At 67.4% G+C, this 115,343-nt stretch carries 94 protein-coding genes, 2 tRNA genes and 2 pseudogenes (2 of these 98 only partly in view); 43 read left to right on the top strand and 55 right to left on the bottom strand.

The features are described from left to right. Positions 1-305, bottom strand: partial view of a DNA translocase FtsK gene (locus ACJQWM_RS07905; RefSeq protein ID WP_411306760.1) — the 5' end (the start) only. The gene continues 2,023 nt to the left of window position 1, outside the view; the window shows 305 of its 2,328 coding nt (coding positions 1-305); the start codon lies at positions 303-305; its stop codon lies off the left edge, out of view. A gap of 234 nt (positions 306-539) precedes the next feature. Beyond that, positions 540-1,610, bottom strand: a complete 1,071-nt coding sequence (locus tag ACJQWM_RS07910; RefSeq protein WP_332702219.1) for an alanine dehydrogenase — start codon at positions 1,608-1,610, stop codon at positions 540-542. 353 nt (positions 1,611-1,963) lie between these two features. On the opposite strand from ACJQWM_RS07910, the gene trxB reads away from it, so the two are divergent. The 4 genes from trxB (at position 1,964) to infA (ending at position 5,209) form a co-directional block, all read left to right on the top strand. Beyond that, positions 1,964-2,932 (top strand): thioredoxin-disulfide reductase, encoded by a 969-nt coding sequence (gene trxB / locus ACJQWM_RS07915; protein WP_332702221.1) that lies wholly within the window; start codon positions 1,964-1,966, stop codon positions 2,930-2,932. A 101-nt stretch (positions 2,933-3,033) separates the two neighbouring features. Further along, complete coding sequence (locus ACJQWM_RS07920) at positions 3,034-4,188, top strand: GNAT family N-acetyltransferase (protein WP_332702223.1); 1,155 nt, start codon at positions 3,034-3,036, stop codon at positions 4,186-4,188. Continuing rightward, the gene (aat, locus tag ACJQWM_RS07925) at positions 4,160-4,897 is read left to right on the top strand and encodes a leucyl/phenylalanyl-tRNA--protein transferase (RefSeq protein ID WP_332702226.1); all 738 of its coding nucleotides are present in this window, start codon (positions 4,160-4,162) and stop codon (positions 4,895-4,897) included. Before ACJQWM_RS07920 ends, aat begins: the two co-directional genes overlap by 29 nt. 93 nt (positions 4,898-4,990) lie before the next feature. Continuing rightward, the gene (gene infA, locus ACJQWM_RS07930; protein ID WP_332702228.1) at positions 4,991-5,209 is read left to right on the top strand and encodes a translation initiation factor IF-1; all 219 of its coding nucleotides are present in this window, start codon (positions 4,991-4,993) and stop codon (positions 5,207-5,209) included. Between the two features lie 210 nt (positions 5,210-5,419). Here the strand turns inward: infA and clpA are convergent, their stop codons facing one another. Together clpA and clpS are read right to left on the bottom strand one after the other, a co-directional pair. Beyond that, positions 5,420-7,702: an ATP-dependent Clp protease ATP-binding subunit ClpA gene (clpA, locus tag ACJQWM_RS07935; protein ID WP_332702230.1), complete on the bottom strand. Its 2,283-nt coding sequence runs from the start codon at positions 7,700-7,702 to the stop codon at positions 5,420-5,422. 152 nt (positions 7,703-7,854) lie between these two features. Continuing rightward, positions 7,855-8,181, bottom strand: a complete 327-nt coding sequence (gene clpS, locus ACJQWM_RS07940) for an ATP-dependent Clp protease adapter ClpS (RefSeq protein ID WP_332702232.1) — start codon at positions 8,179-8,181, stop codon at positions 7,855-7,857. Between the two features lie 90 nt (positions 8,182-8,271). Between clpS and ACJQWM_RS07945 the strand changes: the two genes are divergently transcribed. The 5 genes from ACJQWM_RS07945 (at position 8,272) to acnA (ending at position 14,188) form a co-directional block, all read left to right on the top strand. Continuing rightward, positions 8,272-8,802, top strand: coding sequence for a hypothetical protein (locus ACJQWM_RS07945; protein ID WP_332702234.1), 531 nt, complete (start codon positions 8,272-8,274; stop codon positions 8,800-8,802). Positions 8,803-8,859: 57 nt separating this feature from the next. Continuing rightward, positions 8,860-9,339 carry an NUDIX hydrolase gene (locus ACJQWM_RS07950; RefSeq protein ID WP_332702236.1) on the top strand — a complete coding sequence of 160 codons (480 nt, stop codon included), beginning with the start codon at positions 8,860-8,862 and terminating at the stop codon, positions 9,337-9,339. A gap of 5 nt (positions 9,340-9,344) precedes the next feature. After that, positions 9,345-10,505: a tRNA 2-thiouridine(34) synthase MnmA gene (gene mnmA, locus ACJQWM_RS07955; protein WP_332702406.1), complete on the top strand. Its 1,161-nt coding sequence runs from the start codon at positions 9,345-9,347 to the stop codon at positions 10,503-10,505. A 31-nt stretch (positions 10,506-10,536) separates the two neighbouring features. Next, the gene (gene hflD, locus ACJQWM_RS07960; RefSeq protein ID WP_332702408.1) at positions 10,537-11,136 is read left to right on the top strand and encodes a high frequency lysogenization protein HflD; all 600 of its coding nucleotides are present in this window, start codon (positions 10,537-10,539) and stop codon (positions 11,134-11,136) included. A 127-nt stretch (positions 11,137-11,263) separates the two neighbouring features. Then, positions 11,264-14,188 carry an aconitate hydratase AcnA gene (acnA, locus tag ACJQWM_RS07965; protein WP_411306757.1) on the top strand — a complete coding sequence of 975 codons (2,925 nt, stop codon included), beginning with the start codon at positions 11,264-11,266 and terminating at the stop codon, positions 14,186-14,188. A 141-nt stretch (positions 14,189-14,329) separates the two neighbouring features. On the opposite strand, the gene ACJQWM_RS07970 is transcribed toward acnA, so the two are convergent. Further along, positions 14,330-14,719 (bottom strand): nuclear transport factor 2 family protein, encoded by a 390-nt coding sequence (locus ACJQWM_RS07970; protein ID WP_332702240.1) that lies wholly within the window; start codon positions 14,717-14,719, stop codon positions 14,330-14,332. A 279-nt stretch (positions 14,720-14,998) separates the two neighbouring features. Between ACJQWM_RS07970 and ACJQWM_RS07975 the strand changes: the two genes are divergently transcribed. Continuing rightward, positions 14,999-16,675 (top strand): long-chain fatty acid--CoA ligase, encoded by a 1,677-nt coding sequence (locus ACJQWM_RS07975; RefSeq protein ID WP_332702242.1) that lies wholly within the window; start codon positions 14,999-15,001, stop codon positions 16,673-16,675. 158 nt (positions 16,676-16,833) lie between these two features. Beyond that, on the top strand, positions 16,834-17,718 hold the full coding sequence (locus ACJQWM_RS07980) for a crotonase/enoyl-CoA hydratase family protein (RefSeq protein ID WP_332702244.1): 885 nt from the start codon (positions 16,834-16,836) through the stop codon (positions 17,716-17,718). Positions 17,719-17,746: 28 nt separating this feature from the next. On the opposite strand, the gene ACJQWM_RS07985 is transcribed toward ACJQWM_RS07980, so the two are convergent. The 15 genes from ACJQWM_RS07985 to hrcA all read right to left on the bottom strand — a co-directional run bounded on the left by ACJQWM_RS07985 (position 17,747) and on the right by hrcA (position 38,955). After that, positions 17,747-19,948, bottom strand: a complete 2,202-nt coding sequence (locus ACJQWM_RS07985) for an ATP-binding protein (protein ID WP_332702246.1) — start codon at positions 19,946-19,948, stop codon at positions 17,747-17,749. A gap of 4 nt (positions 19,949-19,952) precedes the next feature. Continuing rightward, complete coding sequence (locus ACJQWM_RS07990; RefSeq protein WP_332702248.1) at positions 19,953-21,011, bottom strand: HD domain-containing phosphohydrolase; 1,059 nt, start codon at positions 21,009-21,011, stop codon at positions 19,953-19,955. Between the two features lie 135 nt (positions 21,012-21,146). After that, on the bottom strand, positions 21,147-22,664 hold the full coding sequence (gene lysS, locus ACJQWM_RS07995) for a lysine--tRNA ligase (protein ID WP_332702250.1): 1,518 nt from the start codon (positions 22,662-22,664) through the stop codon (positions 21,147-21,149). A 212-nt stretch (positions 22,665-22,876) separates the two neighbouring features. Further along, positions 22,877-24,005 (bottom strand): peptide chain release factor 2 gene (gene prfB / locus ACJQWM_RS08000; protein WP_332702252.1). Its coding sequence is split into 2 segments (ribosomal slippage): positions 22,877-23,929 and positions 23,931-24,005, totalling 1,128 coding nucleotides; the frame shifts between segments, so codons are not numbered across the junction. A gap of 167 nt (positions 24,006-24,172) precedes the next feature. Beyond that, on the bottom strand, positions 24,173-25,891 hold the full coding sequence (recJ, locus tag ACJQWM_RS08005) for a single-stranded-DNA-specific exonuclease RecJ (protein WP_332702254.1): 1,719 nt from the start codon (positions 25,889-25,891) through the stop codon (positions 24,173-24,175). Then, the gene (locus ACJQWM_RS08010) at positions 25,888-26,832 is read right to left on the bottom strand and encodes a phosphoglycerate mutase (protein WP_332702256.1); all 945 of its coding nucleotides are present in this window, start codon (positions 26,830-26,832) and stop codon (positions 25,888-25,890) included. The genes recJ and ACJQWM_RS08010 overlap by 4 nt, the downstream gene beginning before the upstream one ends. A 4-nt stretch (positions 26,833-26,836) precedes the next feature. Further along, complete coding sequence (greA, locus tag ACJQWM_RS08015; protein ID WP_332702258.1) at positions 26,837-27,313, bottom strand: transcription elongation factor GreA; 477 nt, start codon at positions 27,311-27,313, stop codon at positions 26,837-26,839. 219 nt (positions 27,314-27,532) lie between these two features. Continuing rightward, complete coding sequence (gene carB, locus ACJQWM_RS08020) at positions 27,533-30,787, bottom strand: carbamoyl-phosphate synthase large subunit (RefSeq protein WP_332702260.1); 3,255 nt, start codon at positions 30,785-30,787, stop codon at positions 27,533-27,535. Between the two features lie 4 nt (positions 30,788-30,791). Then, entirely contained in the window at positions 30,792-31,196 is a 405-nt protein-coding gene (locus ACJQWM_RS08025) for a four helix bundle protein (RefSeq protein ID WP_332702262.1), read from the bottom strand. Beyond that, positions 31,193-32,359: a glutamine-hydrolyzing carbamoyl-phosphate synthase small subunit gene (gene carA / locus ACJQWM_RS08030; RefSeq protein ID WP_332702264.1), complete on the bottom strand. Its 1,167-nt coding sequence runs from the start codon at positions 32,357-32,359 to the stop codon at positions 31,193-31,195. The genes ACJQWM_RS08025 and carA overlap by 4 nt, the downstream gene beginning before the upstream one ends. Positions 32,360-32,638: 279 nt before the next feature. Further along, complete coding sequence (gene dapB, locus ACJQWM_RS08035) at positions 32,639-33,388, bottom strand: 4-hydroxy-tetrahydrodipicolinate reductase (protein ID WP_332702266.1); 750 nt, start codon at positions 33,386-33,388, stop codon at positions 32,639-32,641. Positions 33,389-33,633: 245 nt separating this feature from the next. Further along, positions 33,634-34,764, bottom strand: coding sequence for a molecular chaperone DnaJ (gene dnaJ, locus ACJQWM_RS08040; RefSeq protein WP_332702268.1), 1,131 nt, complete (start codon positions 34,762-34,764; stop codon positions 33,634-33,636). 158 nt (positions 34,765-34,922) lie between these two features. Continuing rightward, positions 34,923-36,857, bottom strand: a complete 1,935-nt coding sequence (dnaK, locus tag ACJQWM_RS08045) for a molecular chaperone DnaK (protein ID WP_332702270.1) — start codon at positions 36,855-36,857, stop codon at positions 34,923-34,925. A gap of 238 nt (positions 36,858-37,095) precedes the next feature. Then, a complete protein-coding gene (gene grpE / locus ACJQWM_RS08050) occupies positions 37,096-37,611 on the bottom strand; it encodes a nucleotide exchange factor GrpE (protein WP_411300888.1) in 516 nt (171 codons plus the stop codon). Positions 37,612-37,902: 291 nt separating this feature from the next. Beyond that, positions 37,903-38,955, bottom strand: a complete 1,053-nt coding sequence (gene hrcA, locus ACJQWM_RS08055; protein WP_332702272.1) for a heat-inducible transcriptional repressor HrcA — start codon at positions 38,953-38,955, stop codon at positions 37,903-37,905. A gap of 168 nt (positions 38,956-39,123) precedes the next feature. Between hrcA and recN the strand changes: the two genes are divergently transcribed. Beyond that, entirely contained in the window at positions 39,124-40,809 is a 1,686-nt protein-coding gene (gene recN, locus ACJQWM_RS08060) for a DNA repair protein RecN (RefSeq protein ID WP_332702274.1), read from the top strand. A 164-nt stretch (positions 40,810-40,973) separates the two neighbouring features. Here the strand turns inward: recN and fur are convergent, their stop codons facing one another. Next, a complete protein-coding gene (gene fur / locus ACJQWM_RS08065) occupies positions 40,974-41,375 on the bottom strand; it encodes a ferric iron uptake transcriptional regulator (protein ID WP_332702276.1) in 402 nt (133 codons plus the stop codon). 190 nt (positions 41,376-41,565) lie between these two features. On the opposite strand from fur, the gene ACJQWM_RS08070 reads away from it, so the two are divergent. Next, the gene (locus ACJQWM_RS08070; RefSeq protein WP_332702278.1) at positions 41,566-41,955 is read left to right on the top strand and encodes an outer membrane protein assembly factor BamE; all 390 of its coding nucleotides are present in this window, start codon (positions 41,566-41,568) and stop codon (positions 41,953-41,955) included. A 105-nt stretch (positions 41,956-42,060) separates the two neighbouring features. Here ACJQWM_RS08070 and ACJQWM_RS08075 read toward each other — a convergent pair whose 3' ends face one another. Further along, the gene (locus tag ACJQWM_RS08075; protein ID WP_332702280.1) at positions 42,061-42,342 is read right to left on the bottom strand and encodes an RnfH family protein; all 282 of its coding nucleotides are present in this window, start codon (positions 42,340-42,342) and stop codon (positions 42,061-42,063) included. After that, on the bottom strand, positions 42,339-42,770 hold the full coding sequence (locus ACJQWM_RS08080) for a type II toxin-antitoxin system RatA family toxin (protein WP_332702282.1): 432 nt from the start codon (positions 42,768-42,770) through the stop codon (positions 42,339-42,341). Before ACJQWM_RS08080 ends, ACJQWM_RS08075 begins: the two co-directional genes overlap by 4 nt. Before the next feature lie 48 nt (positions 42,771-42,818). On the opposite strand from ACJQWM_RS08080, the gene smpB reads away from it, so the two are divergent. Beyond that, on the top strand, positions 42,819-43,331 hold the full coding sequence (gene smpB, locus ACJQWM_RS08085) for an SsrA-binding protein SmpB (RefSeq protein ID WP_332702284.1): 513 nt from the start codon (positions 42,819-42,821) through the stop codon (positions 43,329-43,331). A 297-nt stretch (positions 43,332-43,628) separates the two neighbouring features. On the opposite strand, the gene ACJQWM_RS08090 is transcribed toward smpB, so the two are convergent. From ACJQWM_RS08090 to ACJQWM_RS08100, 3 genes are all read right to left on the bottom strand, one after another. Continuing rightward, positions 43,629-43,910 (bottom strand): hypothetical protein, encoded by a 282-nt coding sequence (locus ACJQWM_RS08090; RefSeq protein ID WP_332702286.1) that lies wholly within the window; start codon positions 43,908-43,910, stop codon positions 43,629-43,631. A gap of 118 nt (positions 43,911-44,028) precedes the next feature. Next, positions 44,029-44,625 (bottom strand): RES family NAD+ phosphorylase, encoded by a 597-nt coding sequence (locus tag ACJQWM_RS08095; protein ID WP_332702288.1) that lies wholly within the window; start codon positions 44,623-44,625, stop codon positions 44,029-44,031. Beyond that, positions 44,622-44,990, bottom strand: a complete 369-nt coding sequence (locus tag ACJQWM_RS08100) for a hypothetical protein (protein WP_332702290.1) — start codon at positions 44,988-44,990, stop codon at positions 44,622-44,624. Before ACJQWM_RS08100 ends, ACJQWM_RS08095 begins: the two co-directional genes overlap by 4 nt. 387 nt (positions 44,991-45,377) lie before the next feature. Between ACJQWM_RS08100 and ACJQWM_RS08105 the strand changes: the two genes are divergently transcribed. The 3 genes from ACJQWM_RS08105 (at position 45,378) to ACJQWM_RS08115 (ending at position 47,856) form a co-directional block, all read left to right on the top strand. Beyond that, positions 45,378-45,926, top strand: coding sequence for a hemerythrin domain-containing protein (locus tag ACJQWM_RS08105; protein WP_332702293.1), 549 nt, complete (start codon positions 45,378-45,380; stop codon positions 45,924-45,926). A 9-nt stretch (positions 45,927-45,935) separates the two neighbouring features. Beyond that, positions 45,936-46,802 carry an SDR family oxidoreductase gene (locus ACJQWM_RS08110; RefSeq protein ID WP_332702295.1) on the top strand — a complete coding sequence of 289 codons (867 nt, stop codon included), beginning with the start codon at positions 45,936-45,938 and terminating at the stop codon, positions 46,800-46,802. A 106-nt stretch (positions 46,803-46,908) separates the two neighbouring features. Next, positions 46,909-47,856 carry a BON domain-containing protein gene (locus ACJQWM_RS08115; protein WP_332702297.1) on the top strand — a complete coding sequence of 316 codons (948 nt, stop codon included), beginning with the start codon at positions 46,909-46,911 and terminating at the stop codon, positions 47,854-47,856. Between the two features lie 426 nt (positions 47,857-48,282). Here the strand turns inward: ACJQWM_RS08115 and ACJQWM_RS08120 are convergent, their stop codons facing one another. The 5 genes from ACJQWM_RS08120 to ACJQWM_RS08140 form a co-directional block, all read right to left on the bottom strand. Continuing rightward, positions 48,283-49,413, bottom strand: coding sequence for an ATP-binding protein (locus ACJQWM_RS08120; RefSeq protein ID WP_332702299.1), 1,131 nt, complete (start codon positions 49,411-49,413; stop codon positions 48,283-48,285). Between the two features lie 150 nt (positions 49,414-49,563). Further along, positions 49,564-51,675, bottom strand: coding sequence for a hybrid sensor histidine kinase/response regulator (locus ACJQWM_RS08125; protein WP_332702301.1), 2,112 nt, complete (start codon positions 51,673-51,675; stop codon positions 49,564-49,566). A 140-nt stretch (positions 51,676-51,815) separates the two neighbouring features. Continuing rightward, entirely contained in the window at positions 51,816-55,115 is a 3,300-nt protein-coding gene (locus ACJQWM_RS08130) for a PAS domain S-box protein (RefSeq protein WP_332702303.1), read from the bottom strand. Next, positions 55,112-55,396 carry a hypothetical protein gene (locus ACJQWM_RS08135; RefSeq protein WP_332702305.1) on the bottom strand — a complete coding sequence of 95 codons (285 nt, stop codon included), beginning with the start codon at positions 55,394-55,396 and terminating at the stop codon, positions 55,112-55,114. Before ACJQWM_RS08135 ends, ACJQWM_RS08130 begins: the two co-directional genes overlap by 4 nt. Beyond that, entirely contained in the window at positions 55,396-56,733 is a 1,338-nt protein-coding gene (locus ACJQWM_RS08140) for a sigma-54-dependent transcriptional regulator (protein ID WP_332702307.1), read from the bottom strand. Before ACJQWM_RS08140 ends, ACJQWM_RS08135 begins: the two co-directional genes overlap by 1 nt. 321 nt (positions 56,734-57,054) lie before the next feature. Here ACJQWM_RS08140 and ACJQWM_RS08145 point away from each other — a divergent pair, with 321 nt between their 5' ends. The 5 genes from ACJQWM_RS08145 (at position 57,055) to ACJQWM_RS08165 (ending at position 61,779) form a co-directional block, all read left to right on the top strand. Further along, entirely contained in the window at positions 57,055-57,681 is a 627-nt protein-coding gene (locus ACJQWM_RS08145) for a DUF4142 domain-containing protein (protein WP_332702309.1), read from the top strand. Between the two features lie 119 nt (positions 57,682-57,800). Beyond that, a complete protein-coding gene (locus tag ACJQWM_RS08150) occupies positions 57,801-57,962 on the top strand; it encodes a hypothetical protein (RefSeq protein ID WP_332702311.1) in 162 nt (53 codons plus the stop codon). Positions 57,963-58,175: 213 nt separating this feature from the next. Continuing rightward, on the top strand, positions 58,176-59,309 hold the full coding sequence (locus tag ACJQWM_RS08155; protein WP_332702312.1) for a zinc-dependent alcohol dehydrogenase: 1,134 nt from the start codon (positions 58,176-58,178) through the stop codon (positions 59,307-59,309). A gap of 180 nt (positions 59,310-59,489) precedes the next feature. Beyond that, positions 59,490-59,708 (top strand): hypothetical protein, encoded by a 219-nt coding sequence (locus ACJQWM_RS08160; protein WP_332702314.1) that lies wholly within the window; start codon positions 59,490-59,492, stop codon positions 59,706-59,708. Between the two features lie 133 nt (positions 59,709-59,841). Continuing rightward, on the top strand, positions 59,842-61,779 hold the full coding sequence (locus ACJQWM_RS08165) for a S9 family peptidase (protein ID WP_332702316.1): 1,938 nt from the start codon (positions 59,842-59,844) through the stop codon (positions 61,777-61,779). A 108-nt stretch (positions 61,780-61,887) separates the two neighbouring features. Here ACJQWM_RS08165 and ACJQWM_RS08170 read toward each other — a convergent pair whose 3' ends face one another. Beyond that, entirely contained in the window at positions 61,888-64,365 is a 2,478-nt protein-coding gene (locus ACJQWM_RS08170; RefSeq protein ID WP_332702318.1) for a sensor domain-containing protein, read from the bottom strand. 130 nt (positions 64,366-64,495) lie between these two features. Next, positions 64,496-71,011, bottom strand: a complete 6,516-nt coding sequence (locus tag ACJQWM_RS08175; protein ID WP_332702320.1) for a PAS domain S-box protein — start codon at positions 71,009-71,011, stop codon at positions 64,496-64,498. Positions 71,012-71,326: 315 nt separating this feature from the next. Here ACJQWM_RS08175 and ACJQWM_RS08180 point away from each other — a divergent pair, with 315 nt between their 5' ends. From ACJQWM_RS08180 to ACJQWM_RS08210, 7 genes are all read left to right on the top strand, one after another. Further along, positions 71,327-71,770 (top strand): CopL family metal-binding regulatory protein, encoded by a 444-nt coding sequence (locus ACJQWM_RS08180; RefSeq protein ID WP_332702322.1) that lies wholly within the window; start codon positions 71,327-71,329, stop codon positions 71,768-71,770. A gap of 159 nt (positions 71,771-71,929) precedes the next feature. Further along, positions 71,930-73,744 carry a copper resistance system multicopper oxidase gene (locus tag ACJQWM_RS08185; protein WP_332702324.1) on the top strand — a complete coding sequence of 605 codons (1,815 nt, stop codon included), beginning with the start codon at positions 71,930-71,932 and terminating at the stop codon, positions 73,742-73,744. A 5-nt stretch (positions 73,745-73,749) separates the two neighbouring features. Beyond that, on the top strand, positions 73,750-74,760 hold the full coding sequence (locus ACJQWM_RS08190; RefSeq protein WP_332702326.1) for a copper resistance protein B: 1,011 nt from the start codon (positions 73,750-73,752) through the stop codon (positions 74,758-74,760). 23 nt (positions 74,761-74,783) lie between these two features. Further along, the gene (locus ACJQWM_RS08195) at positions 74,784-75,599 is read left to right on the top strand and encodes a c-type cytochrome (protein WP_332702328.1); all 816 of its coding nucleotides are present in this window, start codon (positions 74,784-74,786) and stop codon (positions 75,597-75,599) included. A gap of 19 nt (positions 75,600-75,618) precedes the next feature. After that, complete coding sequence (locus tag ACJQWM_RS08200) at positions 75,619-76,137, top strand: YybH family protein (protein ID WP_332702330.1); 519 nt, start codon at positions 75,619-75,621, stop codon at positions 76,135-76,137. A gap of 8 nt (positions 76,138-76,145) precedes the next feature. Continuing rightward, positions 76,146-76,706, top strand: a complete 561-nt coding sequence (locus ACJQWM_RS08205) for a DUF411 domain-containing protein (protein WP_411300883.1) — start codon at positions 76,146-76,148, stop codon at positions 76,704-76,706. Between the two features lie 63 nt (positions 76,707-76,769). Next, positions 76,770-77,123, top strand: coding sequence for a four-helix bundle copper-binding protein (locus ACJQWM_RS08210; protein WP_332702334.1), 354 nt, complete (start codon positions 76,770-76,772; stop codon positions 77,121-77,123). Positions 77,124-77,596: 473 nt separating this feature from the next. Here ACJQWM_RS08210 and ACJQWM_RS08215 read toward each other — a convergent pair whose 3' ends face one another. The 5 genes and pseudogenes from ACJQWM_RS08215 to merR form a co-directional block, all read right to left on the bottom strand. Next, positions 77,597-77,719 carry a hypothetical protein gene (locus tag ACJQWM_RS08215; protein ID WP_330970158.1) on the bottom strand — a complete coding sequence of 41 codons (123 nt, stop codon included), beginning with the start codon at positions 77,717-77,719 and terminating at the stop codon, positions 77,597-77,599. Further along, on the bottom strand, positions 77,716-78,483 hold the full coding sequence (locus tag ACJQWM_RS08220; protein WP_332702337.1) for an MBL fold metallo-hydrolase: 768 nt from the start codon (positions 78,481-78,483) through the stop codon (positions 77,716-77,718). The genes ACJQWM_RS08215 and ACJQWM_RS08220 overlap by 4 nt, the downstream gene beginning before the upstream one ends. Further along, positions 78,480-78,872, bottom strand: a pseudogene (locus ACJQWM_RS08225) (protein tyrosine phosphatase family protein); the annotation flags it as partial. The gene ACJQWM_RS08220 and the pseudogene ACJQWM_RS08225, both read right to left, overlap by 4 nt. A gap of 209 nt (positions 78,873-79,081) precedes the next feature. Continuing rightward, positions 79,082-79,306: a hypothetical protein gene (locus ACJQWM_RS08230; RefSeq protein ID WP_332702339.1), complete on the bottom strand. Its 225-nt coding sequence runs from the start codon at positions 79,304-79,306 to the stop codon at positions 79,082-79,084. A 90-nt stretch (positions 79,307-79,396) separates the two neighbouring features. Then, entirely contained in the window at positions 79,397-79,795 is a 399-nt protein-coding gene (merR, locus tag ACJQWM_RS08235; RefSeq protein ID WP_332702341.1) for a mercury resistance transcriptional regulator MerR, read from the bottom strand. A gap of 72 nt (positions 79,796-79,867) precedes the next feature. Here merR and merT point away from each other — a divergent pair, with 72 nt between their 5' ends. The 8 genes and pseudogenes from merT to ACJQWM_RS08280 all read left to right on the top strand — a co-directional run bounded on the left by merT (position 79,868) and on the right by ACJQWM_RS08280 (position 90,381). Then, positions 79,868-80,218: a mercuric ion transporter MerT gene (merT, locus tag ACJQWM_RS08240; protein ID WP_332702343.1), complete on the top strand. Its 351-nt coding sequence runs from the start codon at positions 79,868-79,870 to the stop codon at positions 80,216-80,218. 29 nt (positions 80,219-80,247) lie between these two features. Next, a pseudogene (gene merA / locus ACJQWM_RS08250) lies at positions 80,248-82,001 on the top strand (mercury(II) reductase). Between the two features lie 109 nt (positions 82,002-82,110). Beyond that, positions 82,111-83,457, top strand: a complete 1,347-nt coding sequence (locus ACJQWM_RS08255) for a dihydrolipoyl dehydrogenase family protein (protein ID WP_332702346.1) — start codon at positions 82,111-82,113, stop codon at positions 83,455-83,457. A gap of 167 nt (positions 83,458-83,624) precedes the next feature. Then, on the top strand, positions 83,625-84,005 hold the full coding sequence (locus ACJQWM_RS08260) for a hypothetical protein (protein WP_332702347.1): 381 nt from the start codon (positions 83,625-83,627) through the stop codon (positions 84,003-84,005). 153 nt (positions 84,006-84,158) lie between these two features. After that, entirely contained in the window at positions 84,159-85,373 is a 1,215-nt protein-coding gene (locus tag ACJQWM_RS08265) for a TolC family protein (RefSeq protein WP_332702348.1), read from the top strand. After that, complete coding sequence (locus ACJQWM_RS08270; protein WP_332702349.1) at positions 85,370-86,785, top strand: efflux RND transporter periplasmic adaptor subunit; 1,416 nt, start codon at positions 85,370-85,372, stop codon at positions 86,783-86,785. Before ACJQWM_RS08265 ends, ACJQWM_RS08270 begins: the two co-directional genes overlap by 4 nt. After that, on the top strand, positions 86,782-89,955 hold the full coding sequence (locus ACJQWM_RS08275) for an efflux RND transporter permease subunit (RefSeq protein ID WP_332702350.1): 3,174 nt from the start codon (positions 86,782-86,784) through the stop codon (positions 89,953-89,955). Before ACJQWM_RS08270 ends, ACJQWM_RS08275 begins: the two co-directional genes overlap by 4 nt. Positions 89,956-89,985: 30 nt before the next feature. Further along, positions 89,986-90,381: a copper-binding protein gene (locus ACJQWM_RS08280; RefSeq protein ID WP_332702351.1), complete on the top strand. Its 396-nt coding sequence runs from the start codon at positions 89,986-89,988 to the stop codon at positions 90,379-90,381. A 186-nt stretch (positions 90,382-90,567) separates the two neighbouring features. Here ACJQWM_RS08280 and ACJQWM_RS08285 read toward each other — a convergent pair. The 4 genes from ACJQWM_RS08285 to ppsR form a co-directional block, all read right to left on the bottom strand. After that, positions 90,568-90,643 (bottom strand) — tRNA-Glu (locus tag ACJQWM_RS08285). Positions 90,644-90,707: 64 nt separating this feature from the next. Then, a tRNA-Ala gene (locus ACJQWM_RS08290) sits at positions 90,708-90,783 on the bottom strand. Positions 90,784-90,805: 22 nt separating this feature from the next. After that, positions 90,806-91,321: a DUF1249 domain-containing protein gene (locus ACJQWM_RS08295; protein ID WP_332702352.1), complete on the bottom strand. Its 516-nt coding sequence runs from the start codon at positions 91,319-91,321 to the stop codon at positions 90,806-90,808. A 201-nt stretch (positions 91,322-91,522) separates the two neighbouring features. Beyond that, positions 91,523-92,344: a posphoenolpyruvate synthetase regulatory kinase/phosphorylase PpsR gene (gene ppsR / locus ACJQWM_RS08300; protein WP_332702353.1), complete on the bottom strand. Its 822-nt coding sequence runs from the start codon at positions 92,342-92,344 to the stop codon at positions 91,523-91,525. A gap of 221 nt (positions 92,345-92,565) precedes the next feature. On the opposite strand from ppsR, the gene ppsA reads away from it, so the two are divergent. Both ppsA and ACJQWM_RS08310 read left to right on the top strand, forming a co-directional pair. Beyond that, entirely contained in the window at positions 92,566-94,956 is a 2,391-nt protein-coding gene (gene ppsA / locus ACJQWM_RS08305) for a phosphoenolpyruvate synthase (protein WP_332702354.1), read from the top strand. Positions 94,957-94,975: 19 nt separating this feature from the next. Next, positions 94,976-95,866: a mechanosensitive ion channel family protein gene (locus ACJQWM_RS08310; protein WP_330970191.1), complete on the top strand. Its 891-nt coding sequence runs from the start codon at positions 94,976-94,978 to the stop codon at positions 95,864-95,866. A gap of 110 nt (positions 95,867-95,976) precedes the next feature. Here ACJQWM_RS08310 and orn read toward each other — a convergent pair whose 3' ends face one another. After that, a complete protein-coding gene (orn, locus tag ACJQWM_RS08315; RefSeq protein ID WP_332702356.1) occupies positions 95,977-96,552 on the bottom strand; it encodes an oligoribonuclease in 576 nt (191 codons plus the stop codon). A gap of 69 nt (positions 96,553-96,621) precedes the next feature. Here orn and ACJQWM_RS08320 point away from each other — a divergent pair, with 69 nt between their 5' ends. Further along, on the top strand, positions 96,622-97,095 hold the full coding sequence (locus ACJQWM_RS08320; RefSeq protein ID WP_330970079.1) for a DUF2721 domain-containing protein: 474 nt from the start codon (positions 96,622-96,624) through the stop codon (positions 97,093-97,095). A 40-nt stretch (positions 97,096-97,135) separates the two neighbouring features. On the opposite strand, the gene tadA is transcribed toward ACJQWM_RS08320, so the two are convergent. From tadA to folD, 4 genes are all read right to left on the bottom strand, one after another. Beyond that, positions 97,136-97,615, bottom strand: coding sequence for a tRNA adenosine(34) deaminase TadA (tadA, locus tag ACJQWM_RS08325; protein WP_411300881.1), 480 nt, complete (start codon positions 97,613-97,615; stop codon positions 97,136-97,138). 212 nt (positions 97,616-97,827) lie between these two features. After that, positions 97,828-99,393: a glutamine-hydrolyzing GMP synthase gene (gene guaA / locus ACJQWM_RS08330; protein WP_332702410.1), complete on the bottom strand. Its 1,566-nt coding sequence runs from the start codon at positions 99,391-99,393 to the stop codon at positions 97,828-97,830. A gap of 121 nt (positions 99,394-99,514) precedes the next feature. Then, positions 99,515-100,972: an IMP dehydrogenase gene (gene guaB / locus ACJQWM_RS08335; protein ID WP_332702360.1), complete on the bottom strand. Its 1,458-nt coding sequence runs from the start codon at positions 100,970-100,972 to the stop codon at positions 99,515-99,517. Between the two features lie 170 nt (positions 100,973-101,142). Next, the gene (gene folD / locus ACJQWM_RS08340) at positions 101,143-102,003 is read right to left on the bottom strand and encodes a bifunctional methylenetetrahydrofolate dehydrogenase/methenyltetrahydrofolate cyclohydrolase FolD (protein WP_332702362.1); all 861 of its coding nucleotides are present in this window, start codon (positions 102,001-102,003) and stop codon (positions 101,143-101,145) included. 108 nt (positions 102,004-102,111) lie between these two features. On the opposite strand from folD, the gene ACJQWM_RS08345 reads away from it, so the two are divergent. The 3 genes from ACJQWM_RS08345 to ACJQWM_RS08355 all read left to right on the top strand — a co-directional run bounded on the left by ACJQWM_RS08345 (position 102,112) and on the right by ACJQWM_RS08355 (position 106,906). Next, positions 102,112-102,414 (top strand): DUF1244 domain-containing protein, encoded by a 303-nt coding sequence (locus ACJQWM_RS08345; RefSeq protein WP_332702364.1) that lies wholly within the window; start codon positions 102,112-102,114, stop codon positions 102,412-102,414. 9 nt (positions 102,415-102,423) lie between these two features. Beyond that, positions 102,424-103,203, top strand: a complete 780-nt coding sequence (locus ACJQWM_RS08350) for an alpha/beta hydrolase (RefSeq protein ID WP_332702366.1) — start codon at positions 102,424-102,426, stop codon at positions 103,201-103,203. Positions 103,204-103,426: 223 nt separating this feature from the next. After that, positions 103,427-106,906: an ATP-binding protein gene (locus tag ACJQWM_RS08355; RefSeq protein ID WP_332702368.1), complete on the top strand. Its 3,480-nt coding sequence runs from the start codon at positions 103,427-103,429 to the stop codon at positions 106,904-106,906. A gap of 407 nt (positions 106,907-107,313) precedes the next feature. Here the strand turns inward: ACJQWM_RS08355 and moeB are convergent, their stop codons facing one another. The 8 genes from moeB to pilW all read right to left on the bottom strand — a co-directional run. After that, positions 107,314-108,456 carry a molybdopterin-synthase adenylyltransferase MoeB gene (moeB, locus tag ACJQWM_RS08360; RefSeq protein ID WP_332702370.1) on the bottom strand — a complete coding sequence of 381 codons (1,143 nt, stop codon included), beginning with the start codon at positions 108,454-108,456 and terminating at the stop codon, positions 107,314-107,316. Positions 108,457-108,581: 125 nt separating this feature from the next. Next, positions 108,582-109,793: a molybdopterin molybdotransferase MoeA gene (locus ACJQWM_RS08365; RefSeq protein WP_411306758.1), complete on the bottom strand. Its 1,212-nt coding sequence runs from the start codon at positions 109,791-109,793 to the stop codon at positions 108,582-108,584. Further along, positions 109,786-110,427, bottom strand: coding sequence for a molybdenum cofactor guanylyltransferase (gene mobA, locus ACJQWM_RS08370; protein WP_332702413.1), 642 nt, complete (start codon positions 110,425-110,427; stop codon positions 109,786-109,788). The genes ACJQWM_RS08365 and mobA overlap by 8 nt, the downstream gene beginning before the upstream one ends. A 163-nt stretch (positions 110,428-110,590) precedes the next feature. After that, on the bottom strand, positions 110,591-111,991 hold the full coding sequence (gene der / locus ACJQWM_RS08375; protein WP_332702372.1) for a ribosome biogenesis GTPase Der: 1,401 nt from the start codon (positions 111,989-111,991) through the stop codon (positions 110,591-110,593). 233 nt (positions 111,992-112,224) lie between these two features. Then, positions 112,225-113,427, bottom strand: coding sequence for an outer membrane protein assembly factor BamB (gene bamB / locus ACJQWM_RS08380; protein ID WP_332702374.1), 1,203 nt, complete (start codon positions 113,425-113,427; stop codon positions 112,225-112,227). Further along, complete coding sequence (locus tag ACJQWM_RS08385; RefSeq protein WP_332702376.1) at positions 113,427-114,056, bottom strand: YfgM family protein; 630 nt, start codon at positions 114,054-114,056, stop codon at positions 113,427-113,429. The genes bamB and ACJQWM_RS08385 overlap by 1 nt, the downstream gene beginning before the upstream one ends. Positions 114,057-114,165: 109 nt before the next feature. Beyond that, complete coding sequence (locus tag ACJQWM_RS08390) at positions 114,166-114,990, bottom strand: RodZ domain-containing protein (protein ID WP_332702378.1); 825 nt, start codon at positions 114,988-114,990, stop codon at positions 114,166-114,168. Next, positions 114,990-115,343, bottom strand: the end of a protein-coding gene (gene pilW / locus ACJQWM_RS08395) for a type IV pilus biogenesis/stability protein PilW (protein ID WP_332702380.1). It continues 516 nt past the right edge of the window; only the last 354 of its 870 coding nucleotides appear in the window; its start codon lies off the right edge, out of view; the stop codon is at positions 114,990-114,992. The genes ACJQWM_RS08390 and pilW overlap by 1 nt, the downstream gene beginning before the upstream one ends.

A 115,343-nucleotide genomic window follows, 5' to 3' on the forward strand; every position in this document is an offset into this window, starting at 1 on the left:
TCGACATCCTGGCCGAACAGCGCGATCCAGGCGATCAGCCCCAGCATCACCGGCAACAGGAACGCGACATAGCCGGTCAGGTGCAGCAGCACGTCGGCGATCCACGCACCGACCCGGCCACCGGCATTGTTCAAGGGCCCGGTGACGCTGCCTGAACTGGTCCAGGCCGGATCGCTGGGCGAAAACGTCACCAGGCTGACCAGCAGGTACAGCAGGAACGGAGCGATCGCGATCAAGGTGATATCGCGCATCAACCGCTGGCGCCCCGGCGACGGCGCGCGTCGCTGGGACTCCACACCCGTGATTTTCTTGCGGCTTGCTGCGGACGCCACCGTGATGTTCTGCCTTAGCTGGGTTCCGTTAGTGGTTGAATATACGTCAAAAACCGGGACCCGGGACTCGGGACCCGGCGAGGATAACAATGTCATCCCGAGCGCAGCGAGGGATCTGCTGTTCCGCCTTGCTCCTGACAAAAGCAGCAGGTCCCTCGCCCAACTCGGAACCACAGCAGTTGTTACCCGGGCCCCCGGTCCCGGCCTTTAAAGCTTCATCCCGTGCAACGCAGGATGCACCAACGCGCCGTTCTCGACATTGATGCCGCGCACAAGTGCTGCGTTGTCGCGCCAGTTGGCGCCGGAGGCCAGTTTGCTGACCCACGGCAGGATCGCGGCGCAGATCGCCTGCGAACTGGTCTGCGGGACCGCGCCGGGCATGTTGGTCACGCAGAAGTGGGTGACGCCCTCCTCGACGTAGGTCGGTTCCTTCCAGGTGGTCGGGCGCGAGGTCTCGAAGCAGCCGCCCTGGTCGATCGAGATGTCGGCCACCACGCTGCCGTCCTCCATGCCCTTGAGCATCTCGCGGGTGAGCACGTGGGGCGCGCGCGCGCCGGTCACGAGCACGGCGCCGACCACCAGGTCGGCATTGGCGACCTCGCGCATGACCACGTCCTGGTACGGGTAGAGCGCGGTGACGTTGTGGCCCAGCCGCATCATTTCGTCCATGCGGTCGGCGCGCATCTCGAACACCACCACGTTGGAACCGGCTGCCGCGGCAAGCGCCGCCGCGGCGCCACCGGCCTGGCCGGCGCCGAACACCACCACTTTGCCGCGCTCGGTCGAAGGCAGGCCGCCGAGCAGCTTGCCCTTGCCGCCGTGCGGCTGGTGCAGCAGCGTGGTGCCGACCTGGGTGGCGATCTTGCCGGCGATGATCGACATCGGCGCCAGCAGCGGCAGGTCACCGTTGGGCAGCTCGACGGTCTCGAACGCAATGCCGGTCAGGCCGATCTCCAGCAGGCGCCGGGTCAGGGCCGGCTCGGCGGCCAGGTGCAGGTAGCAGAACAGCAGGTGGTCCTTGCGCAGGTGCGCCAGGTCGCCCTCGATCGGCTCCTTGACCTTCACGATCAACTGGCCCTTGTCGTACAGCGAGGCGGCGTCGGGTGCGATGTTCACGCCCAGCCGGGTGTACTGCTCGTCGCTGAAGCCGCTCTTGATGCCGGCATCCTTCTCCAGCCAGACCTCGTGGCCACGGTTGACCAGGTCACCGGCGGCGGCCGGAACGAGTGCGACGCGCCCTTCGAGGGTCTTGGTTTCCTTCGGTACACCGATACGCATTGCCGTGTTCTCCAGTGCGGCTCAGAAAAAACGCCGCGGGCGCGGCGGGGTGACTGGCCAGGATGTGCTTGTCGTCGAGGGGGCTGCAGGTTGGTTGTCAGGTCGGGCGCCCTGGTCGGGTGCCCGGTTGAGTATTTCGATAGGCTGTTTCGGACCGGCCAGCCGCGGAGCGTGCAACGCTGCATCCGCCGGCCGCGCCTTGTGTTGCCGGGACGCCGCCTCCAAGCTATGACGCTCGCAACACCGTCCGACCCGACGACGATGATGCCTGCTTCATGCCTGCTTGCGGCGATGCCTTCGCGCCCGTTCCGAAGCGTTCCGCCATACCTCCATAACCCGACGTGATTATACCCATGACCCCACCGACACATGTCCCCACGAAGCATGCCCGTCTCGTGATCCTCGGCTCCGGCCCCGCCGGCTGGACCGCCGCCGTCTACGCCGCCCGCGCCAACCTCAAGCCGGTGATGATCACCGGGCTGCAGATGGGCGGCCAGCTGATGACGACCACCGAGGTCGACAACTGGCCGGGCGACGCGCACGGGCTGATGGGCCCGGACCTCATGGCACGCATGCAGGCCCACGCCGAGCGCTTCGATACCGAGACCGTGTTCGACCACATCCACACCGCCGACCTCTCGCGACGCCCGTTCCGGCTGGTCGGCGACAATGGCGAGTACACCTGCGACGGACTGATCATCGCCACCGGCGCGACCGCCAAGTACCTCGGGCTGCCGTCTGAGGAGCTGTTCAAGGGCCGCGGAGTGTCCGCCTGTGCCACCTGCGACGGCTTCTTCTACAAGGACCAGGACGTGGCGGTGATCGGCGGCGGCAACACCGCGGTCGAGGAGGCGCTGTACCTGTCCAACATTGCGCGCAAGGTGTACCTGGTGCACCGCCGCGACACTCTGCGCGCCGAGAAGATCATGCAGGACAAGCTGCAGGCCAAGATCCAGGCCGGCAAGATCGAGCCGGTGTGGCACCACACGGTCGACGAGGTGCTCGGCAACGACGCCGGCGTGACCGGCGTGCGGGTGAAGTCGGTGCAGGACGGCTCCTCCCGCGAGATCGCCATCCACGGGTTGTTCGTGGCGATCGGCCACACGCCCAACACCAGCCTGTTCGAGGGCCAGCTGGCGATGAAGAACGGCTACCTGACCATCCAGACCGGGCTGCAGGGCAATGCCACCGAGACCTCGGTGCCGGGCGTGTTCGCCGCCGGCGACGTCGCCGACCAGGTCTACCGCCAGGCGATCACCTCGGCCGGCTTCGGCTGCATGGCGGCACTGGATGCCGAGAAGTTCCTCGACAAAGAAGGCTGAGCTCGTCATTTGTAGGAGCGGCTTCAGCCGCGATCTGAAACCGGCGCGAGCGCCCAGCCTTCCGATCGCGGCTGAAGCCGCTCCTACGGGACGCAACATCGATGCCCGAAGCACGGCTCCACGACCAGCTCGACGACATTCCCGCCGCCCAGTGGGACGCCCTCCACGACGGCCGCAACCCCTTTGTCGCCCACGCGTTCCTGTCCGGGCTCGAGCAGCACGGCTGCCTGCGCGCGCAGTGGGGCTGGACCCCGCGCCATCTCACCCTGTGGGACGGCGAGGCTCTGATCGCCGCGGCACCGGGCTACCTCAAGGACAATTCGCACGGCGAGTTCGTGTTCGACCACGCCTGGGCGCACGCCTACGCACAGCACGGGCTGGAATACTTCCCCAAGTGGCTGTGCGCGGTGCCCTACTCGCCGGTGACCGGTCCGCGCCTGCTGGCACGGGACGATGGCGCACGACGGCAACTGGCCGAGGCCATGGCCCGGCAATGCCGGCACGAGGGACTGTCCTCGGCGCACGTCAATTTCCACCCCGCCGCTGAGGACACCGCATTCGACCACGCCTGGCTGCCACGCATCGATGTGCAGTACCACTGGCGCAACGACGCCGGCTGGCGCGATTTCGCCGGATTCCTGGCGGCCCTGGACCACAAGCATCGCAAGAACATTCGCCAGGAACGGGCCAAGGTTGCGAAGGCCGGCGTGACCTTCCGCATCGTCGAGGGGCATGAGGCCAGCGACGCCGACCTCGGAGCCATGCACCGCTTCTACCTGCGCACGTTCGCCGAGTACGGCAACCACCCTGCGCTGACGCTCGGCTTCCTGCACCACCTCAGGGCATCCATGCCACAGGCGCTGGTGATCTTTTTCGCGCAGCGCGAGGGGCAGGCGATCGCGGGGGCGCTGTGCCTGCGCGGCGGCGACACACTGTATGGGCGCTACTGGGGCAGCGAGGAATCGCTGCCGGGCCTGCATTTCGAGGCCTGCTATTACCAGGGTATTGATTACTGCCTGCGCCAGGGGCTGACCCGGTTCGAGCCCGGCGCACAGGGCGAACACAAGCTCGCCCGCGGCTTCCTGCCGAGCTTCGTGCACAGCCGCCACTGGATCGCGCAGCCCGAGTTCCGCGAGGCCTTGCGCGCCTGGTGCGGACAGGAAGCGGCATCGGTGCGTCGTTACGCCGCCACGCTGGCGGCACATTCGCCATTCAAGCGGACCCCGGATGCTGCGCCTGCCACCGCTGCCGACTGACCCGCACGCGGCGTTCCCGGACCCGCGCCAGGCGCTGCGCGAACCGGACGGGCTGCTGGCGATCGGCGGCGATCTCTCGCCCGCGCGGCTGCTCAGCGCCTATCGGCAGGGCATCTTCCCGTGGTTCTCCGGCGACCAGCCGATCCTGTGGTGGAGCCCCGACCCGCGCACCGTTTTCCGCACCGACCGGGTGCGCCTGCCGAGCCGGTTCCGGCGAAGCCTGCGCAACTCGGGCTGGACGGTGCGTGCCGACAGCGCGTTCGGTGCGGTGATCGCGGCGTGCGCGCGGATGCCACGCCCGGGCCAGCGCGGCACCTGGATCACCGACCAGATGCTGGAGGCCTACGCCGAACTGCATCGCCTCGGCCACGCCCACTCGGTGGAGGTATTCGATGGCGACCGCCTGGTCGGCGGCCTGTACGGAGTGGCGATCGGCGCGATGTTCTTCGGCGAAAGCATGTTCAGCGCCGAATCGGGCGGCTCCAAGGTCGCCCTCGCCGCCCTCGCCCGCCGCCTGCACGGCTGGGGCTGGCCGCTGCTGGATGCGCAGGTCGAGAACGATCACCTGCTCAGTCTTGGCGCCGAAACCTGGCCGCGCGAACGCTTCCTGGATACCGTAGCGGCGCTGACGGCGCGGCCTGCCGTGGCCGGCGGCTGGAGCGCGCTGTTCGGGACGCTGCCTGCGCAGGCACTCGCAAGAGAGGCCTGAACCGCCACCTTTGCGCCGCCGCCTGCAGCGTGGCATCATGCCGGGCTTCGCGGGCGCGCTGCGCCCGTTTTTTGATGGCGACCCGGGAACCACATGGCAAAAGATGACGTGATCGAATTCGAGGGCACGGTGGCGGAAACACTTCCGAACACCATGTTCCGTGTGCGCCTCGAAAACGGGCACGAGATCATCGCCCATATTTCCGGACGGATGCGCAAGAACTACATCCGCATCCTGACCGGCGACAAGGTCAAGGTGGAGATGACGCCGTACGACCTGAGCAAGGGGCGTATCACTTACCGCATGAAGTAATGCGCGTAACTAATTGAAAAAAGGCGGCCATTGGCCGCCTTTTTTGATGGTGCGGACAATCTGCACCTGTCCTTCGTGGGAGCGGCTTCAGCCGCGAACCAGAATCGGCCCGCCGCGGAGCTGCCGGGTTATCGGGTTGGATGCGCGTAGAAGAGACCCTGATCGAAAAGCTCGCGGCTGAAGCCGCTCCTACAAGCCGCTTCTGCCGACCTACTCCACCGTCGCCGGCAGCAGCTTCTCGGGTTCCGACTGCGCATCGACCACGAGCTCGCCGTCGCGCACGTCGACCGTGACCCGGCCGCCGCCGATCAGCTTGCCGAACAACAGCTCGTCGGCCAGCGGGCGCTTGATCTTGTCCTGGATCACCCGCGACATCGGCCGTGCGCCCATCAGCGGGTCGAAGCCGTGGTGGGCCAGCCAGTCGCGCGCGGTCGGGGTGGCGGTCAGCGTCACTTCCTTCTCGTGCAGCTGTGCTTCCAGTTCGATCAGGAACTTGTCGACCACGCGCAGGATGTGGTCGAAAGCCAGCGCCTGGAACTGCACCACCGCATCCAGGCGGTTGCGGAACTCCGGGGTGAAGCCCTTGCGGATCGCTTCCATTGCATCGGTGGAATGGTCCTGCTTGGTGAAACCGATCGAGCGCCGCGCGGCCGAGGAGGCGCCGGCGTTGGTCGTCATCACTAGGATCACGTTCCTGAAGTTGGCCTCCCGGCCGTTGGTGTCGGTGAGCGTGCCGCGGTCCATCACCTGCAACAGGATGTTGAAGATGTCCGGGTGCGCCTTCTCGACCTCGTCCAGCAGCAGCACGCAGTGCGGCGTCTTGACGACCTTCTCGGTCAGCAGGCCGCCCTGGTCGAAACCGACATAGCCCGGCGGCGCACCGATCAGGCGACTGACCGAATGCGGCTCCATGTACTCGGACATGTCGAAGCGCACCAGCTCGATGCCCAGCTGCAGCGCGAGCTGCCGGGTCACTTCTGTCTTGCCGACGCCGGTCGGGCCGGCGAACAGGAAGTTGCCGATCGGCTTGTCTGGATTGCCCAGCCCGGAGCGCGCCAGCTTGATGGCGGCGGTCAACGAGCCGATCGCCGGGTCCTGGCCGAAGATCACCATCTTCAGGTTGCGATCGAGATTCTTGAGCACGTCCTTGTCGGTCGCGGAGACCTGCTTGGCCGGGATCCGCGCCATCTTGGCCACGATGGTCTCGATCTCCTCGATGTCGATCAACGACTTGCGCGCCTCCAGCGGCAGCAGCCGCTGGCGCGCGCCGGCCTCGTCGATCACGTCGATCGCCTTGTCCGGCAGCAGGCGGTCGCCGATGTGCTTGACCGACAGCTCCACTGCCGCCTGCAGCGCGTCGTCGGCGTAGGTCACACCGTGGTGCGCCTCGTACTTGGGTTTCAGGCCCTGCAGGATCTCGAACGCCTCGCCCACGGTCGGCTCGACGATGTCGATCTTCTGGAAGCGCCGCGCCAGCGCCCGGTCCTTCTCGAAGATGCCGCGGTATTCCTGGAACGTGGTCGAGCCGATGCAGCGCAGGTCGCCGGTCGACAGCGCCGGCTTGATCAGGTTGCTTGCGTCCATCGTGCCGCCGCTGGCGCTGCCGGCGCCGATGATGGTGTGGATCTCGTCGATGAACAGCACCGCCTCGGGCACTTTCTTGAGCTGCGCGAGCACGCCCTTGAGCCGCTTCTCGAAATCGCCGCGGTACTTGGTGCCGGCCACCAGCGCACCCAGGTCGAGCGCGTAGATGGTCGCACCGGCCAGCACCTCCGGGACGTCCTCGTCGACGATGCGCTTGGCCAGGCCTTCGGCGATCGCGGTCTTGCCGACGCCGGCCTCACCGACGTACAGCGGGTTGTTCTTGCGACGGCGGCACAGCACCTGGATGGTGCGCTCGACCTCCTCGCTGCGTCCGACCAGCGGGTCGATCTTGCCTTCGCGCGCGAGCTGGTTGAGGTCGATCGCGAACTCGGCAAGCGCGTCGGCCTTGCCCTCGCCCTCGCCGCCCTCGATGGGCTTGGCCTCGCCGTCCTCGTGCTGGCCGCCCTCCTCGCCGCCCTGCTTGGCAATGCCGTGCGAGAGGTAGTTGACGACGTCGAGCCGCACGATGTCCTGCTGGTTCAGGTAGTAGACCGCGTGCGAGTCCTTTTCGCCGAAGATCGCCACCAGCACGTTGGCGCCGGTGACCTCCTTCTTGCCGGAGGACTGCACGTGGTAGACCGCGCGCTGCAGCACCCGCTGGAACCCGAGCGTGGGCTGGGTGTCGCGGTCGATCTCGTCGGGCAACACCGAAACCGAGGTGGCGATGGCCTGTTCGAGGTCGCCGCGCAGGCGCGGTGAGTCGACGCCGCAGGCCTTGAGCACGGCCTCCGCGGAGGGGTTGTCGAGGAGGGCCAGGGTGAGGTGCTCGACCGTCATGTACTCGTGGCGCGCCTCGCGGGCGCGCTTGTAGCACTGGCCGATGCTGTACTCGAGATCCTTGCTGAACATGGGGCGGAAGCCTCCGTAGAACTACTGCGACGCTAAATGGGGACGCTCATCGGTGTTTCCACTTCTCCCGCGCCCACCTACGCGGCGTTGCTGGCGCCGGATTCAGGTCTCGTCCAGCCATTCAGGCCCGGATACCTATGCCCGATACCGTTTTAGGCCCTTTCCATCGTGCACAGCAAGGGGTGCTGGTTGAGCCTTGAGAATTCATTCACCTGCGCCACCTTGGACTCTGCAACTTCGCGCGTGAACACGCCGCAGACGCCACGCCCGCGGGTGTGGACGTGGAGCATCACCTGGGTGGCATTTTCCGCGGTCATCGGGAAGAAGCGCAGCAGCACTTCCACCACGAAATCCATCGGGGTGTAGTCGTCGTTGAGCAGCAGCACGGAGTACAGCGGCGGCCGGGCGACTTCCGGCTTGCCGGTCTCGACCATTGCGCCGTGACCATGCTCGTGATCGCGATCGGTGTGTCTTGGCATGGGCGAATTATAAGCGGCGCGACGCGCTTGCCCGATAGACGCATGCCGGGGGGAGCGGCAAAATGCCGGCATTCTTCCATCGGGGCTCCCATGCGTCCTGCCATTTCCCTGGTCGTGATCGCCCTGCTGGCGACATTGCCGCCATGCAGCCCGGCGCGGGCCGACGAGGTGCCCGCCGAGGCGGCGCCGCCGGCCGGCGCCGTGGCCTCGCCGTCCGCCGATCCCCGGGTCGGCGCGCAACTCGACGAGCTGGAATATCGCTACGAGGTCGACCGCGACGGCGACTACCGGCTGACCTTCGACCTGGACGAGGGCCGCAGCCAGCTGGTCTACGTGATCTCGGCGGTCGAACGCTTCGGTGCCCACCGCGTCCGCGAGATCTGGGCGCCGGCCTATCGCGGCGAGGCAGAACGTTTCCCCGAGGAGGTGGCCAACCGCCTGCTCGAGGACGCGCAGATGCAGAAGCTCGGTGGCTGGGTCAAACAAGGCGACGTGGCGATGTTCGTGGTCAAGATCGCCGCCGACGCCAGCACCCAGGCGCTCGACGACGGCATCGACCATGCGATCCGTGCCGCCGACTGGATGGAAACCGAACTGACCGGCGACACCGATGAATTCTGAAATGGCGGCGTTGCCTGGCAGCGTTGCCTGCCACGCCGGCATGAGCGCCGCAGCTGCATGACCTACCGTGAAGGCCGCTTCTGGCAACCCGATGTCACCGTGGCCACCGTCGTGGTGGACGGCGGACGACTGCTGATGGTCGAGGAAAACGTCGGCGGCCGGCTCGTGCTGAACCAGCCGGCCGGGCACCTGGAGCCCGACGAGACCCTGTTCGAGGCGGCCCTGCGCGAGACCCGCGAGGAGACGTGCTGGGATGTGCGGCTGACCGCATTCGTCGGCGCGTACCAGTGGAAGGCGCCGGTGCAGGCCGACGGCAGCGGCGGTCGCCATTTCCTGCGCTTCGCGTTCGCGGCCGAACCGGTCAGGCACGACCCCTCGCGCCGGCTCGATGAAGGCATCGTGCAGGCGCTGTGGCTCACTCCGGGCGAGCTCGAGGCCGCCCACGCCCGCCACCGCAGCCCGCTGGTATGGCGGGCCGCGGCCGACTACCTCGCCGGTCGCCGCCAGCGGCTCGACCTGCTGCAGCACCTGGCGTGACCGCAGTGGTGACCGCTGCCGCCCGCACCATCGTCGGGATGTCCGGCGGTGTGGACTCGTCGGTGGCGGCGTTGCTGCTGCGCACGGCCGAACCCGGGGGATCGCGCGAGCATGCTGACCCGTCGGTCGCCGGGCTGTTCATGCAGAACTGGGCCGACGACGGTAGCGGCGACTGCCGCGCCGAGGACGACCGCCGCGATGCGGTCGCGGTCAGCGGCCGGCTCGGCATGCCGATCCACTTTCGCGATTTCTCGGCTGAATACTGGGCCGGGGTGTTCGAGCATTTCCTCGCCGAGTACGCGGCCGGGCGCACGCCCAATCCCGACGTCTTGTGCAACCGTGAAATCAAGTTCAAGTATTTCCTCGATGCCGCGCGCGAGCTCGGCGCCGAGTTCATCGCGACCGGGCACTACGCGAGGATCGAGCGCCGTGGCGGGCGCCACCTCCTGCTGCGCGCCGAGGACCGTGGCAAGGACCAGAGCTACTTCCTGCACCAGCTCGGCCAGGCGCAGCTGTCCGCCACCCGGTTCCCGCTGGGCGGGCTGCTGAAGCGCCAGGTGCGGCGCATCGCCGAGGATGCGGGCCTGCCGACCGCCGCCAAGAAGGATTCAACCGGGATCTGCTTCATCGGCGAGCGCGACTTCCGCGGATTCCTCGGCCGCTACCTGCCCGCGCGCCCCGGTGAGATCCGCACGCCACAGGGGCAGGTCATCGGCGAGCATCCCGGCGCCTTCTACTTCACCATCGGCCAGCGCGAAGGCCTCAATATCGGCGGCGTGCGCGGTTTCGAGCCGGCGCCGTGGTACGTGGTCGGCAAGGACGTCGCCGGCAACGTGCTGTACGTCGCCCAGGGCGCGGACAATCCCTGGCTGCAGTCCAGCGCGCTATGGTCCGAGCCGGCGCACTGGATCGCCGGTGCACCCCCGGCCGAGCGCTTCGCATGCACCGCGCAGACGCGTTACCGTCAGTCCGACCAGCCTTGCGAGGTCTCGGTGCGCGACGATGGCACGCTGGCCGTGCGGTTCGCCGATCGGCAGCGTGCGGTCACCCCGGGCCAGTCGCTGGTGCTGTATGACGGCGCCGTCTGCCTCGGCGGCGCAGTGATCGCCGCCACCGATGCTCCCCTTGAAAAGACCAACGACCAAAGGCACCTGCTGCATGAGTGAGCCCCGCTCCACCACCGCCCGATTCAATCCCATGTCCGACCGCGTGCTGGCGCTTGCCGGGCTGGTGCAGGCGCTGGCGCAGGTGCGTCGCATCGCCGATACCGGGCAGGCCGACGCCGCCGTGCTCGGCACCGCGCTGGACTCGGTGTTCCAGATCGACGCGGCATCGCCGGCACAGGTCTACGGCGGCACCGGCTCGCTGCAGCCGGGGCTGAAGCTGCTGCGCGACTACTTCGAGAGCCAGCCGCGCGACGAGCAGCTACCGCGGCTGGCGCTGGCGGTGATGCAACTGGAACGGCGCTTCGTCGGCGACAGCGACATGGCCGCGCGCGTGCAGGCCGGCATCCGCGCCCAGGCCGCCTCCGCCGAGCGCCAGGGCAACACGCATCCGGAGGTCCTGTCGGCACTGGGCAAGCTGTACGCCGAAACCCTGAGCCACCTGCGTCCGCGCGTGCTGGTGCAGGGCAATCCGCACTACCTGGCGCAGGCCAGCGTGGTCGCCGAGGTGCGCGCCGTGCTGCTGGCAGCGGTGCGCTCGGCGGTCTTGTGGCGGCAACTCGGCGGCGGCTTCTGGGACTTCCTGCTGCGTCGCAAGGAGCTGGCCGCGGCGGTGCGTGCGCACCTGGGCTGACAAGGCTCGAGACAGGACCCGCGCTACGTCCAAGGTCATCACGTACAGCTGTAGGAGCGGCTTCAGCCGCGATCGCGAATGATCCCGCAACGACTGTTTCCGATCGCGGCTGAAGCCGCTCCTACCGATGACGATAGGGCGAAAGTACAAGGGCGCGCCCAGGCAGCCGGATACCGTTTGCGGCATAATTACGGGGCTTTATCGCGGTGAATTCACTCGGAGCAACGTCCAATACCCGGACGTTCCCGCCCCGCGCCTCCCCCTTCTTTTGCTGCAGCCACGGAGCCCCCCAATGGCAGACTCCTTCGCCACCCGCGCGCAACTCGACATCAACGGCAAGTCCTACACCTACTTCAGCCTGCCCGCCCTGGGCCAGCGCTTCGATCTGGGCAAGCTGCCGTACTCGATGAAGATCCTGCTCGAGAACCTGCTGCGCCACGAGGACGGCGTCACGGTGCTGCCCGAGCACATCGAGGCGGTCGCGCAGTGGGACGCCTTGTCCGAGCCGGACACCGAGATCGCCTTCATGCCCGCGCGCGTGGTGCTGCAGGACTTCACCGGGGTGCCGTGCGTGGTCGACCTGGCGGCGATGCGCGACGCGGTCGGCAGGCTTGGTGGCAAGGCCAGCCAGATCAATCCGCTGATTCCCTCGGAGCTGGTCATCGACCACTCGATCCAGGTCGACGTGTTCGGCCGCGCCGATGCGCTGGACCTCAACGGCAAGATCGAGTTCGAACGCAACCAGGAGCGTTACAGCTTCCTGCGCTGGGGCCAGAAGGCGTTCGAGAACTTCAAGGTGGTGCCGCCCAACACCGGCATTGTCCACCAGGTGAACCTGGAGAACCTCGCTCGCGTGGTTATGGCGCGTGAGGTCGATGGCGTGCTGCAGGCGTTCCCCGACACCGTCTTCGGCACCGACAGCCACACCACGATGATCAACGGCATCGGCGTGCTCGGCTGGGGCGTGGGCGGGATCGAGGCCGAGGCGGCGATGCTAGGCCAGCCGTCCTCGATGCTGATCCCGCAGGTGGTCGGCTTCAAGCTGACCGGCAGGATGCCCGAGGGTGCCACCGCCACCGACCTGGTGCTCACCGTCACCGAAATGCTGCGTTCGCTCGGCGTGGTCGGCAAGTTCGTCGAGTTCTTCGGCGAGGGCCTGCCACACCTGCCGCTGGCCGACCGCGCGACCATCGCCAACATGGCGCCGGAATACGGCGCCACCTGCGGGATCTTCCCGGTCGACGTCGAATCGCTGACCTACCTGCGCCTGTCCGGCCGCAGCGAGGAGCAGATCGCGCTGGTCGAGGCCTATGCCAAGGCCCAAGGCCTGTGGCATGAGCCGGGCCAGGCGCACGCGACCTACTCGGAGACCCTCGAGCTCGACCTCGGCGACGTCAAGCCGTCGCTGGCCGGCCCCAAGCGCCCGCAGGACCGCGTGCTGCTGGAGAAGATGCAGGAAAATTTCCACACGAGCCTCGAAGGCCTCACTGCCAACCGCAAGCTCGATTACGAACGCGTCACCGACTTCAAGGAAGAGGGCGGCGCGCAGCCGCAGGCCAAATCCCTCGCCGCCAAGCCGGTCTCGAAGATCAACATCCAGGACCAGGATTGCGAGCTGACCGACGGCTCGGTCGTGATTGCCGCGATCACCTCGTGCACCAACACCTCCAATCCGGCGGTAATGCTCGGCGCCGGCCTGCTCGCACGCAATGCGGCCAAGCTCGGCCTCAAGGCTGCGCCGTGGGTCAAGACCTCGCTCGGACCGGGCTCGCTGGTGGTCACCGATTACCTGAAGAAGGCCGGCGTGCTCGATGACTTGGAGAAGCTCGGTTTCTACGTCGTCGGCTACGGTTGCACCACCTGCATCGGCAACTCGGGGCCGTTGCCCGAGTCCGTGTCGAAGGGCATCGCCGACAATGACCTGGTGGTCGCCTCGGTGCTTTCGGGCAACCGCAACTTCGAGGGCCGCGTGCACCCCGAAGTCAAGATGAACTACCTCGCCTCGCCGCCGCTGGTGGTGGCCTACGCGATCGCCGGCACCGTCAACATCGACCTCACCCGCGAGCCGCTCGGCCAGGACCGCAACGGCAAGGACGTGTTCCTGCGCGACGTCTGGCCGAGCAACAAGGAGATCGGCGACATGATCGCCGCGACCGTCGGCCCGGAACTGTTCGCTCAGAACTACGCCGACGTGTTCAAGGGCGACAGCCGCTGGAACCAGATCGCCTCGCCGGAAGGCGAAGCGTTCGAATGGAGCGACGCCTCGACCTACATCAAGAACCCGCCCTACTTCGATGGCATGACCATGGACGTGGGCAGCATCGAGGACGTACACGGCGCGCGCGTGCTCGGACTGTTCGGCGACTCGATCACCACCGACCACATCTCCCCGGCCGGCAACATCAAGAAGGACTCGCCCGCAGGCCGCTACCTGCAGGAGCGTGGCGTGCAGCCGGCGGACTTCAACAGCTACGGCTCGCGCCGCGGCAACGACGACGTCATGGTGCGCGGCACCTTCGCCAACATCCGCATCAGGAACCTGATGATGGGTGGCGAGGAAGGCGGCAACACCCTGTACTTCGGCAACGGCGATGGTGCCGGCGAGCGCATGTCGATCTACGACGCAGCCATGCAATACAAGGCCAGCAAGACCCCGCTGGTGGTGTTCGCCGGCAAGGAATACGGCACCGGCTCCTCGCGCGACTGGGCGGCCAAGGGCACCAACCTGCTGGGCATCAAGGCGGTGGTGGCCGAAAGCTTCGAACGTATCCACCGCTCCAACCTGGTCGGCATGGGCGTGCTGCCGCTGCAGTTCAAGGACGGCGAGAGTGTGAAGTCACATGGCCTGGACGGGTCGGAGACCATCGACGTGATCGGTCTGGAGGACGGCGCATCCAGGCGAGCCACGATAGTGGCCCGGAAGGCCGACGGCAGCGAGAAGCGCTTCGAGGTCAAACTGCTGCTGCTGACGCCCAAGGAAGTCGAGTACTTCCGCCACGGCGGCATCCTGCATTACGTCCTTCGCCAACTGGCGACGAAAAAGGCGGCTTGACGTCCAATCGAGCGATATCTCTGCTAGCCAGCGGTGACGGTGGGCGCAGAAGGCGTGCCCACCCTACGTGGGCTGCCGTAGGAGCGGACCATGCCCGCGATCGGGAATGATGCGAGGACCCGGGAAATCACGCGGCGGGACCTACCAGCGCACGCTCGTCATCCGCCATTCGCCGTTGACCATGCGCCAGCCGGTCTCCACCTCGTACACCCGCGCCGAATCGGGCAGGATGCGCCCGGAACCGCCACTCACTGCCGCGGTGAAACGCACCGTCGCATGGCCCTCCTGCAGGGCGACATCCAAGGGCCCGAGCGTGACGCCGACATCGCGGTGGCGCAGGAACATCACCCGCGCCAGCCGTCTTGCCGCGTCGCGATCCATGCCATCGGGGCCGACGAAATCCTCGGCCAGCCACTCGCTCATGGCCGAGGCGTCACGGCCTTCCAGCACCGCCTGCAATTGGCCCAGTGACTCCCGCAGTTGCTGCTCTGGCGGTGTTCGACTGCAGCCGAGCAGCAGCGACAACAGCACCAGAACGCACGCCCATCCCGCACCGGCCCTATATCTCGCACGCATCGAAACCCCGGATCTCCGACCAGCCGGCATCCTGCCATGCCGCGGCTGCCGACGAGCGGAACCGCACTGGACCGGCGCCGACCGGCCGCCTTGTCAGTCTCCGGGGCCTATGCTCCAATCGCTGCAAGCACCGTACGGCGGCGCATCCCGCCGCCGCGGCTGGCAAAGCGCAGGGACACATCGCTGCGGGCAGCCACGCCGCGCTGCATCACCACGTGCACCAAGGGGATCGCAATGAGCATTGAACGTCCGTGGCTGGCCCAGTATCCCGAAGGCGTACCCGCGCAGATCGATGTCGATGAGTTTCCGTCGGTGGTCTCGGTGCTCGAATCGGCCATCGCCAACTACCGCGACCGCCCCGCCTTCGCCAACCTCGGCAAGACCCTGACCTACGGCGAGATCGACGAGCTCAGCCGGCAGTTCGCGGCCTACCTGCTCGGCGAACTCAAGCTCAAGCAGGGCGATCGCGTCGCGATCATGATGCCCAACTGCCTGCAGTACCCGATCGCGACCTTCGGCGTGCTGCGCGCCGGGCTGACGGTGGTCAACACCAACCCGATGTACACCGCCCGCGAACTCCGGCACCAGCTGGTCGACTCCGGCGCAAGCGCGATTCTGGTGCTCGACAACTTCGGCGCCACCGTGCAGGAAGTCATCGGCGACACCCAAATCAAGCAGGTCATTACCACCGGGCTGGGCGACATGCTCGGTGCCCCCAAGGGCGCGATCGTCAACTTCGTGCTCAGGTACGTCAAGAAGATGGTGCCGGACTACGAGCTGCCCGGTGCGATCCGCTTCAAGCAGGCGCTGGCGCGCGGCCGCAAGCACACGCTGCCGCCGATCGACATCAGCCCGGGCGATATAGCCTTCCTGCAGTACACCGGCGGCACCACCGGTGTATCCAAGGGCGCGATGCTCACCCACCGCAACCTGGTCGCCAACATGCAGCAGGCGGCGGCCTGGGTCGGCACCAACGTCAAGCTCGGCGAGGAAGTCATCATCACCGCCCTGCCGCTGTACCATATCTTCGCGTTGACGGCGAACGGGCTGGTCTTCATGAAGTTCGGCGGGCTGAACCACATGATCACCAACCCGCGCGACATGCCCGGCTTCGTGAAGGAGCTCAGGAAGGTCCGGTTCACCGCGCTCACCGGCGTCAACACGCTGTTCAACGGGTTGCTCAACACCCCTGGGTTCGACCAGGTCGACTTTTCCCGGCTGCACCTCACCCTCGGTGGCGGCATGGCGGTCCAGCGCGCGGTCGCCGAGCGCTGGAAGCAGACTACCGGCAACACCCTGATCGAGGCCTACGGCCTGACCGAGACCTCGCCCGCCGCTTGCATCAACCCGATCGACCTGCCCGAGTACAACGGCGCCATCGGCCTGCCCATCCCGTCCACCGACGCCTGCGTGAAGGACGAAAACGGCGCCATGCTGCCGGTCGGCGAAGTCGGCGAGCTGTGCATCAAGGGCCCGCAGGTGATGAAGGGCTACTGGCACCGCGAGCAGGAGACCGCCGAGGTCATCGACCAGGACGGCTGGTTGCGCACCGGCGATATGGCGAAGATGGACGAACAGGGCTTTTTCTACATCGTCGACCGCAAGAAGGACATGATCCTGGTCTCGGGTTTCAACGTGTACCCCAACGAGATCGAGGATGTGATCGCGATGATGCCGGGCGTGCTCGAGGTAGCTGCGGTCGGCGTGCCGGATGAAAAGTCGGGCGAGGCGGTCAAGCTGGTCATCGTGAAGAAGGATCCCTCGCTCACCGAGGAGCAGGTCAAGGCGCATGCGCGCGAGAACCTCACCAACTACAAGCGTCCGAGCGTCGTGGAGTTCCGAAAGGAGCTGCCGAAGACCAACGTCGGCAAGATCCTGCGCCGCGAATTGAGAGATCCCGCCGCCCCGTGAGATCCGCAGTCCTTTCCAGCAGACGCCCGCGAGCGGAAACGCTTGCGGGCGTTTCAGTTTTGGCGCATAGAATTAGGCCATCGACCCCGCTTTCCTTTCCCACCCCTTGCCGTCCACGTTTGCGATCGGCTGGACGGCTCAATCCGGAGAACTCCACCATGTCCGTCGTCCATCCGTTTCACAGAAGCAAGCCGAACCACACCTTGCGGGTCGTAGAGGAAGACGCACGTAGCGTCTATTGGTGCTACATGCACGCCGATGCGATCACCACGAACGCGCGCGCCTGCTTCTCGATGCCGTTGGTCGACGAGATCATCAGTTACCAGCGCGAGCTCGGCCAGCGTTTGCGTGAAGGCGCTGCCGAGCGCCCCAGCACGCAACTTCCTCATGTGGTGCTGGCTTCCGACAGCGATGTGTTCAACCTGGGTGGCGATCTTGAACTCTTCTGCCGCTCGATCCGCAATCGCGACCGCGAAGGCCTGCTGACCTACGCCCGCCAATGCGTGATCGGCGTGCATGCATTCCACGCCGGGCTCGGGGCCCGTGCCCACAGCATCGCCCTGGTCCAGGGCAATGCATTGGGGGGTGGTTTCGAAGCGGCGCTGAGCTGCCACACCATCGTGGCCGAAGAAGGCGCTTTGATGGGGCTGCCGGAGGTCCTGTTCGACCTGTTTCCAGGGATGGGCGCGTACTCGTTTCTGTGCAAGCGCATCGCGCCACGCCAAGCCGAAAAGATCATGCTGGAAGGCAACCTGTTCAGCAGCGAGGAGCTGCACCGCATGGGCCTGGTCGACGTGCTCGTGCCGAAGGGCCAGGGCGTGCAGGCGGTCGAGGAGGTCATCCGCGCCAACCGCCGCATTCCGCACGCGCGTGCGGCCATGCACCAGGTGCGTGAAATCGCCCAGGCGGTGACCCTGCAGGAGATGATGCAGATCACCGAGATCTGGGTCGAGACCGCGCTGAAGCTCGGTGAGAAATCGCTGCGCACCATGGACCGGCTGGTCCGTGCCCAGGTGCGCCGTGCGGGTGGCGATACCGTTTGACGCAGGAACCGCGGCCGCAACTGCTGCCTCAGGGGGAGCGCTCGCTTTCGTTGCGAGCGTCGCGCATGCGTTCGCGCCCATCGAGTGCCGCCCGTCCCTGGACGAGGCGCTCGTTCAAGCCGTCCAGCCGCGAGCGCCACTCGCGGGCGACCTGCCAATCCGGCAGACGCATCAATTCTCCGCTGACAGCGGCGAGCTTGATCAGACCGAGGTTGCTGGCAACCCCTTTGAGCGCATGGGCCTGCTCCCGCGCTCGTTCCCAGTCATTGCGCTCCCCGGCCTGGGCCAGCGTCTCGATGCAGGCCTCGGCATCACGCAAGCACTGGGCGGTGAACTCCCTTTCAAACGCCCCACCGATTCCCAAAGCGCACAATTCGTCCAGCACACTTCCGTCGAACACGCCGTCGCTGAGGAGCAGAACATCACGGGCCGTCGCCATCGGCGCTTCCACGTTGCCCATCAGCCCATTGGCAGCGATGTCACCAATCGTGTCGAGCAGCCGCGCGGCCGATACCGGCTTTGGCAGAAACGCCCGCGCACCGGCCTTCTCGCAGGCCAGGATCGACGCGGGGGTGACATCGGCGCTGAAAACGATGACCGGCGTCCGCCTACCGCCGCCGGCTTCCATGATCCGCAACTGGCGGAGCATGTCGAGCCCGCTCACGCTGGGCATGTGCAAGTCTGCCACGACCGCGTCGTAGTCGGTGGTCGCCAGTAGCTCCAGGACGCTCTCGCCACCGTCTACGCAGGTGACTCGGTGGCCGGCCTTCTGCAGCAACCGCTGGATCACCATGCGGTTGGCCGCGTGATCGTCGGCCACCAGGATCGACAGGCTGCGAACGCGGGCGCGGTGACGCAGGAACGGGTTTGAAAATGCGATGACATTTTCCCGACCCTGACCGTCCTCCGCCTCGATATCCAGCACATCGGCGGCGGGTGTAGCAACGCTCGCCGGGGTCTCCAACGGCTTGGCCGCGATGCGGTCGAATGGCAACTCGACCCAGAACCGGCTGCCATGCTGTTCCGTGCTCTCGAAGCCGATGCTGCCGCCCATCGCCTCGGTCAGGCCCTTGGCGATCGTGGTGCCCAGCCCTGTACCGCCATAGCGCCGGGCCAGGCTGACATCGGCCTGCTCGAACGCCTCGAACAAACGGCTTCTCAACGCCTCCGGAACGCCGATGCCGGTGTCGGTGAAGGTGAAACGCAGCCGCACAGCCGCGCTGGATTCGCCAACGACCTCCACCTCCAGCCGCACCGACCCCTGGTCGGTGAACTTGACTGCATTTCCGGCCAGATTGATCAGCACCTGGCGAAGATGTACGAGATCACCACGCAGGTTCTGCGGCACGTCCTGCGCAACCGCGGATTCGTAACGCAACTGCTTGGCCCGCGCCTGCGGCTGAAGGATCAGATTCACGCCCTCGACCAGCTCGCGCGGCGAGAACTCCACCGGGTGCAGCTTGAGCTTGCCGGCCTCGATCGCGGAGATGTCCAGGACGTCCTCGACCAGCGCGAGGAGACTGCGGGTGGAAGCCTGGATGGTATTGACGCAGTCGCGCTGTTCCGAATCCAGGCGCGTGGTGGCCAACAGCTCGGACATGCCGGCCAGGCCGTTGAGCGGAGTGCGGAACTCGTGGCTCATGTTGGCCAAGAAGTGGCTTTTGGCCAGGTTGGCGCGCCGTGACTCTTCCACGGCATGGGTCAACGCGTTGAGCAGCGAGTCGAAATAGAGCGGTACCGCGGCCAGACCGATCAGGAGGCCCCATGCCAGGTGCGGGTTGGCCTGCCAATAAGGCGTGATCAGGATTGCCACCAGAAACGAAAGCGTCGCCAGGGCCGTGGCGGCGCGCAGGTAGCCGCTGCCGTACCGCATGCCGTTGCCGATGGTGACCCACAGGTAGACGGCATACAGCGGTGAGGCGGGTCCTCCTTCGATGCAGAGGATCGCGCCCATCGCGGCGTAATCGGTCAACATGCCAATCCAGCGACGCACGTGCGATACGCCTGGACGCAACAGGATCGCTGCGAAAAGGCACAGCGACACCAGCAACTCACCGAGCAGGATCAGGCCGGTGACCGGCAGCGCGCCCGCCACCCCCTGGTCGAAATAGCGCCAGCCCATGTAAATCGAGAACAGGCCGGTGATGGCGAGGCGGATGAAGTTCTGCGCATGCTCGCTATCTGGGCGATGCGACAGTCGTGCTTCCAGCCACGAACGCAGAGTGCTCATCGGCTTACTCCAGCCCAGGACGGACCGATCCAGCGGAATAGCGCGCGCAGATGTCCTCCAGACGTGCACGGCTGCGCACCAGGGCATCGACGCAGCGCGGGTCGAACAGGCGTCCGCGCTGGGCGTAGAGGTAATCCAGGGTCGCCTCCAGGTCCCACGCAGGCTTGTAGGGCCGCGGCGAGATCAGCGCGTCGAACACATCCGCCACCGCCACGATCCGCGCTTCCAGCGGGATGTCCTCGCCGGCCAGGCCATCGGGATAACCGCTGCCGTCGTAGCGCTCGTGGTGGCGCAACGCGATGAGCGCCCCCGCCTGCACGAAGCGGTTCTGGCTGCCATCGAGCAGCTCGTGCCCGATCCGCGGATGCCGTCGCATGATCGCGGTCTCCTCGGCCGTCAGCGGGCCCGGCTTCATCAGCACTGCGTCGGGGATCGCGATCTTGCCGATATCGTGCAGCGGGGCGGCCAGCTCGATCATCCGCACCTCGTCCTCGAACAGGCCCAGATGCTCGGCGATCAGGCCCGCCACGCGCGTCATGCGCTCCAGGTACACGCTGGTGCCGGTGTCGCGATATTCAATCGCGCGGGCCAGCCGCGAGAGCGTCTCGCGCTCGCGCTCCTCGACCTCGTGCATGCTCGACAGCAGGCGCTGCTCGAGCGACAGCGCCCGCTGCTTGACGCTTTCGGATTGCTGGCGCAGCTGCAGCAGGTTGCGGCACCTCGCCCGCAACTCGCGGGGGCGCACCGGCTTGACCAGGAAATCGATCACGCCGGCATCGAGTGCGGCCTGGCGTACCGGTTCGTCACCGACCACGGTCACCAGGATGATCGGGATGTCGCGATGCAGCGGCCGGCGGCGGAACCGGCGCGCGAACTCGAGCCCATCGATCCCCGGCATCCGGTAATCGAGCAGCAGCAGGTCGGGCTGGTGGGATTCGCACCAGGCCAGGCCGGTTTCGGACTCGCCGAAATCGTGCACCGCCAGTTCCGGCCCGATGTCCTCGATGATGTGGCGCAGCATCGTGCGCGCTGAAGTCTGGTCATCGACGATGACTACGTTCATGCCAGCACCTGCTGTTTACGCCACCGCCGTGGTGGCAACGAATTCGAGCATACCCCGCGGGCGCTGTTCTGACAGCCACCATTTTCGATAGCGGCCAGGGCGGCCAATCCTTTGGCATGAAATGTGTCCCTCGTCTCAGGGATGCGCCTCGGGACGCATGTAAGGGAACAACAACACGTCACGGATCGAGGCCGAGTCGGTCATCAGCATCACCAACCGGTCGATGCCGATCCCCAGCCCGCCGGTCGGCGCCAGGCCGACCTCGAGCGCACGGATGTAGTCGGCATCGAAGTGCATCGCCTCGTCGTCGCCGCCCTCCTTCGCATCGACCTGGGCCTGAAAGCGCGCGGCCTGGTCCTCGGGGTCGTTGAGCTCGGAGAAGCCGTTCGCCAGCTCCTTGCCGCCGATGAACAGCTCGAAACGGTCGGTCAGCTCCGGGTCGCGATCGCACGCGCGCGCCAGCGGACTGACCTCGACCGGATGGTCCGTGATGAATGTCGGCTGGATCAGCGTGTCCTCGACAGTCTTTTCGAAAATCTCCAGCAGTAGCTTGCCCCAGCCGTAGCCCTTCCTGACCGGGATGCCCAGTCGCTCGCAATGGCCGCGCATCGCCTCAAGGTCGCGCAGTTGCGCGCGCTGGATCTCCGGATTGTGTTCCAGCACCGCATCGGTCATCGACCAGCGCCGGAACGCGGGGCCAAGATCGATCCGCTGACCCTCCCACTCCAGCGAGGTGGTACCGAGCACCGACTGGGCGATGTCGCGGATCACCCCTTCGGTCAGGTCCATGATCTCGGTGTACGTGGCGTAGGCCTCGTACAACTCGAGCATGGTGAATTCGGGGTTGTGCCGGGTCGACACGCCCTCGTTGCGGAAGTTGCGGTTGATCTCGTAAACCCGCTCAAGTCCGCCCACGACCAGGCGCTTGAGGTACAGCTCCGGCGCGACGCGCAGGTACAACTCCAGGTCGAGCGCGTTGTGGTGGGTCACGAAGGGCTTGGCCGCGGCGCCGCCAGGGATGTAATGCATCATCGGCGTCTCGACTTCGAGGAAGCGCCGACTGTCGAGCCATTCGCGCATCGCCCGGATGATCCTGCTGCGCTTGACGAATACCTCGCGCGCCTCGGACGAGACGATCAGGTCGACGTAGCGCTGGCGATAGCGCTGCTCCACATCGGCCAGCCCATGGAACTTGTCCGGCAACGGGCGCAACGATTTGGTCAGCAGGCGCAAGGCCTCGACCCTGACCGACAACTCGCCGGTGCGGGTGCGCGTGAGCACGCCCTCGGCGCCGACGATGTCGCCGACATCCCAGCCCTTGAACGCCTCGTAGGTATCGTCCAGCGCATTAGCCTGGAGGAACAGCTGCAGCCGACCGGACTCGTCCTGCACCTGCACGAAGCTGGCCTTGCCCATCACCCGCTTCAGCAGGATGCGGCCGGCGACGGCGACGCGGTGCGACCGCGCGTCCAGCGCCTCGGCCGTCCACTGCTCGGCGTCGGCATATTCGGCCTGCAGATCGCCGGCGAAATCGCCGCGGCGGAAGTCGTTCGGGTAGGCGATGCCCTGCCCGCGCAGCGCGGTGAGTTTGGCGCGACGCTCGGCGATCAGCTTGTTTTCGTCGTGGGGCGTCGGAATCGGGGTGTCGGTCATGGTCGTGTCGATGGCGTGGACGTATGTAGGAGCGGCTTCAGCCGCGATCGGGAACCGGAGCGGGCGACCGATCATCCGATCGCGGCTGAAGCCGCTCCTACAGGAAACCACATGGCGGCTGGCTTGGGGCTTTTGTAGGAGCGGCTATCTGGAACCGGCGCGGGCGATCGTCGATCCGATCGCGGCTGAAGCCGCTCCCACGGAGGAGGGAATTACGTTGCGTCGCTGCGTTTCGAGCCGACTTCGAGGCCGGCTTTCAGACTCGCCTCGACGAACTCGTCAAGATCGCCATCGAGCACCTTCTGCGTATCGCTGCGTTCGACGCCGGTGCGCAGGTCCTTGATCCGGCTCTGGTCGAGCACGTAGTTGCGGATCTGGCTGCCCCAACCGATGTCGGATTTGGTCGCCTCCAGCGCGTCGCGCTCGGCGTTGCGCTTCTGGATCTCGAGCTCGTACAGCTTGGCGGCCAGCATCTTCATCGCGGTGTCGCGGTTGGCGTGCTGGCTGCGTCCGTTCTGGCAGGCCACCACTATGTTGGTGGGCACGTGGGTGATGCGCACGGCCGATTCGGTCTTGTTGACGTGCTGGCCGCCGGCACCGGAGGAGCGGTACACGTCGGTCCTGAGGTCGGCGGGATTGATCTCGATGTCGATCTTGTCGTCCACTTCCGGCGACACGAACACCGAGGTGAAACTGGTATGGCGGCGGTTGTCGGAGTCGAACGGCGACTTGCGCACCAGCCTGTGCACGCCGGTCTCGGTCTTGAGCCAGCCGTAGGCGAAATCGCCCTCGACCCGGAAGGTCGCCGACTTGATGCCCGCCACGTCGCCGCCGCTGGCTTCCATCAGCTCGGCCTTCCAGCCGCGCGACTCGGCCCAGCGCAGGTACATGCGCAGCAGCATCTCGGCCCAGTCCTGCGCCTCGGTGCCGCCGGCGCCGGCCTGGATGTCGACGAATGCCGAAGCGGCATCCATCTTGCCGGAGAACATGCGCTGGAATTCGAGCTCCTCGACGTCCGCGGCGAGGCTGTCGACGTCCTCGACCACGGACTGCGCGGTCGACTCGTCGTCCTCCATCTCCGCCAGTTCGAGCAGCTCCAGCGCGCCGGCCAGCCCGTCGGTCAGTCGGCGGCTGCCCAGTACGACCTTCTCCAGGGAGGCGCGCTCGCGGCCGAGTCCCTGCGCGCGCTCGGCATCGTTCCAGATGTCCGGGTTCTCCAGCTCGCGGTTTACTTCTTCGAGACGTTCGACTTTGCCGTCGTAGTCAAAGATACCCCCTGAGCGCTTCCAGCCGGCCCTGCAGGTCGGCGATGCGCTGGCGGACGGGATTGAGTTCGATCATGTCCGTGGTTCTGTGGAGAAAAGATGACCGGCGATTCTACCAGTCGCCCCCACCCTTCTGTCGGCCTGGATTGGTCCGGTCGTAGGAGCGGCTTCAGCCGCGATCCGGAGCTGGCACGGGCGACTGTCAATCCGATCGCGGCTGAAGCCGCTCCTACCAAAGCGCGGTCAGGCCGGTTCGCGATGGGTGACCACCAACTGGATGGCATCGCCGCCGCGGTAGTCGTCTGGTTCCAGCCGGTAGGCGATGCGGACGCGCCCGGCTGGCGCCTCGCCCTCCCCGCCGCCGAAATGGATCGCGTTCAGGCGCAATCCGGCGTGACCGAGCTCCAGCTTGAGGTGGCGACCTCCGACCACGCGCGTGGCCAGCACGTCGAACTCACCGTCGAACTGGGGCTCGGGAAAGCCCTGCCCCCACGGCCCGCCGTCGCGCAGCGCCTCGGCACTGGGGCGGCAAAATTCCTCCGCCAGGAGTTCACCGTCGCTGAGCACATCGGCCTGCAGCAGCTCCGCGGTCAACCGCCTTGCTGCGCAGCCCTGGAACGCCTGCTGGAAATCGGCGAACGCCTCGATCCGCAGCGACATGCCCGCGGCCATCGCATGGCCGCCGAACCGGTCGATCAGCCCCGGGTGGCACGCGGCCACCTCGGCCAGCGCATCGCGGATGTGGAAGCCGGGAATCGAACGCCCCGACCCCCGCAGCAGCGAACCGCCGGGTTCGCCCGGTGCAAACGCGACGACCGGGCGGTGCAGGCGCTCCTTGATCTTCGAGGCGACCAGGCCGATCACGCCGGGGTGCCAGTCCGCGTCGAACAGACAGACCGCGACCGGAGTCGCGCCGCCGTCGAGCAGGCTCACCCGGGCGAGCGCGGCCTCGGCCTCGTCGGTCATCTGCTGCTGCACGGCGCGGCGCTCGCCGTTGATCTCGTTGAGGGTCGCGGCGATGTCGCGCGCCTGATGGATGTCGTCGGTCAGCAGGCACTCGATGCCGAGCGCCATGTCTTCGAGCCGGCCGGCCGCGTTCAGACGCGGCGCGATCGCGAAGCCGATGTCGCTGGCGGTGAGCCGGCGCGGATCGCGCTGCGCGACCTCGATCAACGCGCGCAGGCCGGCGCAGCCCTGTCCGCTGCGTATCCGGCGCAGGCCGGCGGCCACCAGCGCCCGGTTGTTGGCGTCCAGAGCGACCAGATCGGCCACGGTGCCCACCGCGACCAGGTCCAGCAAGGTCGCAAGGTCGGGCTCCGCCCCGGTGAAGGCACCCTGCTCACGCAGGCGCCGACGCAACGCAAGCAGCACGTAGAACATGACTCCGACGCCAGCCAGCGCCTTGCTGGGGAACGCATCACCGGGCAGGTTCGGATCGACGATCGCATCGGCCGGCGGCAACCCGTCGCCGGGCAGGTGGTGGTCGGTGACCAGCACTTGCCAGCCGCGCGCCTTGGCCGCCGTGACGCCGGCATGGCAGGCGATGCCGTGGTCCACGGTCACCAGCAAGTCGGGTTTCAGTGCGGCAAGTTCTTCCACCAGTGCCGGCGACAATCCGTAGCCATGCACCATGCGGTTGGGCACCGCATGCGAGACCCGCCGCGCGCCCAGCATCCGCAGGCCGCGCACGCCGACCGCGCACGCGGTGGCGCCGTCACAGTCGAAGTCGCCCACCACCACGATGTGCCGGTCATCCGCGATGGCGTCGGCCAGCAGGGTGGTCGCAGCGTCGAGACCGCCGAGGGTGTCGGGCGGCAGCAGATGGGCCAGCCGCGGCTGCGCCTGCTCGACGTCCAGCGCGCCGCGGGCGGCATACAGCCGGCGCAATAATGGCAGGACGTGCTCGGGCCAGGCGCCGGCATCTCCGGTGATGCGCCGGCGCAACTGCGCGACCGGCTTCATGGGTCGAAGGTGCCGACCGGCCGCCGCCAGAAGCGCCAGCGTTGCCGGATGGCCACCTCGAAACGCATGCCGTCGGCAAAATCCAGCGTTAGCCGCTCCAGCGCGCCGACGTCCAGGTCGCGCAGGGCCGGCGCCATCCAGTCGCGGTCGAGTACGGCCAGGCCGCGGCCGTGGCGCAGGTCGATCAGACGGTCGCCACCGCCGGCTTGCCAAGCGTCGGGGAGCGGCGAAGAGGCAATGCCGGCCAAGTCCGCGAATGCCCGCATCGCCTCATCATCGCTGCATATCTCGCTGAAGCTCGTGCGCACGTGATCGGGCAGCACGCCCGCGCCCCAGAACCACACCGAGTTGACCGGCGCCAGGCCCTCCGCCGCGCGTTGAGCGTTGCGCGAATGGTTGTGCAGCACCACCTGCGCTTCGCTGAGCAGGGCGCGCCAGCGGCGACCCTCGGGGCTGTCCTGCTCGCCGCTGCCAGGCAGTTGATCCAACAGGTCCGCGCCCAGCGCATCGGCCGGGCTGGTGAAGGACGGCAGCTTCGCACCCGCGGGCAGGCGCAGGTACCAGCGCGACGGCGTCGGTGCGTCGATCGGAAACCCGGCGTCGCCGAACAACGGCTTCAGCGCCGGCAGGAAGGCCGCGGTGTCCTCGTCGGTCAGCGACAGCGCGTCGCCATGGGCGAGCAGGCGCGCGCCGTTGATGTCGGGCCGCACGTACGCTGGATCGGCGCGCAGCCATGCGTCCTGTCCGGCATCACCGGCATCGCGCTGGCGCGTCGCTGCGGCCACCGGCCAGCCGCGTGGCAGCAGGTCGAACACGCGGGCCAGTTGCGCGCCCTTGCCCACGCGTCGATCCGCGCGGCCCAGGCGCCTGCCCAGTGCTTCGGGCAGCAGCTGCCCGCCAAAACGGCCCCGCGCGGGCAGCAGCAGTGTGGCCGTTGCCATCGGCTCAGGCGTCGTAGCGGACGCCGACGATGTCGAATTCCCGGGTGCCGCCGGGCGCCGCGATGGTGACGCTGTCGCCTTCGTGCTTGCCGATCAGCGCACGCGCCACCGGCGATGAGATCGCGATCTGCCCGTGCTTGATGTCGGCCTCCAGGTCGCCGACGATCTGGTAGGTTTTCTCCTCGTCGGTTTCGGCATCGGCCAGTTCGACCGTCGCGCCGAACACGATGCGCGAGCCGGCGTTAAGCGCGGAGATGTCGATGACCTGGGCATGCGACAACTCGGCCTCGAGTTGCTTGATCCGCCCCTCGATGAAGCCCTGCTGCTCGCGGGCGGCGTGGTACTCGGCATTCTCCTTGAGGTCGCCATGCGCGCGCGCCTCGGCAATCGCACTGATCACCGCAGGCCGCTTGACCGACTTGAGTTCTTCGAGTTCAGCGCGCAGACGCTGCGCGCCCTTGGTGGTGAGCGGTGCTTGCATGGTGGAATCCTGGGTGCCGGCATGGAGCGGCGTGGGTTCTGGAATGGTGGTGCGCCTCGAGCTCGATTGTGCCCGGAGTGGCGGGATAATCAACCGTCGGCGGGCATCGAGAGCAGCGGCTCTTGTAGGAGCGGCTTTAGCCGCGATCCGGAAATCGGTCTTCCATCCGGCTTCCGATCGCGGCTAAGGCCGGCCCTACAATCGCGGCTGAAGCCGCTCCTACAAAGTGGCGCCGCCGAGCTCCGCATGCAACTCCTGCAGCGACCACACCGGGCCGGTGCCGCGGTACTCGAGCGAGTGCAGCAGCGCACGCGCGCCGGCGATGGTGGTCGAGTACGTCACCCGGTGCTGCAGGGCCTCGCGACGGATCGAGAACGAGTCCGAAATCGCCTGGCGGCCTTCGGTGGTGTTGACGATGTAGACGATTTCGTCGTTCTTGATCAGGTCGACGATGTGCGGCCGGCCTTCGGCGACCTTGTTGATCGTTTCGCAGTCCAGCCCCTGCCCGCGTAGGAAGCCGCTGGTGCCGCGCGTCGCGACCAGGGTGTAGCCGCGTTCGATCAGCTGCCGTGCGACCGGCAGCACGCGCTGCTTGTCGGGATCTCGCACCGAGATGAAGACCTTGCCGGACTCGGGCAGCTTGCGCACGCCACCGGCTTCCTGCGCGCGTGCGAACGCCGCGCCGAAGTTTCGACCCACGCCCATCACCTCGCCGGTCGAGCGCATCTCCGGCCCGAGGATCGGGTCGACCCCCTGGAATTTGGCGAACGGGAAGATCGCTTCCTTCACCGAGTAGTAGTGCGGAATGATTTCGGTGGTCGCGCCCTGCTCGGCCAGCGTCTTGCCGGCCATGCAGCGTGCGGCGATCTTGGCCAGCGGCATGCCGGTGGCCTTGGACACGAACGGCACGGTGCGCGAGGCACGCGGGTTGACCTCGAGCAGGAAGATCCGGTCCTCGCCGTTCTCGTCGATCTGCACCGCGAACTGGGTGTTCATCAGGCCGACCACGTTCAGTGCCTTGGCCAGCGCCACCACCTGCTCGCGCAGGTTGGCCTGGGTCTGCGCCGACAACGAATACGGCGGCAGCGAGCACGACGAGTCACCAGAGTGCACGCCGGCCTCCTCGATATGCTCCATCACCCCGCCGATCAGCACGTTGCCGTCCTTGTCGGCGATCACGTCGATGTCGACTTCGACCGCGTTGTCGAGGAACCGGTCCAGCAGCACCGGCGAGTCATTGGACACCTTCACCGCGTCGCGGATGTAGCGCGACAGGTCGGCGTCGGAGTGCACCACTTCCATCGCGCGGCCGCCGAGCACGTAGCTCGGACGCACCACCAGCGGGTAGCCGATCTGCCCGGCGTGCGCGAGGGCTTCGTCGTGGTTTCGCGCGGTGCGGTTGGCCGGCTGCGCCAGGCCGAGCTTCTCCACCAGCTTCTGGAAACGCTCGCGGTCCTCGGCCAGGTCGATCGAGTCGGGCGAAGTGCCGATGATCGGCACGCCGTTGGCTTCCAGCGCCTGCGCCAGCTTCAACGGGGTCTGGCCGCCGTACTGCACAATCACGCCCTTGGGTTTCTCCAGGTCGACGATCTCGAGCACGTCCTCCAGCGTCAGCGGCTCGAAATACAGCCGGTCGGAGGTGTCGTAATCGGTCGACACGGTCTCCGGATTGCAGTTGACCATGATGGTCTCGAAGCCGTCCTCGCGCAGCGCGAGCGCGGCATGCACGCAGCAGTAGTCGAACTCGATGCCCTGGCCGATGCGGTTGGGCCCGCCGCCGAGCACCATGATCTTGTCGCGCGTGGTCGGATTGGCTTCGCACTCGTCCTCATAGGTCGAATACAGATAGGCGGTGTCGGTGGCGAACTCGGCCGCGCAGGAATCCACCCGCTTGTACACCGGCCGCACGCCGAACGCGCGACGCAGCGTGCGCACCGCGGTTTCGTCGGTGCCGGTGAGCTGGGCCAGGCGAGCATCGGAGAACCCCATGCGCTTGAGCGCGCGCATGCGCCGGGCATCGAGCGCACCCAGTCCGGCGTCGGCCACCTCGGATTCGGTCGCGACGAGCTCCTCGATCTGGTCGAGGAACCACGGGTCGACGAACGACAGCGCGTGAACCTCCTCCACGCTCATGCCGGCGCGGAACGCGTCGCCGATGTAGAACATGCGCTCCGGGCCGGGCTCCTTGACCTCGCGTCTGAGCTTGACCAGATCGTCGGCATTGCCCAGGTCCAGCCCGGTCGGGTCGAGCCCGACCTTGCCGGTCTCCAGCCCGCGCAAGGCTTTCTGCAGCGATTCCTGGAAGGTGCGCCCCATTGCCATGACCTCGCCGACCGACTTCATCTGCGTGGTCAGGCGCGAGTCGGCCGCCGGGAATTTCTCGAACGCGAACCGCGGGATCTTGGTCACGACGTAATCGATCGTCGGCTCGAACGAAGCCGGCGTGGCGCCGCCGGTGATCTCGTTGCGCAGTTCGTCAAGGGTATAACCGACCGCCAGCTTGGCGGCGACCTTGGCAATCGGGAAACCGGTCGCCTTGGATGCCAGCGCCGAGGAACGCGACACGCGCGGGTTCATCTCGATCACCACCACGCGCCCGGTCGAGGCATTGATGCCGAACTGCACGTTGGAGCCGCCGGTGTCGACGCCGATCTTGCGCAGCACCGCAATGGAGGCATCGCGCAGGCGCTGGTACTCCTTGTCGGTCAGGGTCTGCGCCGGGGCGACGGTGATCGAATCGCCGGTGTGCACGCCCATGGCGTCGAAGTTCTCGATCGAGCACACGATGATGCAGTTGTCCGCGGTGTCGCGGACCACCTCCATCTCGAACTCCTTCCAGCCCAGTACCGACTCCTCGACCAGCACCTCGCTGGTCGGCGACAGCTCCAGTCCGCCCTTGACGATCTCCTCGAATTCCTCGCGGTTGTAGGCGATGCCGCCGCCACTGCCACCAAGGGTGAACGACGGACGGATGATGGTCGGGAACCCGACCGTGGCCTGGATCTCGACAGCCTGCTCGAATGTCCTGGCGACCGCCGCCTTCGGGCACTCCAGGCCGATTTCGGCCATCGCCACCCGGAACAGCTCGCGATCCTCCGCCATGCGGATCGCATCGCGCGAAGCGCCGATCAGCTCGACGCCGTACTTCTCCAGCACGCCGTGGTCGGCCAGGTCGAGCGCGCAATTGAGGGCCGTCTGCCCGCCCATGGTCGGCAACAGCGCGTCGGGCTTTTCCTTGGCGATGACCTTCTCGACGGTCTGCCAGTTGATCGGCTCGATGTAGACCGCATCGGCCATTTCCGGGTCGGTCATGATCGTCGCCGGATTGCTGTTGACCAGCACCACGCGATACCCCTCGTCACGCAGCGCCTTGCACGCCTGCGCGCCGGAGTAGTCGAACTCGCAGGCCTGGCCGATCACGATCGGGCCGGCGCCGATGATCAGGACGGTCTTGATGTCGGTGCGTTTGGGCATGGCTTTAACTCCGGGACCGGGGATCCGGGACCGGGGACCCGGACTCGGACTTGATTGATAGGGCTTGGTGGAGGCGACGCAGCATCTTGCTCGCGCACTCCCAGATATCCAGCGCGTTCTGAATCGATTCGGCGTTACCGAGGTTCAGCTCGATCGCCAGCAACAACTGCGTTTGAAGCTCAGCCGTCGAGCCGCACGCGATCGAAACGAAACGTGCATAGTCCCGAGTGGAGGAACGTGCATTTCCTTCCGCGATGTTCGATGGGATCGAAACGGCTGCACGCTGGATCTGCGATGACAAGCCGAAGCGTTCGTCTTTCGGAAAGCTCGCTGTCACCTGATAGCTGACCTTCGCCAAGCTCATCGCCAGATTCCAGACTTCGAGTTCACGGAAGTGCGACGGACTCACGCCGCTTTTCCCGGGTCCCGGGTCCCGGGCCCCCGGTCCCGCATCAGCGCGACAAACCGGTCGAACAGCGGCGCCACATCGTGCGGCCCGGGACTGGCTTCGGGATGGCCTTGGAAACTGAAGGCCGGGGCGTCGGTCAGCTCGATGCCCTGGTTGGAACCGTCGAACAGCGAGCGATGGGTCACGCGCACGTTGGCCGGCAGCGTGGCCTCGTCGACCGCGAAGCCGTGGTTCTGGCTGGTGATCATCACCTTGTTGCCATCCAGGTCCTGCACCGGGTGGTTGGCGCCGTGGTGGCCGAACTTCATCTTGATGGTGCTGGCGCCCGCGGCCAGGCCGAGCAGCTGGTGGCCCAGGCAGATGCCGAAGGTCGGCAGCTTGCGGGCGATGAACTCGCGGGTGGCGAGGATGGCGTAGTCGCAGGGCTCCGGATCGCCCGGACCGTTGGACAGGAATACGCCGTCGGGCTTGAGCGCCAGCACCTCGGCGGCCGATGTCCGCGCCGGCACCACGGTCACGCGGCAGCCGCGCTCGGCCAGCATGCGCAGGATGTTGAGCTTGCAACCAAAGTCGTAGGCGACGACGTGGCACTTCGCGTCGGCCTGGGCGAACAGGTTGCTGTCGAGATCGAGTTGGCCGTCGCGCCATTCGTAGCTCTCGCCGGTGCAGACGTCCTGGGCCAGGTCCATGCCTTTCAGACCGGCGAACTTGCGCGCGGCTTCCAGCGCGCGGTCGGCATCGGGGGCTTCACCGGGAGCCGCGGCCATCAGCGCGCCGTTCTGCGCGCCGCGATCGCGCAGCAGGCGCGTGAGCTTGCGGGTGTCAATGTCGGCAATGGCGACCACGCCACCCGCCTTCAGCCAGTCGGGCAGCGCGATCTGGCTGCGCCAGCTGCTCGGGCGGCGCGGCACGTTGCGCACGATCAGGCCGGCCGCCCAGACCTGGCCGGCCTCATCGTCCTGCGGCGTGATGCCGGTGTTGCCGACGTGGGGGTAGGTCAGCGTCACCAGTTGGCGCGCGTACGACGGATCGGTCAGGATTTCCTGGTAACCGGTGATCGCCGTGTTGAACACCACTTCACCGACCGAAAGGCCGGGCGCGCCTACGGAAACGCCCTCGAAGATGGTGCCGTCTTCGAGCGCGAGGATTGCGGATTGGGTCACGACGATCGCCTTGGCTGCCAGGGAATGCTGACTCCACCTACCGCAGCGCAAAACGGAACTTTGTGGAATTCCGGCTGCAGCAAAGCGCGGACACGGTGCGGGACCGGTCCGAAATGGAGTTCAGGCGAACGAGAATTCTAGCGATGAAGACGGGCCGGCGCCAGCGTCTTGTTCACGCGACAGCGGGAAAAACTGCACCAGGACTTTGTAGGAGCGGCTTCAGCCGCGAGCCGGGAATCCATCTTGGCGCCAACTCCAGGATCGCGGCTGAAGCCGCTCCTACAGCGCTTTCGACTCGACCGGCGGCAGGAACAACTCGCTCAGCCGGTAAGCGCCTGCGCTCCGGGCGGCCAGTCGGCTGGCGGCATGCAGCGCGCCGCGGGCAAAGATGTCGCGGTTGGTGGCCCTGTGGATCAACTCGATGCGCTCGCCCAGGCCGGTGAACTGCACGGTGTGTTCGCCGACGATGTCGCCGGCACGCAATGCGGCATATCGCGGCTCTACCCCGCTCTGCTCGGCACGGGCACCGAGTGCCAGTGCGGTACCGGACGGCGCGTCCTGCTTGTGCACATGGTGCGACTCGATGATGTTGCAATCCCAGCGCGGCAAGGCGGCGGCGGCGCGTTCGACCAGCTCACTGAGCACCGCCACGCCGAGACTGAAGTTGGAGGCCCACAGCACCGCGATGCGCTGCGATGCGGCGTCGAGCGCCTCGCGATGCGGCGGCTCCAGTCCGGTGGTGCCCGACACCAGTCCGGCCCCGCGCTCGACACACAGCGCCAGGATGGCGCCGAACCCCTGCGGCAGGCTGAAGTCGATCGCGACGTCGAACGCCGGCACGCCATGCAATTCGGCTACGGCGAAATACGGCACGCCCTCGACCACCCGCTGCGCAGGCTGCGAACGCGATACGGCGGCGACGATATCGAGATCGTCGCGTCCGGATGCCAGCCGCAGAAGCGCTTGTCCCATTCGGCCGGACGCGCCGTGGATCAGGACGCGGGGCCGCGCGGCAGATGATCTGTTCATGTGCGCAGGCTAATCGCGCCGACACGGAGCGACAAGCGCCAGTTCCTTCCATGCCCTACCGCGACGCCCTGGCGTGAACCAGCAGCCGTCATTCCCGCGAAGGGCACGCCTGGCGAGCGAACGCGGAATGCGCGCCGCGTGCCCCCGCCGGCAGGGCCGGCGGCGTGGTCGATTGCCATTTTGTTGTTTTACGCTTTCCTTTGCGCCTTTCGCGTCCTTTGCGGACCCAAACGCTCCCGCCCAAGTCAGGAAGTCATCCGGTCCCAGAAACCCTTGACCCCATCGATGAAGGTCGAGGACCGCGGCGAATGCTTGCGCGATGCGCCTTCGCCGCTGAAAGTCTCCTCGAACTTCGCCAGCAGCTCGCGCTGCTCGGTGGTCAGGTTGACCGGGGTTTCCACCACGGCCCGGCAGTACAGGTCGCCCGGCTTGCGGCTGCGCACCGATCGCACGCCCTGGTCGCGCAGGCGGAACACCTTGCCGGTCTGGGTCTCGAAGGGCACGCGCAATTCCACCTCGCCGCCGAGGGTCGGCACGCGGATGGTGTCGCCCAGCGCCGCCTGCGAGATCCGAATCGGCACGTCGCAGTGCAGGTCGTCGCCGTCGCGCTGGAAGATCTCGTGCTCGCGCACACGCACGTCGACGTACAGGTCGCCCGGCGGCGAGCCGGCCGGACCGGCCTCGCCCTCGCCCGTCAGGCGGATGCGGTCGCCATTGTCGACGCCGGCGGGAATCTTGACCTGCAGGGTCTTGTTGGACTCTATGCGGCCCTGCCCGTGACAATCGCCGCACGGATTGCTGATGCTCTGGCCGCGGCCGCCGCAGTGCGGACACGCCTGCTGCATGGAGAAGATGCCGCGCTGGAACCGAACCTGGCCCCGGCCGTGACAGGTGGTGCAGGTGTCGAGCTTGCCGTCGGCCGAGCCACTGCCGTTGCAGCTGTCGCATTCGTCGAGCGTGGGGATCTCGATCTGCTTCTCGATGCCGCCGACGGCTTCCTCGAGCGATATCTCCATGACGTAACCGATGTCGGCACCGCGCCGCGGCCCACGCGCACCGCCGCCCCCGCCAAAGATATTGCCGAAGATATCGCCAAAGATGTCGCCCATGTCTGCGTATCCGGCGCCACCCGCGCCGCCACCCATGCCGTGCTCGAATGCGGCATGGCCGTGCTGGTCATAGGCGCGACGCCGATTGGGATCGGCGAGCACCTCGTAGGCCTCCTTGCATTCCTTGAACGCCTCCAGCGCTGCCGCATCGCCCGGGTTGCGGTCCGGGTGGTGCTTCATCGCGGAACGGCGGTAAGCCTTCTTCAGCTCATCGTCGCCGGCGTTGCGGGCCACGCCCAGGACTTCGTAGTAGTCACGTTTCGTCATCTCGCGGGACTCGGGACTCGGGACTCGGGACTCGAGTACAGGCACACATCGTCTTTCAAGGCGCTAGCTCCATCAGAAAACCGGGTGGCAGGACCGGAACGCAACGGGACCGGCGGCTGTCCGCCGAGTCCAGAGTCCCGAGTCCCGAGTCCCGGCTATTACTTCTTCTCGTCTTCCTTGACCTCGGTGAACTCGGCATCGACCACGTCGTCGGCGGCCTTGCCGGCGCCGGCATCTGCGTCGGCATTGGAATCGGCCGCTTCCGGACCGGGCTGCTGCGCCGACACCGCGGCGAACAACGCCTGCGAGGCCTCTTCCAGCGCCTTCGACTTGCCCTCGATCTGGGTCTTGTCGTCACCCTTCATCGCCGTCTCGAGCTCGCCGATGGCCGACTCGGCGGCGCCGATCGCGTCGCCCGGCAGCTTCTCGCCGTGCTCCTTGATCGTGCTGCGGGCCATGTGGATCAGCCCGTCGGCCTGGTTGCGGGCCTGTACCAGTTCGTGGAACTTCAGGTCTTCCTCGCGGTTGGCCTCGGCGTCGGCGACCATCTTCTGGATCTCCTCCTCCGACAGGCCCGAGCCGGCCTTGATCTCGACCTTCTGTTCCTTGCCGGTCTTCTTGTCCTTGGCGGTCACGTGCACGATGCCGTTGGCGTCGATGTCGAACGACACCTCGACCTGCGGCATGCCGCGCGGCGCCGGATCAATGCCGGCCAGGTCGAAGCGCGCCAGCGACTTGTTGTAGCGGGCCTGTTCGCGCTCACCCTGCAGCACGTGCACGGTCACGGCCGACTGGTTGTCCTCGGCGGTCGAGAAGGTCTGGCTGGCCTTGGTCGGCACCGTGGTGTTCTTGTCGATGATCTTGGTGAACACGCCACCCAGGGTTTCGATGCCCAGGCTCAGCGGGGTCACGTCCAGCAGCAGCACGTCCTTGACGTCGCCGGCCAGCACGCCGCCCTGGATCGCGGCGCCAATCGCCACCGCCTCATCCGGATTGACGTCCTTGCGCGGCTCCTTGCCGAAGAACTCGCTGACCGCCTGGCCGACCTTGGGCATGCGGGTCTGGCCGCCGACCAGGATCACCTCGGCGATGTCGCTGGCGCGCAGGCCGGCATCGTTGAGGGCGATGCGGCATGGCTCGATCGTCTTCTTGATCAGGTCCTCGACCAGCGATTCGAGCTTGGCGCGGGTCAGCTTGATGTTCAGGTGCTTCGGACCGGCCGCGTCGGCGGTCACGTACGGCAGGTTGACCTCGGTCTGCTGCGCGCTCGAGAGCTCGATCTTGGCGCGCTCGGCAGCGTCCTTGAGGCGCTGCAGCGCCAGCGGATCCTTGCGCAGGTCGATGCCCTGGTCCTTGTTGAACTCGTCGACCAGGTAGTCGATGACGCGCTTGTCGAAGTCCTCGCCACCCAGGAAGGTGTCGCCGTTGGTGGCCAGCACCTCGACCTGCATCTCGCCGTCGATCGAGGCGATCTCGATGATCGACACGTCGAAGGTGCCGCCGCCGAGGTCGTAGACCGCGATCTTGCGATCGCCGCCCTTCTTGTCCATCCCGTAGGCCAGCGCGGCCGCGGTGGGTTCGTTGATGATGCGCTTGACGTCGAGCCCGGCGATCTTGCCGGCGTCCTTGGTCGCCTGTCGCTGGCTGTCGTTGAAGTAGGCCGGCACGGTGATGACCGCCTCGGTGACCGTCTCGCCCAGGTAGGCCTCGGCGGTCTTCTTCATCTTCGCCAGCACCTCGGCGGAAACCTGCTGCGGCGCCATGGCCTTGCCGTCGACGGTCTTGACCCAGGCATCGCCATTGTCGTGCGCGACGATGCCGTAGGAGACCAGGTCGAGGTCCTTCTGCACTTCGCCGTCGGTGAACTTGCGGCCGATCAGGCGCTTCACCGCGTAGAAGGTGTTCTTTGGATTGGTGACGGCTTGGCGCTTGGCCGAGGCGCCGACCAGGATCTCGCCGTCCTTGGTATGCGCGACGATCGATGGCGTGGTGCGATCGCCTTCCGCGTTCTCGATGACCTTGGCCTTGCCGCCTTCCATGATCGCGACGCACGAGTTGGTCGTGCCCAAATCGATACCGATGATCTTGCCCATGGTGTTGCTTCCTCTCGAGATCTTTAAAGATTAAAGGCGGCCGTGCCGCCGATGAACGCTATCTGGGGGTCGTCGCTTGCGGGTTCAAGCATCTGTGCCCGCTTTGTGTCCGCCTGGGGCGTGGCGGATCGCCCGCCCGGACGTCCCTTGGTGTAGGAGCGGCTTCAGCCGCGATCCGCAATCGGCACGAGCGACCAGCCCCCCCGGATCGCGGCTGAAGCCGCTCCTGCAGGTGCTGTCAGTCGTGCTTTGACACCAGCACCAGCGCGGGGCGCAGCAGGCGGTCGTTCAGCAGCCAGCCTTTCTGGTAGACCTGCACGATGTGGCCGGGCGCGTGTTCGGCGTTCTCGACCATGCTCATCGCCTGGTGCTGCTCGGGATCGAACGCCTCCCCGGCGGGATCGACCGCGACCAGCCCGTTGTCCCCGGCCACCTTGAGCAACTGGCGCAGGGTCAGCTCCATGCCCTCGCGGAGTGCGCCGGGCTCGCCTCCGGCGGCGTTGAGGCCGGCCTCGAGGCTGTCGATGACCGGCAGCAGCTCCCCCAGCAGGCGCTCGTTGGCGAACTTGCGTGCCATGTCGCGCTCGCGCTCGAGCCGCTTGCGCTGGTTCTCCAGGTCGGCCCGCTCGCGCAGCGAATCCGCGCGCAGCCGGGCCAGTTCGTCCTGGGCGGCTTCGAGCTCCGCGGCCAGCGGGGACATCTCGTTTTCGACGGCGGCCTGCTCGGCCGCTTCCTTCATGGGTTCTGTGGTCATGCTCGATTCAGATCCTGGCGCGCTTGGGCGCGTTGTCCGTAGCAAGCACGAGCAATGGGGCCGGGTCGGGCCTTTTCAAGCTTGCGTGAGCTGTTTTTGACGCGGATCAACGCGGATCGAACGCGGATAAGAGCGGGTCTGACCAAAACAACGTCGGGGCAACGCCGCAGGGACGGCAGCCGGGGCCCGGTCCTCGGCCCGCCCGGCGCCCCTTGCCATCTCTATTTTTCATCTGTTCTGATCCGCGTTGATCCGCGTCAAAACCGCTCCTGGATCCGCGTCAAAGCCGCCCTAGCCCGAGCGCTCCGGCGCCAGAGCCTCGCCCAGCGCGTCGGCCGCGGCCTGCACCACCGGGATTACCCGCTGGTACGCCATGCGGGTCGGTCCGATGACCCCGAGCACGCCCAGCACCTGGCCGCCGGCGGCATAGGGCGCGGTCACCAGCGAGATGCCCTCCAGCGGCGCCAGCCCGGTTTCCTCGCCGATGAAGATGCGCACACCCGGCGCGCTGATCGTGCGTTCGAGCAGCTGCAGGATCTCGCGCTTGCGGGCGAAGGCTTCGAACAGCTCCCGCAGCCGGTCCAGGTCGGCCAGCTCCTGTACGCCCATCAGCCGGGTCTGGCCGGCCAGCACCATGTCGTCGTGGCCGGGAATCAGCACCTGCTCGGCCAGTTCGACCGACTGCGCCAGCAGCGTTTCCATTTCGCTGCGGGCCGACTTCAGGTCATGCAGCAGCGCGATGCGTATGTCGCCGGCCGAGCGTCCGGCGAAATGGGTATTGAGGTAGTTGGCGACCCGCTCCAGCTCGCCGGCGTCGAACGCGCGGCGGGTCTGGATGATGCGGTTCTGCACCTCATTGTCGGCGAACACCAGTATCGCCAGCACGCGCTGGGCGTCGATCGGGACGAAATCGATCCGCCGGAACGCGAACTGCTCGCGCCGTGGCACGCTGACCACGCCGACGAAACGGGTCATCGCCGACAGCAGTTCCGAGGCGCCGCCGAGCAGCGCCTGCGTGCCCGACCCGGCCGTGAGCTCGTCGCGCAGCCGCGCCATGTCGCCCTCCGGCAGCGGCTGCACCTTCAGCAGCGAATCCACGAACAACCGGTAGCCCTGGGCGGTCGGGATGCGTCCGGCGGAGGCGTGCGGGGCGCTGAGCAGCCCGATCTCCTCCAGGTCCCCCAGGATGCTGCGGATGGTCGCCGGACTCACGTCCAGGCCCGCATGCCGGGCCAGGGTCTGCGAGCCGACCGGCTCGCCGCTGTGGATGTAGCGCGCAATCAGCGTGCGCAGCAGCTGTCGGGCGCGGGGGTCGAGGGTGGGGTCGGCGGGCTTGCGGCTCATGCTGTGGATATAAGCCCGGCAGCAAGGAGACGCAAGCGGCTCGCTGCGTGACTGCGGCCGGCGGGCGGCGCCAGTCGCAGTCCGGGCGACGGCTTTGCGCAGCATGACAGGGCATCTCGAACGCCGGGCTTGGCCCCTCGCCCGCTCACCGGTCACAATCGCCGCCGCATGCTTACCCATCTGTCGCTCAAACAATTTGCCGTGGTCAGCGCCGCCGAACTCGGCTTCGGGCCGGGGCTGACCGTGATTTCCGGTGAAACCGGCGCGGGCAAGTCGCTGCTGGTCGATGCGCTGGGGCTGCTGTCGGGCCTGCGCGCGGACAGCGGCGTGGTCCGCCACGGTGCCGAGCGCGCCGAACTGGTCGCCGACTTCAAGCTCGATGACGTGCCGTTCGCGCGCGACTGGTTGCGCGAGAACGAGCTGGACGAGCAGGACGACGCCGGCCAGGGGGCGCTGTGCCAGGTCCGCCGCGTGATCCGCGCCGATGGCGGCTCGAAGGCATGGATCAACGGACGCCCGGTGACGGTCGGGCAACTGTCCGAGCTGGCCGGGCGGCTGGTCGAGATCCACGGCCAGCACGAGCACCAGGCGCTGCTGTCGCGGCCCAGCCAGTTGGCCTTGCTCGACGCGTTCGGGCGCACCGACAGCGAACGCGCCGCCGTCGCCGATGCCGCGCAACGCTGGAATGGCCTGCTGCGCGAACGCGAGCGCTTGTCAGCTCAAGGCGATGTCTCCGAGCGGATCGACTGGCTGGAGCACCAGTACGCCGAACTGGAGCGTGAAACGCTGGAGCCCGAATCGATCGAGCAGTTGCACGCCGACCACCGCCGCCACGCCCATGCCGCCGGCCTGATCGACGCCTGCGACGCCGCGTTTGCACGACTCGGCGGCGAGGACGGGCCGTCGCTGTCGAAGTCGCTGCAACAGGTGCGCGGCGACCTGCAGCGCGTGCTCGAGCATGAACCACGCCTGGGCGATGTCGACGGCATGCTCGACACCGCCGCGATCCAGCTCGACGAAGCCGTCGCGTTGCTCGACCGCGTGCGCAGCAACCTCGACCTGGACCCCGCGGCGCTGGTCACGATCGAACAGCGACTCGGGCGCATCCATGACCTGGCTCGCAAGCACCGGGTCAAGCCCGAGCAACTGGCGGCCCAGCGCGAGACATTGAACACCGAACTGGAGGGCCTGCGCGGTGCCGGTCTGCGCCTGCAGAAGCTCGATGCCGAAATCAGCGCCGCGCACCAGGCCTGGCACAGCGCGGCCGAGATCCTGAGCGTCGCCCGGCGCACGGCTGCACAGACCCTGTCGGGCAGCACCACCGGCCTGATCGCCGAACTGGGTATGGGCGGCGGGCGCTTCGAGATCGAGATCGAATCGATCGATGGCGACCGCCCGGATCCGCAGGGCGCCGAGCGGGTCGAGTTCCTGGTCGCCGCCAACCCCGGCCAGCCACCGCGCCCGCTACGCAAGGTCGCCTCCGGCGGCGAGCTGTCACGCATCTCGTTGGCGATCGAGGTGGCCGCGCTCGGGCTGGATGCGGTGCCGACGATGGTGTTCGACGAGGTCGATTCGGGCATCGGCGGCGGCGTCGCCGAGATTGTCGGGCAGAAACTGCGTGGACTCGGCAGCAAGCGGCAGGTGCTGTGCGTGACCCACCTGGCGCAGGTCGCCGCGCAGGGGCATGCGCACTACCGGGTCAGCAAGGCCGCCAGTGAAGGCGTCACCCAGAGCGCGGTGCAGCTGCTCGACGCGCCACAGCGCCAGGAGGAGCTGGCGCGGATGCTCGGCGGCGTGGAACTCACCCGCGAGGCGCGGGCCGCGGCCAAGCGCCTGCTCAGCGACGTAAGCTGATTTTGTATTTGTAGGAGCGGGCCATGCCCGCGATCCACGTCGCCGCGTCGTTCCCAATCGCGGGCATGTCGCGGGCATGGCCCGCTCCTACAAGAACGTCCCGCGTCGGTAGCCGCAGGACGGATCAGGCGCAGCGACATCCATCGCCACGATGGCAGCGCAGGTCAGCGCTTCTTGCGCACGTACAGCACCAGCGAGTGGTCCTCGATCTCGAAGCCGTGCTTGGCGGCGATCTTCGCCTGCAGCACCTCGATCTCCTCGCTCTCGAATTCGGTGATCTTGCCGGTCTCGATATCGACCATGTGGTCGTGGTGGTGCCCGCGGTCGAGCTCGTACACCGACTGCCCCGACTCGAAGTTGTGCTTGAGCACCAGGCCGGCCGATTCGAACTGGGTCAGCACGCGGTACACCGTGGCCAGCCCGATGTCCTCGCCCTTGTCGAGCAACAGCCGGTAGATGTCCTCGGCGGTCATGTGGCGCGGCTTGGCCTGCTCCAGCAATTCGAGGATGCGCAACCGCGGGTGAGTGACCTTGAGGCCGACTTTGCGCAGGTCCTGGGATTCCATTTCAACTCCTGGTGCTACGGGCTCTACTGCGGGCTGCGTTTACAGGTCACCAGTGGCTCGCATCGCCCCCTCGCCGCAATATCGACCGCAGGAACCATGCGGCAACACGGGATGAACGGAGGCGCTTCCGGGACGCGTGACTGCACCTTCAGTGTATCATCGGCGCGTTCTCCACCTGCCTCGGATACCCATGCAAAAGCTGCTGTTGCTCATTGTCGTCGCCGTGATGACCGCTGGCTGCGGCATCGTCTATCGCCAGCCGATCTACCAGGGCAACCTGCTGGAGAAGGCCAACGTCGACCAGTTGCAGGAAGGCATGAGCAAGCAGCAGGTGCGATTGTTGCTGGGCACCCCGTCGGTTGCCGACCCGTTCCATCACGATCGCTGGGACTACACCGCCAGCCAGCGCACCGACCGCCTCGGCCGGACCGAGGTCAAGAACCTGACCGTGTGGTTCGACGGCGACACCGTCCGGACCTGGGAAGGCGAGTACTTCCAAGAGCAGGACGAGCAGATCGCCCAATCGTCGGTCCGGCAGTTCGGCCGCAATCTCGCCAAGGATCCGCCGCGCGGCCGGTAAGCAGTGCCGTAGAGCCGAGCTTGCTCGGCTCCTGATTCACGATACAACGTCGCACAGGCAGTTATCGCTGCGATACGGCAGGGCCGCAGCGGAGCAAGCTCCGCTCTACCGGTGCTTCGAATCTTGCAAGCGCGCCCGGCGCCGCCGCGCATCCTTCGGATCGGCCTGCAGCGGCCGCAGCAGCTCCACCCGGTCGCCATCGCGCAGCCTCGCCGCCGGATCGGTTCGCTGGCCGTGCACGGCGTAGGCAGTGATCCCGGCATCGCCGGCCAGACCGGCCGCGGCGACCGCATCGGCCACGCTCGAACCTTCCGGCAAGCTCAGCGTGACCGACTCGGACCGCTGTGGCCACGCGCGGATCACCTCGATCCTCATGGGTCCGGTCATGCTTCCTCGTGGTCGGCCACGCGCACGAAATCGTCCACCATGCGGTCGGCCAAGGCCTGGAACCCGATCGTGAATGCCTTCGCGAACAGCTTCACCGCCGGCTCGAACTCCAGCGTCAATGTCACCTTGCAGGCGGACTCGTCGAGCGAGTGGAACTGCCAGCGGCCGCTGAGCTTGCGGAACGGCCCGTCGACCAGCTTCAGGTCGATATGGTGCGGCGGCGCCAAGGTGTTCTCGGTGGTGAACCAGGTGCGCAGCGCGCCGAGGCCGAGGTCCAGGCGAGCGCGCATGCGCAGCTCGTCCTGCTCCAGCACCTGCGCGGCATCGCACCACTCGAAACGTCGCGGATACGCCGCGACATCATTCACCAGCGCGAACATGCGCGCAGCGGAGTGTTCAACCAGGGCGGAGCGTCGGATCGTCGGCATAACAGGCGGCCGTATCGCGGACCCGCCCCGATCAGGGACAATGGTGCGATGGCTAAGAACGCAAAAGGCAAGGCTGACAAGGATAAAGGAAAGGGTGCCGGCGGCGGCACGATCGCCCTGAACAAGCGCGCGCGCCACGACTACCACCTCGAGGAACGCTTCGAGGCCGGCCTGGCGCTGCAGGGCTGGGAGCTGAAATCGATCCGCGCCGGGCGCGCCAACATCGGCGAGAGCTACGCGGTGGTCCGCGGCGGCGAGATGTTCCTGTTCGGCGCGCAGATGACGCCGCTGATCTCGGCCTCGACCCACGTGGTCACCGAGGAACGCCGTACCCGCAAGCTGCTGCTCCACCGCAGCGAGATCGACAACCTGATCGGTCGGATCCAACGCGACGGCTACACCGTGGTGCCGACCGCGCTGTACTGGAAAGGCAACAAGATCAAGATCGAACTGGCGCTTGCCAAGGGCAAGCAGGCCCACGACAAGCGGCAGACTAACAAGGACCGGGACTGGGCACGCGAGAAACAGCGCGTGATGCGACGCGCCAACAAAAATGCGTGAGCCGGCCGGCGACGTTTCACAACGGCCCCGATAGAGATATCGCCGAGCGCCCTGCCACGCCATGCAACCCGCAGGCTGGCGGTTCTCCCGTAGGAGCGGCTTCAGCCGCGACCCGCGAACGTCCGTCAGTCAGCGGATATCGCGGAGCGCCACGCCCACCCCGGACAACCGTAGGCTGGGCTGCCAAGCCCAGCGCTTCTTGTTTGGGGGACACGGCGCTGCCAGCCGAAAAGCCGGCTTTGCCAGCCCCGCCTGCGTGGAGCTCCGTCCGGGACTGGATCGCGGCTGAAGCCGCTCCTACAGGGACTCGGTGAGCGCGATGCGGGGTTCGGCGCGGCCCATCGGTGGCCGATAGTCCGGCAGGCTTGGGGTCTCCTCGCTCATTCCGGCACCGGCCAGCATCGCATCCAGTCTGGACCAGACGTAGTCGGCGTGGCTGCCGGCCCCTTCGCGAATGAGATCGGCGCGCACGCTGAATGTGATCCAGAACGCTTCCGGGTTGGGCTGGGTGGACATCATGGCGGGAAGGAACCGCTCCAGCGAGTCCAGGCTTTCCTTCAGTCGTTCGAGTGTGGCCATGGGAATACTTATGCGCTTTTGGCCGTTAGGGACGAATGAAAACGGGGCGCGCGATCCCGCAGTTGCATGTGGTCGTTCACGTTCGCCGCAGGCGCCTGCACTGCAACGCCCACAACGATCAGTAGCGCAGGCGCGAGTCGATGTGCACTGCGTCCAGCGACAGCACCGCCAGGCGCCCGTGGTCGGGGTGCCGGGGATTGATGAGGACGTTGTACTCGCGCGGGGACAGCGCACTGGGGACCTTGAGCGCCAGCGACGCCTCGTCCGCCCACCACCGGTCGCCGATTTCCTGCACATGGCCGCGGTATGGCCGCTCCTTCCAGTCCTGCGGCAGGTCACGGCCGATCGACTGCAGGCAGCCGGCCGGCAAGCTGGCAACCACCATCACCAGTTCGTCCGGGGTCTCGCCCTCCAGGTGCGCGAGATACTCCAGTACCGCGCCGGCCGGGGACAACGAGGCATAGACCGCCTTGTCGTGCGCGGAGGTCCAGCGTCCGGAGCGGTAGGCCTGGGCGAGCGAGAACGGCGCATCGGCGCGTTCCCTGGCGACGACCCGGTATACGGCGCACTGCTCACGCGGGCCCGCTTTAGATTCGTCGGTCTCGGCCGTGGCGACCGGCACCGAACTCGCTGGCGGATCACTGGCCGGGAATGTGTCCTCCAGCGCGTGGTCCAGTTGCTCCTGCTTGCCGCGGTCCGGCGGGAGTGCAGTCATGGCGCAGTGGTGCCGTCGTCGGTATCGGCAGGCACCGGATTGGCCGGGTCCATCGGGTCGGTCTGGTCGAGCGGGTCGGCCGGGTTCATCGGCTCCATCGGATCGGGCGGCGTCTGCCGGTCCAGCGCATCGGACATCGCCTCGCAATCTATCCGGTCCTGGCCGCTCAGGCCCATGCAGCGCTGGTCGGTCGCACCGGCCGGCGGCGACATTTCCACCCGGGCATCGGCCTGAGCCGGTGTCTCGGCGGCCGGCAGCACCGTGCTGTCGGCGGCCCTGGACTCGTCCTCGTCGACCTGCGCCACACGTCGATCGCAGGCGGCGAACACCACCAATACGGCCAGGCTCAAGACAAGCGGCTTCATCAATATCTCCTGTGGTGCATCGGTTGGCTCAGGACACGTGTCGCACCCACAGTCTCGCAATGTGCGTGCCAGCCAGTCGGCGCGCCTGATCGGCATCCGCTTCCGGCAGTCTCCGGCGCGCCGTGAAAACTTTGCAGGCCGGCGAAAGATTTGATTCGTGCGCCTGCCGGACGTCCGCTCCGGTGCCGCTTGCACCCGGTCCGCTCCGATGGCACGCCTTTTGCGGCACCTGTGTTGGAGACGCTTTGATTTCGAGTTGCTCTGGCTCGGGTGCCCTGCGTCGGGTGTTTTTTGTCTGGCTGTTGTTACCCGACCGAGCGCAGCCACCAGGAGCAGCAACCGGAGCGAGCGGCGGACGGTTCCGCCGACAGCAGATGGGGATGTGCCGTGTATCAGCAAATCGTGCGCTGGAACGCTGTTGACTACATCGAAACCGATCACCGGCTGGTCGAGGCGTTGTTCGAGGAATTCGAGCAGACCGCCAACGACGAGGATGCGGCAAAGGTGCTGGAGCGGCTGCTGACCCGCCTGGCCCTGCACGGACAACTCGAACATGCCCTGCTCTACCCGGCGCTGCGCCGCTTCGGCCCGGCCCTGGGCCGCAGCATCGACGAGGCCGAACGCGACCACGCCGCACTGGACGAATGCATCGCCCAGATCCTCGAGGACAATGAAAATCAACGCCCATGCCGGGCGCGCGTGTCGGTGCTGAAGCAGTACGTGTCCGGTCATGTCCAGCGCGAGGAGACCCACCTGCTGCCGATGGCACGGATCTGCGGAATCGACCTGGAGGCGTTGGGTGACGCGCTGTATAGCCGCCATCAGCGACTGCTGGCCTTCGGCCTGGCGCCGGGCGTGTCCGCGCAGGGCGCCGCGCTGCCCGCGCATGCCGCAGTCAGGCCTCCCCACCCCCCCGCCCGACCCATGCACCCATAGGAGCCGTTGATGCCCGATCCATCCGCCTCGGACAAGCAACCGCCGCAGTCGCAAGCCCATCAACCCGGCGACCAGTCGGCGATGCGGCCGACCCCGGAAACCATCCGCGACAGCTATCTCGGCAGTGGCCGGCTCAAGGGCAGGTCCGCGCTGGTGACCGGCGGCGACAGCGGCATCGGGCGCGCCGTCGCGGTGCACTTCGCGCGCGAGGGCGCCGACGTGGCGATTGGCTATCTGGAAGAAACCGAAGACGCCCGCGAGACCGAGCGGCTGATCCGGGCCGAGGGCGCGAAATGCCTGCTGCTGCCGGGCGACCTGGGCGTTGAGGATGCCTGCAGGCAGGCGGTGGCGAAGACGGTGGAGACCTTCGGCCGGCTCGACATCCTGGTCAACAACGCGGCCGAGCAGCACCCGGTGGAGGCGGCCGGCGAACTGACCGCCGAGCAGATCGAGCGAACCTTCCGGACCAACATCTTCGCGTACATCTACATGGCCAAGGCCGCTCTCGAGCACCTGCCCGAGGGCGGCGCGATCATCAACACCGGCTCGGTCACCGGGGTGCGCGGCCACAAGACGCTGCTCGATTACGCCGCGACCAAGGGCGCGATCCATGCATTCACGTTTTCGCTGGCGCAGGCTTACGCCGAGCGGGGCATCCGGGTCAACGCGGTCGCACCCGGCCCGATCTGGACGCCGCTGATTCCGGCGAGTTTCCCCAAGGAGAAGGTCGCCCAGTTCGGCGCCTCCACGCTGATGAAGCGCGCGGGACAGCCGTCGGAACTGGGGCCGGCATATGTTTTTCTCGCCTCGGAGGAGGCCTCGTTCATCACCGGTCAAATCATCCACATCAATGGCGGAGGACACATCAGTGCGTGATCAATATCTGGGAACCGAATTCAAGGCCGTCGCTGAGGAAGCGATGCATCTGGGCATGCGATGCGCGAAAGCGGGTCGCGACTGGCTAACCGGCAGGAGAGACGAGATGGGCCGACGAGATCAAGGTGATGAGCAACGGTATGCACAGGAGGACGCGCGTCGCGGGGGCCGGCAGAGCCAGCACATGCACGGCAGCTCGCCCAACCAGCCGCGCGGGCGCAACCAGTGGAACGACCCCTCCCCGCAGCGCGGCCAGGATGCCAGCCAGGGCAACGACTGGGACCGCGACATCGACGACGTGAGCGGCGGTTCCGGGCGCGAATACGGCCACAGCAACTCCAACGACCGCGGTTACGGGCAGGGCGCGCAGTCGCAACAGGCCGGTGGCGGTTCCGACCCGCGTGCACAGGGCGGCTCCGACATGCCCGGCGCCGGCATGCAGGGGTCCGGCAGGAACCAGGCATACAGCCAACATGGCGAGGATCGCTATGGCGAGGACCGGCTGGGTGGCCGCCAGTCCTTCGATCGCTACGGCGGCGAGAGCCAGGGTTCGGGCGGACGTGCCCACCTACAGGATCGATCGGGTGTCGGCGGCTTTGGCGACTACGGTTCCACCAGCAACCGCAGCAGTGGGTACGGCTCGGTCGGCTCGCAGCACGGCGGGCAGCAGCAGGGCCAGAGCCATCGCGGCCGCGGGCCCCGGCAATACACCCGCTCCGACGAACGCATTCTCGAGGACGTATGCGAACGGCTGACCGATGACCACGATATCGACGCCAGCGACATCGAGGTCAAGGCCCAGAGTGGTTCGGTGACATTGGAGGGCTCGGTGACCGAGCGCTGGATGAAACATCGCGCCGAGGACCTGGTCGATGCCTGCAGCGGCGTGAAGCAGGTCGATAACCGCCTGCGGGTCAAGAGCAGCGCGTCGGGCAGCAACGACGGGCGCTCGCAGGACATCGGCGCGGGTACGCCCTCGGGTGGTTCCTCGTCTAGCGGCCCGTCGTCGAGCGGTTCCTCGTCGACAGGCCCATCGTCGCAACAACCGCATTGATTCGATGCGGCGCGCGGAAGCGTGATCGGGCTACTACGTCGCGACCGTGCATCGTGCCCATGGGGCGCTCCTACGGGGCCATGCCTTTGTAGGAGCGGGCCATGCCCGCGATCGGGCTGCGTCGCGACCGTGCATCGCGCCCATGGGGCGCTCCTACGGGGCCATGCCTTTGTAGGAGCGGGCCATGCCCGCGATCGGGCTGCGTCGCGACCGTACATCGCGCCCACGGGGCGCTCCTACGGGGCCATGCTTTTGTAGGAGCGGGCCATGCCCGCGATGGGGTTACGTCGTCGCCCATGGGTCACTCCTGCAGCAAGCGGTCTGTGCCCGCTGGCGCAGGCCATCCTGTATCACAACCAATATCTCCTCCAGCAAGGCCGGCTTGATACATGCGCCTTAAATCCCGCTTCCGTGGTCTGCTGCCGGTCAGGAGCCGTCCTTTGGAACCCGGACCGTAAACGTGGTCCCTGCTGTTTGCGTGGACTGGAGACTGATCGACCCATGGTGCGCAAGCACGATTTCCCGGGTGATGTATAACCCCAGCCCCAGGTTCTTCTGCGAGGGGCCGTCTCCAGCCGCATGCCTGGCATGGCGGCTGAGCAGATCGAAGATATGCTCCTGTTCGTCTGGTGCTATCGGTTCTCCATCGTTGTGAACCGTCAGCACGATGTCTTGGGGATTCGCAGTAGTGACAACCGACACCTCTCCGTCCTTGCTTCCATGCTGTAGGGCGTTGTTGATCAGGTTCTGATAGACCTGCCCTAGCCTGCCTGCATCCCATCTTCCACGGACATCCCCATCGATCACGCAGCGGATGGTGCGGCCCGGATTGGACAGGCTAAGCTCTTCGACCACCTGCTCGCATACGGCCGCCAGGTTTGTCTCAGCGCGCGATATCGATATACCGCCGCCGATGCGGCTTCTCGTGAAGTCGAGAAGGTTGTCGAGCATTTCGCTCATTCTCGTGCTGCTCCTGAACATCCGGGAACCGAGCTGGATCAGATTGGCATCGGAGTCCGGCGACTGCATGAGATATTCGGCCCCGAGACTGACCGACTGCAAGGGCGTGCGCAGATCGTGGCCGAGGATGCCTACGAATATGTCCTGAGCCTGCCGGACCATAGCGGCGTAGCGACTTACCGACTCGGCAAGCGCCTGGTCGACCGCTTCGTTGAACCGGGTGATATCGCGCGCATGAAAACGCACCACATCCTCGTTTTGATCGGACCAGAGCAGCAGCACGCTCGCGCGCAGCGCCCGATACTCCGATATCAGCTGCTCGATGGTGAACCCGCATTTCAACCGCGTCTCGGCGTGGATTTCGGCCGCGGTGTCGCCGGGCGTTGGCGGAACGTGTCCCTTGGACTTCTCGACGCTCTCCTCGTCGGTTTGCCAGGTTGCGAGGTCCGCCGAGATCACCTTCAACATGTCCTCCGCGTGATCGCGCAGTTCCGCGACGTCCATGACGCCGGTCGTGGGCTCGATCGTTCGCGCGAAGTCTTCCCATTCCTGGAGAATGGGCTCCATGTTGTGCCGGATAAACTCGGATAGCCTCATTGCTGCTCCCTTGCTCATAAAAATACAGCCCTTTTTTGAAGGCACGAACTGCAGGAATACAGCGTAAAGGGCGTGGAATGAGTGAATGGTAGGCGATCTGTGCCATCCGCGAGTACAAGCCGCACCACCGCGCACGCGCGAATTTCGGTCTCAAAGGCGGCCCGCTAGGCTGGCGATCGTGGCAAGCAGCTCTTGCGCCTCGAACGGTTTCGCCACGTGCGCCTGGTATCCGGCCATGATCGCGTGGGTACGATCCTGCGAGCGTGCGAAGGCAGTCAGGGCCACGGCCGGCGTCCGGCCGCCACGTTCGGCAGGACGCCGCCGGACCTCGCGCATAAAGCCGTAACCGTCGGTCCCCGGCATGCCGATGTCGCTGACGATCAGATCCGGTACCTGGTGGTCCAGCCGCGCCAGGCCGCTCGCGGCGTCGTCCGCGGTCACCACCTTCGCGTGTCTCTGCTCCAGCAGGTGGCGAAGCAGCTCGCGCGCGTCGGCTTCGTCATCGACGACCAGCACGGTCAATCCTTCCAGGTTCATTCCCTCGGCCGCGCATAGCGGAAGCTGGGAGGACTCCGCCTGGTCGCTGAAGTTCCGGCTGGGCGCGAGCGGGAGCTCGACGACGAACGTGGCGCCCTGTCCCGCTCCGGAACTGGCGGCGTGGATCGTGCCGCCATGCAGCTCGACCAACTGGCGCACGATGGAAAGCCCCAACCCCAGGCCGCCGAACGCCCGCGTGGTCTTGGCGTCGGCTTGGCGGAACCGGTCGAACACGAACGGCAGGAACTCCCGCTCGATCCCCATGCCGTTGTCTGACACGGTGATTTCAACGTGCGAATTCACCCGCGCCACGACGAGTTCGACGCCCCCGTTCTTGGGGGTGAACTTCACAGCGTTCGACAGCAGATTCCAGATCACCTGCTGCAGCCGGTGCGGATCGCCCTGCACCGGGCCGGCGCGCGGATCCACGATCCTGCGAATGCGGATGCCCTTGGCGTCCGCGGCGGGAGTGACCGCTTCCACGGCCGCCGTCGCCACTGGGGTGAGGTCCGTGGGCTGCACGTCGAGCCTCACGTTGCCTGCCACGATTCGGCTCATGTCGAGCAGGTCTTCGACCAGTTTGGCCTGGGCCCGTGCGTTGCGGCCGATCACATCCGCCCCGCGCGCGACATCCTCGGGTGTGGCGTTGCCGGTTTGCAGGATGTGCGACCAACCCACGATGGCGCTGAGCGGGGTTCGCAGCTCATGCGACAGGGTCGCAAGGAACTCGTCCTTCATGCGGCTCGCGTGCTCGGCTTCCGTGCGCGCTGCCTGTTCGGCCGCAAGCAATCTTTCGCGCTCCTCGGCAGCGCGCTTCACCGCGTCGTAGAGGCGGGCGTTATCCAGCGCGACCGCCGCCTGCCCCACGATGCCGGTGATCACCCGCTCGGTGCGCTCGTTGAAGACGCCGACCTCCGGATGGCCGAAGAACAGGCCGCCGATCACGTCGCCAGCGCGAGAGACCACGGGCACCGCGAGGTAGCTGCGCACGGGCAAGTGCCCTTTGGGCATCCCGCGGTGCGGGCCCCACTGTCCGTAGCGCGGATCTTCCAGTACATCATCGATCCGGATTGGCGCCTCGCCGCGGAAGGTTGGGCCGAACAGCGGCGTCGCCCGGGGGTGGCCGAATTTGCTGAAGGCCTCCCGCGGGGCGCCCGAGAGTGTGTAGAGCATGTACGACTCGCCCTGCTCGTCGGTCACGTTGTAGAAGAACGCGCCGAACTGCCCGCCGCTGAGCTCGGTGGCGGCGTCGGTGATCTGCTGCAGCAGCGTCTGCAGATCGAGCTGCGACACCAGCGCCTGTCCGGTCGAGTTGACGATGTCCAGCAGCCGCATCTCGTCCAGTTGGGCTTCGCGCGAACGATCGAATTCGTCGAGATCGGTATTGGTGCCGAACCAGCGCACGATACGGCCGCGTTCGTCACGGATTGGCACGGCCCGGGCCAGGAACGTGCGATAGCTTCCGTGAGCGCCGCGCAGGGGGTACTCCATTTCATACGGCTCGCCGGTAGCCAGCGCGTGCTGCCAGCGACGCACGACCTGGTCAAGCGCATCGGGATGCACGAAGCGATGCCAGGTGGTGGACTCAGGGGCGCCTTGCGCGATTGCGCCGGTGTACTCGTACCAGCGGCGATTAAACCAGACCGGATTGCCGGCGGCGTCGGCGATCCATACCAAGTGCGGGATCAGGTCGGCGAGGCCGTTGCCATCATCGTAATTTGTCAATGCGACCCCCCCTTTGCTGAATGTCGCAGCCACCATGCCGACCGCCGTGTCATCGGCAGTTGAAACTCGATAAAGTGCAAAGGGTTTGGTACAGCTACTTGAACACCCACCAACTCAACCGATCCAAGCGTGTCCGGTGCCTAAAGCGCCTCGCTGGCCTGCTTACGGCGCAGGCCGTCCTGGATCACCGCCAGGATCTCCTCCAGCAAGGCCGGCTTGACCACATGCGCCTTGAAACCGGATTCGGCGGTCCGCTGCCGGTCCGAATTCTGTCCGTAGCCGCTGTAGGCGATCAGGTACGGGGGATCGGGCTGTGCGCGCAGGGCGGCGGCGACGTCATGGCCCGACAGCGCACCGGGCAATTCCAGGTCGCACAGCACGACGTCGCAGGGCGCTGCTCGGCAAATCGAAATCGCACGCTCGGCATCGGTCGCGATGTCCACGGTGAAGCCCTCCATCCGCAGCAGCACCGCCAGTGCCTCGGCGTTCTCGGCTTCGTCGTCGACGATCAGCACGTGGCCGAGCAGTCGCGGCCGCGACGCGGCCCTTGGGGCCTGCGGTTCCGGTGTGTTGTCGAGCAACGGCAGCCGCACCGAGAAGCACGTGCCCCGCCCCAATCCGGCACTGTCCACCGAGACCGATCCGCCGTGCAGCATCGCGATCTTCTGCACGATGTTGAGGCCGAGCCCGAGGCCTCGCGCGCGCCACGCGGTCGCCTGCACGAACGGGTCGAACAGGCTGGCGCGCACGTCCGGGGCGATGCCTTGCCCTTCATCGGCGACCTCGACCAGCGCCTGGGTGGCCTCGCGGCGCAGCGTGATGCGCACCGCCTGACCCGCCGCGCTGGCCTTGATCGCGTTGGACACCAGGTTGTCGAACACCTGCCGCAGACGGGCGTGGTCGCCCTGCACGAAGCACGGCGACGGGCCGGTCGGCGGCAACAGCCGCACCGCCTCGCCCTCGGCCTTCAACAGGTTATCCATCCGCACTTCCTGCAGTAGCACCATCAGGTCGGTGGGCTCGCGGCGCAATTCGATCTTGCCCTGGGTGACCCGCGCGGTGTCGAGCAGGTCGTCGACCATGCGCTGCAGGTGGCGGCTCTGCCGGCCCATGGTGGCGAGCGCCTGCGAGCGCTGCAGCTCATCGATGTCGGTCCGCGTCAGCAGTTCACAGGCGGTGGTCACGCCCGAGAGCGGATTGCGCAGCTCATGGCTGAGCACGGCCAGGAACTGGCTGACGCGCTGGTGGGCTGCGGCCAGGGTTTCCAGCGCGCGCTTCTGGTCCTCGATGTCGGTGCTGGCGCCGTACCAGCTGCGGATCCGGCGCGGCTGGTCGCGCGGGCCTTCCTCCTGCAGCCCGTAAATGGGAATGCCCTTGACCATGTGCCAGCGGTATTGACCGTCGGCGCGGCGGAACCGCAGCTCCAGGTTCAGCGGCTCGCCGCCGGCGATCGCCGACTCCCACGCGACGGTGGCCTGCGCCAGGTCGTCGGGATGGGTGACCTGCTGCCAACCGGTATCGCCGCCCAGGCCGGTGTATTCGTCCCACAGCTTGTTCTGGTAGCGGATACGCCCATCCGGATCGGCCATCCACACCATGTTCGGCAGGTTTTCCAGCAATGCGCGCTGTTCGGCCTCGGCGCGCTGCAGCTGTCCCTCAACCAGCCGGCGGTCGTGCACGTCGCGCATGGTGCCGATCCACTCCACGGTCGCGCCGCTGGCGTCGGGCACCGGCACCGCACGCACCGCCATGTGGCGATATACGTTGCCGTGGGTGCGCGCGCGGTACTCGATCTCCACCGAGCGGCCGGTGGCGCGGGCGCTCTCCCACGCGCCGCGTACCTGTGCGACGTCGTCGGGGTGCACCGCACCGAGCCAGCCGGTGCCGCGATACTCCTCGCGCGACTGGCCGGTCAGCGTGTCCCAGCCCGAAGCGTCGACCATGTTGCCGTCGCGGTCTGCATGCCAGACGATCGCCGCCGATGCCAGGACCAGGCTGCGCAGCCGCCGCTCGCTGGCAGCGACCTGCTCGGCGGCGCGGATGCGGTCGCTGATTTCGTGGGCGTGCACCACCACGCCCTCGACCTCCTCACCGCCGGGCTGGTGCGGAACGTAGTGCACATCGAAATGGTGGGCCTCGCCGGCGCGGTCGAACGTGGCGGGGAAGCGCACGGTCTCGCCCGCGAACGCCCGGTCCAGGTAGGGCGCGATGACCTGGAGCATCTCGGGCTCGTGCACCGCGGCCAGCTTGGCGCCCTGGATGTCCTTGCCCGGATACCACACCTCGTACAGGCGGTTGAACAGGCGGTAGCGCCGGCCGCGGTCGAGGTAGCCGATGAAGGCGGGGATGCGGTCGATGATCGAACGCATCAGCAGGCGCTGGGTGCGCAGCGTGGTGTCGATGCGCTTGCGCTCGGTGACGTCGACCGCAAGCAGCGCGACCTCGTCCTCGGCCACGACCACGGCGGTCAACAGCAGCCAGGCGGTGCTGCCGTCGGGCCGCAGCACCTGCACTTCGCGCGGGCCGTAGACGCCGGTGCGCTGCAGGGTCTGGCGCAGCCCCATCGGCGAAGACGCATCGGGCAGCCGGTCCCAGTGCAGGGACTGGTCGAGGTCGGCCTCGCCCAGCAGCATGCGCCGGAAGGCCCGGTTGCCGAGCCAGCGCTGGCCGGGCAGGTCGGTGAAGCAGATGCCCCACAGATCGGTCTCGAACACCGCGCGAAGTTTCCGTTCGCTCAGCGCCAGGGCAGCCTCGTGCTGGTCCGAACGCCGGCGGATGAACAGCAGCCGCCCCAGTGCATCTTTGGACGAGCTGCGCAGGCGGATGCTGGTGACCGCCAGCGAACCGATCGCCGGCAACGGCGCATCGATCACCACCGTCGCCAGGTGCGCCCCGCCGCCTGCATCCGGGTCGGGCTGGTCGAATGCTGCCGCGTGCAGGCCGGGCACCAGTTCGGCGATCGCCCGCCCCTGCGCGTGGCGAGCCGACACCCCGAGCAGATGCTCGGCCGCGGGATTGAAGTAGCGCACGCGTTCGGCGTCGTCGATCGCGATCACGCCGTCATCGATGCCGCGCAGCACCGTGGCCAGATGCGCCTGCCGCTCGATCGCGACCCGGCGCTGCTCGCGCGACTGCGAAATCAGCAGCACCACCAGGCTGGCGATCACGGTGAACACCACGATCCAGGGCGGATCGCTGTCGAGGCCGGCCTGCGGCACCAGCCACGCGACCGCCAGCACCGCCACGATCGCGGCGAACCCGCCGCGCCGCCCGGCAAGCACCGCCGCGGCGATCACCGCCAGGTAGCACACGCTCATCGGCAGCACGCCGCCGGCGTTGCGGCCGTAGTAGGCGTACAGCGACGCGGCGATCGCGACCAGGATCAGCGCGACGACGATGTCCCTGAGCCATAACCACGACGCGGCCGCGCGTTCGTTCATCGCTGCGTTGGCTGATTACCCGGGTGGGCGCCGGAGGGCCGCTCGCCCGGAACGCCGCTGACGGATGACCGATCGCAGCCGGGCTGAGCGCTCAACAGTGCCGCCGAGCGGCGGCAGGCACCCTCCACGCGATCGAGGTTGACCCGCGCCTGATCGACCTGCCCCGCGTCGAGCAACGACCTGGCCGCGGCCGCGGCCATCGTCGCGGTGTTGACCTCGTTACGCAGCCGGTGCACCCACTGCGTAAAGGCGGTCACCTCAGGCGACGGCGGATCTACCATCAGCCCTCCGCCGTCGGCGCGTTGCCGCGCAACCGCGCCAACTGGTTGTGGATGGTGCGCACGCTGACGCCCAGCGCCTCGGCGGTGCGGGTGCGGTCGTTGTCGAAATGGGCCAGCGTCTTGAGCAGCATCTCGCGCTCGATCTCGGCATAGCTGGTGCCCACGGTGAACGAGACCGTGGTCGCGTCATGATGCACCGGGGCACTGCGGCGATAACCCGTCGTCACCTTGACCTCGTGCCCGCTGCTGACCAGGAACGCTCGCTGGACCGCGCTGCGCAGCTCGCGCACGTTGCCCGGCCAACGGTGCTGCAGCAGCACCCGGTCGGTGCCCGGCGCGAACCGTTTGGCGATCTCGTAGTGGGCGTTGAGCCGGTCCAGGAAGAACTGCGCCAGCAGCACCACGTCGCGGCCCCGCGAGCGCAGTGGCGGCAGTTCGACGTGGAAGTCGGCCAACCGGTAGAACAGGTCCTCGCGCAGTGCGCCGGCCTCGACCGCGGCCATCGGCTCGCGGTTGGTCGCCGCGACCACGCGCACGTCGGTGTCGATGCCTTCGCTGCCGCCGACCCGCGTCACCGTTGCGGTCTCCAGCACGCGCAGCAGGTAGACCTGCAGCGACGGCGGCATCTCGGTGATCTCGTCGAGAAACAGGGTGCCGCGGTTGGCCTGCTCGAAGAACCCGACGTGCCGGGTGGCCGCACCGGTGAAGCTGCCGCGTTCGTGGCCGAACAGGTGGCTGGCGAGCAGGTCCGGCGCAATCGCGCCGCAGTTCACCGCCACGAACGGCCCGCGCCGCCCGCTCTGCTCGTGCACCGCACGCGCGACCAGTTCCTTGCCGGTGCCGCTTTCGCCGGAGATCAGCACCGTCACCTGGGTCGGCGCGACCCGGCCCAGTTCCTGGTGCAGGCGCTGGATGGCGCCGCATTCGCCGATCATGCCGGCGCGTTCCACCGGCACCCGGGTCGTCTGCGCGCGTGCCGCAGCCTGCGACAGCAATGCCTCGAACTGCTCCGGGCATAGCGGCTTGATCAGGTAGTCGACCACCGGCAGCGATACGGCCTTGGCGGCTGACTCGACCGACGGCTGGCCGGTCACGACCGCGATCTGGCCGTGCTCGAGCAGGTCGAAATCGTCCAGCAGGTCGAACCCGCTGCCGTCGGGCAAGGTCAGGTCCAGCAGCATCAGGTCGAGGGCCGGCAGATGCGTGAACCGCCGCGACTGCTCCAGGCTGTGCGCCATGTACGGGGTGAATCCGCGCGCGCGCGCGAAATCGGCAGCCGCCTGTGCGAAGTCGTGGTCGTCATCGACGATCAGCAGAGTCGGACTGTGCTGCGGCATTCCATCCCCTCCCATCAGTGTCCATCCGAGTACGCGAGGCTAGGCGGCGACGGGTTAATAACGTGTCTTTGCCAACGCTGAAAAACGCTCCGGCCGCGTGAAATCGCTGCACTTCCGTGAAGAACTTTTTGCCCGAGCCGCCGGGCCCGACAGTGCATGCCGGGCTGCTGACGGGAACGATTCTTGCGCCACTCCCGCCGGGTCGGTCTGCCGCTCACGTTGGCCTGCCCTCACGTTGGTCTGCCCCTCATGTTGGCCTGCCCACGTGGGCTGTCCCCGGCGGCTGCAAGCCCTTCCCCTCCTCCCGAACCCGGAGATCCCATGAAAAAGTTAAGTACCTGTCTGGCCGTCAGCGGCGTGCTCGCCGCCAGCGTGGTCGGCGCGTTGATGCTGGCTTCGCCCGGCCCGACCACGCGGGCGCGCCGCCAGTCGCCGCGGCCCGGCCTGGCCTTCCATGCAAAGGCGTTGCGTGCCGGCGTGGCGGCCGTCGCCGCGGGCCGGCTTGCGCAGGAGCGCTCTAATGACGAGGAGTTGCGGCGCCTGGCCGAGCGCATCGAGCAGGACCACATCGCCTCCAATGCAGCCCTGGCCGAAGCCAGCGGCCTGCCGTCGAGCGAGCCGGGACTGGCGCACCAGATCCGGCTCGACCGGCTCGAGCGCCTGTCGAGCGACGCGTTCGACCCTGCCTGGCTGGAGCACATGCATCGTGGCCATGCCCAATCGATCGCGCTTTACCAGCGGGCTGAACGCACCGCCACCGAGCCGCAGACCCTCGCCCTGGTCGAGGACGCACTGGGCATGCTGCGAGGCCACACCGAGCAGATCGATGCTCTGCTGGCGACGGTGCGACCCGGGATGCACGGCGGAGCTCCAGACCACGAGCTCGGCCAGACCAACCCGGAGGATGCGGACGATGCCGGCCCGCAGCCGGGCGCGCTGGCGCACTAGTCACGATTCCAGATCGGGCCCTCCGGGCCAACGGACAGCTCGAAGGCTCGCTGGCACGGGAGTTGCGACATCCAGATCGCCTCATCCCGAGGCGTATCCACAGCTCCCGGAGAGCGACCATGCCGAACAACAATCCGCAGGGTGAAAACCAGCACACCAAGCGTGCCGGTGGCAGCAGCCAGAAGCAGGACAGCCAGAGCAGCAGCGGCCGCAATGGATCGCAGGGCAGCAAGCAGGCCAAGAGCGCTGGTAGCAGCAGTTCCAAAAAGCAACAGCGTTGATGTAAAAGGCGCGCGCGCCCTCCCCTCCCGGGGCGCGCGCCTTTTTCAGGAAATACTGGGACGCTCCTTTTTTCCTCCGGAAATTTCTTCCGCAGCCGCTCCCCGCACAGCCGATCTTTGCGCCGCGGGCATGGCACGTCCCTTGCGACCCTTTTTCTGACCCCCGGCAAAGGGAGCGCAATGAAGGCCCTGACCTACTAAGGCGCGCACGACGTGCGCGTGGAAACCGTCCCCGACCCCATCCTCCAGTACGAGCAGGACGTCGTGCTGCGGGTGACTGCGACCGCCATCTGCGGATCCGACCTGCACCTGTACCGCGGCAGCATCCCACTGGTAAAGGATGGCGACATCCTCGGCCACGAGTTCATGGGCGTCATCGAGGACGTCGGCCCGGGCGTGACCGGGCTCAGGAAGGGCAACCGCGTGGTGGTCCCGTTCAACATCGCCTGCGGCCAGTGCTTCTTCTGCGAGCGCGAGCAGACCGCCGCCTGCGAGAACTCCAATCCCGACCGTGGCGCGATCCTCAACAAGAAGGACATCCCCTCGACCGCCGCGATGTTCGGCTATTCCCATCTGTATGGCGGCGTGCCCGGGGGCCAGGCCGAGTTCGTGCGCGTGCCGTACGCGGACACCAACACCCTGAAGCTGCCCGACGGACTCAGCGACGAGCAGGTGCTGTTCCTGTCCGACATCCTGCCCACCGGCTACCAGGCCGCGGTCAATGCCGGGATCACCCAGGGATCGAGCGTGGCGATCTTCGGCGCCGGGCCGGTCGGCTACATGAGCGCGGCCTGCGCGCGGCTGCTCGGTGCCGAGCGCATCTTCATGGTTGACCACCACCCCTACCGGCTCGATTTCGCCAGGCGAACCTACGGGGTGGAAACGATCGACTTCGACGAGCACGACGACCCGGCACAGCTCATCAACGACGCGATCCAGGGCCGCGGCGTCGACGCGTCGATCGATGCGGTGGGTTTCGAGGCGAAGGGCAGCACGACCGAGACGGTGATGACCAAGCTCAAGATCGAAGGCAGCAGCAGCAAGGTGCTGCGCCAGGCGATCGCCTGCACGCGACGCGGCGGAACAGTCAGCGTGCCCGGCGTGTACGCCGGATTCATCCACGCGTTCCTGTTCGGCGACGCGTTCGACAAGGGCTTGTCCTTCAAGATGGGACAGACCCACGTGCTCAAGTACATGCCGGAGCTGCTGGAGCAAATCCAGATGGGCAACCTGAAGCCGGAGGTGATCATCGCCCATCGCATGCCGGTGTCGGAAGCGGCGCGCGGCTACGAGATGTTCAACGAAAAGCAGGACGACTGCCGCAAGATCGTGTTGACGCCAGGTTGACGTTGTGTCGACGGCAGCTGCGGCCCAGAAAACAGCGGTCGGAAACATTGGTCCTGCAGGCAATAAGTTCACCGCTCCGTCGGATTTGGCACGCTCTGCGAAGGCTCGTCTTGTGGCACGCGAATTGCGACATTCCAGTGTCGGCACCTTGCCGGCGAAACCCCACAATCGGAGCACGTCATGGCTAATCAACGCGATCAACAAGGTCAGGGCCGCCAGGGCCAGAATGAACAACAGCAGGGCCAGGGCCGCCAGGGCCAGAACGAGCAGCAGCAGGGCCAGGGCCGTCAAGGCCAGAGCGAGCAACAGCAGGGCCAGGGCCGCCAGGGCCAGAGCGAGCCACAGCAGGGCCAGGGCATCAATCGAGAACAAGAACAAGACCGCACGCAGCGCCGCTAAGCCTGCCACTGTCGAACGCCTCGGGCCCCTGTCCCGGGGCGTTCTTTTATGTGGCGGCGAGCGGGCGGCGGCGAGCGGGCATTGAAGACACGCCCCAGGCAGGACATCTCGACAACGCTGCGAGAAGGACCTCATGAAGCGTTTCGAGCCCGAAGACCTCTACCGCCACCGCACCTTGCAGGCCCTCGACGGGTCGGCCAGCCACGGCCGTGCAGTGGTCCTGGTGAGCCGCGCCCTGCAGCAAGCCGATCACTACGAATCGATGGTGTGGCGGATCGCGGCCGGCGACGATCCATGCCCGCTCACCTCGCCCGCATTCAGCGCGCAGTCGCCGCGGCTGAGCCCCGACGGCAGCACCCTCGCCTTCCTGTCGAGGCGCGATGGCAACAGCACGAAGGTCCACCTGCTCCCGCTCGACGGCGGTGAGGCGGCCGCGCTGACCGACGAGCACATCCAATCGATCCTGGGCTGGTCCCACGACGGCCACCGGCTGCTCGCAACCGTTCAGGTCGACTGGTGCGAAGACCGCAATGCGCCCGCGGCAGACCCGCCGGCCGAAGGCCCGGTGGTCGCCAACTTCCTGCCCTACAAGCTCGACGGCAGCGGCTACTCGACCGGCCATCGAAGCCATCTGTGCGCATTGGATGCTGACAGCGGCGCGCTCACCGCGCTGGTCGAAGGCGACTTCGACGTCAGTGGGGGATCCTGGTCACCCGACGGCCGCTCGCTGGCGTACACCCGCAAGCGCGCCGGCCGGGAGCGCCATCGCAGCGACCTGTGGCTGGCCGATGCCGACGGTGCCAACGCACGACAGGTCACGCACGACCTCGCTTCGGTCCAGGGCGCGGCCTGGTCGCCCGACGGGCGCTGGATCGCATTCGTTGGCAGCGAGCGCGAAGGCGACTCGCTGCTGGGGCTGTGGCTGCTCGAAGTCGCCCAGGGCTCGCTGGAGCGTCTCGACCGGGAGCTCGAAATAGCCACCGGAAACCCGTTGTGGCACCCCGACGGCGACCGGCTGGCGGTCATCGCCGCATACCGCGGCCTTCAGGAAATCGCCATCGTCGGCGTGCGCGGCGGGCCTACCCGGCGCCTGCACGCCGACCTGCGCCACGTGCTGCAACTGGCACAGCACCGCGACCGGCTGCTGTTCGGCGTCGCCAGCATGCGCCGACCCTGCGAGGTGCATTCGGCGCGCTGGGACGGCGGGGACGAGCAGCGCCACAGCGCTTTCAACCGCGCCTGGTTTGCCCGCCGCAGCCGCCCGCGGGTGTCCAAGCGCGGGTTCGAGGTGCCCGATGGCAACGGCGGCACCGAAATCATCGAGGCCTGGCTGCTGCTGCCGCCGGAGGAAACGTCCGGTCCCTATCCGCTGCTGGTCGACATGCACGGCGGCCCGCACAGTTACACCCTGATCGACTATGCCGCGCATGTGCACTGGTATGCCCTGTGTTCGCGCGGATGGGCGGTGCTGTCGCCGCATGCGGTCGGCTCGGGCAGCTACGGCGGCGAGTTCGCGCGGCGCCTGCGCGGCCACTGGGGCGAACTCGACCTGCCGCAGTATCTGGCGGTCATCCGGACGCTGCAGGACGAAGGCCTGGCCGACGAGCGCCTGGCCTGTACCGGCAAATCCTACGGCGGCTTCCTGAGCGCGTGGTCGATCGGCCAGTGCGACGTGTTCAAGGCCGCGGTGGTATCGGCACCGGTCAGCAATATCGAATCGCATGCGGGCTCGTCCGACAGCGGCTACTACGTCAGCCCGTACGCAATGGACGGTGAGATCAACGAGGTGCGCGAGCGCTACCACGCCCTGTCGCCGGTCAAGTACTGCATCGATGTCGGCGCGGCGACCTTGATCCTGCAAGGCGAGGACGACCAGCGCTGTCCGCTTGGCCAGGCCGAAGAGCTGTTCGCCAACCTGATCCGCTGCTCGAAATCGCCGGTGCAGATGGTGGTCTATCCCGGCGGCAGCCACTCGTTGTCCGGCAGCGGCAAGCCCAGCCACCGAGTCGACTACCACCGCCGACTGACCGACTGGGTGCAGCGCTGGGCCGGGCAGAGAGCCGACGTCTGATTCCGCCGCAGCGCCCTGGCTACGGCTTGCGAGCTCCAATCGTCGCAAGAACGTAGGGTGGGCACGCTTTTCGTGCCCACCGTCGCCGGCCGCAAGAGCGTGCCCACCCTACGCCTGGGCAGCGCTGCCGGCGTTGCGCAGCTTGTCCACGACCGACTCGAACGAGCCCGGCCGTCCCAGCAGGAACCCCTGCAGCTCGCCGATTCCATGCTGCCGCAGCCAGTCGAGCTGCTCCTGCGTCTCCACGCCCTCGGCCACCGTATCCAGGCCGAGTGACTGGGCCAGGCTGATCACCGACTGGCAGATCGAACGGTCGTTGGCGTCTTCGTGCAGGTCGCGCACGAACGAGCGGTCTATTTTCAGGCGCTGTATCGGCAGGCGCTTGAGGTAGGCCAGGCTGGAGTAACCGGTACCGAAGTCGTCGATCGAGATGCTCACCCCCAAGGTCGCCAGGCGCTGCATCGTGTCGATCGCGCGCTCGGGGTGGGCCATGATCACGCTCTCGGTCAGTTCCAGCTCGAGCGCGCCGGGCGGCAGCGAACCGGCCTGCATCGCGCGCACGACATCGGCATGCAGGTCCTCGGTGAACTGCGCGGCCGACACGTTCACCGCCAACCGCACGTGCCCCAGCCCGGCATCGACCAGCATGCGGTGATGCCGCGCCGCTTCCATCAGCACCCAGCGGCCAATCTCGACGATCAACCCGCTTTCCTCGCACACCGCAATGAACTGGCCCGGCGGCAGCTCGCCGAACTCCGGATGCTCCCAGCGCAGCAATGCCTCCAGCCCCAGCGGCCGCCCCAGCGGCGAGAAGATCGGCTGGAACACCAGGCAGAACTCCTCGCGCGCCAGCGCCTCGCGCAGCCGCGAGATCAACCGCAACCGCTGCGACACCTCGCTGTCGAACTCCGGCTGGTAGGGCACCGCACGGTTGCGGCCCTGCCGCTTGGCCTGGTACATCGCCAGGTCGGCGCGGATCAGCAGCGACTCGGCGGTGGTGCCCGATTCGGGATAGGTGCAGTAGCCGATGCTCGGCGTCAGCGTGTAGCTCACTCCCTCGATCTCGATGGGTTCGGACACCTGCGCGGTCGCGCGCTCGAGCACCTGGTCCAGGCTGCGCCGGTCGGAAACCTCGTTGAGCACCATCACGAACTCGTCGCCGCCGAACCGGCCGACGCTGTCGGTGTCGCTCACCAGCGCCGACAGGCGCCTGGCGATGGTGCGCAGCACCGCATCGCCGGCGCCGTGCCCGAGGTTCTCATTGACCAGTTTGAAGTCATCCAGGTCGACGAATATCACCGCCACCTGCCGCCGGTAACGCGCGGCATTGCGCACTGCCTGCCCCAGCCGGTCCAGCAGCAGCTCACGGTTGGGCAGGCCGGTCAGGTCGTCATGGGTCGCGCGCCAGGCGAGTTGCTCCTCATAGCGATGCCGCTCGGTGACATCGGCCAAGACGCCGACGTGATGGGTCACGCATCCTTGTTCGTCGTGCAGCGCATCGAGATGGAAATCATTCCAGAACAGCTCGCCGTTCTTGCGGTAGTTGCGCATCGTGACCGTGGTACCGCGCCCCTCGGCCAGGGCATGGCGCACGGCGGCAAGCGCCGGCTGGTCACGGTCCTCGCCCTGCAGGAAACGGCAGTTGCGGCCCAGCACTTCATCGGCGTCGTAGCCGCTGATCCGCTCGAACGCCGGGTTGACGTAGACGATCGGGTGGTCCTCGGCGACCGCATCGGTGACCACGATCCCGCTGTCGGTGTTCTCCACCGCACGGCGCAGCAGGCGCAACTCGGCCGCCACGCGGTGTTTCTCGGTCAGGTCGAGCATGCCGCCGACCATGCGGATCGGTGCGCCGCGGGCATCGCGCATCAGGAAGCCGCGATCGAGCACCTCGGCATGGCTCCCGTCGCCTCGCTGGAACCGATATTCGTGCTCCCACTCAAGCCGGTCGGAGGCGAGCACGCGCTGCAGGCTCGCCCGGACCGCCTCGATGTCGCCAGGGTGGATCAGCGACTGCCATGTCTGCGTGGCCGAGGGCATTTGTTCCCGGTCATGGCCGAAGCCGCTGTAGAAGCTGTCGCTGAGCCACAGCGTGTCCTTGACGATGTCCCAGTCGTAGATGGCATCGCTAGTGGCGCGCGCGATCAGCCGGAAACGCTGCTCGCTGCACTCGCGCTCGGTCACATCGTGGGCGGCCACGAGCCGCGCCGGCTGGCCGTCGAATTCGACATCGTGCAGGTGGATCTCCGCGCGCAGGGTGCTGCCGTCGCGGCGCCGATGAGTCCACACGCGTCCCTGCACGTGCGCGGCGTCCGACTGCGCCGCGTCCCGCATGGCCTGCCTGTGCTCGGGCGGGCGTATGTTCAGCACGGTCATTTCGAGCAGTTCGCCGCGGCCGTAGCCGTAGTGCTCCAGGGCCGCGTCATTGACCGCCAGGAATTTCAAGGTCTCCAGCTCGAACACCCACATCGGGATCGGATTGTGGTCGAACAGGAAGCGATACTGCGCCTGCGCCTGGTCCAGCAGCGCGCTTGTCGCGGGGCGTAGATCGTTTGCGTCGGCGGAGCGGTCGCGATCGGCATCCATGTCGCCAATCTAGTCCCACCCGGGGGCAGCTGTGGTGAATGGGTTGTGACCTTGCGCCCGTGCCTGTGGGAGCGCCCCATGGGCGCGACCGTGCCATGCGTAGTAAGGCAATCGCGCCCATGGGGCGCTCCTACAAAGGCGCTGCGCGCTGGCGGTGCTTGAGCCGCCGCAGCGAATCCACCAGCGCCATCAGGGCGGCCGGCTCGACCGGCTTGACCACATGCGCATCGAACCCGCTCTGCTCGCTGCGGCGCCGGTCTTCGCTCTGGCCCCAGCCGGTCACCGCGATCAACACGATGTCCGCGCCCCAGGGCTGCTGCCTGAGCTGTCGGCACACCTCGTGCCCGTCCGGTTGCGGCATGCCCAGGTCGAGCAGCACCACGTCGGGCCGGAACGATGCGGTGGCTTCGATCCCGTCCGACCCGCCATAGGCCGCACGCACCTCGTGGCCGGAAATGCGCAGGAACAGCGCCAGCGAGTCGGCACTCTCATGATTGTCATCGACCACCAGAATGCGGTGCACCATCTGCTGGCTGCCGTCGCCTTCAGGTGCGGTGGGGCCGGCCGCCACCGCGCGAGGCGTGTGCAGCGGCAGGCGGACCACGAATTCGCTGCCATGGCCGAGGCCTTCGCTGCGCGCCTCGACCTGCCCGTCGTGCAGCGCGACCAGGCTGCGCACCAGGGTCAGGCCGATGCCCAGCCCACCCTGCGCGTAGCCCCGCGACTGGTCGATCTGCGCGAACATGTCGAACACCCGCGGCAGCATGTCCGGCGCAATGCCCAGGCCGTTGTCGCGCACCGAGACCACCACGCAATCGCCCTCGCGGCGGGCGGCCAGCCTGATCCGGCCACCGCTGTGGCTGTACTTGGCCGCGTTGTTGAGAAGGTTGGCGAACACCTGCGACATCCGCACCGGATCGACGTGTAGCGGCAACGGCTCGTCCGGCAGGTCGATCTCGATGTGGTGCTGGCCGGCATCGATCAGTGGCTTGCTGGTCTCCACTGAGTTGCGCACCACCTCCGACAGGTCGATCCGCTCGCAGCGCAGCTCGATGTTGCCGCGGGTCACGCGCGAGACCTCCATGAGGTCGTCGACCAGCCGCACCAGGTGCTTGACCTGGCGTTCCATCATCTCGTGAAGTTGGGCGGCGTCGGGCTCGTCGTCGTGCTTCATCCGCAGGATGTGCAGGCAGTTGCGGATCGGCGCGAGCGGGTTGCGCAGCTCGTGTGCCAGCGTCGCCAGGAACTCGTCCTTGCGCCGGTCGATGTCGCGCAGCGATTCCTCGGTCTGCTTGCGCTCGGTGATGTCGAGCACCGATCCGAGCATCAGCAGCGGCCGGCGCGGGGACTCGTCATCGCGCTCGTGGTCGCTGTTGGCCTCGTCGAACAGCGTCTGCCCGCGCGACACGGCCCAGCGGATGCTGCCGTCGCGGTGGACCCAGCGAAACTCCTCGCCATAGCGGCCGTCACCCTCCGGTCGCGTCGCGGCCTTCAACGCAGCGATCACGCGCGGCCGGTCCCCGGGATGAATGCGGGCGGCGATCTCCTCCAGCGACGGCGAGGCGTCTGGTTCGAGGCCGCAGATCTCGCGCGTGCGCGCATCCACGCGGATCGTGCCCGGCGCGGGCTCCCAGCTCCAGGTGCCGAGCTTAGCCACGGTCAGCGCCAGCGATGCGCGCTCGTCGCTGACCCGTAGCGCCTCCTCCACGCGCTTGCGGTCGGTGATGTCCAGGCTGACGCCGGCGACCCGGGTCGGCTCGCCGGCGGGGTCGTAGAACACGCGGCCGCGCGCGATGATCCAGTGCAGGCTGCCATTGGGCCAGTTCGCTCGGAACTCCGCGTCGAAATCCTCCACCTGGGTCACGGCCTTCATCACCTGGCGCTTCAGGAGCTCGCGGTCGTCGGGGTGCACCAGTTGATCGAGAAAGCGGGTGTAGTCCAGCGGCGCGTCGGGGGGCAGGCCGAGGTGGGCGCGGCACAGCTCGTCGCCGCTGAATTCCCGTCCCGGCAGGCACAGCTCCCACGAGCCCAGCCGGCCGGTGTCGAGCGCGACGCGCAGGCGCTCCTCGTTTTCGGCAAGGCCACGCATCGCGCGCGCGCGTTCGATGGACTCCCAGCACCGGTTCGCCACCAGCCGGGTCCATTCGATTTCATCGTCGCTCCATGCCCGCGGCGTGCCCTGGTAACCACTGATGGTCGCCACCAGCCGACCGTCCTTGCGCAGCGGAACGGCCAGGATCGCGCGGATCTGCAGTTCCGCGTAGCGCGCACGCTGCTGCTCGGTGAGCCCCTCGTGCTCGACATCATCCTCCCAGAACGGCCGTCCGGCGCGCATCGCATCGTGCAGGACCTCGCCGAAATCCGACAGGCGAAAACGCCCCGCGATGCTCGGCAGCCCGGGGCTGTAGTTGCCGACCACCGTTTCCCAGTCCTCATCGGCGTCGACCTCGACATAGGCCGCGCCGTCCAGCTTGAGGTGCTCGCCGAGCACACGGACCACCGCCAGCGCGATTTCGTCGGGGTCCGACAGCGGCATCGCGGCATCGTCGACCGCCACCAGCAGGCGGTCACGATCCTCGACCCGCTTGCGCTGGGTGATGTCCTGGGTGACCGCCATCGCCGCGATGATCGCGCCGCTGTCATTTCTGATCGGCGAGACATCGCTGCTGACCCAGACCATGCCGCCGTCGGCTTGCACACAACGCTGGTCGACGGCGAACGCCTGGCCGTTGTCGAGCATGCGCTCAAACAGGACATTGCTGACCGGCAGGTCTTCGGGATGGACCAGGTCCTGCATGCACATGCCGATCAACTGCTCGCGGCTGTGCCCGACGATTTCGCAGTAGCGATCGTTGACCATGCTGAAGCGGCCATCGACATCGGTGTAGGAGATCCCGCCGCCGGCCTGGTTGAATATGGAGGCGAACCGGCGCTCGCTCTTGCGCAAGGCAGTCTCGGCATCGGCGCGCTCGAGCCGCAGGTGGATGCGTGCGGTCAGCTCGCGCAGCAGGTCGACCTCCCCGGACTGCCAATTCGAGACGTGGTCGCGGTGCGCGGCCAGCACGAATTTCCAGTGTCCCTCACTGAAGAACGGCACCACCACCTGCGACCTCACTCCGTGCTCCATGTATGCCTCGGAGAGATCGACGGTGCGCGGATCGCTGGCGACATCGTCGACCACGACGACTTCACCGGCGCGCAACGCCTCCAGGAACGGCTTGCTGACGAAGTCCGAGAAACGGTGCGGCCCGGGTCCGATCTCGGGCTGCGCACCCTCCGTGCGGTAGACGAGCCTCAGATGCTCGGCGGCTTCGTCCACCTCGCCGAAGGTCAGCCAGAGCAGACCGAAGTGCAAGCGCATCATGGCCCCGATCGTGCGCATGATCGCGTGGGCGTCGGTCAGTACCGACAGCTCACGGCTGACCCTGGACAGAAACTCGAGGTTGAGTTCCTCACGCTTGCGCCCGCTGATGTCGCGGAACAGGATTGCGACGTGCCGCAGATGCGGCGCATCGATGCGGCAGGCGTAGACGTCGAACCAGCGGCCCATCGCATCCGCCGATGCCTCGAAACGGGCCGGCTCGCCGGTCAGCGCGACGCGCGCGTACGCCTCGACCCAACCCTGCTCGAGGCCGGGCACTAGTGCCCGCATGGTCTTGCCTTCCGCATCGTGCAGATCAGTCTGATCGACGAACGCCGGGTTGGTTTCGAGGAAGCGGTAGTCGACCGGCTCGCCGGCATCGTCCAGCAGCACCTCGACCACGCAGTAGCCCTGGTCGACAGAATCGAACAGCGCCCGGTAGCGGCCCTCGCGGTCGGCCAGCGCACGGGTCACGCGCGCACGCTCGATCGACTCCCAGCAGCGGTGCGCGACGATGCGGCACAACTCGGTTTCGTCTTCGACCCAGGCGCGAGGGAACTTGCGGTGCACCGCCAGCACAGCCGCCAGCCGGCCGCCCTTGTGCAGCGGCACCGACAGGCTTGCCCGCGCGTGCAGTGCCCGATGCAGGTCGAGGTGGCCGGCGATACGTGGATCGGTTTCGGCGTCCTCGATCGTGAACACCCGGTCCTCGAGCATGGCCCGCAGCAGAGCGCCTCCGAAATCCCCGATACGCCGGGCGCCGCGCATTGCGGGCATGTCGCCGCGCCGGAAATCCCCGAGCATCGTGCTGTGGTCCTCGTCCTGGTGGACCTCGGCGAAGATCACGCGGTCGGCATCGAGGTGCCCGCGCAACAGCGCACCGGCGGCGGCGAGCATCGTCTCCGGTTCGACCAGCATCCGCAGCGCCGCGTCCAGCCGCAGCAGGAACTCGTTGCGTCGCTGCGCCTGCTTGCGTTCGGTGATGTCCAGCGCCATCGCGATCACGAACCGTCGCCCGTCGCGCAGAGTGCCCGGGGAGGAGGCGCTGAAGCTCCAGGTACGGCGCTCGCCGGCGCGGGTGTCGAACTCGAAGTCCGTCGCCAGAGTGCCGCCGCGGTCGAACACGCCGCGCACCGCGTCAAGGATGTCGTTGCCGTAGGCCTGGGTCAGCCAGTAGCGCAGTTGCGCGACGTCGTGCAGTCCGTATCCGGTGAGCTCGGTCCATGCGTGGCTCAGCTGCAATACCTCGCCGTCCTCGGCGTGCATCATTACCGGGATGGGCGCGTCCTGGACGGCCCGGCGGAACTGCTCGCCGCTCTGGTGCAGGGCCTCTTCCACGCGTGCACGCTCGATCGCCACCGCCGCGGTGCGCGTGGCGATGCGGATGATCTCGCTGTCCTGCGGGCTGGATTCCTGCGGTTCGCGGTAGTACAGCGCAAAGGTCCCCAGCACCTCGTCTTCGCTGGACAGGATCGGCGTGGACCAGCACGCACGCAATCCGCAGGGCACGGCGACATCACGGTAGTCGTCCCACAGCGGATCGGTGGCGATGTCGCTCACGTAGACCGGCTCGCGGCGGTACACCGCGGTGCCGCAGCTGCCGGCCCTTGGGCCGATGGCAATGCCGTCGACGGCCTGGTTGTATGCCTCCGGCAGGCTTGGTGCTGCGCCATGGCGCAGGTGCGCGCGGTCGCGGTCGAGCAGCAGCACCGAGGCGACCATCCCGTCTTCGGATACGGCCTCGACCACGTCGACCAATGCGTGCAGCACCTCCGGCAGCGGCTCGCCCCTGGCGATGCGCTCCAGCACGCCGGACAGCCCGGTCTGCAGGGTCTCGGCGCGCTTGCGGCTGCTGATGTCCAGCACCACCGCGCTCAGGCCCAGGTATTCGCCGTCCGGGCCACGCAGGGCATTGACGCTGCTGGTGGCCCACAGCGCGCCACCGTCCTTGCGCCGGTAGCACTTCTCGATGGTGAAGGCCGGGCCACCCTCTGCCAACCGTCGCACCGCCTCGCCGGTCTGTGCGAGGCTGACCGCGTCGGTGACGTCGGTGATGTTCAGCCCCAGCATCTCCTGCTCGCTGTAGCCGAGCATCTCGCACCAGCATTGATTGACGAAGGTGATCCGGCCGGCCGCGTCGGTCTGGACCACGCCGGTGATGGTGTGATTGACGATGTTCCGGTACCGCGCCTGGCTGGCGTTCAGCGCCTGCTGCCCCTGCGCGGCATCGATCACGGCCGAAGCGTACTGCGCCAGTTGCACCAGGATCGATTCGTCCTCGTCGGTGAATTCGCCGACGTGCTTGTCGGAAACCTGCACCACGCCGATGTTGCGCCCGTCGCCGCCGATCAGCGGCGCGGCCAGGCAACCCCGCAGCGGCGGGTGGCCCTCGGCACCCTCGCTGGACCCGCGCCATGCCGGATGCGCGAGCAGTTGTTCGTGGGTCAGCCGCATCGGCCGGTTGCTGCGGCCGACCTCGGCGAAGATGCCGCTGCCGCGCACCTGCTTCCCGAGATTGCGCGATTGCCGGTACTTGTCCGAGAGGGACACACTGGTGACGGCGGGCGACCAGTCGCCATCGTCGTCGCGGTTGCCGCCGTCGCCGCCCTCGCCATCGCCGTTGCGCACGCTGATCACGCACTGGTGCGTACCGATGATCTCGCGCACCCGGTCGGTGCATATCTGCAGCTTGGCCTCGATGGTCGGCGCCGTGCCCATGGCCAGCGTCGCCTGGGCGATCGCATGGAGCTGCTGCGCGCTGCGACGCGCACGCTCATCGGCCCGCATGCGCTCGATCCAGTCGGCGGCCTGGCGCGCCAGCAGGTCGATCAGGCGCAGGTCGCCGCGGGTGGGCGCGTGGTCGCGGTAGTGCGTGGACAACATTCCGAGCAACTCGCCCGAGCGGCTGCGCATCGGCGTCGACTGCACGGCCACGAACCCGGCATCGAGGATCACCCGGCGTGCTTCCTCGGTGAACACCGGACTGCTGACTACATCCTCCACGACGACCCGTCCGCCGTGCTGCATGGCCACCCCGCATGCAGAATCGGCGCCGTCGACGAGATCGAAGTAGCTTTGGAACGCGAGATCGAGCCCCCGACTGGCGCTCAGGCGCAATACCACGTGATCGTCGGAATGCCGCTCCAGCAGCTGCGCGTTGCCGGCGTCGGCACCGGTGAGTTCGACCGCCGCATCGACGATGTCCTGCAACAGGCTTGCCTGGTCGCCGCGGCTGACCAGGCGCATGCTCAGTTCGTGCAGTCGTCCCGCGGCAACCAGATCCATGCCCCCGTCAGCCACGGACGCCCCATCGCTCGGCGGTGCCTCGCGGGCACCGGCGACAGGTTTCACGTACTCATCGCGAGCGTTGCGCTCACTCATCGAAGGGCCGCCTCCGCTGGCAAATGGCGGGAACCCCTTGGTTATACGCCGTACAGCGTAATTTCACGTCACATGATGATGCTGAAACCTGCTTCGCGCTGGCGCGAGCCGGTTGCGGCGCACTCGCATCTAATACGCACGGTGCGACCGCCCCCCTGAGCGCCACGTTTACGGATCGGTGAGCAACCGCCAAGTGCTTCCGGGTAAAGTGTCGGCCTGATGTCTTGTCACGCCATCCTTCTGCGCCTGCTGCTGTGCGTCAGCCTGTTTCTGAACGGGGCGGGCCACGCCGTGTCGGCCGAGCACGTCCCCCTGGAGCGTGGCGTTGCCGCGGTCCAGGACGCCCGGCTTTCGCCGCCGCCGCCGGATATCCTCGCCGCAGGGCATGCAGCCGGACCCTGCCACGAGGAGGCGGGTCCACACGCGGGCGGAGCGACGCCCGCGCCTCGTGACTCCGGCATGCAGCACGGCCCGGACCAGACCCACGCCGGATGCTGCGAACCGTCAGCGTGCAGCTGCGCCTGCCTGCAACTCGCGATGGGGACGCCCGCGGCCCTCCTGCCGCACGGGGCGGTCGTCGGCCACAGCGGCGAGGCCGGCGCGCTCATGAGCGGCCATCCTCCGCCTGTCCTGCCGCATCTGATCCGGCCGCCAATCGGCTGAGTCCTTGCGGTGCCTTGCGTGGCGCGTCCAGCACCTGAGTGCGCTGCGTCCGGTTCCTGCCCGGTCCAACCCGCTCGTGCCGCGTATCGGATGTCCGGCATGTCCGGCATGCGGCGGCCGTTCCGCGGCAGAAAACAACGTTCCCCAGTGGAGTCATACATGGCATTCAGTTCTTCGGGTTCCGGACCGCTCGATCCGGCCACCCCGTCGCGGCGCCGGTTCGTGCAGGGCCTCGCCGCCGGCGGCGCAATTGCAGGGCTCGGCCTGTGGCCGGAGCCGGTCTGGGCGCTCAAGTCGCTCGGCCAGAAAACCGTGCTGGCCGGCACCGAGTTCGACTTGGCCATCGGCGAGACGCCGCTCAATTTCACCGGCGCCACCCGCACCGGCATCACCGTCAACGGCTCGGTGCCGGCGCCGCTGCTGCGCTGGCGCGAGGGCGACACGGTCAACCTGCGCGTTTCCAACCGCCTGCCGGAAAATTCCATCCACGGCCATTCCACCTCGCTGCACTGGCACGGCATCCTGCTGCCGGCCAACATGGACGGCGTGCCGGGGCTGAGCTTCGACGGCATCCATCGTGGCAAGACCTACCCCTACCGCTTCGACGTGATCCAGGGTGGCACCTACTGGTATCACAGCCATTCCGCGTTCCAGGAGCAGGCCGGCGTCTATGGCGCGCTGGTGATCGATCCGCTGGAGCCTGAGCCGTTCCGCTATGAGCGCGACTACGTGGTGCTGCTGAGCGACTGGACCGACCTGGACCCCACCGCGCTGTTCTCCCGGCTCAAGAAGATGTCGCACTACGACAACATGTCCCAGCGCACCGTCGGCGACTTCATCGACGACGTGCAGGAGCACGGCCTCGCGGACACGGTGCAGAACCGCAAGCTGTGGGGCGAGATGCGGATGAGCCCGACCGACCTGTCGGACGTCAACGGCAACACCTACACCTACCTGCTGAATGGCACCACGTCGCTGGGCAACTGGACCGGTCTGTTCCGCTCCGGCGAGAAGGTGCGGCTGCGCTTCATCAACGGCTCGTCGATGACCCATTTCGACGTACGCATCCCCGGTCTGAAGATGACCGTGGTCGCCGCCGACGGGCTTTACGTGCGGCCGGTATCGGTCGACGAGTTCCGTATCGCGACGGCCGAGACCTTCGACGTGATCGTCGAGCCCACCGGGCAGGATGCGTTCACCATCTTCGCCCAGGACCTCGGCCGCACCGGCTACGTCAGCGGCACGCTGGCGGTGCGCGAGGGGCTGCGCGCAGCGGTGCCGCAGGTCGATCCGAAACCGGTGCTGACGATGGCCGACATGGGGCATGGCGGCATGGAGCACGGCATGGAGCACGGTGGACACGACATGTCGGCGATGTCCGGTAGCGCCAACGCCGGCATGGACCATTCCGGCATGAACCATCCCGGCATGAATCATGGTGCCGGCGGCATGCAGTCCCACCCCGCCAGCGAGACCGACAACCCACTGGTCGACATGCAGACCATGACCCCGGCGCCGAAACTCGACGACCCCGGCATCGGCCTGCGCGACAACGGCCGCCGGGTGCTGACCTACGCCGACCTGCGCAGCGCCTTCCCCGACCCCGACGGCCGCGCGCCCGGCCGCACCATCGAACTGCACCTGACCGGCCACATGGAGCGCTTCGCGTGGTCGTTCGACGGCATCAAGTTCTCCTCGGCCGAACCCCTGCAACTGAAGTACGGCGAGCGCGTGCGCATCGTGCTGGTCAACGACACCATGATGACCCACCCGATCCACCTGCACGGCATGTGGAGCGACCTGGAGGACGAGGACGGCAACTTCCTGGTCCGCAAGCACACCATCGACATGCCGCCGGGCACCAGGCGTAGCTACCGCGTGCGCGCCGACGCGCTGGGCCGATGGGCCTACCACTGCCACCTGCTGTACCACATGGAAGCGGGCATGTTCCGCGAAGTGCAGGTGCTGGAGTGACCGACATGATTCCTTCCCAAAGCCGTCTGCGCCTAGGTGCGCTCGGCCTGGCGATTGCACTGGCCGGCGGCGTCCTGCCCGCCTTTGCGCAGCAGACCGAGCACTCCCGGCACGCGCCGCCTTCGGAACCCGAACACGACCCGCACACCGGGCACGCGATGCCGATGCAGGACGAGCGCGACGGAGCCCACAGTGACTCCCACAACCAGGCAGGCCCGCCGCCGGTGGACCAAGAAGCGATGGGACACGCCGCCATGGGTCACGACCTGCCGGGCACGTCCGCCGATCTACCGGCGGACGCCGCGCCGCGCGAGCCGATCCCCGAAATCACCGCCGCCGACCGCGCCGCCGCGTTCCCCGACGTCGCCGGTCACAGCGTCCACGACACCGCGACTCTCTGGTTCGCCCAGTTCAACCGCCTGGAAACCTGGGACGCCGACGACGGCAATGCACTGGGCTGGGAAGGCAGCGGCTGGATCGGCAACGACCTGGAGCGCCTGTGGATACGCAGCGAGGGCGAATGGACCGACGGAACGACCGAGTCGGCGGATGTCGAACTGCTGTATGGCCGCGCCGTCGCCACCTGGTGGGACGCGGTGGCCGGCATCCGCCACGATTTCGGCGAACACCCGTCGCAGACCTTCGCCGCGGTCGGCGTGATGGGCCTGGCGCCGTACATGTTCGAGATCTCGGCCACCGCCTACCTGGGCGAGTCCGGCCAGACCGGCGTCGCCCTGGAGGCCGAATACGACACGCGGTTCACCAACCGCCTGGTCCTGCAGTCGCTGATCGAGGCCGAAGCCTGGGGCAAGGACGACCCGCGCCGCGGCATCGGTTCGGGCCTTGGCAAGCTCGAAGCGGGCCTGCGCCTGCGCTACGAATTCACCCGGCAGTTCGCGCCCTATATCGGCGTGGTGCATGAGCGCGTGTACGGTGGCACCGCCGACCTGCACCGCGAAGAGGGCGAGGCGGTCGACGACACCCGCGTGGTCGCGGGCGTTCGTCTGTGGTTCTAGATAGCAACACCAAGGGGAACAACATGCCAATCACGACAAGCAGGTCAATGATCATCGGCGGCATTGTCGCCATCGCCGCGGTCGCGGCCGTGACCGCCGGCGTCATATGGTCCGGCGTCTACAACGTAGCCGCCGACGATGACCACACGCAGGCAGTCAGCACACTCTTGCAAACGGTGCGCGAGCGATCGATCGCAACGCGCATCGACGAGCTGCAGCCGCCGCCCGATCTGGCCGACCCGGCCCGCATCCGCCAGGGCGCGGGCAACTACGACGCCATGTGCACGGGCTGCCACCTCGCGCCCGGCATGGGCGAGACCGAGCTGAGCCGGGGCCTGAACCCGGCGCCGCCGAACCTGTCGAAGGCGGCGGTGGATGCGGCCGCGGCGTTCTGGGTGATCAAGCACGGCATCAAGGCCACCGGCATGCCGGCCTGGGGCGAGAGCATGGCCGACGAGTACGTCTGGAACATGGCCGCGTTCCTGCAGGAACTGCCCGGGCTGGACGCCGCGCAGTACGACGCACTGGTCGCCAGCAGCGGCGGCCATGATCACGGCGGCGGGGAGACGATGGAGCACGGGCACTCCGAAAGCGCGTCCGCCGACCACCACGATGCCGGGACCGCACACGACGAAGGGCGTGAAGCGGCAGGGGGTGCAACAGACGATCACCCGCACCCGCCCGGTGTGGCGGACGACCACCATGCCGCGGCCTCCAACCAGACGACCACCCACCGCCACGCGGACGGCACCGTCGAATCACACCCCGCTCCGCAGTCCGCGCCCTCACCCGAGCCGGCCGCGCCAGAGGCCGGCGACGGCCACGACCACCAACACTGACCACAGGGAAACCGCACCCATGAAAACCGCAATCTCGATGCTAAGCGCCGCACTGCTGCTCGGTATGGCCCTGCCCGTCCCTGCACAGACCCAGCCATCCTCATCCGATCACGCCCACCCGGCAGCGGCGAGCACGGCCGCGATGGACGTGCCTGCCGCTGCGCAGGCGCCGGTCGAAGTCGTCGATGCATTCGGCAAGGCGCTCGTCGCCGGCGATTTCGCCGAGGTCGAGACACTGCTCGATCCGTCGGTGATCATCCTGGAGAGCGGCGGCGCCGAACGCAGCCGCAGTGAGTACCTGAGCCATCACGCCCGGTCCGATGCCAAATTCCTGTCCGGTACCCACAGCACGCTGACCCACCGACGCGCACGCGTCGATGGCGACACCGCCTGGATCGCCAGTGAAAGCGAGCTGCACGCGAGCAGGGACGGCAAACCCATGACCCTGCTGAGCACCGAGACGGTCGTGTTGAACAACACGCCGGAGGGCTGGCGCATCGTCCACATCCACTGGTCCTCGCGACCGAAGAAATCCTGAGGAGAGACATGATGAAACTTCATGCCCTGACTACCGGCGCGCTATTGCTTGCCGCCATGGCGCTGCCCGCCTGCGCGCGGCAGACGCCGCCGACGGTGATCTCCGATGCCGCGGCGAAGCCCTCGGCACCGGCCGCGACAGTCGAGCCTGCCGCCACCGCCGACGATGCGGCGCTGCAACTCGAGCACATGGTCGTGCACAAGAGCGAGTTTTGCGGCTGCTGTCGCCTGTGGGTGGAGCACATGCGCGATGCCGGCTTCCAGGTCGAGGTGCGCAACGTCGACAACCTCAACCCGATCAAGCAGCAGGTCGGCGTACCGCTGGCGAAGGGCTCCTGCCACACCGCGCAGGTCGGCAACTATTTCATCGAAGGTCACGTGCCGGCGGCCGACGTGAAACGCCTGCTCGCCGAGAAGCCCGACGCCAAGGGGCTGGTGGTACCGGGCATGCCGCTGGGTTCACCCGGCATGGAAGTCCCCGATGGCACAGTCCATCGGTACACCGTGGAACTGGTCGGCCGCGATGGCACCACCACGCCCTTCGCGCAGCACGGCCCGACGGGGAAGTAGTCGGAAAAAGGGGCGGTGAAGCGGGCGCGCCGATGATCGCCCGCCGATCAGGAGGGTTCTCCAATGTCCCACCACCGAGCCGAACATCGCAGCCAGGAAGTGAACCGCTGCATCGACGATTGCACCCAGTGTCACGCGATCTGCCTGGAGACCATCAACTACTGCCTGGGCAAGGGCGGCAAGCACGCCGAGGCCCGGCACATCGCGCTGATGGCCACCTGCGCCGACGTCTGCGCGACCTGCGCCGATGCCATGCTGCGTGGCACGCAGGTGCACGGCGTGATCTGCGGCGCCTGCGCGAAGGTGTGCCGCCAGTGCGCCGACTCCTGCGCGGCCATGGGCGATGACCCCGAGATGCAGCGCTGCGTCGACATCTGCCGTCGCTGCGCCGAAAGCTGCGGAAGCATGAAGCAGTAGCACAACCCCTGTAGGAGCGGCTTCAGCCGCGATCGGCAACCGGTTGCAAGAGGTGCGCTAGAAAGGGCCGAGATGCCGGTCACCTGACTGGCGGTCGCGGGCATGGCCCGCTCCTACAGGTGTGTGCATCGCGAGATGCTCGGGCTTGGGAAAAAGTACTCTGGACAGGGCAGGCATGGACCGACCTCGCCGTCGGCGTCGCCGTTGCGGGAGTCGCACTGAAGGGCGGTATCGACATCCTGCACGACGCCCACCACGAGACGGACAAACACAAGGAGCACGCCGACAAGTGATGCCTGCTGCAGCGGCACCGTCGGTATCCGCGCCTGGAGGCGCGGCAGCGGCGGGCTGATGATGGCGCCGGCATCAACATCGCGACGTTCGTGATGATGTTGCGGGCGGTCATCCCGGCAGGTCCGCACGTCGCTTCGGACGCCCGGGCGAGCCGAGGCGCCAGGCACGTTGACAGCCGTTTAGAACGCGGTCACGGCGACGAATGCAGCCCGGGACGAGTCCGGCACGCTCTGGCAGCCCGCGAGCAGCAGCACAGCTGCGATCAGCACTGCCGGTCGCCGGGTGAGGCACAGGGTCGTCATCCCTGCGGGCTCTCCGCCACCTCCTGGCAATACTGCCGCAGGTGCTCGGGGAGGTCGGGCGGGCAGACGCCGCAAGCACGATTGCCGGGCACCGCGTGGTCGATGAATTTCGGATACGGCAGGTCGAGGTTCGCCATGAGCTCGACGAAATCCTCCAGCGTGCGATCGGCGCCGAGCCGTGGATTGCGCTGCTTCTCCTGCGCGATGCTGGACACCCGGCGGCCCTGGTAGTCATGCGCGGGATACACCAGCATTTCGCCCGGCAGGCCGAACAGTTTGCCGCGCACGCTTTCGAACAGCGCGTGCGAATCGCCGCTCTGGAAGTCGGTGCGGCCGCAGCCGTCGATCAGCAGGGCATCGCCGGTGAACACGCGGTCACCGGCGATGATCGCGAAGTGGTTGTCGGTATGGCCTGGCGTGTGCATCGGATCGAGCTGCAGCCCCCCGACGTGCAGCGGGACGCCGTCCTCGACCCCCACGTCCGCACACGGCAGCGAATCGAGCGCCGGATTCGCAATGCGGCTGCCGACTTCGCGCCTGAGCAGCGAGGCCGAGGTGATGTGATCGGCGTGGATGTGCGTGTCGAGCGTCATGACGAGCCGCAGGCCGAGGTCGTTGACCGCTTCGAGGTCGCGCTGCCAGGCGGGCATCACCGGGTCGACCAGCACGGCCTCGCCGGTTTCCGCGCAGCCCAGCAGGTAGGTGTAGGTAGAGGACACCGGCTCGAACAGTTGCCGAAAGATCATAGGCCGGGTCATGTTCATCGCGTGGCCTCCTCTCGCTGCACAAGTGCGACGACGGCCGGCTCCAGCGCCGCGAGTCCGGCGGCACGGCCGCGCTCGAGCGCGACATCGAGCGGGCGGCCGCGGTTGAGCGCTTCGTCCAGCGCCACCAGTGCTCCCGCGCGGTTGGAACTCGCGCAGTGGATCAGGACGCCGCCTTCGCCGCGTGCCTCGTCGAGCATGCGTCCGAAGCGCTGGACACGCTGGCGGTCGAGGTCGCCCGCGCCAGTGATCGGCAGAGACCTGTAGCGCATGCCGAGCCGTGCCGCTTCGGCCGATTCGTCGTAGTCCACTGTTTCACCGGGCGCGCGCAGGTCGGTCACCGTGCGCACGCCGTCGTGTGCGAGTTGCGCGAGCTCCTCAAGGGTGGGCTGTCCACCCGCGAAGGGTGGGCGTCATCGAAGGGAAGGGGCGAGGTCATGTGTCCTCCTGTTGGGGATGTCGGAACGTGGGCGGCGGCGTCACAGCCAGCCGAGTTCGAGTCCGGTGCGGTACAGCATGTAAAGCGCGACCACGACGATCAGGCTGGCGAGCACGAGGTTGAGCGCGCCCTTGCGGTCGGCTCCGGGCGGCAATCGACTCAGGGTCGGGGGTGCCGATCGCTCCGTAGATACTTGATCAGCGCGACGACGGCCAGCACCAGAAAAATGATGAGCAGCACGCCCAGCAACACGCAGCCGGCCATCATCCAGCCGCCCATCATGCCTTCACTCATCATCCCGGGACCGGGGCCCTGGCTGGCATGCGCAGCACCCGAGAGCAGGGCGAACCACGCCAGTAACAACGATGCATTCAACAGTTTCATGATCTTGTCTTCCTGTTGGGCAAGCACTCCGCTCGCTTTGATAGCTGACCGCGCCCACTGTGATCTCGAAGTGAGGTGTGAGCTGACACTTCAGTACAGCGCGGCGATCAGCGGACAGGACACGTCGCCTCTATGTGCGTGGCACTCCTTGACCAGCCTGGAAAGAGCCGACTCCATGCGCCTGAGGTCCTTCAGGCGGGCCCGGACATCGGTCAGGCGCAGCATGGCCAGTTCAGAGGCTTCACTGCAATGGGTGCCATCGGCCAGTTTCAGCAGCTGTGCGACTTCGTCCAGGGTGAACCCAAGCCGCTGCGCCGATTTTACGAACCTGACCCGCGCGACGTCCGCTGCGCCATAACGACGGATGCCGCCAGGCGGCTTTTCCGGTTCGATCAGCAGCCCTTTGCGCTGATAGAACCGGAGCGTTTCGACGGTGACTCCTGCTGCTTTCGCGAACGCGCCGATGGCCAGGTTTTCCGGACGTGACATGAGGCTTGACTCCGTACTTGACTACGGAGATATCGTAGCGCAACTGACCGATATCGGAAATAAAGGAACCCCTTGGACGAATCTCCCAAAGGTCGCAACGCGCTGGCCGCCGGCGGCATCGCGGCGATCCTTGCGTCCACCTGCTGCCTCGGGCCGCTGGTGCTGGTCACGCTCGGCTTCAGCGGGGCATGGATCGGCAATCTGTCGGCACTGGATCCGTACCGTCCGCTTTTCATCGGCGCGGCGCTGATCGCGCTGTGGTTCGCCTATCGCGGCATTTTCCGGCCGATGTCGGCCTGCCAACCGGGGAAAACCTGCTCCGTGCCCGCGGTCAGGAGGGCCTACAAAATCCTTTTCTGGATCGTGGGTGCTCTGGTGCTGGTCGCGCTGGCGTTTCCCTACGTGGTGCCGCTGTTCTACTGAAAGCCGTTCTATTGAAACAGGAGAGTCGCATGAAAAAGTTCGCCATCCTCATCGCCCTGGCAGCCGCTTTCAGCACGCCCGCCTGGGCCGCAACCCGGACCGTCACCCTGTCGGTGCCCGGCATGACCTGTGCCACCTGTCCGCTTACGGTGAAAGCGGCACTCGGCAAGGTGGAGGGTGTGCTCGAGGCCAAGGTCACCTGGGAGCCCAAGGAAGCGGTGGTGACGTACGACGACGCTAGGACCGACGTCGGCGCGTTGACCGAGGCGACCCGGAACGTCGGCTATCCCTCCACCGTCAAGCCTTGAGACGGCACATGGCCGAACCGACCGCACTACAAGGTGACGACATGACCTGCGCGTCATGCGTCGATCCTGTCGAAAACAGCCCGCTGCGCGTGGCGATCATCGGCAGTGGCGGTGCCGCAATGGCGGCGGCGCTGAAGGCCGTCGAACAAGGCGCGCAGGTCACCCTGGTCGAGCGCGGCATCCTCGGCGGGACCTGCGTCAACGTCGGCTGCGTGCCGTCCAAGATCATGATCCGCGCCGCCCACATTGCCCATCTGCGCCGCGTAAGTCCGTTCGATAGCGGCATTGAAGCATCGCTGCCGAAGATCCGGCGCGACCGGCTGCTGGCCCAACAGCAGGCGCGCGTGGATGAACTGCGGCGCGCCAAGTACGAAGGCATCCTGGACGGCAATCCGGCGATCACCGTGCTGCGGGGCGAAGCGAGTTTCCAGGACGATCATCGCCTGCTCGTGCGCCTGACCGATGGCGGCGAGCGTACGGTGGCGTTCGATCGCTGCCTGATCGCCACCGGTGCCAGTGCGGCGGTGCCGCCAATCTCCGGCTTGAGCGACACGCCGTACTGGACCTCCACCGAGGCCCTGGCGAGCGAGATCCTGCCGGCCCGGCTTGGGGTCATCGGCTCGTCGGTGGTGGCGGTAGAGCTGGCCCAGGCGTTCGCGCGGCTGGGCAGCCAGGTCACGATCCTGGCGCGCAACACTCTGCTCTCCCGGGACGATCCGGCCGTCGGCGAGGCGCTCGCCGATGCCTTCCGCGCAGAAGGGATCGAAGTGCTGGAACACACGTCGGTCCACCGCGTCCGTCATGCGGACGGGGAATTCACGCTGACCGCCGGGCATGGCGAGGTGCGCGCCGATCAATTGCTCGTGGCGACCGGACGCGCGCCCAATACACAAAACCTGGAACTGGACGCGGCGGGCGTGGTGGTCGATGCGCGGGGTGCCATCGCCATCGATCCAGGCATGCGGACCAGTGCGCCGCACATCTATGCCGCCGGCGATTGCACCGATCAGCCCCAGTTCGTCTACGTGGCCGCGGCCGCCGGCACCCGCGCGGCACTCAACATGACCGGCAGCGACGTCGTGCTCGACCTGGCCGCCATGCCGGCGGTCGTATTCACCGATCCGCAGGTCGCCACGGTGGGCTACAGCGAGGCGCAAGCGCAGCGCGACGGCATCCAGACCGACGCCCGCCTGCTCAACCTGGACAACGTCCCGCGTGCGATCGTGAACTTCGACGTGCGTGGCTTCATCAAGGTAGTGGCCGAGGCCGGCACTGGCCGCCTGCTCGGTGTCCAGGCCGTAGCACCTGAAGCTGGAGAATTGATCCAGACCGCCGCGATGGCATTGCGGGCGGGAATGACCGTGCACGACCTGGCCGATCAACTGTTCCCGTATCTGACGATGGTGGAGGGTCTGAAGCTCGCGGCACAGACATTCACCAGGGATGTCTCGCAGTTGTCGTGCTGCGCCGGCTGATGGCCAGCTCGGCCCGCACACGGTCACTGGCGCGTCTCGCACATAGGTCTCGGGAATAACAGCCGCCAGGGTCATCAGCAACGAGCCGCCAGCGTTATGGAGAGCTGCCATGTTGAAACAGTACGATCTCGTGGTGATCGGTACAGGGACCGCCGCCCTGGTTGCGGCCACGCGCGTACGCGCCGCGGGTTGGCGCGTTGCCGTCGTCGATTACCGCCCTTTCGGCGGCACCTGCGCCTTGCGGGGCTGCGATCCCAAGAAAATGCTGGTCGGTGGAGCGCGCGCCGCCGATCACGCACGTCGGATGCAGGGCAAAGGCGTGGCCGGAGACGTCAAGATCGATTGGTCCGAACTGATGGCGTTCAAACGTGGCTTCACCGATCCCGTCCCGGCCAAACATGAACAGAGATACCGCGAAAAGGGGATCGACACCTACCATGGTCGAGCCCGGTTTACGGGACCGAACACGATCGAAGTCGGTGACGAGTCGCTGGACGCCAAACACGTATTGATCGCGTCGGGCGCGGAGCCGATCGAGCTGGGTATTGCTGGCGAAGAGTGCCTGATCACCAGCGAAGAGTTTCTTGCCCTGCCGATGTTGCCGAAGCGGATCGCGCTCGTGGGCGGCGGCTATATCGCTGCCGAGTTCTCGCACATCGCGGCTCGCGCCGGTGCGCACGTGACCGTCTTTCAGCGCGGCCCACGCCTGTTGAACGGATTCGATTCCGACCTCGTCGGCTGGCTGATGGACTCGTTCGACACCATCGGTGTGGATGTGCGTCTGCAAACCACGGTCACTGCGATCGAAAAAACCGACAGCGGCTACCGCGTGCAATGCACCTCGCACGATCAGACCTGGGCGGTCGACGCCGATCTGGTCGTGCATGCGGCGGGCAGAGCGCCTGCACTCGAATCGCTTGACCTCGAAGCGGCCGGACTTGCGCACGAGCACGGTCGCCTCGCCCTCAACGAGTACCTGCAGAGCGTGTCCAATCCTGCGGTCTTTGCGGCGGGCGACGCAGCCCAGGCAGGGCCGCCGTTGACGCCTGTGTCGAGCCACGATGCGAAGGTGGTGGTCGCCAACCTCCTTCATGGAAACCATCGTCGGCCGGACTACCGCGGCGTCCCGAGCGTGGTTTTCACGATCCCGCCCATGGCGACCGTTGGCCTGACCGAAGCCAAGGCTCGCGAAAGAGGATTGAAGTTCACAGTGAAGTCGCAACGGACCTCGGACTGGTTCACTGCACGCCAGGCGGCAGAACCGGTCTACGGGTTTTCAGTACTGGTCGAGGAGGATAGCGGCCAGATTCTGGGCGCCCACCTCGTTGGTCCGCATGCGGACGAGGTTATCAACCTCTTCACGCTCGCGATCCGCCACGGGCTTACAGCAGCCGATCTGAAGAGCACGATGTTCGCGTACCCAACAGGTGCGTCCGACATTGGTGCCATGGTTTGAGAACGTGTCGCCACCGACGAGGCCGCTACTATCTATGAAGTGCATGCTCGCGGCGTCAGCCTTGGCTCGGCGCGTTGGGCTTGGGCCCAGTGTGTCGCACGCCTAGCCGTACCGGATGTTCAGCCTTCACGCCCCGCTACGGCGGCACGGAGTGTAGAATGCCGCGCATGACCCGCCGTGGCCGCCACCGCATGCGTATCGCCCTCGTGGTGATCCTGAGCCTGCTGTTTCAGCAGGTCGCGGTGGCTGCGTACGCCTGCACGCTAACCCGCATGCCGTCCGATCCGGTCGCCATGACCGAGGCTTGCGAGCAGATGGGCATCAAGCAAGTCGAGCAGTCTCCGGTGTTGTGCGCCAAACATTGCGCGCCGGACCTGTCGATTGCCGCCGATCACGCCGCCCCCCCGGGTGTGCCGGCACTGGCGCTGCCGCCGGTCGCGTTCGACCTCGTGCTGGAACAGCACGTATCGCATGTGATGGTCACGGAGGTACCGGTCGCCAGATCGGATCCTCCGGCGCGTCTGCGCTACTGCAGCTTGTTGATCTAGACCCCGAACGACGTCGTGAATCACGCCGGCGCAATGTGCGCCTCGCGTTGCTGACGCTTTCGTTCCGGAGGTTCCATGCTGTTCCATACCCAGACTGTCTGTGTTGCGCGCTCGCTTGCTCGCGCGACCAGGATGTGCCCGCTGATCTTGCTGTTGGCGGTCCCGCTTGCGGCCTTCGCCGCGCCACCTGTGCTTTCGCTGGAAGAGGCGACCCGCCTCGCGGTCGAGCGCGCCCCGTTGCTCGATGCGCGCCGATCTCAGATCGAGGCGGCGCAGCAGGAGTCGCGCCGCGCCGGCGCCCTGCCCGACCCGACCCTGGCCGTCGGCATCGACAATATGCCGGTCACCGGCACCGATGCGTTCGATGTCCAGGCCGACTTCATGACCATGAAGCGCATCGGCCTGCGCCAGGAGGTTCCAGCGCGTGCCAAGCGGGAGGCGCGCCGTTCGCTGGCGGCGCGCAATATCGACCAGGCCCAGGCCGATGCCCAGGCGGAGCATCTCCAGGTGCGCCGCGAGACTGCCGGCGCCTGGATCGATCTATGGGCCACACAGCGCGAACTGCACGAGCTGATGGCCCTGCGCGAGGAAACCGAGCTGGCCAGCCGGCTCGCCCGTGCACGTGTGTCCGGCGGGACCGAGCCGGTGGCCGACGCGCTGGCAGCCGAGGCGGCGTTGCTGGAGTTGGACAACCGCATCGAAGCGGCTCGCGCGTCCGAGACGGCGGCGCAGGTGGAACTGGCGCGCTGGCTCGGCGACGGCACGCTGCTGTTTACCGATGAGGCGCCCGACTTCACCGCTTTGCCTGTGTCGGAAGCCCAACTGTTGGCCGCGCTGGACCGGCTGGGACCGCTGCTGCCGACCACGGCGGAAATCGAGACCGCGGCCGCCGCGGTGGATCTTGCGCGCGCGGAGAAGCGTCCGGACTGGAGCGTCGCCGCCTCCTACGGCCAGCGCGGTGGCGATCGCAGCGACATGGTGATGCTGGAGTTCGGGATCGAGCTGCCGCTGTTCACCCGCAACCGGCAGGACCGCGGCGTTGCCGCCCGCCAGGCCGAATACCAGGCGACGCTGGCGATGCGGGAGGACCTGCGCCGCCAGCAGGCGGCCCGGATCCGCGCCGATGTTGCGCGATGGGAAGGCTTCAAGGCGCAAGTAGCGCGTGACCGGAATGCATTGCTGCCGCTGGCGCGGGATCGCACCGCGACCGCTCTGGCGGCCTACCGGGCTGGCGCTCCGGTGCGGCCGTGGCTGGATGCCCGGCGCGACGAGCTCGACATCCTGATCGACCACACACAACGCCTGCAGGGGCTTGGACGTGCCTGGGCGGCGCTTGCCTATCTGCTTCCGGAGGAGCCGCAGCGATGAACTTCAACAATCGCACTCTCATCATCGCGCTTTCACTTGCCATCCTGGCAGGCGGCATCGGCGTGGGCTACTGGTGGGCAAGCCAGTCATCCGCGCCGCCCGCTTCCGGCGCCGCCGCCGACGGCGTGGCCCCTGCCACCGAGCAGGAGGTCCTGTACTGGTATGACCCGATGGTGCCGGGCCAGCATTTCGACCAGCCGGGCCCGTCGCCGTTCATGGACATGGAACTGGTGCCCAAGTACGCCGATGAAGCGACCGCGAGCGGCATCAGCATCGCCCCGGGCACACGTCAGAACCTCGGCATCCGCACCGTGGAGGTAGAGCGCGGCAGTCTCGCCGGCACCGTCAGCGTGCCCGGCACGATCGGCTGGGACCTGCGGCAGGAGCACGTCGTCAGTGCGCGGGTCGATGCGGTGGTCGATCGCCTGTTCGTCAAGGCGCCGTACCAACCGGTCCGTGCCGGCGAGCCGCTGGCGACGATCCTGGCCCCGGCGTGGAGCAGCGCACTGGCCGAAGCCCGGGCGCTGGGCCAGGCCGATTCGGCCTCGGCGCAGGCGCTGCAATCGGCCGCGCGCGAACGGCTGCAGGTACTGGGACTACCGCCGGGTGCAACGACGCGCGATGGCCGCATCGTCCTGACCTCACCGGTCGACGGCGTGGTCAGCGAAATCGGCGTGCGCGAAGGCCAGGCGGCGCCAACCGGCATGCTGCTGTTCCGCGTCAACGGCACCGACACGGTGTGGCTGGAAGCGGCGATCCCGCAGGCTGCCGTTGGCGCCATCGTGCCCGGCACCCCGGTCGAGGCGCGCGTGAGCACCATGCCCGGACGCGTGTTCGAGGGGCGCGTGGAAACCCTGCTGCCGCAGATCGAAACCGGCAGCCGCACGCAGCAGGCGCGGATCGTGCTCGACAACCCCGATGGCGTGCTGGCACCGGGCATGTTCGCGCAGATCACGTTGCAGCCGGTCGATGGGGCGCAACAGCCGCTGGTGCCGTCGGATGCCGTGATCGGCGCGGGCAACGAGGCGCGCGTGATCCTGATGGACCAGGAGGGTCGCTTCCGGCCGGTGGCGGTGCAGACCGGGCGCAGCGGCGGCGGTTTCACCGAAATCCTGTCGGGCCTGGAGGGCGGTGAGCAGGTGGTGGCGTCGGGGCAGTTCCTGATCGACTCGGAGGCAAACCTGTCCGGCGCACTGGAGCGCCTGGGCACTGCCTCGGGCCAGGACGACGCGGCCAGCGACGCCGCACCTGACTCGAGCATGCCTGACTCGAGCACGCCCGGGCCCGGGATGCCGGACATGGATGGCATGCCCGGAATGGACGGTGCCGACGACGCGGATGATGCGGCCGAACCGGCGCCCGAAGCGGCTTCGTCGACCGACGTGCCCGCCGCCGCGGAGCCGACTCCATGATCGCCGCAATCATCCGCGCGTCGATCGCCAACCGCGTCATCGTACTGTTCGCTGCGCTGCTGCTGACGGTATGGGGAGTCCTGTCGGTCTTCCGTACCCCTCTGGACGCGTTGCCCGACCTGTCCGACACCCAGGTCATCATCCGGACCGAATGGCCCGGACAGACCCCGCGCATCGTCGAGGACCAGGTCACCTACCCGCTGACCACGACGATGCTGTCGGTGCCGGGCGTCAAGGACGTGCGTGGCTATTCGTTCTTCGGCGATTCGTACGTCTACGTGCTGTTCGACGACGACACCGACCTGTACTGGGCGCGCTCGCGCGTGCTGGAGTATCTGAGCCAGGCGCGTGACAGCCTGCCCGAGGGGATCACGCCGTCGCTCGGCCCCGACGCGACCGGGCTGGGCTGGGTGTACCAGTACGCGCTGGTCGATCGTACCGGCGCGCACGACCTGGGCGAGCTGCGCTCGCTGCAGGACTGGTTCCTGCGTTACGAGCTCAAGACCATTCCCGACGTGGCCGAGGTCGCCAGTATCGGCGGCATGGTGCAGGCCTGGCAGGTCGTGCCGGATCCGCAGGCGCTCGCCGCCCGCGGCATCGGCGTCGCGCAACTGGTCGAGGCGATCCGCGCCGCCAACGGCGCCACCGGCGGTTCGGTGATCGAGCTGGCCGAGGCCGAGCTGATGGTCCGCAGCGAAGGCTATCTGCAAACCCGCGAGGACTTCGAGAACGTGCCGGTCACCACCGGTGGCGTGCCGGTGCTGCTGGATGAAGTGGCACGGGTCGTACGCGGCCCGACCCTGCGCCGCGGCATCGCCGAACTCGACGGCGAGGGCGAGGTCGTCGGCGGCATCATCGTGCTGCGCTCGGGCAAGAACGCGCTGGACGCGATCGATGCGGTCAAGGCCAAGCTCGCCCAGTTGCAGGACAGCCTGCCGCCGGGGGTCGAGGTGGTGCCGGTGTACGACCGCTCCGGGCTGATCCTGGATGCCGTGAACAACCTCGCGGGCAAGCTGGCCCAGGAGTTCCTCATCGTCGCGCTGGTCTGCGTGTTGTTCCTGTGGCACGTGCGCTCGGCGCTGGTCGCGGTGATCAGCCTGCCGCTGGGCGTGCTCGCCGCGTTCATCGTGATGCGCTACCAGGGCATCAGCGCGAACCTGCTGTCGCTGGGCGGCATCGCCATCGCGATCGGCGCGATGGTCGATGCGGCGGTGGTGATGATCGAGAACGCACACAAACATCTGGAAGAGTTTCGCGAACGCAACGCACGCGATCCCAAGGGCCTGGAACGATGGCAACTGATGGGGGAGTCGGCCAGCGAAGTCGGGCCGGCGCTGTTCGTCAGCCTGCTGGTGATCACCCTGTCATTCGTCCCGGTGTTCTCGCTGCAGGCGCAGGAGGGCCGGCTGTTCTCGCCATTGGCATTCACCAAGACCTATTCGATGGCGGCCGCGGCCATGCTGTCGATCACGCTGGTCCCGGTGCTGATGGGTTACCTGATCCGCGGGCGCATCCGTCCGGAGCGCGACAACCCGGTCAATCGCGGGCTGATCAAGGCCTACCGTCCGGTCCTGGAAGCCGTGCTGCGGCGTCCGCGCATGACCCTGGCGCTGACCGGCACGGTGCTGCTTCTCAGCCTGCTGCCGCTGTTGAAACTGGGCAGCGAGTTCATGCCGCCGCTCAACGAGGGCACCTTGCTGTACATGCCGACCGCGCTGCCCGGGCTGTCGGCCGGCAAGGCCGCGCAACTGCTGCAGCAGACCGACCGCATGCTCAAGACCGTGCCCGAGGTCGCGCACGTGTTCGGCAAGGCCGGGCGCGCCGATACCGCGACCGATCCGGCGCCGCTGGTGATGTTCGAGACCACGATCACGTTCAAGCCGCAAAGTGAATGGCGCCCCGGCATGACCATGGAGAAGCTGCAGCAGGAGCTGGACGCGGCGGTGCAAGTGCCGGGCCTGACCAACCTGTTCGTGCCGCCGATCCGCAACCGCATCGACATGCTCGCCACCGGTATCAAGAGCCCGATCGGCATCAAGATCTTCGGCCCGGATACCGAGGTGCTGGCGAGCCTCGGCGACAGGATCGAACAGGTCGCGCGAACGGTGCCCGGCGTGAGCTCCGCGGTGGCCGAGCGCATCGCCGGCGGTCGCTATCTCGATGTCGAGGTCAGACCGCAGGCGGCAGCGCGCTACGGGTTCACTCAGGCCGATGTGCAGCGGCTGGTCGCCACCGTCGTCGGAGGCCAGCCGATCGACCAGACCATCCAGGGCCGCGAACGCTATCCGGTGCTGGTGCGCTACCCACGCGCACTCCGCGACTCGCCCTCGGAGCTGGCGCAGCTGCCGCTGGTTGCACCTGGCGGCGTGCAGCTGACTTTGGGGCAAGTGGCAGAGGTGTCGTATACGACCGGCCCGCCGATGCTGAAGAGCGACAACGCCCGGCTGGCCAGCTATGTCTACGTCGATGTCGCCGATCGCGATCTCGGCTCGGTGGTCGAGGACCTGCAGCAGGCCATCGCCGCGGAGGTGCCGTTGCCGGCCGGCTATTCGCTGGGTTGGTCGGGCCAGTACGAATACCTGCAGCGCGCGAGCGAGCGCCTGCGGGTGGTGATCCCGGCGACGCTGCTGATCATCTTCGGCCTGATATGGCTGGTGTTCCGGCGCGCGTCGGAGGCAGGGATCATCATGCTCAGCCTGCCGTTCGCACTGATCGGCGGCTTGTGGCTGATCTGGCTGCTGGGCCATGCGATTTCGGTCGCTACCCTGATCGGGTTCATCGCGCTCGCGGGCGTGGCCGCCGAGTTCGGCATCATCATGCTGCTGTACCTGCGCCAGGCCTGGGAGCGCCAGCTGGCGGCCAACCCGCAGGCCGGCGAGGCCGAACTTGACGCCGCCATCCGCGAAGGTGCGGTACAACGCGTCCGGCCCAAGGCGATGACCGTGGCGGTGATCCTGGCCGGTCTGCTGCCGATCCTGATCGGCGGCGGCGCCGGCTCGGAGGTCATGCAACGCATCGCCGCGCCAATGGTCGGCGGCATGCTCAGCGCGCCGCTGTTGTCGATGTTGGCAATCCCGGCGGCCTATCGCTGGCTGCGCCGACGCGAACTGGTTCGCAACCGCTCCAACGCCGGCTCCATCAGCCGGACTCCACCGATCCCGACTCCATAGATCCCGCTCCACAAACCCCAGGAGAACCACATGAAGACCCTGACCACGTACACGATGACCGCGCTGCTTGCACTCGGGCTGCTCGCCGGCTGCTCACCAGAGGCCGACGAGCAGAACCTGGCAGCGCCTGATGCAGCGGCACCGGCCGCGCCGGCGCCCGGCGCCGATGGCATGCAGGGCATGCAGCGCGACAACGCCGGCACGACCAGTGCATCGACCACCGGCACCGTGCAGGCCGTCGATGCCTCCGCCGGCACCATCACCATCGACCATGGCCCCGTCGACGCACTGCAATGGCCTGCGATGACGATGACGTTCCAGGCGCCCGGGATCGATCTGGGCTCGATCGAGCCGGGCGACGAGGTGTCGTTCGAGTTCACCTCGACCGGCATGGACGGCACGATCACCTCGATCTCAAGCCAGTAGGTACGCGCGCAGGCGTGCAGGCCTGGCGAGCGGGTGATGAACTGCCTGGCTCCGGCGCGGTAGACCTGCGAAGAGGTCCTGCCGCGCCGCGTCCTCCGCAGAAGGGAAGTGCGCCTGCCCGTTCCGGTCTCCGACCATCGGAAACAACGAAGCCCGCCAGTGGCGGGCTTCGTTGCAGAAACGAGATGGCGTCCCCAAGGGGATTCGAACCCCTGTCGCCGCCGTGAAAGGGCAGTGTCCTAGGCCTCTAGACGATGGGGACGCGGAAAACTCAGCCCTTTTGCGACTGCCTTTCACGCAGTCGGGCCTGACACGTTCCAGCGAGATGGTGGAGCCAGGCGGGATCGAACCGCCGACCTCTACAATGCCATTGTAGCGCTCTCCCAGCTGAGCTATGGCCCCACGTGCTGGAAAGTCGACAAGCTTAAGCAGCGATTTCCGGATCGTCAAGCGCTCTTTTTGTTTCGCGCGGAATTTCCCCCGCGAACCCCAACGTGCCGACGCCGTGCCCGCGCTCGGCCAGGTATTCGAGCCATTTGCCCAGGAACGTGTTCATTCGCAGGCGGTGGCCGAACAGCCGTGCGGGCGGCGGATACATGCCGATGACGTCCTGCCAGCGGCGGCCGATGTAGCAGTGCGTGGCTTCCACCTGGCGCGCATCGTTGTACAACCGCAGGTAGGCCGACGGGTCGGGCTCGCCGGTCTGCGGATCGGTCATCGCGTAGCTCAGCCGGAGCTCGGTCGTGTAGCGATGTTGCTCGATGACATCGAGATGCAGGTCTAGCTGGTCATCGACCTGCGACAGATATCGTCCCGGAGCCAGCTTCGCTGGTGCGAACAGACGCTCGATGCGCGCGTGGTTCTCGGCATACAGGCCCATCAACCAGCCGAGGCGGGACAGGCGCGGAATGCGGGCGGTGCGGGTGGCAAGCGAATTCATGGCCCGATGCTACACGCGCCGGCGGCGGCGCGGCAGCATTGACGAACGTCCTGCGACGCGCATAACTTTATGGTTCAGCGTTGGTCGAGATCAACGCTTCCGTAGGAGCGCCCCATGGGCGTGATGTTCTTCGATCAGACGATGCGAAAGCATCGCGCCCATGGGGCGCTCCTACAACACAGCGCGCATGGCGAGCCGGCTTCAGAACATCTCGCGCTGGATGCCCAATGAGGTCAGCACCTTGCTGGAGATTTCCTCGATCGAGGTGTGCGTGGTGCTCAGCGTCGGAATGCGTTCGGCGCGGAACATCATTTCCGCCGCCGCGACCTCGCGCTTGCAGGTCTCCAGCTTGGCATAGCGCGAATCCGGACGGCGCTCCTGCCGGATCTGCTGCAGGCGCACCGGGTCGATGGTCAGCCCGAACAGCTTGTTGCGAAACGGCCGCAGGCGCGGCGGCAGCCGGTCGTGCTCGAGGTCTTCCTCGGTCAGCGGATAGTTGGCCGCGCGCACGCCGTAGTGCAGCGCCAGGTAGACGCAGGTCGGGGTCTTGCCGGCGCGCGACACCGCCACCAGGATCAGGTCGGCGTCGCTGTAGTCGATGCTGGCGCCGTCGTCGTGGCTGAGCGCGTAGTTCATCGCATTGATGCGGCGATGGTATGTGTCGAAATCGATCAGCCCATGGGCCCGGCCGACGGTGTGCTGGCGGCTCTCGCCGAACTCCTGCTCCAGCGGCTCGATGAAAGGCGCGAACACGTCCAGCATCAGCGCGCCGCTCTCGGCCAGCGCCGCGCTGACGTTGCCATCCATGCACGAGTTGATGACCACCGGCCGCACGCCGTGCAGTTCGGCCGCGGCGCGGATGCGCACGGCGGCTTCACCGGCACGTTCGATGGAGTCCACGAACGCGATGCGGTCGCTGACGAAACGCGTAGTGGTGAACTGGGTCAACAGGCTGTGGCCGATCGTCTCGGCGGTGATGCCGGTACCGTCGGAAATGTAGAAAACCGGACGCAAGCCCGTCATCGAATCACCTCGCAATATGTACCTGCGGATTACTCCGCAGGCCTGCCTCCAGATAGGAAAAAGCCCGCCGGATCAAGCTTGTAAGCACCCGACGCAACAGCGATCATAGCCGCTTGGCCGCGCCCGCAAACGCCGTGTCCACCGCAGCCGGCATATTCTCGCGCCACATCGCTCCCTGCCCTCGCCCCCCGATATTGCTGCCCCCACGGAGATCGCCCGCCTTGAACGAGAACATCCTCTGGCTGCACGCGCTGCGCCTCAACGACCTGGCCCGCGTCGGCGGCAAGAACTCCTCGCTCGGCGAGATGATCGGCAACCTCGCGAAACTCGGCGTATCGGTACCGGGCGGCTTCGCCACCACGGCCGAGGCATTCAAGGACTTCATCGCCCACAACGATCTGCATCAGCGGATCTTCGATCGCCTGGCTCCGCTGGATGTCGAGGATGTCGGGGCATTGGCTGCGGCCGGCACCGAGATCCGCAATTGGGTGATCGCCGCGCCATTGCAGCCGCAACTCGACCAGGACATCCGCACCGCCTATCGCCAGCTGTGCCAGGACAACGCCAGCGCCGGCTCCAACGGCAACGACGTCGCGGTGGCGGTACGCTCTTCGGCCACCGCCGAGGATCTGCCGGATGCGTCGTTTGCCGGGCAGCAGGAAACCTTCCTCAATGTCACCGGCGAGGACGACGTGGTGGTCAAGGTCAAGGAAGTCTTCGCCAGCCTCTACAACGACCGCGCGATCGCCTACCGCGTGCACCACGGCTTCAAGCACGAGGACGTGTTCCTGTCGGCCGGCGTGCAGTTGATGGTCCGGTCCGACGTCGGTGCCTCCGGCGTGCTGTTCACGCTCGATACCGAGTCCGGCTTCCGCGACGTGGTGTTTGTGACCTCCAGCTACGGGCTCGGCGAAATGGTCGTGCAGGGCGCGGTCAATCCCGACGAGTTCTACGTCTACAAGCCCACCCTGCAGCAGGGCAAGCCGGCGATCCTGCGGCGCACGATCGGCGCCAAGCAGCTGCGCATGGTCTACTCCGACCAGCCCGGCGAGCGCGTGCGCACCGAGGAGACCCCGGCCGAGCTGCGCAACACCTTCTCGCTGAGCGATGAGGACGTGCACGAGCTGTCGCGGCAGGCGCTGGTGATCGAGCAGCACTACGGCCGCCCGATGGACATCGAGTGGGCGCGGGACGGCGTCAGCGGAAAGCTCTTCATCGTGCAGGCGCGCCCGGAGACGGTGAAGTCGCGCGGCAAGGCCACCCAGATCGAGCGCTTCCAGCTCGGCGAGCGCGGCCCGGTGATCTGCGAGGGCCGCGCGATCGGCCAGAGGATCGGCAGCGGCGTCGCGCGCGTGGTGCGCAACCTCAATGACATGAGTCGCGTGCAGCCCGGCGACGTACTGGTCGCCGACATGACCGACCCCGACTGGGAGCCGGTGATGAAGCGTTCGGCGGCGATCGTGACCAACCGCGGTGGCCGCACCTGCCACGCCGCGATCATCGCGCGCGAGCTGGGCGTGCCGGCGGTGGTCGGCACCGGCAACGGGCTGGACACGATCCGCGACGGCCAGACGGTCACCATCAGCTGCTGCGAGGGCGACACCGGCTTCATCTACGACGGTGCCCTGCCCTTCGAGCGCCATACCGCCGACCTGCAGAAGATGCCGCCGGCGCCGCTCAAGGTGATGATGAACGTCGCCAACCCGGAGCGCGCGTTCGATTTTGCGATGCTGCCCAACGCCGGCGTCGGACTGGCGCGGCTGGAGATGATCATCGCCAGCCACATCGGCATCCACCCCAAGGCGCTGCTGGAGTATGCGCAACAGGATGCAGCGACCAAGCAGAAGATCGACGCGCGCATTGCCGGTTACGGTGATGACCCGGTCGACTTTTACGTCGACCGGCTGGCCGAGGGCATTGCCACGATCACCGCTGCGTTCGCACCCAACCCGGTGATCGTGCGGCTGTCGGACTTCAAGTCGAACGAATACGCCAACCTGATCGGCGGCGCGCGCTACGAGCCGCACGAGGAGAACCCGATGATCGGGTTTCGCGGTGCCAGCCGCTACGTCGATCCCAGCTTCACCGACGCGTTCGCGCTGGAGTGCCGCGCGGTCCTGAAGGTGCGCGAGCAGATGGGCCTGACCAATTGCTGGGTCATGATCCCGTTCGTGCGCACCCTGGAGGAAGGCCGCAAGGTGGTCGAGGTGCTGCGTGCCAACGGGCTGGAACAGGGCAAGGACGATCTCAAGATCATCATGATGTGCGAATTACCGTCCAATGCCCTGCTCGCCGACGAGTTCCTCGATATCTTCGACGGCTTCTCGATCGGCTCCAACGACCTGACCCAGCTGACCCTCGGGCTGGACCGCGATTCGGCACTGGTGTCCAGCCTGTTCGACGAGCGCGACCCCGCGGTCAAGAAGCTGCTGTCGATGGCGATCTCGACCGCCCGCGCCAAGGGTAAGTACGTCGGCATCTGCGGCCAGGGACCCAGCGATCACCCTGACCTGGCCGAATGGCTGATGGACCAGGGCATCGACTCGGTGTCGCTGAACCCCGACACGGTGGTTGATACCTGGTTGCGGCTTGCGAAGGCGAAGGCTGGCTAATCGAGTAGAGGGAGGCCGTATGGACTGGTTAAGCAACCTGGAAGCGGGCAGTTGGCAGGCAATCGCGATGACCTGGGGCGCGAAGGTGCTCGGCGGGTTGTTGATCCTGCTGATCGGGCTGCGTGTCGCCACGTGGGTTTCGGGACTGGCCGAGAAGGCACTCACCCGGTCTCGCGTCGAGGCGACCGCGGTGCTGTTCCTGCGAAAGGTGGCCTATGTGCTGCTGGTGGTGGTGCTGATTCTGGCGGTGCTGCAGTTCATCGGCATTCCGATGACCTCGATGATCGCGGTGCTCGGTGCCGCCGGCCTGGCGATCGGCCTGGCATTGAAGGATTCGTTGTCCAACATCGCGTCCGGCGTGATGCTGGTGACGCTCAAGCCCTTCCGCGTCGGCAATATCGTCACCGTCGGCGGGCAGACCGGCCTGGTCGAGTCGGTCAGCATCTTCCAGACGGTGCTGCGCGGCCCCGACAACCAGACCATCGTGCTGCCCAACAGCCTGGTCACCACCGACTCGATCATCAACCTGACCCCGGACGTTAGGCGTCGCATTGAGCTGGTGATCGGCATTGCCTACAACAGCGATATCGACGCCGCGCGTGCGGCGGCGCTGGAGCTGATGCACGGCGACGAGCGGGTGCTGGAGGACCCGGCGCCCGACGTGCTGGTCTATGCGCTGGGCGACAACAGCGTCGATCTCGGCATCCGCTGCCACGTCGCCAATGCCGACTTTTTCGTGACCAAGTGCGAATTGACCGAACGCATCAAGAAGTGCTTCGACGCGATCGGCGTCAACATCCCGTTCCCGCAGCGCGATGTGCACGTCTATCACCACGACGCCCGCGACGGCAGCATCATCGACCCGCGACTGCTGAGCCCCCAGGCCGCCAACCAGATCGAAGGCGGCTGAAGCCCGACGCCCCTGTAGGAGCATCGCAATGGCGAGTCTCGCGTGCCAGTCGGTCCGCTGGACGGCAACTGATCGCGGCTGAAGCCGCTCCTACAGGTGCTGTGGCGCGGTCAATCCTCGACCGGATGCAGGCCGCTCAACTGGCCCATGAAATACCGGTAGTGCCGCAACTCCGCAATCGAGTCCTGCACGTCGCTCAACGCCGTGTGCTTGGATTCCTTGCCGGCGCCGGCCAGCACTTCCGGCGCCCAGCGTCGGGCGAGTTCCTTGACGGTACTGACGTCGAGGTTGCGGTAGTGGAAGTGTTTTTCCAGTTGCGGCATCTGCCGGTGCAGGAAGCGCCGGTCCTGGCAGATCGAGTTGCCGCAGATCGGCGAGGTATTGGCCGCCACCCACTTGCCGAGGAATGCGAGCGTGCGCTGCTCGGCCTCGGCCATTGCCACGCCTTGCTCCAGCACCCGCTGCCATAATCCGGACTTGCGATGCTGGTTGCGGTTCCATTCGTCCATCGCCTCCAGCGTCTGCAGCGAATGCGCGATGGCCAGTTCAGGACCCTCGGCCAGCACCTCGAGGTTGGCATCGGTCACCACCGTGGCGATCTCGAGGATCGAGTCCCGGTCGGTGTCCAGTCCGGTCATCTCAAGGTCGATCCAGATAAGCCGGTGCTCGGCCCCAGTCCTTTGCATTGATGGCTCGCTGTCTTGTCGGTGTCGCGGCATGATAGCCCACGCCCCGCGACTGCCACGAGCGATCCGATGTTCCAGAATGCACACTACGCAATCCTCACCGCGATGCTGGCGCCGGCGTTTTTCCTGACCGCCACCGCATCGCTGCTGCTGTCGGCCAACAACCGGCTGGCGCGCGTGGTCGACCGGCTGCGCGGTTTGCTGCGCGAGCTTGAGGACGGCAAGGACGATGACGAGCATATCCTGCGGATCGAGCGCCGAATCCGGATCCAGCGGCGTCGCTCCAACCTGATCCTGCGTGGCAGCCAGTTGCTCTACGGGTCGATCAGTTTCTTCGTCGGCACCAGCCTGACGGTCGCGATCGACGCATTCCTCGACTACCGGCTCGGGTACATGCCGACGGCATTGGCGGTGCTGGGCGTGCTGACCATGTTTGCCGCGAGCCTAAGCCTGTCGCGCGAAGCCGCGCTCGCGGTGGCCGCGCTCAACGAGGAAATGGACCACGCCCACGAGCGCGCACGCGCCATGCTCGACAAGAGCTGAGCATGCTCGACCAGAGCTGATCATGCTCGACAAGAGCTGACTAGGACGCGGCCGGCGTGGCCTTGCCGCGCTTGCGGCGGAAATAGGCGGTCAGCCGCGCCGCAGCCGCCTCGCCGAGCACCCCACCCTGCACTTCGACGCGGTGGTTGTGGCGCGGGTCGGCCAACAGATCGAACACACTGCCGGCGGCGCCGGTCTTGGGATCGCTGGCCGCATAGACCACGCGCGCCACACGCGCATGGATCATCGCCATCGCGCACATCGCGCACGGCTCCAGGGTCACGTACAGCGTGCTGCCTAGCAGCCGGTGGTTGCCAATGCGTGCACCGGCCTGGCGCATCGCGACGACTTCGGCGTGCGCGGTCGGGTCATGCTCGGTGATGTTGCGGTTCCAGCCCTCGCCCAGGACCTCGCCCGCGGCTGATACCAACAGCGCGCCGACCGGAATCTCGTCGTCCTCGCGCTCGGCACGCTCGGCCAAGGCGAGCGCGTGCTGCATCCAGTGTTCGTCGGTGTTCATGGGCGCTAACATTTTTGACGCGGATAACAGCGGACCAAGCAGAACAACAGAGCCGTAGGATGGGTTGAGCCGAAGGCGAATACCCATCGACCGAGACCACGATGGGTTTCGCTGCGCTCAACCCATCCTACGAACTACGAAAGACGAACTAGCCATCACAACCTTTGCTCTATCCGCGCTTTTATCCGCGTTGATCCGCGTCAAAAAAGCCCCTACTCCCACTCGATCGTCGCAGGCGGCTTGCCACTGATGTCATAGACAACACGAGAAACGCCTCGTAACTCGTTGATTATCCTGTTAGAAACCCGGCCGAGAAACTCGTACGGGAGGTGCGCCCAGTGTGCGGTCATGAAGTCGATGGTCTCCACCGCGCGCAAGGCGATCACCCATTCGTAGGCGCGCGCGTCGCCGACCACGCCGACCGACTTCACCGGCAGGAACACCGCGAAGGCCTGGCTGGTCTTGTCGTACAGGTCGGCCCTGCGCAGCTCCTCGATGAAGATGTTGTCGGCCTGGGCCAGCAGCTCGGCGTACTCCTGCCTGACCTCGCCCAGGATGCGCACGCCCAGGCCCGGGCCGGGGAACGGATGGCGGTAGACCATCGGCTCGGGCAGGCCGAGCTCGACGCCGAGGCGACGGACCTCGTCCTTGAACAGCTCGCGCAGCGGCTCGACCAGCCCGAGTTTCATGTGCTCGGGCAGTCCGCCGACGTTGTGGTGGCTCTTGATGACGTGGGCCTTGCCGGTCTTGCTGCCGGCGGACTCGATCACGTCGGGGTAGATGGTGCCCTGCGCCAGCCACTTCGCATTGGCGAGCCGCGACGACTCTTCGTCGAAGATGTCGATGAACAGGTTGCCGATGATCTTGCGCTTGGCCTCAGGGTCGCTGACGCCTTCCAATGCCGCGAAGTAGCGGTCGGCGGCGTCGACCCGGATCACCTTCACGCCCATGTGCTCGGCGAACATCGCCATCACCTGGTCGCCCTCCTGCCAGCGCAGCAGGCCGGTGTCGACGAACACGCAGGTCAGCTGGTCGCCGATGGCCTTGTGCAACAGCGCGGCGACGACCGAGGAGTCGACTCCGCCGGACAGGCCCAGGATCACCTCGTCGCTGCCGACCTGTTCGCGCACCCGGGCGATCTGGTCGTCGATGATGTGCGCGGCGGTCCACAAGGTCTGGCAGCCGCAGATCTCGGTGACGAAACGACGCAGCAGGGTCTGGCCCTGCAGGGTGTGGGTGACTTCCGGATGGAACTGCACGCCGTACCAGCGCTTGTCCTCGCAGGCCATCGCCGCGACCGGGATGCGGTCGGTGCGTGCGGTCACGGTGAACCCCGGCGGCGCGGTGGCGACGTGGTCGCCGTGGCTCATCCAGACGTTCAGGCGCGGCTGGCCTGCGTGGTCGCTCAGGCCGCCCAGTAGCGCATCGTGGGCAAACAGCTCGACCTCGGCGTGGCCGAACTCGCGTGCGTCGGCCGCCTCGGTCGAACCGCCCAGCTGCACCGCCAGCGTCTGCATCCCGTAGCAGATCCCCAGGATCGGCAGGCCGGAATCGAACACCTCCTGCGGCGCCCGCGGCGCGCCTTGTGCCGTGGTCGACTCCGGACCGCCCGAGAGGATGATGCCGTTGGCACCGTAGCCGGCGATCTCGGCCGGATCGTGGTCCCAGGCCCAGACTTCGCAGTAGACCCCGATCTCGCGGATGCGGCGGGCGATCAACTGCGTGTACTGCGCGCCGAAATCCAGGATCAGGATGCGGTCGGAATGGATGTCGTCGATGTGGGCGATGGTCATGGGCGAGAAGTGAGTGGAGAGGAGTGAGAAGCGAGAGAAAGCGGTGCGAACGGTGCGGGAGCATCGGCTCCCACTCCTCACTCCTCTTCACTCACTCCTACTGTTTTCACCCCGCCCGATAATTCGGCGGTTCCTTGGTGATCTGCACGTCATGCACATGGCTCTCGCGCGTGCCGGCGTTGGTCACGCGCACGAAGCTGGGCTGCTTGCGCATTTCCTCGATCGTCGCGCAGCCGACGTAGCCCATCGTCGCGCGCAGGCCGCCGGCGAGCTGGTGGACGACGTTGCGCAGCGGTCCGCGGTACGGAACCCGCCCCTCGATACCTTCCGGCACCAGCTTGTCGGCGTCGGAGGCATCCTGGAAATAGCGATCCTTGGAGCCCTGCTCCATCGCGCCCAGGCTGCCCATGCCGCGGTAGCTCTTGTAGCTGCGACCCTGGAACAGCTCGGTCTCCCCGGGGGCCTCCTCGGTGCCGGCGAACAGGCCGCCGACCATCACCGTCGATGCGCCCGCAACGATCGCCTTGCCGATATCGCCCGAGTAGCGGATGCCGCCGTCGGCGATCAGCGGGATGCGGTCCTGCAGTGCCTCGGCCACCATCGCCACCGCAGTCACCTGCGGCACGCCGACGCCGGCCACGATTCGCGTGGTGCAGATCGAGCCCGGCCCGATCCCCACCTTGACCGCGTCCGCGCCATGGTCCATCAGCGCCAGCGCGGCATCGCCGGTGACGATGTTGCCGCCGATCACCTGCAGCTGCGGGAAACGCTGCTTGACCCACCGCACCCGCTCGAGCACGCCCTGCGAATGGCCGTGCGCGGTATCGACCACCACCACGTCGACCCCGGCCTCGGCCAGCGCCTCGATCCGCGCCTCGGTATCGCCGGCCACACCGACCGCAGCCCCGACCAGCAGGCGCTCGCTGCTGTCATAGGCGGCGTTGGGGTTGTCGGATTTTTTCTGGATGTCCTTGACCGTGATCAGGCCGCGCAACTCGAAACCGTCGTTGACCACCAGCACCTTCTCGATGCGGTGCTTGTGCAGCAGGTGCACCACCTCTTCGTCCGCGGCGCCCTCCTGCACGGTCACCAGGCGATCTTTCTTGGTCATGATGTGGCGGACCGGATCGTCGAGCTTCTTCTCGAATCGCATGTCGCGACTGGTGACGATGCCGACCAGGCGCCCGCCGTCGACCACCGGCACGCCGGAGATGTTGCGCGCGCGGGTGAGCTTGAGCACGTCGCCGATCGTGGTTTCCGGACCGACCGTGAACGGCCGCCGGATCACCCCGGCCTCGAACGTCTTGACCTGCGCCACGTGCGAGGCCTGCTGCTCGACGCTCATGTTCTTGTGGATGATGCTGATGCCGCCGAGCTGCGCCATCGCGATGGCGAGGCGCGCCTCGCTGACGGTGTCCATCGCCGCCGACAGGATCGGCAGGCGGATGCTCAGGTCGCGGGTGAGGCGGGTGGTGAGCTTGACGTCCTTGGGCAGGACGCTCGAATGCGCGGGGACGAGCGATACGTCGTCGTAGGTCAGCGCTTCAGCCTGGATGCGCAGCATGGGCGGGCCCGGGGGAATGAAGCGCGTCATTGTATCAGGCGGGAGTCGGCCGCTGCGCGGCCTGTGAGGGGCAAGTCGCCGCTGGCGCGGCTGTGAGTGGGTAAGTCGCCGCTGGGGGTGGGCACGGCCTTGCCGGCTCACAGGCGGCGAAAGCCGCCGACTTACCCGCCCTACGACTCGGCAGCGTCGGCGGCATCCAGGGTGTTCTGCATCAGCGTCGCAACGGTCATCGGCCCGACCCCGCCCGGCACCGGCGTGATCCAGCTGGCCCGTTCAGCCGCCGCGGCGAAGCCCACGTCGCCGACCAGGCGGCCGTCCTCGAGGCGGTTGATGCCGACATCGATCACCACCGCACCGGGCTTGACCCACTCGCCCGGGATCAGCCGCGGGCGCCCGACCGCGACCACCAGGATGTCGGCGCCGCGCACCGCCGCCTCCAGCGCCTCGGCCGGGGTGAACTTGTGGCAGCAGGTGGTGGTGCAGCCGGCGATCAACAGCTCCAGCGCCATGGGCCGGCCGACGTGGTTGGACACGCCCACCACCGTGGCACTGGCACCGCGCACCGGCCGGTCGGTGTAGGCCAGCAAGGTGGTGATGCCGCGCGGGGTGCACGGACGCAGGCCGAACTGGCGCAGCGCGAGATGGCCGACGTTCTGGGGATGGAACCCGTCGACGTCCTTGCGCGGGTCGATCCGGTGGATCAGCTCCGTGCCGTCGCGGCGGTCCGGCAGCGGCAGCTGCACCAGGATGCCGTGCACCTGCGGGTCCGCGTTGAGCCGGTCGATCAGCGCGAGCAGCTCGGCGTCGGTGGTGGTCGCCGGCAGGTCGTGGTCGATCGCGCGGATGCCAACCTTCTTGGCGGCACGCCGCTTGTTGCGCACGTACACGCCGGAGGCCGGATCGCCACCGACCAGCACCACCGCGAGTCCCGGCCGGGTGCCGCCGGCGGCCATACGTGCATCGACCCGTACCTTGAGGTCATCGAGCAGGGCTTCGGCGATGCGCTTGCCGTCGAGGATCTTTGCGGTCATCAGTGGAGGGACACCCGGGCGCTGGGACCGGCATTGTCCCCGATTACCACGTCACCACGAAATCCGACGTAACGTAGGCGACGCTCCCACGGACTTGCCGACTGCGCCATGACCGACCACGAAACCACCGCCATCGAAGCCGCCGCGTTCCGCCGTCTGCTGCAGCACCTGATGCACGAGCGTCCGGACGTGCAGAACATCGATCTGATGATCCAGGCCGGGTTCTGCCGCAACTGCCTGTCGGACTGGTACCGCGATGCCGCCGAAGCGCGCGGCATCACGATGACCCGGGACGAGGCCCGCGAGGCCGTCTACGGCATGCCGTTCACGCAATGGAAAGCGCAGCACCAGCGCGAGGCGACGCCGGAGCAACTGGCAGCATTCGAGGCCGCACGGGCGAGCAACGGCTGAGCCGCCCCGATGCGCATCCTGCTGGGCGCGCTGGCGGTCGTGCTGCTGGCCTATGTCGGCTTGTGCCTGCTGCTGTATGAACGCCAACGCAGTCTCATATATTTCCCGGAGTTCACCCGGGTCGAGGCGGCGGAGACCGACTTTGCCCTCGCCCGCGGCGACATCACGCTGCGCGGCTGGGTGGTGAATCCGGGAAAGCCCGACGCGCTGCTGTACTTCGGCGGCAATGCCGAGCGCATCGAGGCCTCGCGCGAGGATCTCCGCCGCTGGTTTCCCGGCCGCACCATCTACCTGCTCGCCTACCGCGGTTACGGCGCCAGCGACGGCGAGCCCAGCGAAGCGGCGCTGGTCGCCGATGCGCTCGCACTGTATGACCACGTGAGGGCCCGCCAGCCCGCGGCGTCCATCGCAGCGGTAGGCCGCAGCCTCGGCAGCGGCGTCGCTGGCCACCTCGCCTCGCGCCGGGACGTGCCACGGCTGGTGCTGATCACGCCGTTCGACTCGCTGCCCAACGTCGCGCAATCGCACTACCCATGGATGCCCGTGCGCTGGTTGATGCGCGATCGCTATGACACCGCCGATGCCTTGGCGGACTATCGCGGCGAGGTGCTGATCATCCGTGCCGGCGAGGACGCGGTCGTGCCGGCGCCGGCGACCGACCGGCTGATCGCGTCGTTGGCGTCGGGGTTGTTGGTGGCCACGCAGGTCGTGGCGATCGAGCAGGCCGGGCACAACGACATCGCGATGTATCCCGAATATGGGCAGGCGTTGTCGGAATTCATGCGCTGATGCGACGCCGGCACGCGCGCACCGAACGTCCTGGTGATGGCGGCGGGCCGCCGTTTTTCGGCGGGCCTTTTTTCTTCATCTTTACACCCGCCACCGCTAGACTCGACACGATGTGCCTATCTGATCGACGCTGGTCCCGCTGGATCACGCATCCCGAGGAGCATCGCCACTGCCCGGTGACATGCCGCGCGCCTGCAGCGCTGCACCGCGGGAACCGCGACCGATGATGCAACCGAAGCAGTCCGCAGCCGGAGCGCCGGTGACCTCGCCGGAGGCGTGGGCGTTGCTGCAGGCCACCGACTGGTCGCGTCATGCGCTTGGACCAATGGAGCGTTGGCCGCAGAGTCTCCGCATTGCCCTGGGCATCTGCCTGAACTCGCGGTTTCCGATGTTCGTGTGGTGGGGACCACAGCTGATCAACTTCTACAACGACGCCTACATCCCGTTACTGGGCAAGCGACACCCATCCGCATTCGCGCGTCCGGCGCAGGCAGCGTGGGAGGAGATTTGGGACGTGGTCGGGGTACAGGCCGATGCCGTGATGCAACGCGGCGAGGCGAGCTGGAACGAGCGCATGCTGCTGGTCATGGAGCGCCACGGCTTCCGTGAGGAGGCCTACTTCACCTGGTCCTACAGCCCCATTCCCGATGACGCGCCGGACGGCTCGGGCGGGATTGGCGGTCTGTTCTGCGCCTGCACCGAGGAAACGCCGCGGGTACTGGTCGAACGCGAGCGCGACCGACTGCTCGCGCGCGCGCAGTCCGAGCGCGAGCGGCTGGCGGATGCGTTCACGCTCTCGCCTTCGTTCATGGCGGTGACCCGCGGGCCGGCGCACGTGTTCGAGTTCGCCAACGAGCGCTACCTGCAACTCATCGGCGGTCGTGAAGTGGTCGGCCAGACCGTGACCGTGGCACTGCCGGAAGTTGTCGAGCAGGGCTTCATCGGGATCCTCGACGGCGTCTATACCAGTGGCCAGCCCTACGTGGGCAACGACATGCAGGTGTTGCTGCAGCGCCAGTCCGGGCGGCCGCTGGAGACGTGCTACGTGGATTTCGTCTACCTGCCGATGCGCGATGCCGACGGCATAGTGACCGGTATCCTCGCCCACGGCATCGACGTTACCGAACGGCACCAGACCGAGACTCGCGACCGCTTCCTGCTCGCGCTCGACGAGGCGGTGCGGCCACTGACCGATCCGGAGGAGATCACCAGAACCTGCGCCCGCCTGCTGGGCGAGCACCTGCAGGCCGACCGTTGCGCCTACGCGGACGTCGAGGCCGACCAGGACACCTTCAACGTCAGCGGCAACTACAACCGCGTCGTCCCTGGCATCGTCGGCCGCTACAGGTTTTTTTCCGATTTCGGCGAGCAGGCATTGCAACTGATGCACGCCGGGCAGCCGCTGGTGGTCAACGATGTCGACGACCATCAGCCCGCGCTGGGAGACCTGTCCGCCTACCGCCAGACGATGATCCAGGCAGTGATCTGCGTCCCGCTGCACAAGTCGGGACGCTTCGTCGCCGCGATGGCCGTACACCAGGCGACCCCGCGCCACTGGACCGCCGAGGAGGTCGACCTGACTCACCACGTCGCCAATCGCTGCTGGGAGTCCATGGAGCGCGCCCATGTCGCGCGCGAGCTGCGCGAGAGCGAGCAGCGCTTTCGCAACATGTCCGACCAGGCACCGGTGATGATCTGGCTCACGCGGCCCGACAGGCAGTGCGAATACGTCAACAAGCAGTGGTACGACTTCACCGGCCAGACCCACGCGCAACCGCTGGGCGAGGGTTGGGTGGACGTGGTGCACCCGGATGACGCGCTCAAGACGATCGATACCTTCACCGCGGCCACTGCGCGCCGCGAACCGTTCTCTCACGAGTTCCGCATGCGCCGCGCGGATGGCAGCTACCGCTGGTGCGTGGTGTCGGCTGCGCCGCGTCCGGTAGCGCGCAGTGAAGTCCCGGGCTACATCGGATCGGTCATCGACATCACCGATCGAAAGCGTATCGAGGACGGGCTGGCCGCCGAGAAGAAGGTGCTGGAACTGATGGCGACCGGCGCGGCCTTGCCCGACGTGCTCGAGACGCTGGTGCGGATGGTCGAGGCGCAGTCGGCCGATGGCATGCTGTGTTCGGTGCTGGTGCTCGACGAGGCCGGCGAATGCCTGCATCGTGGCGCCGCGCCGAGCCTGCCGGAGCCCTACAACGCCGCGATCGACGGCCTGCGCATCGGCACCAGCGCCGGCTCGTGCGGCACCGCCGCGTTCGAGGACCGGGTGGTGTCGGTGGACGACATCAGCAACGATCCGCTGTGGCAGGACTTCCGCGCACTGGCCGCCGAGCAGGGCCTCGGCGCCTGCACCTCGATACCGATCCGCGCCAGCGACGGCCGGGTGCTCGGCTCGGTCGCGGTCTACTATCGCCAGCCGCGCGAGACGAGCGCCCACGATCTCGACCTCGCACGTCTGGCCTCGCACCTGGGCGGCATCGTCCTGGAGAAGCACAGTGTCGACCAGCGCCTGCGCCAGTCGCTGCAGGCCGAGCAGGAGGCACGCAGCGAGGCCGAGCGTGCCAGCCGCATGAAGGACGACTTCCTTGCCACGCTGAGCCATGAGCTGCGCACGCCGCTCAACGCGATCCTGGGCTGGGTCGGCATCCTGCGCCTGCAGCAGGAGGCGCTTCCGGCCGAACTGGCGCAGGGCGTGGACGTGATCGAACGCAACGCGCGCGCGCAGGCGCAGATCATCCAGGACCTGCTCGACATGAGCGCGATCATCTCCGGCAAGGTGCGCCTGGACCTGCAGAACGTCGACCTGGCCGAGATTGCCTTGGCCGCGGTGGAAACCGCCCGGCCCAACGCCGACGCCCGGCATGTGCGTCTGGTGCACTCGACCCGGGACGCGATCGGCGATAGCACGGTCAGTGGCGATGCGTCGCGGCTGCAGCAGATCCTGTGGAACCTGCTTAGCAACGCGATCAAGTTCACCCCGCGCGGCGGCGAGGTGCAGGTGCGACTGGCGCGTGCCGGCTCGCTGCTGGAGTTGACCGTCAGCGATACCGGCGAGGGCATCGATGCCGAATTCCTGCCGTATGTGTTCGACCGCTTCCGCCAGGCCGACGCTTCGATCAGCCGGCGCCACGGCGGGCTCGGCCTTGGGCTGTCGATCGTCAAGAAGCTGGTCGAGCTGCATGGCGGTACGGTGCATGCCCACAGCGCAGGCGCGGGTTGCGGGACGACGTTCGTGGTCGCGCTGCCGCTGGCGTGCTCGCAGCCGGCGCTGCGAGCGCCGTCGCCGGCCCGCGGCGGCAGCCACGCCAGTGAACTCGATGGGGTGAATGTGCTCGTGGTCGACGACGACCCCGATGCACGCTTGATGACCCAGCGCCTGCTGGAGGCCTGCAGCGCGCGTGTCAGCACCGCCGATTCGGCCGGTGCGGCGGTGAGCGCACTGGAAGATGGCGCATTCGACGTGCTGGTCAGCGACATCGGGATGCCGGGCGAGGACGGCTACGCGTTGATGCGGCGGGTCCGCGCGCTCGACGCCGATCGTGGCGGCGCGATCCCCGCGATCGCGCTGACCGCCTACGCCGGCGCCGACGACCGGCTCAAGGCGATCCGCGCCGGCTACCAGATGCACCTGCCCAAGCCGATCGAACCGGCCGAACTGGTCGCGCTCATCGCCAGCGTGGCGCGCAGGTTCTGAGGAAAGCGGAGCTTGCTGCGCTGCCGTCCGCCTGGAAGAGCAGCCGAGCAAGCTCGGCTCTACGCATCCACCGTATCGTAGGAGCGCCCCATGGGCGCGACCCGCGCCGCGGCGCACTCCGGTTCCCGTCGCGGGCATGGCCCGCTCCTACAAAAACCGTGTGTCTTTCGTAGGAGCGCCCCATGGGCGCGACCCACGCCGCGGCGCACTCCGGTTCCCGTCGCGGGCATGGCCCGCTCCTACAAAAACCGTGTGTCTTTCGTAGGAGCGCCCCATGGGCGCGATCCACGCCGCGACGCACTCCCGGTTCCCGTCGCGGGCATGGCCCGCTCCTAGCGTCCTGTAGAGCGGAGCTTGCTCCGCTGCTGTCGACCCGGAAAGCAGCGGGCACAGCCGGATCGAACGATTCAGCCGCCGGCGCAGAACGCGCGGTAGTCGATGTAACCGGGAAACGACGCGTCGGCCGCGCAGAGCTTGCAGCCGGGATCCGCCGTCAACCGGGTCTCGCGAAAGCGCATCGCCAGCGCGTCGAAATGCAGCAACCGGCCGGCAAGCGGTTCACCCAGCCCCAGGATCAGCTTGATCGCCTCGGTTGCCTGCAGCAGCCCGATCACGCCGGGCAGCACGCCGAGCACGCCGGCTTCGGCGCAGTTGGGCGCGGCCTCGGCCGGCGGCGGTTCCGGAAACAGGCAGCGATAACACGGCGCCTCGCCGCGCCGGCGCCCCGCATCGAACACGCTGACCTGGCCCTCGAAGCGATGCACCGCGCCGTACACCAGCGGCTTTCCGAGCTTCACGCAGGCGTCGTTGAGCAGGTAGCGCGCGGCGAAATTGTCGGCGCCGTCGAGCACCACGTCGGCGCCACCGAGCAGGCGCTCGACGTTGTCGGCGGTGACACGCTCGCCGAACCCCTCCACCCGCACGCGCGGATTGAGCGCGGCCAGCGCCACGCGGGCGGATTCGACCTTGGACGTGCCGATGCGCGCTTCGGTGTGCAGTATCTGCCGCTGCAGGTTGCTGCGGTCGATCACGTCGTCGTCGGCCAGCACCAGCGTGCCGATTCCGGCGGCGGCCAGATAGAACGCGGCGGGCGAACCGAGGCCGCCCGCCCCGACCATCGCGATGCGCGCAACCTGCAGCTTGCGCTGGCCGGCCTCGCCGACTTCGGGCAGGCGCAGGTGGCGCGAATAGCGGTCGAAGAAGTCGCCATCGAAGTTGGGATCCCCGCCCTCGGGCCGGACGATCGGCAGCGACGCTGCCATCCACGCCGCGGTGCCGCCCTCAACCGACGCGACCCGTGTGTAGCCGGCGGCCGTGAGCGAGTGCGCGGCTTGCAGCGAGCGGGCGCCGGACTGGCAGATCAGCAGCACGTCGGTGTCGCGGGCCGGCAGTGAGGCCTGCGGGTCGGCTTCGAGTTCGCCTTTGGCGATACCCCGCGCGTCGGCGGCGTGCCCAGCCGCGCGCTCATGCGATTCGCGCACGTCGATCAACACGGCGCCGGCGCGCTGTCGGCGGAAGGCTTCGGCGGGAGGAACGGTTTCGATGCTCATGCGGCCGATTATCCGCCTTTGCCGATTGTGGTTCCGTCCGCAGAACCGTTTTTGTAGGAGCGGCTTCAGCCGCGATCGGATGCCAGCTCGCCCGTGCTGGTTCCGGATCGCGGCTGAAGCCGCTCCTACAGGGGCAGTACGGCCACTACGCTGCCGGCGGCGAGGCGCTGCGGCCCCTCGGGCAGGACGATCAGGGCAGTGGCGTCGGCGGCGGCACGCAGCCGGTGCGAGCCGGTCGCGGCATCCGGATCGGCCTGCAGCGTGCCGTCGGTGTCACTGACCAGCCGTGCGCGCAGGAACTCGCGGCGCGGGTGCGGCTTGTCGATCGGGCTCAGCAGCTTCGCATGCCACAGCGGGCGCGGCTCGGTTCGACCCTGCAGACGGTCGATCAGCGCGCGGCCGAAGGTCAGGTAGGTGGCCAATACCGACACCGGATTGCCCGGCAGCCCCAGCATCCTCGCCTGGTCGAGACTGCCGAACAGCAGCGGCATGCCCGGCTTCATCCGCACCTTCCAGAAATGGGTCTGGCCGAATGCCGCGAGCACCGCGGGAATGTGGTCCTTCTCGCCGGCCGACACCGCACCGCAGGTGATGATCACATCGAACGCGCAGCCGGCATCGCGCAGCGCGATCTCCACCTGCTTCGGGTCGTCCGCCAGGCGCGGCCATGCGGTGGGTTCAAGACCGTCGGCGCGCAGCAGGCCCATCAGCAACTCGCGGTTGCTGTCGTAGATCTCGCCCGGCGCCAGCGGCAGGCCGGGCTCGACCAGTTCGTCGCCGCTGGTGAACACTGCCACGGTCGGCCTGCGTGCCATGCTCAGCGACGGCAGGCCCAGCGAGGCGGCCAGCGATACGCGAGCGGGGGTGAGCACATCGCCCGCGTGCAGCACGAGTTCACCCGCACGGACGTCCTCGCCGGCGCGGCGCACGTTGGCGTTGATGTCGGCGGCGGCCAGCCTGACGTGGTCGCCATCGAGCTCGGCGTTCTCCTTGATCACCACCGTGTCGGCGCCCGCCGGCAGCGGCGCGCCGGTGGTGATGCGGACGCATTCGCCAGACCCCACGCTCAGCTCCAGCGCGCGGCCGGCGAACTGCTCGCCCTTCAGCCGCAGCCGGGTGCGCTCGCCGTGCAGGTCGGCATGGCGCACGGCGAAGCCGTCCATCGCGCTGTTGTCGAACCGCGGCAGCGCGATCGGCGCGACCACGTCCTGCGCCAGCACCCGCCCATGGCAGCGCGGCAGCGCCAGCGTTTCCGGCGCCAGCCGGTGCGCACCCGCGACCTCATGGATGATCGCGAGCGCGTCGTCGAACAACAATCGGCTGGGGACGTCAGTCATGGCGATCGAAGCCGGCCGCGGCGAGGTCGGCCGGCGTGTTGAGATTGCCGAAGCGTACGCCAGCGAGCCGCACGCCGGCCATGCCGAGGCGCGCCTGCAGGCGATGGACTGCGAACTCCTCGGCCGCTATCGCCGCGACCGCGGCCTTGCGCAATGCATCCGCCCGCCACAGCGCAACCAGCGGCTGCGGACCGTCGTCGTCCTCGGCCCACGCGCCCTGCCCGCCTGCGGCGGCGAGGCTCGGCAGCAGGCAATCGTTGATGTCGACCAGATCGACCGGGAGCGTCAGCAGCCAGGGCGTGGTGCAGGCGCGCGCCAGGGCCGCGAGTCCCGCGATCGGACCGAGCGAAGCCGATGCCGGTGTTGCTTCGCAAGCGGCCGGTTGCGCCTCGTCGACTACCGTAAGGATGCCGGCCTCACGATAGCGGTCCAGGTCGCGGTTGGCGCTGACCAGCACGGTACCGGCCTGACCGGCCCAGCGGCGTGTCCAGCGCAGCACCTGCGGCACTCCGCCACGCCGCAGCCAGGCCTTGTCGCGCCCGCCAAGCCGGGTGGCGCGGCCGCCGGCGAGGATACCCAGGGTCAGCTCTGGCGGTGGCGGGGTGGTGATGTCGGTCTCCGATATGTGCTCGATCCCGCCGACAGGGGCGGCCGGACCCCATTGTAGGAGCGGCTTCAGCCGCGACGGCGTGACAGCACCGGCCGATGGTTCTGGATCGCGGCTGAAGCCGCTCCTACAGGACCTGCACAGGGCTCATGCAATGGCAAAGGCGTTCGCTTGCGAACGCGCCACTGCGTCACTTGCCGCGCTTTACGTGTCGGATCAGGCGGCGTTTCTTGGCGACCTGCTTGTCGGTCAGCACGTTCTTCTTGCCTTCGTACGGGTTGGTGCCTTCCTTGAAGATGAAGCGCACCGGGGTGCCGACCAGCTTGAAGCGCTTGCGGAAGAAGTTCTCCAGGTAGCGCTTGTAGCTCTCGCTCAGGGTGCGCAGCCGGTTGCCGTGCACCACGAACGTCGGCGGATTGCTGGCGGCAGGATGGGCGAAGCGCAGCTTGGCGACATGTCCGCGCACCACCGGCGGCGGGTTGGCTTCGTACGCGATTTCCAGCGCCTTGGTGACCTCGCTGGTGCTGAATTCGTGCGTGGCCGAGGTGTGCGCGCGGTGGATCGCCTTGAACAGTTCGCCCAGGCCGGAGCCGTGCTTGGCGCTGATCCGGACCGCTTCGGCCCACTCGACGAAACTCAACTTGCGCGCCAGCAGCGACTCGGCCTGTTGCCGCTGGTAGTCGGACTGGCCGTCCCACTTATTGACCGCCACCACCAGCGCGCGTCCGGCATCGAGCGCGTAGCCGAGCACACTGGCGTCCTGGTCGGTCACGCCTTCGCCGGCGTCGAGCATGATCACCGCCACCTGGCATTGTTCGATCGCCTGCAGCGTCTTGATGATCGAGAACTTCTCGACCGCCTCGTCCACCCTCGACTTGCGGCGCAGGCCGGCGGTGTCGACCAGCCGGTACAGGCGGCCGTCGCGCTCCATGTCGATCGCGACAGAATCGCGGGTGGTGCCGGGCACCTCGGAGGCGATCATGCGCTCCTCGCCCAGCAACCGGTTCACCAGCGTCGACTTGCCGACATTGGGCCGGCCGATGAACGCAATGCGGATGCGCGAGGGATCGGTGTCCAGTTCGGCCGAATGGCCCTCCTCGGGCAGCTTGCCGATGACTTCATCAATCAGGTCGTCGATGCCCTGGCGGTGCGCCGAGGACACCGCCACCACGTCGCTGAACCCGTAGCGGGAAAAATCATTGAGCGCCGCCTGCACGTCGATGCCGTCGGTCTTGTTGACCACGAGCACGGTCGGGCGGGCGGCCTTGCGCAGCCAGGCCAGGATTTCGTCGTCCATCGCGGAGGCACCTTCGCGGCCGTCGACGATGAACAGCACCAGGTCCGCTTCGGTCGCCGCAGCGCGAGCCTGGCGTGCGGTGGCGCCGATCAGGCCTTCGTCCTCACCGGCGATGCCACCGGTGTCGACCACCGCGAACGGACGCAAGCCCTCCGGCCGGCAGATGCCATAGTGGCGATCACGCGTGACGCCCGGCTGGTCGTGGACCAGCGCGTCGCGCGTGCGCGTAAGGGCATTGAACAGCGTGGACTTGCCGACGTTGGGACGGCCCACGAGGGCGACTAGGGGGAGCATCTGGGGCAACTCGAGGCTACGGGACGGGACTCGGGACTCGGGACTCGGAACTCGGAAGAGCGTAAGCGGCGTCGCAGCACGAAGATCATGCATGCGACTTGGGGATCACTCCGTTTGCGGAAGCTTCAAACGGCAACGGCAGGCGTCAGTAAATGGATGCCGGCGAATGCCGGAATGGACGGATTCGAAAAGTCCGTCCCGAGTCCCGAGTCCCAAAGCCCCGGAAGCCGGCCTCACTGCAGCCGGAACGCCATCAGGTCGCCGTCGACGTTCTGGACCAGCAGGATGCCGTCGACCACGACCGGCGCGGCCCGCAGCGAATCGCGGCCGGCGCGGGTGCGCGCGGCGAATTCGCCGGTCGCCAGGTCCAGCCAGTGCAGGTAGCCGTCGAAATCGCCGACCACCGCGTAGTCGCCATGCACCGCCGGCGCGGTCAACGTGCGACGCGCCAGCGCCGGCTGCTGCCACAAGGCGCTGCCGCTGCTCTTGTCGAGTGCGTAGACGCTGCCGGCTGGGTCGGACACCAGCAGGCGGTCGCTGGCCACGCCGATGCGACCTGGCCCGCCGTGATCGCTGGCCCACAAAGGCCGGCCACTCGGGCCATCGATGGCCAGGGTCTGGTCGCGGAAGCTGGTGGCGTAGATCGTCGAGCCTTCGAGCACCGGAATACCGTCCACGTCCGACATGCGATCCAGCTCGGTGCGGCCTTCCTGCAGGCCGACCGCCTGCTCCCACAGTAGCCGGCCATCGGTGATCGAAAGCGCGCTGACGGTGCCATCGTCGTTGCCGATGAAGGCGAAGCCGGGACCGATCAATGGCGCGGCATTGCCGCGCACGGTCAGCGACGGCACATCATGGCTCCAGAACCAGCGACGCTCGCCGCTGGCGGCATCGAACGCGGTCACCCGGCCGTCGTTGGAGCGCACCAGGACCATGCCCATGCCGATTGCCGGCGCGGCGATCACCTCATTGGTCACCTCGGCCTGCCAGCGCTCCGCGCCCGTGGCGGCGTCCAGGGCGATGACCTGGCCGTCAAGACCGCCCACCACCACCAAGCCCTCGCCGATGCCGGGGCCGCCACTCAGGCGCAGGTCGCTTTCGTAATGCCACAGCACTTCTCCGCTCTGCAGGTCGAGCGCACGCACTCCACCCTCGCCCGCGGCCGCATAGACGCGGCCATCAGCGACCGCAGGGCCCTGGTGCGCGCCCAATCGGCCCTCGCCCTTGCCGACCGTGGTCGACCACAGGCTCGCCACCTCGATCGACGGGGTGATCTCGGTCAGGCGCGCCGGTTCGCTGAGTTTTTCATCCTCATCGCTGAACCAGCCGCTGACAGTGGCGCAACCGCCGAGTGCCAGGGCGCAGAGCAGCACCAGGCAGGCGCGAACGTAACGGCCCGACTCGATCTGGCGGAATGGGTGCAATGCAAGCTTCATCAAGACTGGGCCTCGGTACTGGTGGGGGTGCCACCGACTTCAATGAGTTTCAATTCCAGGATGCGACGCTGCGGCGACGCCACGTCGATTTTGCTCAGCGCCTGGCGATAGGCTTCGCGAGCGCGCTCGGGCTGGCCCAGCGCATAGGCGGCATCGCCGCGCACTTCGAGCGCGGCCGCGGTCGATCCTGACGCCACCAGTTGGAGGGCATCGGCGGCCTGGTCGGCATCGATCAGCAAACGCGCCAGACGCTGGTCGACGATGGCCGCAAGCGCCGGATCGCCGGCATTGATGTCGCGCAGGGTCATGATGGCGGCCGCGGAATCACCTGACGCGACCTGCGACTGGGCGAGTTCCAGCGACGCCAGGATGCCGAACAGGCCGTCGCCGAGCTGCTCGACCTGCTCGCCGGCCCGGGCCTCGCCCGATTCGATCGCCTGGATCGCGGCTTGGTAACGATCGGCCGCCTGCATCAGTTGCTGCTGCTCGTGGTGCTGCCACCACTTCCAGCCGCCGATGGCGCCCAAGCCCAGCACGAGGCCGCCAACCAGGGCGGCGCCGTTGCGACGCAGCCATTCCAGCACGCGTTCGCTTTGTTCGTGTTCGTCCAGCAGATCGTCTATTGCCATAGTGTGGCTGCCATGCGCCTCGCCCCCGCCGTCGGCTGGGGCTCGATAGTGGGAGACATGGCCTGCGACGCGCGCGGGCCCGGTCGAAATGAAAGACCCGCGACGCGGGTCAGTCTGCGACCGGCGCGAGGGAACCGTCAGAGGATAGCGTAAAGCGCGCCACGTTCGCTCGGCTGAACGGCGATACGTCGACCGTGCTGCCCGCCTGGCGCACCTCCACCACGGCGGAATTGCCGAGCACCACGCGCTCGACCTCGCCCTCGCCATAGCTCAGGCGATCGCCTGCGTGCAGCATGCCCTGCTCCAGCGACTCGCCGTCGACCCCGAACACCTGCACCCAGCTATCGCCACTGAAGCTCAGCGACAGCGCCGGGGTCTCGGCCACGTCCGCTGCGCGCGGCAGCGAGGCCATCGAGGCGACCAGCGGGGTGCGCTGGACCGGTTCCACCGGAGCGCGCCGGACATGTGCCGGCGATTGGTCGGCGGACTCGGCCACCACTGCGGGAACATCCAGCGGCTCCACCGCGACATTGCTGGCCAGATGCGGCCGGGTCGCGAGAAATACCGGGACTGCGATTGCCACGGTGATTGCGATATAGGCGGCGCGGCGCGTAGCCTGTTCGAACGCGCGCTGGAAACGCGGGGTATGGCTATGGCTGACCAGCTCCGGGGGCGCGACCGGGGCCACGTCGGACTGCACCAGGTCGGCTTCGATGTCCACCCCCAGCAGGCGGGCGTAACTGCGCAACTGGCCCCGCACGAACACCGGCGCGCCCAGCAGGCTCCAGTCATCCGATTCGAGCGCGACCACCACGCGCACCGGCATCTTCAGGCGCGCCGCCACATTCTGGTGGGTCAGGCCCGCCGCTTGCCGTGCTTGCTTGAGATGCGCGCCGCAGCTACCACCGCCGGTCGCGACTTCGTTCGCCTGCATCATTGCCTTCCGTCATCCCCTGCCTGATCGGAGCCCGACGTGCGCGGGAACTCCGCCCTCATGCGTCGAACGTAACGGTCGGCCGCGTCCTTGTCGCCGAGTTCTTGCTCGATCTGTGACGCAAGCAACAATGCCTCCGCGCTTGCCGGCGCCGCAGCCAGCCTTCGTTCAGAAAATGCCCGGGCGCCGAATGCGTCGCCGGCGCGAAAAGCCTGTTCGGCGAGCGCGCCGAGCGCCACCGAGTTTTTCGGGTCGAGCTCGATCGCTGCGCGCAGGAAAGCCTCGGCGCGCCTATCCAGGCCGGCACGAGCGGCACAGGCACCGGCATTGGCCAACGCGACCGCCGGAGTCCG

It is taken from the genome of Novilysobacter longmucuonensis (assembly GCF_046600735.1).
Classification (GTDB): domain Bacteria; phylum Pseudomonadota; class Gammaproteobacteria; order Xanthomonadales; family Xanthomonadaceae; genus Novilysobacter_A; species Novilysobacter_A longmucuonensis.

What these genes read in the sequence shown, in the direction of transcription:
- ACJQWM_RS07910 (WP_332702219.1), bottom strand. Translation starts at nt 1,610, where the DNA reads ATGCGTATCGGTGTACCGAAGGAAACCAAGACCCTCGAAGGGCGCGTC.
- trxB (WP_332702221.1), top strand. Translation starts at nt 1,964, where the DNA reads ATGACCCCACCGACACATGTCCCCACGAAGCATGCCCGTCTCGTGATC.
- ACJQWM_RS07920 (WP_332702223.1), top strand. Translation starts at nt 3,034, where the DNA reads ATGCCCGAAGCACGGCTCCACGACCAGCTCGACGACATTCCCGCCGCC.
- aat (WP_332702226.1), top strand. Translation starts at nt 4,160, where the DNA reads ATGCTGCGCCTGCCACCGCTGCCGACTGACCCGCACGCGGCGTTCCCG.
- infA (WP_332702228.1), top strand. Translation starts at nt 4,991, where the DNA reads ATGGCAAAAGATGACGTGATCGAATTCGAGGGCACGGTGGCGGAAACA.
- clpA (WP_332702230.1), bottom strand. Translation starts at nt 7,702, where the DNA reads ATGTTCAGCAAGGATCTCGAGTACAGCATCGGCCAGTGCTACAAGCGC.
- clpS (WP_332702232.1), bottom strand. Translation starts at nt 8,181, where the DNA reads ATGCCAAGACACACCGATCGCGATCACGAGCATGGTCACGGCGCAATG.
- ACJQWM_RS07945 (WP_332702234.1), top strand. Translation starts at nt 8,272, where the DNA reads ATGCGTCCTGCCATTTCCCTGGTCGTGATCGCCCTGCTGGCGACATTG.
- ACJQWM_RS07950 (WP_332702236.1), top strand. Translation starts at nt 8,860, where the DNA reads ATGACCTACCGTGAAGGCCGCTTCTGGCAACCCGATGTCACCGTGGCC.
- hflD (WP_332702408.1), top strand. Translation starts at nt 10,537, where the DNA reads ATGTCCGACCGCGTGCTGGCGCTTGCCGGGCTGGTGCAGGCGCTGGCG.
- acnA (WP_411306757.1), top strand. Translation starts at nt 11,264, where the DNA reads ATGACGATAGGGCGAAAGTACAAGGGCGCGCCCAGGCAGCCGGATACC.
- ACJQWM_RS07975 (WP_332702242.1), top strand. Translation starts at nt 14,999, where the DNA reads ATGAGCATTGAACGTCCGTGGCTGGCCCAGTATCCCGAAGGCGTACCC.
- ACJQWM_RS07980 (WP_332702244.1), top strand. Translation starts at nt 16,834, where the DNA reads ATGTCCGTCGTCCATCCGTTTCACAGAAGCAAGCCGAACCACACCTTG.
- ACJQWM_RS07985 (WP_332702246.1), bottom strand. Translation starts at nt 19,948, where the DNA reads ATGAGCACTCTGCGTTCGTGGCTGGAAGCACGACTGTCGCATCGCCCA.
- ACJQWM_RS07990 (WP_332702248.1), bottom strand. Translation starts at nt 21,011, where the DNA reads ATGAACGTAGTCATCGTCGATGACCAGACTTCAGCGCGCACGATGCTG.
- lysS (WP_332702250.1), bottom strand. Translation starts at nt 22,664, where the DNA reads ATGACCGACACCCCGATTCCGACGCCCCACGACGAAAACAAGCTGATC.
- recJ (WP_332702254.1), bottom strand. Translation starts at nt 25,891, where the DNA reads ATGAAGCCGGTCGCGCAGTTGCGCCGGCGCATCACCGGAGATGCCGGC.
- ACJQWM_RS08010 (WP_332702256.1), bottom strand. Translation starts at nt 26,832, where the DNA reads ATGGCAACGGCCACACTGCTGCTGCCCGCGCGGGGCCGTTTTGGCGGG.
- greA (WP_332702258.1), bottom strand. Translation starts at nt 27,313, where the DNA reads ATGCAAGCACCGCTCACCACCAAGGGCGCGCAGCGTCTGCGCGCTGAA.
- carB (WP_332702260.1), bottom strand. Translation starts at nt 30,787, where the DNA reads ATGCCCAAACGCACCGACATCAAGACCGTCCTGATCATCGGCGCCGGC.
- dapB (WP_332702266.1), bottom strand. Translation starts at nt 33,388, where the DNA reads ATGAACAGATCATCTGCCGCGCGGCCCCGCGTCCTGATCCACGGCGCG.
- dnaJ (WP_332702268.1), bottom strand. Translation starts at nt 34,764, where the DNA reads ATGACGAAACGTGACTACTACGAAGTCCTGGGCGTGGCCCGCAACGCC.
- dnaK (WP_332702270.1), bottom strand. Translation starts at nt 36,857, where the DNA reads ATGGGCAAGATCATCGGTATCGATTTGGGCACGACCAACTCGTGCGTC.
- grpE (WP_411300888.1), bottom strand. Translation starts at nt 37,611, where the DNA reads ATGACCACAGAACCCATGAAGGAAGCGGCCGAGCAGGCCGCCGTCGAA.
- hrcA (WP_332702272.1), bottom strand. Translation starts at nt 38,955, where the DNA reads ATGAGCCGCAAGCCCGCCGACCCCACCCTCGACCCCCGCGCCCGACAG.
- recN (WP_332702274.1), top strand. Translation starts at nt 39,124, where the DNA reads ATGCTTACCCATCTGTCGCTCAAACAATTTGCCGTGGTCAGCGCCGCC.
- fur (WP_332702276.1), bottom strand. Translation starts at nt 41,375, where the DNA reads ATGGAATCCCAGGACCTGCGCAAAGTCGGCCTCAAGGTCACTCACCCG.
- ACJQWM_RS08070 (WP_332702278.1), top strand. Translation starts at nt 41,566, where the DNA reads ATGCAAAAGCTGCTGTTGCTCATTGTCGTCGCCGTGATGACCGCTGGC.
- ACJQWM_RS08075 (WP_332702280.1), bottom strand. Translation starts at nt 42,342, where the DNA reads ATGACCGGACCCATGAGGATCGAGGTGATCCGCGCGTGGCCACAGCGG.
- ACJQWM_RS08080 (WP_332702282.1), bottom strand. Translation starts at nt 42,770, where the DNA reads ATGCCGACGATCCGACGCTCCGCCCTGGTTGAACACTCCGCTGCGCGC.
- smpB (WP_332702284.1), top strand. Translation starts at nt 42,819, where the DNA reads ATGGCTAAGAACGCAAAAGGCAAGGCTGACAAGGATAAAGGAAAGGGT.
- ACJQWM_RS08090 (WP_332702286.1), bottom strand. Translation starts at nt 43,910, where the DNA reads ATGGCCACACTCGAACGACTGAAGGAAAGCCTGGACTCGCTGGAGCGG.
- ACJQWM_RS08095 (WP_332702288.1), bottom strand. Translation starts at nt 44,625, where the DNA reads ATGACTGCACTCCCGCCGGACCGCGGCAAGCAGGAGCAACTGGACCAC.
- ACJQWM_RS08100 (WP_332702290.1), bottom strand. Translation starts at nt 44,990, where the DNA reads ATGAAGCCGCTTGTCTTGAGCCTGGCCGTATTGGTGGTGTTCGCCGCC.
- ACJQWM_RS08110 (WP_332702295.1), top strand. Translation starts at nt 45,936, where the DNA reads ATGCCCGATCCATCCGCCTCGGACAAGCAACCGCCGCAGTCGCAAGCC.
- ACJQWM_RS08115 (WP_332702297.1), top strand. Translation starts at nt 46,909, where the DNA reads ATGGGCCGACGAGATCAAGGTGATGAGCAACGGTATGCACAGGAGGAC.
- ACJQWM_RS08120 (WP_332702299.1), bottom strand. Translation starts at nt 49,413, where the DNA reads ATGAGGCTATCCGAGTTTATCCGGCACAACATGGAGCCCATTCTCCAG.
- ACJQWM_RS08130 (WP_332702303.1), bottom strand. Translation starts at nt 55,115, where the DNA reads ATGAACGAACGCGCGGCCGCGTCGTGGTTATGGCTCAGGGACATCGTC.
- ACJQWM_RS08135 (WP_332702305.1), bottom strand. Translation starts at nt 55,396, where the DNA reads ATGGTAGATCCGCCGTCGCCTGAGGTGACCGCCTTTACGCAGTGGGTG.
- ACJQWM_RS08140 (WP_332702307.1), bottom strand. Translation starts at nt 56,733, where the DNA reads ATGCCGCAGCACAGTCCGACTCTGCTGATCGTCGATGACGACCACGAC.
- ACJQWM_RS08145 (WP_332702309.1), top strand. Translation starts at nt 57,055, where the DNA reads ATGAAAAAGTTAAGTACCTGTCTGGCCGTCAGCGGCGTGCTCGCCGCC.
- ACJQWM_RS08150 (WP_332702311.1), top strand. Translation starts at nt 57,801, where the DNA reads ATGCCGAACAACAATCCGCAGGGTGAAAACCAGCACACCAAGCGTGCC.
- ACJQWM_RS08160 (WP_332702314.1), top strand. Translation starts at nt 59,490, where the DNA reads ATGGCTAATCAACGCGATCAACAAGGTCAGGGCCGCCAGGGCCAGAAT.
- ACJQWM_RS08165 (WP_332702316.1), top strand. Translation starts at nt 59,842, where the DNA reads ATGAAGCGTTTCGAGCCCGAAGACCTCTACCGCCACCGCACCTTGCAG.
- ACJQWM_RS08170 (WP_332702318.1), bottom strand. Translation starts at nt 64,365, where the DNA reads ATGGATGCCGATCGCGACCGCTCCGCCGACGCAAACGATCTACGCCCC.
- ACJQWM_RS08175 (WP_332702320.1), bottom strand. Translation starts at nt 71,011, where the DNA reads ATGGATCTGGTTGCCGCGGGACGACTGCACGAACTGAGCATGCGCCTG.
- ACJQWM_RS08180 (WP_332702322.1), top strand. Translation starts at nt 71,327, where the DNA reads ATGTCTTGTCACGCCATCCTTCTGCGCCTGCTGCTGTGCGTCAGCCTG.
- ACJQWM_RS08185 (WP_332702324.1), top strand. Translation starts at nt 71,930, where the DNA reads ATGGCATTCAGTTCTTCGGGTTCCGGACCGCTCGATCCGGCCACCCCG.
- ACJQWM_RS08190 (WP_332702326.1), top strand. Translation starts at nt 73,750, where the DNA reads ATGATTCCTTCCCAAAGCCGTCTGCGCCTAGGTGCGCTCGGCCTGGCG.
- ACJQWM_RS08195 (WP_332702328.1), top strand. Translation starts at nt 74,784, where the DNA reads ATGCCAATCACGACAAGCAGGTCAATGATCATCGGCGGCATTGTCGCC.
- ACJQWM_RS08200 (WP_332702330.1), top strand. Translation starts at nt 75,619, where the DNA reads ATGAAAACCGCAATCTCGATGCTAAGCGCCGCACTGCTGCTCGGTATG.
- ACJQWM_RS08205 (WP_411300883.1), top strand. Translation starts at nt 76,146, where the DNA reads ATGATGAAACTTCATGCCCTGACTACCGGCGCGCTATTGCTTGCCGCC.
- ACJQWM_RS08210 (WP_332702334.1), top strand. Translation starts at nt 76,770, where the DNA reads ATGTCCCACCACCGAGCCGAACATCGCAGCCAGGAAGTGAACCGCTGC.
- ACJQWM_RS08215 (WP_330970158.1), bottom strand. Translation starts at nt 77,719, where the DNA reads ATGACGACCCTGTGCCTCACCCGGCGACCGGCAGTGCTGATCGCAGCT.
- ACJQWM_RS08220 (WP_332702337.1), bottom strand. Translation starts at nt 78,483, where the DNA reads ATGAACATGACCCGGCCTATGATCTTTCGGCAACTGTTCGAGCCGGTG.
- ACJQWM_RS08230 (WP_332702339.1), bottom strand. Translation starts at nt 79,306, where the DNA reads ATGAAACTGTTGAATGCATCGTTGTTACTGGCGTGGTTCGCCCTGCTC.
- merR (WP_332702341.1), bottom strand. Translation starts at nt 79,795, where the DNA reads ATGTCACGTCCGGAAAACCTGGCCATCGGCGCGTTCGCGAAAGCAGCA.
- ACJQWM_RS08255 (WP_332702346.1), top strand. Translation starts at nt 82,111, where the DNA reads ATGTTGAAACAGTACGATCTCGTGGTGATCGGTACAGGGACCGCCGCC.
- ACJQWM_RS08260 (WP_332702347.1), top strand. Translation starts at nt 83,625, where the DNA reads ATGACCCGCCGTGGCCGCCACCGCATGCGTATCGCCCTCGTGGTGATC.
- ACJQWM_RS08270 (WP_332702349.1), top strand. Translation starts at nt 85,370, where the DNA reads ATGAACTTCAACAATCGCACTCTCATCATCGCGCTTTCACTTGCCATC.
- ACJQWM_RS08275 (WP_332702350.1), top strand. Translation starts at nt 86,782, where the DNA reads ATGATCGCCGCAATCATCCGCGCGTCGATCGCCAACCGCGTCATCGTA.
- ACJQWM_RS08280 (WP_332702351.1), top strand. Translation starts at nt 89,986, where the DNA reads ATGAAGACCCTGACCACGTACACGATGACCGCGCTGCTTGCACTCGGG.
- ACJQWM_RS08295 (WP_332702352.1), bottom strand. Translation starts at nt 91,321, where the DNA reads ATGAATTCGCTTGCCACCCGCACCGCCCGCATTCCGCGCCTGTCCCGC.
- ppsR (WP_332702353.1), bottom strand. Translation starts at nt 92,344, where the DNA reads ATGACGGGCTTGCGTCCGGTTTTCTACATTTCCGACGGTACCGGCATC.
- ACJQWM_RS08310 (WP_330970191.1), top strand. Translation starts at nt 94,976, where the DNA reads ATGGACTGGTTAAGCAACCTGGAAGCGGGCAGTTGGCAGGCAATCGCG.
- orn (WP_332702356.1), bottom strand. Translation starts at nt 96,552, where the DNA reads ATGCAAAGGACTGGGGCCGAGCACCGGCTTATCTGGATCGACCTTGAG.
- ACJQWM_RS08320 (WP_330970079.1), top strand. Translation starts at nt 96,622, where the DNA reads ATGTTCCAGAATGCACACTACGCAATCCTCACCGCGATGCTGGCGCCG.
- tadA (WP_411300881.1), bottom strand. Translation starts at nt 97,615, where the DNA reads ATGAACACCGACGAACACTGGATGCAGCACGCGCTCGCCTTGGCCGAG.
- guaB (WP_332702360.1), bottom strand. Translation starts at nt 100,972, where the DNA reads ATGCTGCGCATCCAGGCTGAAGCGCTGACCTACGACGACGTATCGCTC.
- folD (WP_332702362.1), bottom strand. Translation starts at nt 102,003, where the DNA reads ATGACCGCAAAGATCCTCGACGGCAAGCGCATCGCCGAAGCCCTGCTC.
- ACJQWM_RS08345 (WP_332702364.1), top strand. Translation starts at nt 102,112, where the DNA reads ATGACCGACCACGAAACCACCGCCATCGAAGCCGCCGCGTTCCGCCGT.
- ACJQWM_RS08350 (WP_332702366.1), top strand. Translation starts at nt 102,424, where the DNA reads ATGCGCATCCTGCTGGGCGCGCTGGCGGTCGTGCTGCTGGCCTATGTC.
- ACJQWM_RS08355 (WP_332702368.1), top strand. Translation starts at nt 103,427, where the DNA reads ATGATGCAACCGAAGCAGTCCGCAGCCGGAGCGCCGGTGACCTCGCCG.
- moeB (WP_332702370.1), bottom strand. Translation starts at nt 108,456, where the DNA reads ATGAGCATCGAAACCGTTCCTCCCGCCGAAGCCTTCCGCCGACAGCGC.
- ACJQWM_RS08365 (WP_411306758.1), bottom strand. Translation starts at nt 109,793, where the DNA reads ATGACTGACGTCCCCAGCCGATTGTTGTTCGACGACGCGCTCGCGATC.
- der (WP_332702372.1), bottom strand. Translation starts at nt 111,991, where the DNA reads ATGCTCCCCCTAGTCGCCCTCGTGGGCCGTCCCAACGTCGGCAAGTCC.
- bamB (WP_332702374.1), bottom strand. Translation starts at nt 113,427, where the DNA reads ATGAAGCTTGCATTGCACCCATTCCGCCAGATCGAGTCGGGCCGTTAC.
- ACJQWM_RS08385 (WP_332702376.1), bottom strand. Translation starts at nt 114,056, where the DNA reads ATGGCAATAGACGATCTGCTGGACGAACACGAACAAAGCGAACGCGTG.
- ACJQWM_RS08390 (WP_332702378.1), bottom strand. Translation starts at nt 114,990, where the DNA reads ATGCAGGCGAACGAAGTCGCGACCGGCGGTGGTAGCTGCGGCGCGCAT.